The sequence below is a fragment of the Haloarcula sp. CBA1115 genome, from assembly GCF_000827835.1.
Lineage (GTDB): Archaea > Halobacteriota > Halobacteria > Halobacteriales > Haloarculaceae > Haloarcula > Haloarcula hispanica.
Map to the genome: position 1 here is coordinate 455212 of NZ_CP010529.1, position 109650 is coordinate 564861.

Here is a 109650-nt window from a genome sequence, read left to right on the forward strand (position 1 = left end):
AAGTCGAGCAGGCGTTGCTGGAGATCGAACACCTCGTCTCACAGTCCCACGACGTGGCGTTCGAGGTCGACGGCCGCGAGGTACGGTACGAACCGACAGAAGAACTGGCCGCGTTGCTCCGTCGGCAGGCCGAGGAGAGCGGAATCGACGAGAGTACCGTGCTGAAGATGCACGTCGACCTCTACGCGAACGCGTTCCTCGACGAAGTCTCGGACGAGCAGAAACCGCCGGGAACGCCGTCTGAGTGACGGCACCAAAACTTAAGCCCGGCCACTACGACAGATGATATACAATGGCACACGAAGAGAGTGAGTGGAAACCGAAGGGTGCGACAGAGACGTTCAACGACTTCGAGGTCTGGGACCACGGCGTCTGGCCGGGCGACGTGAACCAGAACGACACGACGACGGACGACGACGAGGAGTGACCCGCTGCCGGCGTCAGGTTCGTACTGTTTTCGTGGCCCCTCTCTACATGCGAGCGACAGCTACGGGGCCGGGAAGACCCGTTTGTCACGCGGCGGGACGTAGAAGTTCGAGCGTGACGCAACCTCGATGAATTCCAGCAGGCCGTTGTTCTGTCGATCCCGGAGTTCCTCGTGTTCCTCCCGGAGCCACCACCCGTTCATCGCGTCCCGGACTTCCTCGAAGTCACGCGGGCGTTCCTGTAACGAGAGGAAGTGAATCCCGGCCTGGCCGCCGTCAATCGTGTTGAAATCGCGCCGGAGGACAATCGGCTCCCCGTCCTTGCGGGCGCGGGCCACCTTCTCGAAGTGGCCGACCTCCCCCTCTGTGCTCGCGTGCTCGCGGACCATGTCGGCGAAGGGGAGGGTACCTCTATCGATGTCCTCCGGCGAGAACTCCGCCGAGAACAGTCGCTTGACGCGGTCGGACTGGGCGAGTTCCCACCAGTTGTCGAAGGCCTCGTTGATTCGTGAGAGGTGTATCGTCGTCCCGCCGGCGTACGGGCCGTCGTCGATGGTGACGCGGTCCTCGCTGGCCTGCGTCCCGGCCCGGCCGGCGAAAAAGCCCGAGAACATATACGACTCCTCGGGGATGTCGGCGGGGACGCCCTCCGCGTCGGCGTGGGCCGCCGGGAGCCCCTCGCCGATGAAGCCGCCGCGGCGGTCGGCGACGGAGAACACGTCGCCGAGTCGACCCTGAATCTCCGCGTCCGCGAGCGTCGGCCGCGTGTCGAACATCGCCGACTCGGCGGCCGCGAGGTGCGAGGGAACGTCGCTCGCGAGGACGAGCATCGCGTCGAAAGACTGCAGGTCGGGGTTGTCCGTCCGGGAGAGGACTCGCGGGCTGCGTATCGGGGACGAATCGAGCGACCCGTAGGTGTCGAAGTAGCTCGTCCCCCAGCCGAGCATATGCAGGAGCCCCGAACTGGTGAACTCGTAGGCGTCTTCCAGTGTTCGCATCGCTAGCTCGACAGTCTCCGCGGCAGAATCCGACGGTGACCCGTCGAGGTCGAGCATGAACAGACGGAAATGACGTGGCAACAGGTCGTTGCCGGCGGCGTCGCTCCGGAGGCGCGCGTTCCAGGCGTGTTGCCGTCTCGGGAGTTCGTCGGCTCGGGGGTTCGGGTCGAGGTCACCCGTCGGCGACTCCGCTTGCCTGGCCAGCAGGGACGAACACCCGCTGAGACCGGCTGCTCCGGAGAGTGCGGAGAGTCGAAGCAGCAGCCCTCGGCGCGAGTTCATGGTATGATATCACAAGGGTAGGTCTGCGTGGAGAAAAACGTTGTCTCAAGGGAACAGGTCGCAACGGTTTTTACTTGACATTCCGTACCATATACCATGTTAACTATACTCATACACTCGGAATCGGGACTCACCCTCCCGTTTCCACCCGATATGGGCACGGCGGTCCTCGGTGTCGGACTGGTCGTCCTCGCCGTCGTCACGTACGATATCTATCAGCAGCACTGGACCGGGGAGGGAACCTGATGGCCACCGAACAATCGGACTCCCGGCTGACAGCCGTCTCGCTCCTCGGATATCTTCGAATCCTGGTCTACACTCTCGCTACGCTGCTGGCGCTGTCACTGCTTGTCGTCGGAACGATCGGACTCATCGCCGAGCTCAAGGGGAGCTGGCACTGGGAGATTCACCTCAAATCGACTATCAGCTACATCGGCCTGTTCGTCAGCCGGCTGCTGATCGTTCTCGTCCCGCTGTTCGTGGTCCTCGTCGTCGGTCGGCGGGTGGTGCCCGATGCGTGAGCGACTGCGTGTGAACCCCTTCGGCGTCGTCGCGGCGGCGTCAGTCACGCTCCTCTGCGTGCTGGTCGCGGGCGCGGGAGCCGTCGCAGTCGTCGCACGGTCGGTCAACTCCTGGCGGTCGCTCTTTTTCATGGAACAGACGATGGCGTTCCTGCTGCCCGCGGTGAAGGTCCTGCTGGTCGTCGGCCTCATCGCAAGCACGGGCCTCGTGCTCCGTATCCGGTAGCCGCCCTGCTAGCCGATCTGCGCGACGATCTCGTCCTCGAAGCGGACCAGCCCCTCACAGATGAGCGCCGCCGCGAGGAACAGCCCCTCGTCGGCTTCCTCGCGCATCTCGTCGGCGAAGTCGATGACCCACTCGCTGAGGTGTTGCTCGATGAACACCCGCTCGTAGCCGACGGTCTCCTCGTCGCCCTCGCGCTGGCGCTCGATGAGATACCGCAGGAACGCCAGCTCGACGGCGATGAAGTCGTCCTCTTCGGGGTAGTCCTCGGGCGGTGCCCAGCCTGCCGCACCGTAGCTGGCATCGACTTCGGCGAGCCCCTCGCCGATGAACTCCGTGTCCTCGCGGTAGTTCGTCTCGTGGGGCAACACCGGCGGCCGCGGGCCGACGAGCAGGTCCGTGTACTCCCGTTCGAGTTCGTCCTGCACGTCCGAGACCGACCGGTCAGTGTTGTCGTCTATCCACGCCTGCAGCATCTCGAAACCCTCGTCCAGCTGGTCGTTGATGGAGTCCTCCGGCAGTTGAACCTCGCCGCTCAACAGCCGCTCGACGAACGCCTCTTCGGGCACGTCCCAGAACACGTCGATGACGAAGTCCACCAGTTCGAGGCGGGCCTCGTAGACAGCCGCGTCGTTCATCGTTTCTCCCCCTGGTCGAACAGCAGGCGACTCCGACAGTCGCTGCAGTACTCGAAGACGCTGTGGTCGGCGTCGGGGGCCAGCCCCTCGACCCGGTCGCCGACCTCCGCCTCGATCTTGTCGGCGGAGGCGACGCTGGTGAACGGTTTGCCACAGCGAACGCATTCCAGCATATCGCCCTCGTGGACGGTCACCCAGGCCTCGCCGTCGCGGTTCTCGGGGAGCAAGGAGAGGTCGAGCCCGTCGCGCATCGTGATCGCCGTCTCCGGACAGCCCTCCTCACAGAGGCCGCAGTTCACGCAGTCCGCGTGGTTGAACGCCAGTTCGCCCTTGCCGGTTCGCTTGATAGCGTCAGTCGGGCAGAGGTTCGTGCAGGTCGGCGTCAGCGTACACGCGTCGTTGACGTCCATGACGCCGAAGTCCTTCAGCCCGCGGATCACCTCGCGTTCGGGCTCGACGTGGTCGAGAATGGTTCGGACACTCTCTAAGGTCCAGCCGTGGCTGTCGAAGTCGGGATTGGGGCGGGGCTCCTCGCGGTCGGTGTCGCTGCGGCCGGTCGCCTCGTAGTCGCCAGCCGGAATCGGCGTCTCGTCGAGGCCGAACTCGACGAAGCCAGACAGCGATTCGACGAAGGCTTGGGGGTTGCCGGCCTCCGGCGCGAAGAAGCCGACCCGGTCGCCCAGGCCCAGATCGGTCGTCGCCTGATTGAGCCGGTCGACCAGCTCCTGCTTGGGGTCCGGGCCAGAGTGGAGGCAGGAGCCGCCACAGCCGACGATGGCGACGCCGTCCGCGCCGGCCGCCAGCGCGTGCATGACGTGTGCTTCACCGACCGTGTCCGTGCAGTTGACCTGCACCGGGAGAATCGGTGGGTAGTCGAGATCGCCCGATTGGACGGCTTTGCGTCCGTGTGCGCGGAGCCGTTCGGCGGCGTACTCCGAGCAGACGAACGCGATGACCTGCGTGTCGATACCTGCGCTGTCGCCACGCGAGAGTAGTCCCTCGTCCGTGTCGTCTTCCAGCAGCGCCTCGACTTCGCGCGCAAGCCGCCGGTTCGAGGGCTCGCGGAGCTGTGTCGCGCCCGTCGGACAGGAACTCGTACAGGCCCCGCAGTTCTCGCAGGCTGCCTCGTCGAACTCGACTGAATCGATAGTGGGCCGGTCGACCGCGCCGTGGGGACAGGCGTCTACGCAGGCCGTACACCCCTCCTGGCTAGATGCCCCGGCGGCACAGACGTCCATATCGAGGTCGAGGAACTGCGGCTTCTCGATGCCGCCCAGTTGCGATTCGACGGCGGCGATGGTTCCGGCGTCGACGGGACCCGTATAGAAGCCAAGCCGGCCACCGCGGGCGTTGTCCCGGCCGCCGGGGTAGATGACCTGGTCGACTTCGACGGTGTGGGTGACGCCGTCCAGATCGATAGCGTCGGTCGGGCAGATGTTCGTCCATTCGCCGTCGGGCGCGTCGGGGTGAATATCGACAGGGAACTCGATCACCATTCCGTCCGGCCCCTCTCGAACGCAGTCCATGCAGTCGATGCAGTCGTCGGTGACGCGGGCTTCCAGCGTGAGTTCGTACTCGCCGTAGGAGCCATCGATGTCGACGACGCGGCCGCGCTCCATCGTCACGTCGCCGAGCCCTTCCACGTCCGCGAAGTCCCGCCCGTCCGCAACGAACGTCACGTCGGCGCCGTCGGTCAGTGACCGCGCTGCTTCCGGATCACCAACGACGGCGACGCGGTTCCCGGCGTCTTTCGACACCGTCCGCGACGGCGCTTCCTCGCGGAGGCCGGCCCGCTTTGCATTGATGAGACGGGCCGTCTTGTCGGTGGCCGCGGCCCCGTCGTGGACCCAGGCGTTGGTTTCCCGGTGGTCGACGAACACCGACGCCTCGGGGTGAAGGCCGTGTTCGTCGGCGAGCCCGCGGATGCGCTCCTGACACGACGGTTCCGGTGTCGTCGCGATGACCTGATCGAGATCGTACTCCTCAATGACCTGTGACATCCCGGCCAGGCCGTCCTGACAGAGCAGTTCGGAACTGGCCACGACGTCGACATCGCTGACACCGTCCCGTACCGCTTCGAGGTCGATATCGCACGATCCCCCACAGGAACACACGAAGGCGCCCGTGTTCATTAATCATGCAAAACCCTGTCCCGGTAATAGACCTTGCGGAGTGTTCACACATCTATTCATGAATACAACCCCAAATATTTGGCCGGGTGGAAAATTTCATGAATTATTATGGCTAACTATGACACATTTTATCATGGATGACATCGAATTTGTGGCACGTCTAGAGAGACAATGACAAACCAGATCTCGTGGCAAACACGGACAGCATCGGTAATGGGTGGGCACCATTCACCATGAGTACACAGCAGGAACCAGTCTCACTGGATCTCGACCGGCGCTCGTTTATGAAGGCGAGCGCCCTGGCGGGCGGGGTCGCCCTCGGCGTCAGCGGCGCTGGTCAGGCACTCCAGGAGGACGGCGAGGAAACGGACGGGACAGACACGGACACCGAACTGACCAAGACGATCTGTAATTACTGCTCAGTTGGCTGTGGCTTCCGTGGTGAGAAGGAGGGCAACTCCTTTGTCGGCATGGAGCCGTGGCATGAACACCCGATAAATGCCGGGTCGCTGTGCTCGAAAGGAGCCGGCATCTACGAGACCGAACACTCCGAGAAGCGCCTCAAACACCCGATGATACAGGAGGACGGGGAGTGGCGCAAGCTCGGCTGGAACGATGCCTACGACCGTCTGGCGACTGACATCCGAGCGCTGTGGCCCGATTCCGACGTCTCACCAGCGGAAGCCGTCGACGTCGACGCGGAGCACAGCCGCGAGAGTGTGATGTTGCTGGGCAGCGCGCATCACTCCAACGAGGAGGCCTACGCCATCCGAAAGCTGGCGGCGTTCATGGGCACGAACAACATCGACCACCAAGCGCGTATCTGTCACTCCACGACGGTGACGGGGCTGGCAAACACCTGGGGCTACGGCGCGATGACCAACACCGTGCAGGACTACCGGAACTTCGACCTGAACATCATCATCGGCCAGAACCCCGCCGAGGCACATCCCATCGCGATGCAGCACATCCTCGAAGGGCAGAAACGCGGCGGGACCATCCTCAATCTGGACCCGCGGTTCACGAAAACGTCGGCCCACGCCGACGAGTTCATGCGGTTCCGGCCGGGCACCGACGTGGCCCTGATGATGGGTATCATCAAGGAGCTCCGCGACAAGCACGGGCTCGCGATGGACCCGGACGCGGACGACAGCGGGCAGAACATGCTCACTGACCGCGTGCAGGGCTGGGAAGACGTCGACGCGGAACTCGATGAGTACGACAAGGAGACCGTCGAGGAGATCACCTGGGTGTCCGCCGAGGACATCGAGCGCATCGCCGACATGATCGACGAGGCCCGGCCACACGTCCAGATCGAGTGGGCGATGGGTGGGACCCAGCACAACAACGGGACTCAGAACATCCGCTCGTATGCGATGGCGAGCCTCGCCTCCGGGAGTGCGGCCCGGAGCGGCGGCGGCCTTCAGGTGATGCGCGGCCACGCGAACGTCCAGGGGGCGACCGATCTCGCGGTCGCGAGCCACATCCTTCCGGGCTACTACGGCCTCACAGCCGGCGGCTGGTCCTGGTGGGCCGAAATCTGGGACAAGACGCCGGAAACCAGCGGCTCCACCTCGTTTGCGGACATGTACAACCGGTTCGAGCTGATGCCGCCGGAGAAGTACGTCCGCCAGAGCCCGAACTACGAAGGGAGCGAGGACGCGAACGAACTGCCGCCGAACGGCGACCACGGCCCGGAGAACCCGGCCGAGAACTCGATGATGTTCCAGAACGGGCTGACGGTGGCCCGCTGGTTCGAATCAGCGCTCGACCAGGAGGACCGGTATCAGGAGACGCCGATCTACCAGCCCGACCAGACGAAAATCGCCGTCTTCTGGGGCCACTCCGCGAACTCCATCAGCGAGATGGAGCAGATGAAAGAGGGGATGGAGAACCTCGACCTGCTAGTCGTTGTCGACGTGTTCCCCTCGGTCGCGAGCGTCCTCCCGGACTACGAGGACGGACCGCCGGTGTTGCTGTTGCCGGCGTCCAGCCAGTACGAGCACCACCGGTCGCTTACCAACACGAACCGGTCGGTGCAGTGGTCTGAACCGGTCCGCTCGCCGGCGCACAACTCCAAGCCGGACCTCCAGATCATGCAGGAACTGGCCGGCTATCTGGGCTTCGGCGAGCACTTCGACTGGGGCGCGGGCTCGGAGCTGTACAACGGCAAGTCGAGCTACGAGGGCGTCGTCCGGGAGTTCAACCTCGGGACCAACACCATCGGCTACCGGCAGACCCCCGAGCGGCTCCAGCAACACCTAGAGTACGACTGGGCGTTCTCCAACGAGGACCTCAAGGGGGCCGAAGGGACGCCTGTCGCGGGCGAGTACTGGATGCTTCCCTGGCCCTGCTGGGGCGAAGACCATCCGGGGACGCCGATTATCTGGAACGACGATCTGGACCCCAACAACGGGGGCCAGGACTTCCGGACCCGCTGGGGCGTCTCGGCACCGACCCCGGAGGACTGGGACGCGATGCCGACGGACGACGAGTACCCGATGCAGGAGACGCTCGACGCCGTCGGCGATCGATACGACAGCCAGGCGGAAGCGCTGGACCTGACCCGGGCACCGTACAACCCCGAGTGGGCCGACGACGACGACACGGCTGCAGACGGCATGATTCACGGCATCCCGGAGTATCCGGGCTGGAAGGTGACGCCGCCACAGAGCCTCGTGGACCCCGAACAGGAGGTTCAGCCGGACGAACTCACCATTCCCCAGCAGTACGCACTCGACAACCAAGAGTCGGTGTACACCGCCGCGCAAGCGTTGAACAATCCCGACACGGGGAGCGCGGTCTTCGACGAGTACCTCGAAACGATGATCGGGCAGGGGGTCGACCCCGAGTTCTACGAGGAGTACGATTACAACCAGCCCGACGCGCCGACCGGACGCGGCCGGGCGCGTGCCGTCGTCTGGAGCTTCCTCGACAAGGTGCCGGTCCACCGCGAGCCAATCGAGGGGCCGGACACGGAACTGCTGAACGAGTGGCCGGCAAACGGCCAGCAGCGGAACTTCTACCGGCTCGACCAGAACAACCTCGTCGAACAGGAACAGGCGACGAACATCATCCACAATCAGGACGACGGGCCTGATCTGGACATGATCATGACCAGCGGTCGGCAGGTCGAACACCAGGGCGGTGGTGCGGAGACGCGGAACAACATCCACACCGCCGACCTCCAGCCGCATATGTACGCTGAGATAACGCCGAACAAGGCGGCGGAACTCGGCGTCGACGGCGGCGACCTCGTCGTCATCTCCTCGACGGACCGTGGCTCCGTGCTGGTGAAAGCCCGCGTGACGGACCGGCCGAACGATCAGGAAGTGTTCCTGCCGTATCACTGGGGCGGCGTATTTAAAGGCGAGAGTCTGGAGGACAAGTACCCCGACGGCCACGTTCCCTACGCAATCGGGGACTCAGCCAACGCTATCACGTCCCGCGGCTACGACGTGGAAACCCAGATGCAGGAGACAAAAGTATCGATGGTCGCGGTCAACCCGGCGACGCCGGAGGTACTGGACCGGTACAACATCGACGTGGACCTCGATCTCACGTTCCCGCAAGACGAGAACGACGTCGGGACACAGAAGGACTTCGACGTCCGCAACAACTCGACGGTGCAATGAGGTGAGCTAGTATGTCAACAGGCAACGAAGTGATGCACGACGGCGTGATGAGTACCGGCGAGGACGCGCGCATCTTCCCGGACGTCGAAGCGTGCATCGACTGTGGCGGCTGTGTCGTCTCCTGTAAACGAACGTGGGACGTCCCGCGCGACGAACAGCGAATCAGCATCGCGACGATGCTCGAAGGCCAGGAGGCCGCGTCGGGGCTCAACGCCGGCAGCGGCAAGGCGATGGAACAGGGCGAGTCGCCCGGCGAGACCGCGGTGCCGATGCAGTGTTACCACTGCGAGAACGCGCCGTGTGTCTCGGTGTGTCCGACCGACTCGCTCATTTCGAAGGAGAATGGCTTCGTACGGGTCCGGGACGACCTCTGTATTGGGTGTCAGTACTGCCTCTCGGCGTGTCCCTTCGGCGCACCGCAGTTCCCCAACGAGGACGAAGGAGTCGCCAACCTCGTCGGCAGCGGTGGCAACATGGACAAGTGTACCATGTGCGAGGAGCGCCAGGACGTCGGCAAGGGGCCGGCCTGCGCCGAGGAGTGTGCCACCGACGCTATCCTGGTCGGGACGCCGGCCCAGATCTCGGACGAACTGGACAACAGGGACAGCGGCACGTTCTTCAACGACGTGGCCATGGACATCATCTTTGGCGAGGACGCCAGTGAGTTCCAATGACTGACAGGGATGACCTTCCGGAGGTGAACGGGTATAGCCGCGTCTCGGTGCTCATCAGCACGGTTGTCGGCCTCGCCGTCGCGGGGCTGGCGCTGTTCTGGGCACAGGGGTTCAGACTCGGCTACGAATCGCTGTACCGGGTCAACCCCAGCGTCGAAGGCGGCGGTATCGGTTCGGACTGGGTGTTCGGCAACACCATCCCCGCGCTCGACTTCCTCATCGCGCTCATCCACGCGGCCGACGTCATCCTGGGTGCGTTCATCCTCGTGATGGTGTTCATCCACTGGGCAGCGTTCCAGCGCCTCGCCGGCCAGATGCGCGAACCAGGTGAGGACACCGGCGAGGCCGTCGCGGCCGACGGTGGCTCGCCGACCCACGGCGACGGGCAGGGAGGTGACGGAACGTGAGTAATCTCGACCACGGGAAGTTCACGCGCGTGACGACCCTGTTCCACTCGCTTTTGGGCCTGGACGTGTTCCTCCTGTTTTTCACCGGCTACGCCATCATGTTCAACGACGAACTGTGGTGGATGCTCACGCTGATGGGCGGGGCCTCCGGCGTGACGGCGATTCACCGCATCACCGGCATCGGGCTGGTCGCGCTCGTTATCTTCTGGATTACGCTCCAGATTATCTCCCCGACCGGACGGAGCAACTTCTCGAAGATTCTCCCGGCGAAAGGCGACGTCGACGCGTTCATTCAGGACATCCAGTTCGTGCTCGGCCGGGCCGACGAACGGCACCCGAGCGCGCGGCAGTTCGCCGGCTACAAGGCCGACGAGGTCCCGCTGCTGTCCTACATCGGCAAGGGCGTCGTGTTCATCTTCTCAATTGAGTTGACCCTGCTGGCGATTTCGGGGCTGCTCATCTGGAGCAAGACCGGCCTCGCCGCGATGTTCCAGACCAAGGCGGCCGCGATGGCCTTCGTCACCTTCCACGGCCTGCTTGGCGTCATCATGCTGATGGGGGTCATGTTCCACATCTTCGAACACGGGATGCATCCCGCCTTTTACCCCGTCGAGACGAAGGCGTTCATCCCGCGCAGCATGGTACCGGAACACCACGGTGACGACGACGAGGAGCCGGACACCACGGGAATCGAACGGCTCTCGCTATCCCCGTCCTGGCGCACCGTCTCGACCATCTTCGGTGCGATGACCGTCATCGGCATCGTCTCCGTGCTCATCGGGAGCATCTTCGACGAGGGCTATCCGGTACCCCGTGAGCTTGCCATCGGCGGCGGGCCGTCGAGCATCCTGTTGACTATCGGTATTAACCTCGGGATGGTCGTCCTCGGTGTCGGGCTCGTGCTGTCGATGTACGGGAACGTCCTGCGCATCCGCTGGGAACAGCAGCTAGAAGCGGAGCGGGAACCGTCGACCGCGGCCGATGGGGGCGAGCCCCAGACCGACGGCGGCCAGCCTAAATCAGACGACAACGAGAACTGAACCGACTCGGGCCGTTTTTCCGTGCAACTACGCGATGAGTGCCTGTCCTTCAGGTGATAGCTCGACGTCGACGTCCTGGCGGGTCTGCTCTTGAATCTGGTTCAGGTTTCGAGTCAGGACCTGGAGGATGTCTTTTGGCTCCGGGTAGACGAGCATGTTGCCGTCGCCGTCCTCCATGACCAGTTGTGTGTCGGAGAGCGCGACCTGGTCGCCCTCAATGCTGGCGACGATGACGTCCAGTGCCTCCGCGCCGCCGGGGTCGCCTTCCGTCACCTTCGTAATATAGAGTGCATCGAGGCCAATGAGATCCTTGTACTCGCGGACCTGTTCGGCGCAGGCGACCATATCCTGTGTCACAGCCGTCTTTTCGGCGTTGCCGTGATCCCCCTCGTGGCAGTGTTTACAGATTCGGAGTTCGAGACGCATGCCCCTGTCTATGTGATTGGCTCTCATTACCGTTGGGGAGGGGGCGCTCAACCACTAGTGTTTACTGTACCGCTGTGAAATGGTATCATATGGCATCAGCGCTCAACGCGGTGTATCTGGCACTGGTCGTAGTCGTCGGCGTCGTCGGAACGCTGTTCGTCGCAAGTATCAGGTCCGCCGACGTGCGGTCCCGGTGGCTCGAACTGTCATCGATCGGGATCGTGGTACTGTTCCTGCTGTCCCTGGGCGTCCAGTTCCTCGCGTAACCGTACCCGATTGCCGGGAGACACTGCCGAAGCGATAGCCATCGTTGTGTCTCTGCCAAGCAAGATCCATCGACGGATGGCTCGAACTCTAGCTCAGTACCGGCAAATATAATCCAATCTACCCAAACTTATGAATATATTTTCCTCTATCTATTTTTCAGGCACTGAATTAGCGCTATATATCGGAGACTCGTATATAAATACAGTATTTGGGTGTACTCCCTCGAAAGTCGGTGGGTTTAGCTACTACTTAGAACGTATCCAGTGATAGGAAACCGATAGTCGATATCCCTCGTTTAGAGTAACAGTAGTACATCCATTATTGAGATAGGGACCGCGTCAGGGGCGTGGTAGTATCTAGTATCACACGGTGTAAGATAGCGTTGGAACGTCGTTCACTCATGATGAATGATACGTATGATGGCTATTTATCAAACAAAACCAAGAACCGGCATCTATGAGATGAAAGCCGGAACTCGTGTCTACTCGTTCGCGTCGCGGGACCGAAACACATGCTCGAAACGCCTTCCAGACATACTTCCAGTACCCTCCTGACTAGTCTGTGCTGTTCTGCAATCACTGGCCGAGGACGGTGCTATTGTCGAAAGACGCTGTTTAATTACCGCTGTCACAAGACTGTACTACCGTTCACCGTTTCTGAACACTGCCGTTACGAATAGGTAACGTTCAGCTCGATGACGTTGGCGACTTCCAGTACCTTCTGTGGGAGTTCCTCGCGGAACCGGTCGCCACGGAACCGATTCGTTGGCCCCGAAACGCTGATCGCACCGATGATTTCGTTATCGTGGTTGAGCACTGGGGCAGCGACACAGCGGAGCCCTTCGAGACGCTCTTCGTCGTCGAAAGCGACGCCGCGGTCCCGGACGTCCGCTAGCTCTTGCTCCAGTTCCGCTCTACTGCTGATCGACTTGCTGGCCTCCCCGCCGAGTCCGTGGCGGTCGACGATCGCATCGACCCGTTCGGTCGACATATGTGCGAGGATCGCTTTTCCCAGCGCTGTCGTATGAAGCGGAACGCGTGTTCCGACGTGGGCCTTGACCTGGACAGCTTTGTCTCCCCGAGCACGGTACAGGTACGACCCGCGGCCGTGTTCTTCGACGAGAATATTCGCGAGTTCGCCGGTTTCTGCGGCCAACCGATCGACCTCTGGCTTCGCGATCCCGAACAGTTTCTCCCGGTGGCGGGCGTAGGCCCCCAGCTCCAGAAACCGGAGCCCTACCTCGTACACACCGTCCCTGTTGACAACGTACTCCTCCTGTTCCAGCGTGCTCAGATAGTTGTGAACCGTGCTCTTCGGGATGTCGAGGTGCTGGGCCAGTTCGGTGACACCGGCCCCGTCGAGGTCTTTCAGTGCGTCAAGCACCTCGAACGTCGTCTCGGCGGATTTGACTGGGTTTTGAGCGGTCTTTGCCATACCCGGTCATGGTACGCCCTCGTATTAAACAGTTGTTCAAACATCTGGGACAGAGCGGTGGCTCCGATGGCACACCAGTTTCTGTCACGACATATCGGTGGCATATCACCGCACACAGGCACGTACGTTCCGGCCGATTGTCGTAAGTAGAGATACCCATAGAGCGTGTAGTCAACCGAAGGGTGACAAAACTCTGTCGGGACAAATCCTCACAGCAGACCGACACACAGGCACGCAATCGGAACCAGTCGAGGGCCGAGTGGGGTATCACGCTGTGAAACCCCATGCGAAGGGGTTCCCAGAGAGACCGCGGCCCCGTTCCCGGTTCACTAGCCGCTTAGACGACCGTGACGGGATTTTTCAGCGTTCCGATGGACTCGATGTCGATGGTGACTTCGTCCCCTTCCTGCAGCGTAAAGTCGTCGTCGGGAACGAGCGAGGTCCCGGTAAGTAGCACCGATAGTTCGGGGACCGCGTTGTGTGCGGTGTAGTACGAGACGAGTTCCTCGCAGGTGCGTTTCATCTCGCTGGTGTTGGTCTCCCCGTGGTAGACACGCTCACCGTCGCGGTGGATCGACATCGAGAGCGCCAGCGAGTGCGGGTCTTCGATGTCCGTGACGACGGCCGGGCCGACCGAACAACAACGGTCGTACACCTTGGCCTGAGGGAGGTACAGCGGGTTCTCCCCCTCGATAGACCGACTGCTCATGTCGTTGCCGATGGTGTAGCCGACGATTTCTCCCTCGTAGAGAACAATCGCAAGCTCGGGCTCGGGCACGTCCCAGTCCGAGTCGGCCCGGATACCGACTGCTTCGTTGGGGCCGACAGTCCGATTGGGCGTCGACTTGAAGAAGATCTCCGGTCGCTCCGCGTCGTGCACGTACAGATACATCTCCGGCGTGTCGCTTTCTTCTGTCCGCGCTTCTTCGCTGATCTGGTACGTAACGCCGGCGGCCCAGACTTCGTCGGCAGTGACGGGGTCGGTAGCATCGGCTTCGAGTCGCTGCTCGGACACCGCTTCAGCGGTATCGAGATGGCGGGCACTGAGTTCATCCGGTGCAGTCTCCGCAATCGAGGCCGACTTGAGGAGGTCACGGAACGTGCGGAGTTGCGGTTTGACGCTGGTCAAATCGTACACACCGTCCCCAGTTTCGACCGCTAACCGCTGTGAGTTCCCGTCGCGTAGCTGGTAGTACCTCATACAGAGTAGCAAACTGCAACAATACATCAATCTTGCGCTGCCAACGGCGTACTTCCTGCCTGTCGCAAGGGGACACAGACACTAGTTGTGGAGAGCATCAGCTATCCGGCGGTAGACACACAGTCGGTACAAACGGCACTTTCCACAGAGACACACAAGGGAAACTCGCTTCCGTCGGTCAGTAATCCATTTCCCTTCAGGCGAACCGCCGTTCAGTAATACGGAACATCATGGATGACAGACGTACATACGTTATTCTGGTGTCCCAGTGAGTCTGTCGTGAGAGATGGACTTCTATCGAGCCACAGATCACGTCCGAAGTTGGACTTGAGTTCCCTAAGTACCACGTAAACTTCTAACCGTACTCATTTTTCTTACCAAATAGCACATATATGGATAGATCTTATTAATATCTAGCACCGTATTACTTAATATAGAGCTATCTGTGCAAGCTCTCACTTAGGTGGCCGAAATATGCGGACAGTATCCCGCTTCCCATCCATCGAATCTACTTCAGTAAGTCCACAGTCTGTGAACACCGCGTTCCAGTCCCGATAGTACAGCGGGACGTTGTCGTCGACGTAGTTTACCTCACCCGGGTCGCCGCCCTCGTTCTCGACGGTGATCAGCAGGTCATCGACGATACGCGCCAACTCCCCGAACGCCCAGTCCACGTCCGGGTGGAGGTGCTGTAGCGTCTCGACGGAGAAGACGACGTCGTACGCGTCGTCCGCGACATCCGTGACGAACTCCTCGATAGCCATCGCGTGGAACGAGCCGGTGGCCGCAAGGTCGGGATACGTCTCGGCGAGGACATCTAACGCGTCGGCGTTGATGTCGACCCCGGTCAGATCCGAGTAGCCAGCGTCAGACAGTGCAGCGAGATGTCGCCCGGAGCTACACCCGACCTCCAGAATAGCCGCGTCCTGCTCGACGTGCTCCGCAAGTATCGACTGCACTAGCTCACTCGTCTCGTCCGCTCCATAGTAGGCATAATACGCGGGGGAGTATTCGCCGGACCGGTCGGCCCACTCCTCGCGGATGTCGGTAGAGTCCACGGTCAAGTCGGGAGGGGAAGACGGAAAGTTCTGCCGGCTCGGTCGCAGCGGCGGTGGTTCGACCGAAAGACGCAACAGCCACCCAGCCGACCGGTATGCCATGGTCTGGACAGTGATGCCGGACTTCGAGGGGTACGACGAGGCCCGCGATCAGTTCAGCTGGGACCTCCCGGCGTCGTACAATCCGGCGGTCGATTTTCTGCAAAAACACGACGACCCCGACAGGGTGGCGCTCGAACAGGCATACCCCGACGGGCGGCGCGAGCAGTACACGTTCCGCGAACTGGACGAGCTATCGGACAGGCTCGCCGCGGGGCTGGCCGGGCTCGGTGTCGAGGCCGGCGACCGGGTCGGCGTCGTCGTACCACAGAAGCCACAGAACCCGATCACACACTTGGCGAACTGGAAGCTCGGAGCCGTCTCGGTTCCGCTGACGGTCCTGTTCGGGACGGACGTACTCCGGTATCGGCTGGACGACGCCGGCGCGACCGCCGCTGTTATCGACCCGGCCGTGCGCGACGATATCGACGCAGTCCGAGACGACTGTCCGGCGCTGGAACACGTCGTCGAGATCGAAACCGACGCACCAGCCGGCGATATCCACGCCTTCGAGGACGTGCTCGCCACGCCGGAACACACCGATATCGAACCCTACGAGTCCACACCGGACACCGATACGGCGATACTGTACACGAGCGGGTCGACGGGGCCGCCGAAAGGCGTCCGGCACTCACACGCGCTCTGGCTCGGGCGAGCCGCGGCCGCGTACAACTTCTTCGATCACGGGCTGGGACCGGACGCGACGGTCTGGACGCCCGCGGATTGGGCCTGGGGCGCGGCGCTCGGGGGGACGCTCTTCGCGACGTGGCACCACGGCGGGACTATCGTCGGCTACCCCGCTTCGGGGTTCGATGCCGAGGGAGCGTTCAGCCTGCTTTCTGAGTTCGGCGTTACCCGGTCGTTCATGCCGGCCACCGCCCTCCGAATGCTGATGGACGTCGAGAACCCGACGGCGGCGTACGACCTGGCCATCAAGACGTTCGCCGTCGGCGGTGAGTCGCTGACGCCCGAAATCGTCGACTGGGTGGCTGAGACGTTCGACTCTGTCACGATTAACGAGTTCTACGGCCAGACGGAGCTGAACCTCGTCGTCGCCAACAACTCGAACTGGTTCGACACTCAGCCCGGCAGCATGGGTAAGCCGTTACCGGGGTATGACCTGACAATTCTGGATCCCGAAGCCGCCGACAGCGGCGTTGCCGACCCCCTCCCAAGCGGCGAACTCGGTGAGATAGCGGTGCGACCCCACGACCGCTCGGTGTTCTTCGACGAGTACTGGAACATGCCAGACAAAACCGCAGCCAAGGAGGTCGAGGGCTGGTTCGTCACCGGCGACCTGGCTCGACGGGACGACGACGGCTACGTCTGGTTCAAATCGCGCAAGGACGACGTTATCATCACCAGCGGCTACCGCGTCGGACCGATGGAAGTCGAGAGTGCAATCCTTGAGCACCCCGACGTGGTCCAGGCGGGCGTCATCGGTGTGCCCGACGACACGCGTGGAGAGATCATCAAGGCCTACGTTGAGACAGCCGAGGACGCACCGGCCCGCGAACGGCTTCGGTCGGAAATCCAGTCCGCCGTCAGAGCGCACCTCGCCGAGTACGAGTACCCCCGCGAGATCGAGTTCGCCGATGCGTTGCCCCAGACGACCAGCGGGAAGATCCGGCGGAAGGAATTGCAGGAGTGGGACGCCGACGACAGCGCTGCCGGCGGGCCACCGTAGTCCCCAGTGTAACTCTCGGTAGTCATAGAGCGTCCGAAATCAGTTGTGTATCGCGGATACTGTCGGCAGCGAGGGGTACGTTGGATCTCGATATGCAAATTTCTGGTTCGAAAAGACGATAATCGATAGAAGATTGTAATTATAGTCCTATCAGCTGTTTTGATATTCATATCCTAGATATGCAGAGCTAAATCTGAAGGTCAGATCTAAGACACCCCTTCATTGGTGCCCCTCTGTAGTGTGTTGGTCAACCATAAGCCGGGAGCGTGGTCCAGCGGATGGTGGACCTCGGTCGTCAACCTCCGTTGACCGGCACCCGAGCGACGTACAGATTGCGTCGATAGCTTTCGGAAGACGACTACAATACGGCTGCTCGGGGAAATTAAACGCAGGTATGAATGGAACGGACAGCCAGGATGGCCCGGCGTTCGGACGCGGGTAATCCCGTTTGCCTCCTCCACCCCGCGACCCCACGAGCGACGGGTGTTCGATGGTCCGCTGCTCACTTCCGTGCCTGGCGGAGTGCCATCGTTTAACCACATGGGCGCACCCCTGCAGGTGCGACCACGCGGACCGCCGTCCCCGTGGGACGAGGCTTCCACGTTAGCTTACGGGGTCCACGTCCGTCAGACCGGACGCCCCCGGTGTTCGGTCCCCGCTCAAGACCACAGTGCGGGCGAGGAGGGGGGCCTAGCCCCCCGACCTAGTCCACCTGAAACTCCGCCGCCGCCCCATAAGGGCCTTTCGGATGCGCCCACAGACCGCTGGACGACGCGCCGGTGGGCAGACCGGCCTACAGCAGGTCCAGCGCTCGGGCAAACCATGTCCCACCGAGCGGGATGAGCACACCTGCGAGGACGACACCCCAGCGGTGGTACTCCATCAGTGTCGACTCAGTCAGTCCCAGCACGAGGCTCTCGGGAACGGTGACTGCCCAGAGGACGCTGAGGGCGACGATGAACACGCCCATGCCGATGCTGGCCCCCGCCGCAACACTCGGGTCCGACCGACCCTCGCGGCCGGCCGCCAGCACGATGATGCAGACGAGCGCGAATACGCCCGGTAGCAGCGGGGATAGCGCCCCTGAACTGTAGTACGCCCCCACGGCACTGGTCGTCTCGACGAGGCCATACGGGACCGCGAGTGCAAGGAGATATAGAACGCAACCGACGATGCCGACAGCCGGAGCGAGCCGTAAGTCGTCCATACCGTTGCTCGGTCCGGCGGCGTCATAACAGCGACGTTCGAGCGAAACGAGGAAATGTCGCCTCTCCGTAGCCGTGACCATGGGACTGGGTTCCACCGCGAAAAAGATACAGAAGGTCGCCGACATCGCCGAGGACCTCTACAAGAAGGTCAACGAGCTGAAGACGCAGCTGGAGGACCTGCGCAGCACCGTCGACGAGACGAACACCCGCGTCGACGGGATGGAGCGGGAACTGGCCGAACAGCGCGCACTCATCGAGGCACTCGCCGAAGAACGGGGCGTTGACACGGAGGCTGTCGTGGCCGAGGTCGCTGCTGACACCGACTCCGACACTGCTGAAGCGGTTTCGGAGTAATCCCATGACTGCGGTCCCATCACGCGGCGGAACCGGTTGGTTTAAACCATAACGTCATCATACCATTGTACGTAGGGCGCTTAGCTCAGCTTGGACAGAGTGCTTGGCTTCGGACCAAACCGTCGGGGGTTCAAATCCCTCAGCGCCCGTGTTCTGCCGCGAGCAAATTCGCGAGCGGCTGCCACGGTAAACTGAGGGATTTGAACCACGCGAGACGCACACAGTGGGTCTCGCAATCGGGTTCAAATCCCTCAGCGCCCGTATCGCTTAATTCATCCGAATTTTCCGCGTACAGAGGTTTAAGCCCCAAATATGATTTTATTACCTCGATTCCTTTCGTTCGACAATCGAACGGTTCTGAGTTGGAGCGGTGTCGTCTGGTGATTCGCGTACTTCTACACGGACCTCACGGGGAAATCAACCGCCAATTACGACGCTACCACCGCTTGTGTCGGGTAACTTACGGCGCTCAAGAACCTTCCTAAACTTCGTCAAGTAGTTCGGGCTGAATACAGAGAGTGTAGTCAGCACAGCGGCCTCATTTGCTCCAGATACGTTACGTTTTGTAAGCTGCTCAGTAGGCGTGTCACGACGAATCAGCTGGACCACACTACGTGGAGTCGCCCGCCCTTGTCGTCACCTGGTAACGTTCTCCCTGGAACTCGTAGATGCGGGAATCGTCAAGTCCGAAGGGCGGGATGGAGCTGGTGAACTCTTCTATCCGGACTCGGGCGGCGTCGTATTCCCGGCTCAGTGCGATGGCATCGCGCAACTGATCGTCGCGTACAACCTGCTCAATGATGATTTGCTCTGCATGGGGCTCGGAGTCGTCGATTCGTTCGAGCATATACGCATCGTGTTCATCGTTGTCGTTGTCAGCCTCACCCCGGGTTGACCGTGCAACCAGCGTCTCGCCGTCCCATTCCGTCTCGGCGATGGCGGCTGTTGTGGTCAACTGCAGTGGATCGGCCTGCAAATCGAAGCTTGCCGCGAGCGCAATTGGCTCCTCGTAGGAACCTGCTTCGAACCACCCATCGGTTGCAAACGCGTAGTGCCCGCCGCCGAGCCCATCGGCTGAGAGTGATTCCGTCCCTTGGACCCTGTCGATGGCAGCGCCATCGTTGACGCTACCAGTCGTAACGGTTAGCGTCCAGGTGTGGTCCTCGCCGGCCGCCATTATTGCCAGTGGTTGTGGCGTAGACCGAGGCATGATATAGTACCAGCCGCCATCGACTCGTTTGTACAGTTGCCAGTTGTAGAAGTTCGCCTCGAACCGCTGTGCACTCCGGTTTCTGAGCGTGAAATCGGTTGGTTGATCCAGTTGGACGGTCTGGGTTTCTGGAACGAGGACCACTGGCATCGCCTCAGGATCGACCGCCTCATAGCAGACGACTTGGGCGGCGTCATCGAACGGTGGGCACGCCTCCGAGGCAGTGTCACCGGGGAACTCCGGCACCGCTTGGGTCGGTTCGGTTGGGGAGTTGCCATCGGCGGTTGTCGTCGATGTCGCGTTTGATTCGTCTGGGGCGGCCGTACAGCCGGCAAGCAGTGTGGCAAAACCTGTAGAGAGGCCAGATAGAATCTGTCTTCGAGAGGGCTTGGGCATGTTAGTTCGCTCCCGATGCGATTCGTATATGTTTTCTGTCCGGTCAGAAGGATCTCCACTGCGCGCCGCTGAGAGCCTTATTCAGGCGTTTAGCGGGTGTCAAACGAGTTAATCACGTCGATCGTCGAGTAAGTCTCGGCCAGATCCTGGTCGTCAAAGTCGGAATCATCGCTCCAGATAGCTGCATCGTTGGCAATCGCACACGCCAGATAGAGAACATCGTCCGGGTCGGTGTCACCGATTGCTTCCTTTGCCCGTTCGATAGCTTGGTAGAAGTCGTCAGCAGGAACAACGTCGATGTACTGGAACAGGAGGTCGATGAATTGTGTCACTCGGTCCTGCTCCATCCCAGATTTCTTCACGATTAGCTCCTCGTAGTTCTCGATTTCTTCGTAGACGAAGGCGGGTGTCAGGAGGTCGGGTTCGAGCGTGACGATGAGCTCACGCGTTTTCGAATCAGCGATGAGTGCAGATATGACAACGTTGGCGTCGATGACCAGCTTCATTCGTCGTGTCTATGCTGATTCCTCGTCAACGCGCTTACGTCCGCTATCGTTTATTTTGTCGGCGATTTCCTGTACGTCGCTCTCGGTGAGATTACTCTCACTGGTGAGTTCGTCCATCACTTCGAGCGCCTCGATTTTTTCTTCGATGGCCTGTCGCGTGATCTCGCTCCAGTTGATCTCCGGGTGGCTCTCCATTCGCTCCTTGAGGTCGTTGTCCACATTGACGGTGATACTAGGCATACAGAAACCTATGGATTCACAGATTACTGTATTTTTCGGTGTATCTAAGAGCGCTCGAAGTCGGTTGCCTCACGCCTATCAAGGGGATTCGCTCGCCCCACGAACGAGCGCCCTCAGCGCCCGTGATTTCTGTGCGAACGACAGTGAGCGGTGAGGAGCGTCGGCTGCGGGATTTGAACCACGCGAGACGAGCGAGAGCGAGTCTCGCAGTCGGGTGAAAATCCCGCAGCGCCCATCGCAGATCTTCTCCACCCAAACCGTCCGACAGCGGCGGCTTAGTTCTGCCAGTGAACGGAATGGACTTACTGTCCCGAGGTGACGGAGGCCGCGACCGAAGCACGAGTATGGCGATACCGACACGGTAGCCAGATACCCCGGCATTTACAGCCAAAATACGCTACTGTGCGGTTCAGTCGTCGGCCGGCTCCACGACGCCGTCGAGTCCGGTCATCTCCAGCCCGCCACCGATGGTCCGGTTCGGGTACGGCATATTGATGTCCTCGGCATCGAAGCGTTGCTTGACTGCCTTGACGTATTCGGCGCGCGTCTTGACGAAGTCGGACCGACTCGGGTTCTTGATCCAGATACGGGACTGCAGTCCGACGGAGGAGTCACCGAGTTCAACGAGGCGAACCGATGGCTCGGGGTCGTCCATAATCTCCGGGTGTGCCCTAGCCTCGTCGAGAATGATTTCAGTCGCCTCGTCGATGTCGTCGTCGTAGTCGATACCGAACACGAACTTCAGTCGGAGTTGCTCCTTGGCGACGGGGTTCTTGATGACGCCGTCGGTCAGATTCGAGTTCGGCACGGTCAGCAGCTCGTTGTCGAAGGTCCGGACGCGGGTAACACGGAGACTAATGTCCTCGACGACGCCGGAGTTGCCGTCCCACTCGATCCAGTCGCCGATCCGGAACGGCTTGTCGGTGTAGATGAACACGCCGGCGACGAAGTTCTGGATGACGTCCTGCATCGCGAAGCCGATGGCAAGCGTCGCCGCGGCGGCGATGGTTGCCAGCGACTGCAGGAAGTTCCCGTACTCGGCCATCCCGAAGGCGACGGAGATGGCGACGAACACGACACCGATGCTGACGACCTTCTTCAGCGGCCGCCGTGCGTGGGTATCGAGGTCCCGTGACTTGAGCGAGCGGTCGACGATGGGGAGCACTATCGCCTTCCCCAATGCGTAGACGAGGACGAAGGCGACGACGAAGACCACTGCCGAGGCGATGGACCCGGCCGCCGGTACGCCGAAGCCATTGAGTAGGTCGGTGAGCGGTTGGACCTGCATCATTTCTCGAACACCGCGGTGTGGCCCCGCACTTGAATCACCTCAGCGTTGACCATCTCGGCCAGGTCGTCAGCGAGTTCCTCGGCCGTCGTGCCGCCCCGGGACGACCGGAGGAACTTGACCTTCACGAGGTCCGTGTTTTCCAGTTGGTCGTCGAGTTCGTCCGCTACGGATTCGATGCCGTGTTTGCCGACGCGGAGCGTCGCGTCGAGGTCGTGTATCCGCGACTGTCGAGAAGAGTCACTCATGTACACCGTTTAGCGAAGACAGCCCCTTAAAACCAGCAGTCGTAAAGAATCCTCAGTCGTACGGATAGCGGGACTGTGACCCACAGTCACACGTAATGACGACGTGGCCGGACTGGGTCCGGGATCGGGCGTTGTGTCCGTGCAGCAGGTACGTGTCGCAGGCGTCACACGTCGACCGCTCGAACGACCGCGGCAGGCGCAGCCGGTGGCGTTCGGCGACCCGGCGAGCCCGGCGGACGTACGACCGGGCGCGCTCCTCGTTGCCGGCCTGGACGGCCTCGCGAGCGAGCGACTGGAGGCGCTCGATCCGCTCGCGGGCGATGGTCGCCTCGTCCGTCATTGGCGGTACTGGGTCGGCGGCGGGAAAATGCCTTCCGAACGAGCTAGCAATGGTCGCCGTACGATTTGGTAGCTTTGTGAACAGCCGGAAAGCCCCGAGACGCTGGGCTACTGCGACTCTCACGGCTCGCTTCGCTCGCCGTTCGAGTGGTCGCGGCGCGGAGCGCCGCGCACTCGCTGCGCGCTTCTTCGCTCCCTACCGTCGCTCATGCAGTGCTTGCTTCGTCTCGAACGCCCAGCGTCTCGCCCCTTTCAGTCCCACCTGTGACTGTTCGACCAGCCGACACGGGTGGGACTGAAAGGGGCCGCGCTATCGACGAACCCCGGTGAAGCAAGCACTGGACTGAGTGAACGGAGTGAGCGAGGGAAGCGCACAGCGAGCCGCGGGAGTCGATAGCGCGGGGGCTTTCTGGCTGTTCTGAACGTTTGTTTGGTAAGTAAACGCTTCTAATCACACCCTCCACAAGTGAAGTCGATAGGATTTTCGGCCCCGACAGAGTTGCCCGAGACGTGCGCGTCCTGAACTATCTCGAACTGGCCGACCGCCTCGACCGGTCGGGCATCGGCACCGCCGTGGACCACCAGCGGGCGGCGCTGTCCGAGACCGACATCGAGGTGGAGACGACGCCCTGGCAGGAGGGCCATCCGGCGTGGGCACTGGGTGGCAATATCGCCTTCAACGACCCGGTGTTCCGCGAGTTCGACATCGCCCACTGCAACATGATCGGACCCGGCTCCGTCGCCGTGGCACAGCACGCGGCGCAGGCGGACATCCCGCTCGTCCTGCACGCTCACGTCACCCGCGAGGACTTCCGGGACAGTTTCCGCGGGTCGAACCTGGTCGCGCCGGCGCTGGGTCGCTATTTGAAGTGGTTCTACTCCCAGGCTGACCTCGTGCTCTGCCCCTCCGAATACACGAAGAACATACTCGAATCCTATCCCGTCGACGCGCCCATACAGCCGATGTCGAACGGCGTCGACATCGACGCGCTGGCGGGCTACGAGGACCTGCGCGAGGACTACCGGCGGCGCTACGACCTCGACGGGATGGTCGTCTTCGCCGTCGGCAACGTCTTCGAGCGCAAGGGGCTGACGACGTTCTGTGAACTCGCCCAAGAGACGAAGCACGACTTCGCGTGGTTCGGCCCCTACGACGCCGGGCCACAGGCCTCCAGGACCGTCTCGCGGTGGGTGAACGACCCGCCCGAGAACGTGACCTTCACCGGATGGATCGAGGACATCCGCGGGGCGTTCGGGGCCGGCGACGTGTACCTGTTCCCGACGAAGGCCGAGAACCAGGGCATCGCCGTGCTAGAGGCGATGGCCTGCGGGAAGGCGGTCGTCCTCTCGGACATTCCGGTGTTCCGGGAGTACTACGAGGACGGCCACGACTGCCTCATCTGTGCGGACGAAGCGGAGTTCCGCGAGGCGCTGGAGCGTCTCGCCGAGAATCCCGACCTGCGGGAGCGACTGGGCGAGAACGCCAAAGAGACGGCCAGAGAGCACAGCCTGGAACGGGTCGGCCGGCGGCTGGTCGAGACGTACGAAGAACTGGCCTGAGCGGATCGAGGCAGATGGCTCGAGCGGTCGAAGCGATTGTTATGCCGATAGCGGTTCGCTGTTGACAGACACCGACGGCGAGCGCCGCCAGACGACCGCGACCAGCACCGCGCCGACCAGCACCAGCGCGCCAGCGACGGCGAACGCGAGCAGGAAGTCGTAGCCGCCGAGCCAGCCGCCCAGTAGCGACCCGACGCCGCTCGCCAGCCCGGAGACGGCGGTGTAGATGCCGAGCGCCTCGCCGCGGATGGCCGACGGCGCGAGCTGGGTGACGACGCTGGCCGCGGTGACGGCGATGACGGCCCAGGCGACGCCGATGAGGACGAACACGACGCCGTTGATGATCGTGCCCGCGAGCGTCGCAGATAGCAGGAGCCCCACGACGGCGACAGCCGGATGAAGCGCGGCGCGGGCCAGCAGGCCCCCGACCTGGAGCCCGCTCGGGCTGTAGCGTTCGGCGAGTGCGCCAGCGCGGTCGTACCACAGCGCCGAGCCGACGCTGGAGACGAGATACAGCGCGAAGACGAGTCCCGACTCGTAGCCGAGCGTCCGCGAGAGATACAGCGGTAACGGCCCCCAGAACACGCCGAAGCCGAGGAAAAAAGCGACGACGGCACCGAAGTAGATGGTCAGCGACGGGGAGAACCGGGCCGCGACTTCGCGGGGACGCATCGACCGCGTGAGCCAGTACAGTCGCCCCGGACCGACCGGGAACGTCGCACTTCGGACCGGGAGCCGGCGCGACCGGGCGATGGCCCGCGCCATCCGACTGGCCCGCGGCCGGTCGAGTTCGTCGGGGTCGGACGGCAGCCACTTCGCCCCGAAGAACACCGACAGGCCAACGGCGGCCGCACACAGCCACAGCAGCGACTGCTGTGCGGGGATCTCTCCGAGTGGTCCGGAGAGCAGCGCCGTCCACACGAGACCGAGGACTAACCCGCCGGCCCAGCCCCAGCCCTGGTAGCGGTTCAGGACGGCGAACCGGGCCGGCCAGTCCCGCTCGACGGTTCCGGTGGTGACAAGCAGCGTCAGCACCGGCGCGGCAGCGCCGGCCGCGAACCACAGCAGGCCGTTGCCGACGATGACCAGCCACGGCTGTTCGGTGAGCGAGACGAGCAACAACGCGGAAGTCGCCAGCCCCAGTGCGAGGAGGACGAGCGACCGGCGCTTCCCCGTTTTGTCAGCGACGCGTCCGAAGATGAGTGCCCCCGGCGCACCCGCGGCGGCGGCCACCCCGGCGAGGACGCCCAGCATGAACGTCTCGCCGCCGATGGCGACGAAATACAGTGGAACGAGCAACGAGCCCGCGCCAAACGCGACCGATGCGATTGCCCAGGCGTACAGCCAGCCGTCCCGATCCATTACCTCAACTGTGCCACGGTCCCCCAAAAGAACTCTGGCACCCGCCAGATAGTGACAACTGTCTGACTGATGGCGTGCCAATGGCAACGGTTTAAGGCCTGGTCCTGCTACGCCGCGGCGATGACACTGCCGCACGTCGCGACGTTCACCGACACGTACCTGCCGACCGTCAATGGGGTGACCTACACGGTCCAGACGTGGCGGGACCGCTGGCGCGACCGCGGCGGTCGCATGGGCGTGGTCTACCCGAAAAGCAATCACGACCCATCAGAGAACGAGTATCCGGTCCGGAGCCTTCCGTTCCCCTTCTACGAGGGGTTTCGCCTGGGGATGCCACAGATACCGAAGGGTGTCCGGGACGCCGAACTGGTCCACGCCCACACTCCGTTCAGCCTCGGGATGGCGGGCCAGCGACTCGCCGGCAAACTCGATGTCCCCTTCGTCGCGTCGTATCACACGCCGACGAGCGAGTACGCCGAGTACGTCTCTTTCAACGGCGCTGTCGAGTCGGCGGTCCGCTCCAGCGCCGAGAGCTACGAACGCTGGTTCCTGGGCCGTGCCGACACCGTGATCGCGCCAAGCGAGCGCGCGGCGACTCACCTCCGGGAGGCTATCGGCCTCGATACGACAGTGACCGTCGTTCCGAACGGCGTCGACACGACCGTGTTCGAACCGGTCGACACGGCCGACTTCCGGGACCGCTACGACCTCCCCGATAGCCCTATCGTCGGCTACACCGGCCGTCACGGCTACGAGAAGTGCCTTGAGGACATCATCACCGCCTGCGAGGGGCTGGACGTGACTGTCGTGTTCGCCGGTGACGGCCCGGCCCGTGAATCGCTCGAAGCGACGGCCGAGCACAGCGACGTCGACGTGCGGTTTCTCGGATTTCTTGACCGTGCAGAACTGCCCGAACTGTACTCGACACTCGACGTGTTCGCGTTCCCCAGCCCCGTGGAGACGCAGGGTCTGGTCGCGCTGGAGGCCAACTGCTGTGGGACGCCCGTCGCCGGTGTCGACGCTGGCGCACTCAGCGACACTATCGAGGACGGCGAAACCGGCTACTCCTACGACGAAGGCGACATCGACGGCTTCCGTCGGGCTATCGAACGCGTCCTCAACGAACGCGAACACCTTCGGGAGCGCTGTCTCGCCCGGCGGGACGTGATCAGCGTCGAGCACGCTATCGACAAACTAGCCGACGTGTACGACAGCGTGCTGTAGCTGTCGCCGGCACAGCGTCTGCGTCGCGTAACTCAGGCCCGCGAGTGCGACCAGCCGATACCGAAAGCGAGCCCGTTGAGTGTGCCAAGCAGTATTCCAAGATAGAAATCCCCCAGTGACACGGCCAGTATCAGGCCGGCCCCGACTCCCAGCGCCAGCCCTTTTAGGACCGTTGGCCAGTGGAGCCAGCTGAGTCGCCCCTCGGCGTCGTCGCTCATACGCTCTCTCGGGTCGCCGGCGAGTAAACTGTACCCCTTCGTCACGACTGCCCGCGCCGGTCGAGGGCGGACTGGTGGTCCTCCAGAGCAGCGATGCGGTCAGCGACATCTGGATGCGACCCGGGCAGCAGCCGCTCGGAGACGCTCCGCCAGCGGTGAGCGAGCCGTTCGGCCCGCCCCTCCGGCGGAGTTTGCTCGTCGGACGCAATGGCGTGTGGGATCACACAGAGTTCTCGAACCCCGGTCTCGGCGGTTCGGATGTCTGTGGTCGGACGCTGGTCGTCTGTCAGCGTCTCCAGCGCGCTGGCGAGTGCTGCCGGGGAGCCACAGATGGCGACACCGCCCGCGTCCGCGGCGTACTCCCGAATCCGTGAGAGGAGCCGGTAGCAGGCTGTGCTGGCGAGATACAGCGTCGCCGTGACCGGTATCGCGATGACAGCGAAGAGCAGCATCACGAGGTGAATGTTCCCGCCAGCGACCCACGTCCCGTCCTCGTCGTCGCCGCCGAGGAACCAGTGGAAGAACATCGAGTACTGCAGCGTCTTTCCGAGCGTGCGAGTAAACAGCGCGCTGACGGTCGGGAGGAACGCGGCCGCAGTCATGACGAACGCGTCGCCGTTCTTGAGGTGGGCCAGTTCGTGAGCGATGACGGCGTCGAGTTCTGCGTCGTCGAGTTGGTCGACGAGCGCCGTGGTCACGACCAGCGTCTGTTCGCCGGGCCGGCTGGCGACGTAGCTGTTGGGCGTCTCCGAGTCGATGACTGTCACGTCCGGTGTCGCCATATCCGCCGTCTGTGCCAGCCGAGCCACCCGCTCTCGGAGGTGGTCGGCGGTTTCGCTACGCCGTATCTTCGCCCGCATCGCGTCGACGGATTCAGGATCGGACGCCCTAGATTCGGTCGCAGTTGTTCCGGAATCCCGGAGCGTCATCCGGTAGCCGTAGATGGACTGGACGGCGAGCACGAGCGGCGTCCCGACGAGGACGACGGGCCACAGCGGCACGATATCGAACCCCATCGTCCAGAACAGCGTCCCGGTATCGTAGCCGACCAGCGGCAGGAGACCGAACGCGACGTGGCCCAGCACGTACGTGACGGCGACAGCCACGGCGTCAAAGGCGACGAGCACCACTACGAGCGCGAGGAGGCGTGCGCGGAGGGACCACGTAGTGGACTGGCGGGGAGCCATAATTGTTCGTTCGTTATGACGAACAAAAAGCGTACGGGAGGGTCCGGCCCTGCCTCAGGCCAGCGCGCTGCCGGCCCGAATTATTTCGCGTTCACCAAACGCCGGGCCGACCAGTTGCAGCCCCACAGGTAGCCCGTCGTCGGTTTCGCCGGCGGGGACGGAGACGGCCGGGAGGTTCGCGAGGTTCACCGGGGTCGTGTTGGCGTCGGCCAGATACATCGTGAGCGGGTCGTCCAAACTCTCGCCGCGTTTCATCGGCGGCACGGGCATCGTGGGTGAGGCGAGCACGTCGGCGTCCTCAAGCGCCTCATCGAAGTCCTGTTTGACCCACGCGCGGGCGTCCTGCGCCTTCTTGTAGTACTTGTCGTGGTAGCCCGCCGAGAGGGCGTAGGTTCCGAGGAGAATCCGACGCTTGACCTCCTCGCCGAAGCCTTCCTCACGGGCGTTCGCGAACGACTCGTTCCAGTTGCCGTCGTAGCCGCCGGACTGCCCGTACCGGACGCCGTCGAACCGCGCGAGGTTCGAGGAGGCCTCGGACATCGCGATGACGTAGTACGCCTCGACAGCGTGTTCGACGGAGGGGAGGTCGACCTCGTGGTAGCTCGCACCCTGTGCTTCGAGGTCGTCCATCGCCGCCCAGAACGTCTCGACGACATCCTCGTCGGCCCCGTCGAGCAGTTCCGTCGGAACGCCGATAGAGAGTCCGTCGACGTCGCCGTCGGCGGCCGCCGCGTAGGAGCCGTCGCTCTCGGGCGCTTCCTGCGTCGTCGCGTCGTGTTCGTCCGGCCCGGCGATGACATCCAGCAGTTCCGCGGCGTCCTCGACCGTGGGTGCGATGGGGCCGATCTGTTCGAGACTGTTGGCGTAGGCGACGAGGCCGTATCGGGAAACCAGCCCGTAGGTCGGCTTGATACCGACGACGCCACAGAAGGCGGCCGGACAGCGGATAGAGCCGCCAGTGTCGCTGCCGAGTGCGAGGTCAGCGTCGCCAGCGGCGACGACAGCGGCCGAGCCACCGGAGGAACCGCCCGGCACCCGGCCCTCGGCGACGGGGTTCTCAACGGGCCCGAACGCCGACGTCTCGGTGGTCGTCCCCATCCCGAACTCGTCCATGTTCGTCTTGCCGGGGATGGTCGCGCCGGCGTCTTTCAGGCGCTCGACGACCGTTGCGTCGTACGGCGGGACGTAGTCTTCGAGCATCGCCGAACCGCAGGTCGTCCGGACGCCCTCGGTGGAGATGTTGTCCTTGACCGCGACGGTCTTGTCCGCCAGCGGGCCGTCGTCCGCGCCCTCGATGGTCTCGTCGGTGATGTAGCCGTTGTACGCCGTCATCTACGACACCTTCGGCCCTTTGAACTGCCCTTCTTCGGTATCACTGGCGTTCCGGAGCGCGTCCTCCTGCGAGAGGCTCTCGCGTGTCTCGTCGGGGCGCATCACGTTCGAGAGGTCAGCCTCCCGTTCTGTCTCTGGGACGTCGTCGAGCGCTTCGAACGCGTCGAGGATGTCGCCAAACTGCTCGGTGAACCGCTCGATCTCGTCGTCTGCGAGGTCGACACGGGCGAGGTCGGCGACGTGCCGGACCTCCTCGGGATCGACGGCGGGGTCGCTCATGTCGGGCCGGAGTGCTGGATGCGCGGTAAGCGTTTCGAAACACCGGGCAGATATATAGCATAGTTAATAATTGTGGAAGCGAATACACAAGAATTGCCAACTCTTGTTTCCCCTTCGGAAAATTGGACTTCTGAAACGGACAAAAGTTTTAAGTCGCCGTAGATACAACAGTAGGCTACAACACGTTTTTCGGGTACGATACCCGGTTGTCCCACCCCCAACAAATGACCGATACCAGCATCCGCCGATACTCGAACGAGCGCGAGACGGAGACAGAGCAGACGGACGAAGAGGAGTCGGAGACGCTCGTCTGTCCGGAGTGTAACGGGTCGTTACTGTCCGACAGCGAGCGCGGTGAAACGGTGTGTGAGGACTGTGGGCTGGTCGTCGAGGAGGACGAGATCGACCCCGGTCCCGAGTGGCGCGCGTTCGATTCGAAGGAGAAAGACGAGAAATCCCGTGTCGGTGCGCCGACGACGAACATGATGCACGACAAGGGCCTCTCGACCAACATCGGCTGGCAGGACAAGGACGCGTACGGCAATTCCCTGTCCTCGCGCCAGCGCGAGAAGATGCAGCGACTGCGCACCTGGAACGAGCGGTTCCGTACCCGCGACTCCAAGGAGCGCAACCTCAAACAGGCCCTCGGCGAAATCGACCGCATGGCGAGTGCCCTCGGACTGCCCGAGAACGTCCGCGAGACGGCCAGCGTCATCTACCGTCGCGCACTGGACGAGGACCTGCTGCCCGGCCGCTCCATCGAAGGCGTCTCGACGGCGTCGCTGTACGCCGCCGCGCGACAGGCCGGGACGCCGCGGTCGCTCGATGAGATTGCCGGCGTTTCCCGCGTCGAGAAAGACGAAATCGCCCGGACCTATCGTTACGTGGTCCGCGAACTCAGCCTCGAAATCCAGCCGGCAGACCCCGAGAGCTACGTCCCGCGGTTCGCGTCGGACCTCGACCTCTCCGAGGAGGTCGAACGGCGCGCCCGCCAGCTGCTCCAGAACGCCAAGCAAGAGGGCGTCCACTCCGGGAAGTCGCCGGTCGGCCTCGCCGCCGCTGCGGTGTACGCCGCCTCGCTGCTCACCAACGAGAAGGTAACTCAGAGCGAGGTCAGCGAAGTGGCCAATATCTCCGAGGTCACCATCCGCAACCGCTACCACGAACTGCTGGAAGCTGAGGACAACATCCACCCGTAACCGGTATCGTAACCTAAACCACCGACTGTGCCGTGCCGTCGGTATGGAAACTACTCGGCATTTTGTCGCAACCGTCTACGTCGTTAGCGAGGGTTGTGTCGCGCTCCACGAACACAGTAAGCTCGACATGTGGCTGCCCGCCGGCGGCCACATCGACCGCGACGAACTCCCCCACGAGGCCGCGCTCCGCGAGACGCGCGAGGAACTGGGCCTCGACGTGGCCCTCATTGCCCCACAGCAGGACATCGAAAGCGAAACGGTCCAGTCGATGCCCCAGCCACAGCACTTCTTGCTTGAGGATATCAACGTCAACGCCGAAGGCGAGGTCGGCCACCAACACATCGACTTCATCTTCTACGGCCGGGCGGATACCCGCGATATCGCGCCGGGGCCGGGCGAACAGCCGGCCGAGGACTGGGAATGGTTCTCTGCTAATGACCTACAGAATCGGAGCGATGAACTCCCGGCAGACGTCCTCGAGGTCGGCCAGCAGGCAATCGGTGCTGTCGGCGAGTGACTTACGCCTCACTGACTCCCCAGTCGATGTTCGCCCAGAGTCGTTCCCACACGTAGTACAGGACTGTCTTAGCAGCCGCCGCTGAAAGCCCGATTTTCGCAGACGACCCGAGTTCACCGGTAAACAGGAAGGCGATGCCGAACACGACGCTGGTCGCGAATAGTCGGTAGCTCACGGCTTTGACGACTGACCGCCGGTGTTGTGTCATTACGGCCCACCCCACTGTACTGCCAGGGATTCGCTGGGGCGGCGTTCACATCGAACACCTATCATTCGAGAACAACTATCGACGCCGCACACTAAAACCTAATTACATATTATTATTCACGGGGCTGACTGCAAGGACACCGCCCGTGTCATTCCACGAGCGACTCGACGTACTGCGTGACGTGGTCGTCCATCCGGCGCTTGTAGCCGGCCTGTCGGGCCAGACGGTCCAGTTCCCGGGCGGCGAGTGAGCCGTACTGTGCGGCCTTCTTGTCCCGGTTTGCGATCTCGTCGGGGAGTGATCCGCGCGCTGCCGCCCGGAGCGCGACCTTCCGCGTCTCGCCGTCCACGAGCAGCTCGCCGTCCAGTCGGAGCGCGGCCTCGACAACGCGGTCGTGTAACAGCGGTGTCACCGGCTCGACGCCGGCGGCCCGCAGTGCGAGCACGTCCCGCTCCAACTGGTCGGGGAGCGAGCCGATGACCTCCCGCTGTGCCCCGCGGACGGTGTCGGCTTCTACGCGGGGGTCCTCGGGGGCCTTTGCGACTTTTGCGTAGCCACCGAACAGCTCGTCGGCTCCCTGGCCGAGCGCCAGCCGGTCGAAGCCGTCGGCGGCGACCCGTTCCGCGGCGAGATACAGCGGGAGCGCAATTTGGACCGCCATGGCGTTGGTTCGACCGGTGGCGTGTGCGATTTCGGGGACCGCCCGCTCGATAGCCTCGTGAGTCAGTTCGACCACACGGACCTCGGTCCTCAGCAGGTCGGCGGCCGACCGAGCGGCCTCAACGTCGTGACTGTCCGGGAAGCCCGCGACGTACAGCGGCGCGTCGAGACGAGCCGCGAGCAGCGCCGAGTCCACACCGCCTGAGAACGCGATAGCGAGAGAATCAGTGTCGACGGCGTCGATGCTCGTCTCGACAGCCTCGCGAACCCGATTGATGGCTGTCTCGCGGTCGCTGAACGGGTCGGGCGTCGGGAGCGACCACCGCTGCCGGGTCCCGTTGTCGTCCCGAATATGACCGGCGGGGAACAACCGCGGATCGGCCAGCGCGGTCGGGTCGCGGCTCCACTGCCCGGGGTCGAGAGGCTCCCCGTCAGAAACAGTCCGCTCCACGAACAGCGGGTATCGCCCGAGAACGTCCCGGAGGAGCGTTCCGTCCAGTTCGCCCGCGAACCCGCCGCTTCCCGGCAGCGCGTCGCCGCTGTCGAGGGCGTCGGCGACGGTATCTGGGTCAGCTCCCTGCATCACTGCAGTAGTTCCGCAATGCCGTTCTTGACGCGTCGCTTCGCCCCGCCGGCGGCCTGCCGGAAGCTAATCCGCCACGGCGTCCGCTTGCCCTCGACAGTCGTCTCGCCCTGGCGGATGGCGTCGAGAATCGCGTCGGCCGTTCGTTCGTCCGTGCCGACGTTGGTGACTGCCTGCCCGACCATCTCCGCGATGTGGGCGTCACTGCCGGCGGTCATCGGCAACCCGTTGCGACGGGCGAACCGCTCGGCCTGCCGGTTCGACCGTCCGGTCAACAGCCGCGAGTTGTACACTTCGATAGCATCGGCGGTCGCAAGTTCGGCCTTCGAGATGTGTTCCAGCACGCCGTGGCGGGACTCCTGAAACGGGTGTGGGACGACTGCGAGTCCCCCCTGATCGCGAATGCGGTCGAGCGTCTCCTCGAACGGAAGGTGTGGCGGAATCGCCTCCTGAATCCCCAGAGCGAGGACGTGTCCGGCGGCACATGTGACCTCCATCCCGGGAATCCCGACGAGGCCGTACTCCGGGGCGAGTTCGGCCGCCCGGAGGCTGGCGTCGATTTCGTCGTGGTCAGTCACGGCCAGCGCGTCCAGTCCGACGGCGCTGGCTTGCTCTAAGAGGAGCTCGACCGGGTCCCGGCCGTCGTACGACAGCGACGAGTGCGCGTGTAGCTCAACCGACTGCACAGGTATCGATAACGGGGGGCAGGGCAAAAACGCCCCGGTCCGCCCCCGTTCTCACAGAGAACAAACCGGCCGCCGTGTCCAAGGCGGCCGAGTGCCCGAAGAACGCCCATCTGTCCCACGAGACTGAGCGTGTGCTTCCCGACGATACGACCGTCAATCGACGGTCGCATGTTGCAATTACTGGTGTGCAGGAATGAGTGAGCCCCCTCAGCTTGGTGGGGATTAAAATGGGGTTAGACGCTGCCGACTCAGTCGGCCGAGCTCCCGCTCGCCACCGAGCGCTCACCGGTGTCGAACGGCGGCGACCCGTGGATCTCCTCGTCTTCCAGGTAACACTGCGGGTCCGGGGCGAACAGGTCGTCTTCCACGGTGAGCGCCCGGAGCCGGGACCCGCCGCGACAGACCTCGGCGTAGCGGCAGTCGGCGCATTTCCCCGTGAGGTGCTCTTCGCGGTTGCGGAGTGCCGTCAGAAGCGGGTTCGACTCGTCCTCCCAGATAGCGCCGAACGAGCGGTCGCGGACGTTCCCCAGCGAGTACCCCTGCCAGAACTGCGTGAGGTGGACGTTGCCCTGATAGTCCACGTCGGCGACGCGTTCGCCGGTCGGGTCCCCGCCGTTGACCCGCAGGTACTCGTACACCCGCTGGGCCTGTGCCTCGCTCATGTGCTCGCGGGCGTACTCGACGAGGTAGGCCGCGTCGGCGTAGTTACCGACCAGTAGCGTCTCGATCTCCTCGCCGCGGTCGTGGTACTCGCGAGTCATGTCACAGACTCGCTTCACCGCCTGCCGGCGGTCCTCGGGCGTGAGATCGGCGTCGACAATCTCGGTCCCGCGGCCGCCGTAGTCCAGGTGGTAGAAGCAGAAGCGGTCCACGCCCACGTCGGTCAGCAGGTCGACGACGCCCTCCAGGTCCGCGGCGTTGCGCTCGGTGATCGTGTACCGGAGTCCGGTCTTCAGGCCCGCGTCGAGGCAGTTCTCTATCCCCTGAACCGCGCCCTCGAACGCGCCGTCGACCCCGCGGAAGTCGTCGTTTCGCTCCGGCAGCCCGTCGACTGAGACGCCAGCGTATTTCAGCCCGGCGTCCTTGAGCGACCGGGCGCGCTCTTCGGTGATGAGCGTCCCGTTGGTCGAAAGCACCGGTCGGACGCCGACCTCGTTCGCGTAGGCGACCAGTTCTTCGAGGTCCTGCCGGACGAGCGGCTCGCCGCCGGAGAACAGCACCACCGGCGCGCCGTAGTCGGCCAGGTCATCGAGCAGCGCTTTCCCCTCCGCGGTCGAGAGCTCCCCGTCGGCGATTTCGGTGTCGGCGGCAGCATAGCAGTGATCACAGTAGAGGTTGCACTGCTTGGTGACGTTCCAGACGACGACGGGCCGGCGCTGCTTCTCGTCCCGGATCTGGCGTTTGGTCGACTCGTTGGCCGCGTCGTACCGGAGGCCGTCCCCCTCAGCGTCGAGGTCACAGAGCAGTTTCGAGACCGAAATCATCGGTTTTCACCCCGGAGCGTCTCCGACTCCATCTCGTCGACGCTCATAGTGGCGTCGTCCCCCGCGTTCCCCGTTCCGAGCGTCGCCTCGTCCGTCTGGTAGCGGTGCGTCTCGTCGGCAGGACACAACCACAGTGTGACGGCCGTCCGCGCGAACAGCGACGCTGCCTGCTCTCTGGCGATGTCGGCGGACGGCGCGCTGACACTGCCGACGTGGGTGAGCGGGTCCGCCGTGTCCTCGCGGACGAACACCTCCCACTCGCGACTCGTTGCGCCGCGCGGGGCGTCTACCTCGTGGTCGAACTCTTCCATACCCCTCTGTTAGACTCCCCAAGAAAAACGGGACTAGCGTGTTCTCAGCTACTGGGAACCACTCGGTCAACGGCGTTTCAGTTCGATTGGAATACAGCGTTTGCCGTCCAGACGCTGGGCGGGAGCTGTGCAAGCACAGAGTGAGACTGGAGGATAGCGGTCACAGTCGAGTTGCTCGTGGCTGCCGGAAGTGGTCGCAATAGCCGAACTCCGAATTTTGGTATAGCAGTATCTGATTTACTAACGGGTCGTGCCTGCGTGGCTTAAAAGGAAAGTCTGCTATTCGAATGTAGCCGAGATGTCCCGCGAAAAGACCAATCAACTCACGCAGCCTATCGAAACGCCGTCTTACGCTTCGTAGCCGGCGTAGTCCATCAGCTGTTTGAAGATGTCGGTGTCCATCGCCTCCTTGTAGACGACACCGGTGATCATCCCACCGGGGTAGGAGGTCCCGTTCATCGCGTGGCTGACCTTGTGACAGTGCGCGAGGTAGATGCCGGGGTCGGCGTCGGCCTCGAACTCGATAGTGTGCCGACCGGCGGGCGGGATGCTGGTGATGTCCTGGTCGTGGCGGGCGGCTTCCGGAATCTTCCCGCCGTCCTTGTGGGTCACCTGGAACCGGTGGTTGTGAATGTGCATCGGGTGGTCCATGTACCCGTTATTACACATGTGGATACGCACCGTGTCGCCCTGCTCGACGATGATCGGCGAGCCGTCCTCGGGATGCAGCGTCCGCGGCGCGGACTTGCCGTTGACCGTGAACGTATCGGGGCGACGGTTGCGAACATCGTAGCTGGCGTCCATGCCGGCCATCTGACGGTTGAGTCGGGAGTCCCACTCCTTCAGCGTCATGAAGTACTCCTTGTCGGCCGGTTCGTAGCCCTTCGGGTCGACGCGGAAGATGCCGTACATCCCCATGTCGATGTGGCGGTGAGTCTGGTAGTGGCAGTGATAGAGATGCGTGCCCGTCACGTTCGCGGGGATCGTGTAGGTGTGTTTCTCGCCGGGGTCGATGCGGATGCCCGTCGTCGTCGGGACGCCGTCGTCTTCCCACTGCTTCTGGACGGCGTGGAAGTGGACCGTGTGCGGGCGCATGCCGTCCGTGTTGTCGAAGGTGACCTCCATGTCCTCGCCTTCCGTCGTCCGGAGAATCGGTCCCGGAACGCTCGGTTCGCCGTCGTCGGCCTTGAACGCCCACACCTTTGGCAGTTCGACCGGGCCGCCCATCGACTCGCCGGGATGGGCCTCGTGCTTGGCCGGGACAGAGGAGAGCGTCACTTCGCCACCCTGTTCGTCGACGTTGACGATCTCAGGCGGCGACGTGGTCGGGAGGTCGCTGTCGGATTGTGCTGGAGTTGTGCTGGTGTCAACTGACTCTTCGGTCGGAACCTCACCCGGGGCGGTACAGCCCGCAAGCGCGACCGTGCCACCGAGGCCGGAGGCTTTCACGAAGTCACGACGGGAGATGCCCGATCCGGGTGCGCCAATCTGGTCTTCCATAAGCAACTGTGGATAAGACACCACAGTATAAACCCCCGAAGGGAGTTCTCAGACCGACAGAAGCGTTCTCAGTTGCTGGGAACGAACGAACGGTTACAGATAAGTCCCCCATATATTGCGTGCTGTGTGGCGCAAACGTCGGCTGTGTCGGGCGGTAAGCGCTCCCAAGTCGGTTACATTAAACGTCTTGGGCGGGCAGTGTCGAGCAAGGATGGTCCGGGACCCCTTCGCTGACGAGGAGACGCCGGAGTTACAGACGGTCCTCGACGCACTCGACGACGAGGACTGTCGCGCCATTGTCAGCGTACTGGAGGAACCGTTGACGGCGAGCGAGATATCCGACCGGAGCGGCGTACCGCTATCGACGACCTACCGAAAGCTCGAACTACTGACGGAGTCCTCGTTGCTGTACGAGGGCGTCGAAGTCCGGTCGGACGGCCAACACGCGAGCCGGTACGCGATCGACTTCGAGGAGGTCGTCATCAGTCTCGACGAGGAACTGTCGCTCACCGTCGACATCTCACACCGCGCTCGGACGCCGGACCAACGGCTCGAAAACCTCTGGTCCGAGGTGCGAAAGGAGACATAACCATGGTACACATTCCAAGTTCACAGGTCGGCATCGTCGTCTCGAAGACACTGATCCTCATTCTTGGCGGACTGATTACGTACTACTCGTATCAGGCGTACAGCCGGACGAAAAGCCCCCAGCACAAGTGGCTCACCTACGGGTTCGGTGTGGTGACCCTTGGCGCATTTATTGGTGGCGTTCTCGATATCGTTGTCGGCAGGTATCTCGGTCAGCAACTGCTCTCCGTGAGCGTCTTCACGTCGAGTTCACTGACGGCCATCGGCCTGGGTATCATCCTGTACTCGCTGTACGTTCGGTAGTGACCACGCGACGTACCCGCGCAGCAATCTCGTCGCCTCTCGCTTCTCGATTTCGGCCGGAGCGGGCAACTGGTCCGTATCGTGTCGTGACACTGGTATTCTCACCGACTGGAAACGCTACGGACGGTATATTTATCAGGACGTGTCAATCAGAGCCATGCTTGGAGCGAACGCAGTGTTGTTAATCGGGATGAAGACAGTCACGCTGTTCTGCGGTGTGATACTGACGACGTTGACATACCGCGCATACCGCCGCACTCGGGCACCGGCGATGCGAGCGCTCTGTCTCGGTATCGGGTTCGTCACACTGGGTGCAATACTCGGCGGCAGCCTCCACCAGTTCGTCGGCATGCCGGTCGCACAGAGCGTCACTGTCGAAGAACTGTTCACCGCTTCTGGGTTCTTTATTCTGACCTACTCGGTGTATACTGACCAGCCGACCACGACGAACTGAGTTACGAGTCCTCGGCGGGCGTGCGTCCACGACCGGTCAGGAGTGTTGGTAGCGATTGCGGGCTGTGTTCGACGAGGACGGCGACGAGGTTCCCCGCGAACAGGACAGTCCCGAAAAACGCGAGCGCCCCGGCGACTAACGCCGTGCCGTCCGGTGTCTCGAGCCACTGATTGCTCACGAGGAGGCCGTACGCAACTGTCAGCGCCACACCATCTATTGCCGCGATTCGGTGGTCGTACAGGTCATCGACCATCGGCACGTCCTCGAAGCCGAGGCGGTCGCTGTACCGGTGGACCCAGACGATAAACGGGACGACGTGATACAGCGTCCCGAGGACGACGAAGCCGACGCCGCCGACGAGCAGCACCGTCGACGGCTGACCGAGCAGCCCGGCGTACGCCAGCGGGTCGTTCCACCACGCGACCACCGTCAGTCCGGCCCAGAGAAACAGCGACAGCGCTGCGACGCTGTATCGGGTCAACATCGGGGACCACTCGACACGCGCCCCGACGAGCTGTCGCGCCAAGAGCACCGCCACCACGCCAAGGCCAGCAGCGACGAGAACTGCGCCGAACCGGGCCAGAACGGGTGACCCAACTAGGCGACCGCCGGCGAGCGCAAGAACGCCGAACGGATAGACGGCCGTCTCCGCCCGCTGGACCGCTGCATCGACCCTGCCTGTGTCGGCCTGCGTGAACATCGGGGCGAGCTGTGCCAGTGCACCCGCGACAGTCGTCAGGACAGCACCGAACACGGCGAGTGTCCCGTGGGCCAGCAAGAGCCCCTGCCGGCCGATTCCCAAAATCGGGAGGACGCCGGCAGCGTGATCCAGCGCCAACACTATCCCGGCGGCCGTCACGAGGGCGAAAAACACCAGTGCCCAGCCGAAATGAATCGCCGTGACGTCGGGCTCCGCAGCGAGTAGCGTCCGTCCGATGTTGTAACAGAGCGTCCAGACGCCGATCAGCGCGAACGCGCCGGCGACCGGTAGCAGGGCAGGGGTTGCTGTCAGGAAGCCAGCCGCCAGACCCGCGAACCCGACCGCCGCGAGTGGTAACTGCGCTGCAGCGAGGCGGCGCGAGTGGAGTTCGATGCCACACCAGACCGGGACGAACTGCGTCAGTGCGCCCATGATGGTGAGACAGACCCACCCCGCGAGCAGGAGGTGGACCTGTGCGAGGTGGCCGGCCCGACCCTCGACGACGCCGACGGTGACACCGGCGACCAGAAACGCCAGCGCGACGACGAAATGACGCAGCGGGACCGTCATCGGCGGGGCGGCGTCTGCGTCCACGTCGGCAGGTATTCCGCTCATTGCTGTGTAGTACGACCTTGTCCCTGCTGGCACTGAGGCCGAATATGTTCGGGGAAAGGGTCGGCCCGTTCACAACCGAACGCGAACACATGACGTCGAACCACCAGCCAACAGAGCAGATCGCGGCCCTGATTTCGGAAACCGGTGCGCCCGGTGACGCGCCGACGGAACGCCTCGATGTGCAGTCGCTGGGGCCGCCAAAGCCGCTCAAGCAGACACTAGAGCGGCTTGCGGACCTTGACGACGACATCGTCCTCGTCCAGTTCAACGACCGCGCCCCACAGCACCTCTACCCGAAACTCGAGGACAGAGGATACGAGTACGAAAGTGTTGAGACCGACGACGCGACAGTGACAGTCATCTGGCACAGATGAATCAGAACACGGAGCCGCCTGTCGACGTCGAAGAAGCGATCGCTCGTATCGACAGCCGTGGTGCGAAGATTCAGCGGGAGCAACTCGAACGGACGCTGTCACAGCTACAGCAGGACGGTGAACTGACGGCTGACCAGCAGCTTGCGGTCGAAAAACTGAGCGAACGGCTCGTCGACCGATTGCTCGCCGTCCCCCGGGCAACTCTACAGGACGCGGCGAGGAGTGCGGACGACGAGCGGATCGAAACCGCGATTTCCCTGTTCGAGTGAGCCTACTCCGACGACGCCAAAACGAGCAGTGCCTCGCTGTCCGCCGTTGCGGCGGGGGAGATGTCCTGGTCACCGTCGAACCGGACGACGTCGCCGGGAGAGAGCGACACCGTCTCGTCGCCGAGCGTCAGGTCCACGGCGCCCGAACGGAGGAGGAACACGATGTCCCGACCGGGATGCTTGTGGGCCGGAATCGACTCGCCCGCATCGAGTGTCAACCGGATGGTCTTTGGCTCCCCGTCGAACAACCTCGTCCGGCCGTCCCCGTCGCCGTCGAGCGTTGCTCGCTCCGTTTCTGTGACGGTAGATTCGCTCATTGTTTCGGAAGGTCGGCGACGAACTTCTGTGGGCCGTCCTGCTCGCACCGATAATTCGCCGCGTCGAACGCCTCGACCTCGGCTTGCATCTCGTAGAACAGCGGCTTTGGCTCGTGATCGTTGATAATCCGAAGCGTCTCCCCTGAGGACAGCGCCTCGAAGGAGTCGTGTATCTTCGAGTGTCGCTCCGGCGGCGGCGTCTCGCGCAGGTCGAGTGTGGTTGCTGGCATCACCTGAGCGTTCGCCGGGCGTCGGTGAGGGGGTTCCCCCGAACACGTTCGGGAGTAGGTCCTGATGGATGCCGCCCGTTCGATTCAGTATGAGCCTTCTCTCCGGCCTCCGTGGCGGCTCAGACGTCGGGTTCGATAGCTACGGGACGTTCGTTCCCGAACACAACCCTGACCCCGGCCCGTTCCTGTCTGAGACAGCAGTACTGACCGGCACCGACCACGCCGCGTTCCACCGACTCACGATGGACCTGTTCGACGAGCGCGGCGTGTACGACATGACTTTCGGGTACAACCTCGCACGGCTGAACCTCGACCATCGGCACCCGGACGCGGGCTTCCGCTACGGCCGTGAGACGGACGACAGGAGCGTGTTGCGAGCCGAGTTCACGCCGACGACCGAGTTCTGCCCCCAGAGCGACACGCTGACTGTCGGCGCGTTTCGCGCCTGGAACGGGCTGTCGGACCGCCACGAGTACGACCTTGTCCGCGTCCGCGTGAGCCCTGGCCACCACCAGAGTACGAGTATCAACGACAAACTCCAGCAACTCGAAACGCGGTACCGGAAAACCGGTGAACTCCGGACGGACGATGCGGACGAATCGTCCGACGAGAGCGTGCCGTTCTGACGGCTGAGTACATGGAAAACGTTATACGGTTTGCTGGGCGACATATCGTAAGCTGAGCCGACTGGGTGGGATATCGGTGGCTTGGTGGGATAGTGGAGGGTCCCTCCACGACAGAAAGCAACAACCTATCAAAAAACGATGGTATCGGAGTACTTACAGTGCGGCGTCGCGGCCCGCCGGAGGCGGAGCCGAGATGGATAGCGATATCTTTCGGGATGCGGACGGAACCTACAACAAGCGGCTTCTGGGACTGGTCCTTCTCGTTTTACTCGCCGTCGTCGGTGCTGGCGTTGGGACCCTCGGTCTCACCGACAACAGCGACGCGACTTCTGAGCCCGCCACCGAGATGACGCCAAGCCCGACGGAGTCGACACCGGACGGAACTGACGCCACTTCGACCGAAAGCGGCGGCAGTGCCTCCCCACCGCCGAGCGCGCTCCTGTCCGAAACTCCGACAGAGACTCCGGCTAACAACCAGTCGGACGGGACCACCGCGGGCAACGCGACGGCTGAATAGTCCGGCAGTAAAACGGCGGTTCCTCAGGAAAACAGCAGATTGAGGTTGAACCCGGTCACGGCGAGCCCCATCACTGTCAGAAGCACCGGCGGACCGTAGTAGAGCAACGGGTCTTCTTCGAGCACGCCGCCCCAGATGCTCACGCCGAGACAGCAGTATATCACGAGGAGTTTGAGGCCGAGGAAGCCGCCGCCGCCGAACGACTGGATCGCCCACCGGATCGCGGGATTCGCCTCGGTGAACGTCGGCACGAAATAGACGATGGCGATGGTGGTAACCACGTCCCCGACGCCGTAGGTCGCCAGCGCCACCGCCCACACGCTGGAGAAGGACCGGCCGGAGAAAGAACTCCCTTCCAGCGTCAGCCAGTCACCGTCGGCAGCACCCATACTGCATTCGGGTATGGCTAGCGGCCATATATACTGCGAGGGCCAGTTATCTGATTTGAAAAGGAGAGAGATATGGGCTCTCCAGAGATTTTGAGGTAATTGTACGCGGGATAGCTATTCTAAAGACCAATATTGTCCCTCCTGAAAGTCCATAGCCGATGCCGGTGCCCACTCGTATTCAGCTGTGAGTCTCAGCTATGGACGGTGTGTCGGGTTGTTGAACAGGCGCTCGCCTCGACAGGTGCGAGTTGTGTGCTGCCGGACGTTCGCGTCCTGCCAGCGCGGGTGCATGGAAAGGGACTTATCTTGTGGGCGGCCACGAGGAGGTAATGAGCCTGTCCGACGCGGACCACGAACTCGTGGTCGAGGAGATCGGTCGGGAGCCGACACGGGCGGAGGCCGCTCTCTTCGAGAACCTCTGGAGCGAACACTGCGCGTATCGCTCCTCTCGCCCCCTGCTGTCGGCGTTCGACTCCGAAGGCGATCAGGTCGTCATCGGCCCCGGCGACGACGCAGCCGTCGTCTCCCTGCCGTCCCACGGCGACGGCGAGGAGATGTACATCACGATGGGCGTCGAGTCCCACAACCACCCGTCCTACGTCGACCCGTTCGACGGGGCAGCGACCGGCGTGGGCGGGATCGTCCGCGACACGCTGTCGATGGGGGCCTACCCCATCGCGCTGGCTGACTGTCTGTACTTCGGCGATTTCGACCGTGAGCACTCCCGCTATCTCTTCGAGGGCGTCGTCGAGGGCATCTCCCACTACGGGAACTGCATCGGCGTCCCGACAGTGGCCGGCAGCGTCGCCTTCCACGACGACTACGAGGGGAACCCGCTCGTGAACGTGTCCTGTATCGGCCTGCTGGAGCCCGAGCGGACCATCACCGCCGAGGCCCAGAAGCCGGGCAACAAGCTCGTTCTCGTCGGCAACGCGACGGGGCGAGACGGGCTCGGCGGGGCGTCCTTCGCCAGCGAGGACCTCGCGGAGGACGCTGAAACGGAGGACCGACCGGCCGTGCAGGTCGGCGACCCGTACTCGGAGAAGCTACTCGTCGAGTGCAACGAGGCGCTGCTGGACGAGGAACTCGTCGAGTCGGCCCGCGACCTTGGGGCCGCTGGCCTCGGCGGCGCGTCGTCCGAACTGGTCGCCAAGGGCGGCCTCGGTGCACGTATCGAACTCGACCGCGTCCACCAGCGTGAACCGAACATGAACGCCATGGAGATTCTCCTCGCAGAGAGCCAGGAGCGGATGGTGTACGAGGTCGCGCCGGAGAACGTCGACCGCGTGGCCGAACTCGCCGAGCGATACGACCTCGGCTGTTCGGTCATCGGCGAACTCACCGAGCCGGGCACGAACTACGTCTGTACGTTCGAGGGGAGCGAGACAGCTGTCTCGGACAAGTCGAGCGGGCAGCGCCCGCGAGACAGCGAGACGGTCGTCGACGTGGACGCGGAGTTCCTCGGTGAGGGCGCGCCGATGAACGACCTGCCCAGCGACGCGCCGCCGAGAGAGGAACGAGACCTGCCAACGGTCGCGCTGGAGGAAGCCTTCGAGGAGATCGTCAGCAGCCCGAACTGCGCCTCGAAGCGGTGGGTGTACCGCCAGTACGACCACGAGGTGCAGGTCCGCACGAGCGTCCTGCCCGGCGACGACGCCGCACTGCTCGCCATCCGTGAGGCCGGGACCGGACTGGCGTTCTCTGCCGGCGCGGACCCCAACTGGACCGACGCCGCGCCGTACGAAGGTGCACGCGCCGTCGCGCTGGAAAACGCCACGAACGTCGCCGCGAAGGGCGCGACACCCCATGCGGCTGTGGACTGTCTGAACGGCGGCAACCCCGAGAAGCCTGACGTGTACGGCGGCTTCAAAGGCATTGTCGACGGCCTGGCGGACATGTGCAGCGACCTTGACGTGCCGGTGGTCGGGGGGAACGTCTCCTTGTACAACGATTCCCAGGACGGACCGATTCCCCCCACACCGACGCTCGCGCTGGTCGGCGTCAAGGAGGGCTACGATGCCCCGCCGCTGTCGCTGTCCGGCGAGGGAACGCTCGTCGTCGTCGGTGACACCGCGCTGGAAGGCGAGGCCGACCCGCGACTCGGCGGCTCCGAGTACACCGCGCAGTTCGGCGGGACCGACCGCTTCCCCGCCCTCCCGGCGGACTCAACGGACGTTGTCGAGACGATTGTCGAGGTCGCCGACGCCGACCACGTACTGGCGAGCCACGACGTGAGCCACGGCGGCCTCGCGGTAACGCTGGCCGAGATGGTCCACGAGGACGCCGGTGCGTCGGTCGGAATCGGGACCACCGAGCACGGTACCCCGGCTCGACTCCTGTTCAACGAGCGGCCCGGCCGGGTCGTGTTCGAGACGACCGACCCGGCGGCGGTCCGGGAGGCCTTCGACGGCGTCGCCCCAGTGACGGAACTGGGCGAGGCGAACGACTCGAACGGACTCGATATTACGGTCAACGACGAGACGATGGCGTACAACGCTGCGGACATCGCCGACCTGCGGTCGGTCATCGAAGACGAACTGGCCTGATTACCAGCGGACATCGAACCGCGCACCGCCCCTCTCGCTCTCCGAGACTGCGACCGACCAGCCGTGCGCTTCGGCGATGCTCTGAACGATCGACAGGCCGAACCCTGTCCCGTCCGAGTTCGTCGAGTAGCCGTGTTCGAACACTAGCTCACGGTCGTCCGGTGAAATGCCGGGGCCGTCGTCGGCGATGGAGAACCCGTTCTCATGTGTCTCGGGCGCGGAAACGACGACGGTGCATTCCGCGCCCGCGTGCTCGATGGCGTTCCGGTAGAGATTCTCGAATAGCTGCTGGAGGCGCTCGGCGTCCGCCTCGATGGTCGCGTCGGTTTCGATGGTAAGCGTTGCGTCCCCGGTTTCGACCTGTTGCCACGCGTCGGCTGCGACGGCTTCGATGGAGACGCTCGTGGTCTCTCCGACGACCCGCCCCTGACGAGCGAGCGTCAGCGTGTCATCGAGGATCCGTGCCATCCGCTCGTGTGCCGCGGCGACCTCCTGTAACCCCTCCCGAACAGCCGCATCCTCGATGTCGCCGAGCAGGAGGTGGGTGCGGCCGGATGCGACGTTCAACGGGTTCCGAAGGTCGTGGCTGACGATACTGACAAACTCGTCAAGCCGCTCGTTCTGGTGTTTCAGCTGTTGTTCGCGGCGCTTCCGTTCAGTGATGTCGGTGTATATCCCGTACCCTTCCAGCTGGCTGCTGTCACGGGTGACGATGGTACTCCGGAACAGGTAGGTCCGTATCTCGCCTGATGCAGTCGTCCGCCTGACCTCTTGCTCCGACTGGCCGGTCTGTTCCCACCAGTCTGCCCTGATGACTTCGGAGTCGGCTCCGGGCGGCGCGAGGAGTGTCCGAAGCTCCGTTCCGACTGCATCCGTCTGGTCGTAGCCGAACGTGTCCGCGAACGCTTCGTTGATCGACTTGACGTACGGTTCTCGCTGCTCAAACTCGACGACGACAGCCGGGTTTGGGATGTTCCCCAGGAGCGCGTCAAACCGTTCCTGTGCCGCCAGCTGCACGCGGAGTTCACTCGCGACGAGTGCGACGTATCCCTCGTTGTTGTGCTGGATTATATCACAGATATCCTGTGCATCCGTGTCGTCTATCTCCGTGTCGCCACTGATACCCAGGTCAGCCATCGCGTCGTCGACGATAGCCGACGCCTTCTCGATGCCGACCGTTTCTGCGAACTTTGAGACGAGTCCTGTTCGATTCATCTGTTACTCCGGCAGTGCAAAGAGCACCGTTGTCGTGTTGTGAAAGCCACTGAGTTGTCCGGCCTGCATACACAGCTCTCCGTACGTCTCAAACCCAGCAACTGGGGCCGACAGGGTCGATGTGATACCATCGACAGTCGCCGAAAACGCGTCGTCGAAGAGAATCTGACGACACGCGCAGTCGTAGACGAACGCGCCAGCGATGGGACCGTCACACAGCGAGACAGCGTCGGCAGCAGCCTGTTCGGCGGACGCGATCTGGTCAGCTTTGTTGCCATGCATTACGCGGAGGACAGTTCCCTCCGGAATATCGACGGCAAACTGCAGTGCGCCAGTCTCTTCAATCGCAGTCCGGGGCCAGCGGATCTTGTAGGTTTCACCCTGGTCGATACCGAACAGGTATTCGACCATGAGCTTCCTGAGCGCCGCTGACCCGACTGGGACGTCGTCGACGGCTACCCCCGATGTCTCCACAGCGTGGTCTCGAACAGCGTCTTTCCATACCGCAAACGCTGGTTCACCGTCGAGTTCGTGAACCACGTTCCCGGAGACCTCGGTTACCTCCCACGGCTCTGAGATGGGGCTGTGGCCGTGATTGACGGTAATGATCGGACGCTTTTCGCCGGAGACGAGTACGATAACGACTGCGTCGTCGACAACCGACTCATCGCAAAACACTGGTGTCGACTCCATCCGGAGACCGTCAGACGCTGCCCCACCTGCGAATTCGACATAGGGGCCAAGCCGTCGCTGGACTGACAGCGACAACTGTTCACCGACGCCCGACAGCCCGTCGTGGAGGACGATCGCTGACTGGTAGGGTTCCTCGATATCTTCGGGAAGCGCTCGGACAGCATCTCTGACAGCCCCACGGGTGTTCTCGCTGAGACCGGCGGCAAGGGCCGTATCGAACCGGAACGAATCACTGGTAACGAGCGTGACGGCCACGCCGGCGTCCATCGTTCGCTCCTCAGTGAACGTTCCGCCAGCCGTGCAGCCGACAACGGCTGTCTCGTCGTCGACGAGCGCATTCACGCCCGCCAGAACGGCTTCGGGGTCGAACCCGGAACTGGCAAACACCTGACAGAAGTCCACCCGATCGGCGTCCAGTCGGTCCCGAGCAGCGCTGGTCGCCTCTCGGCCAGCGCGCGTCCCAGCGGTCGCCACTGACGTTCCCGTTGCGACCGCTGTACTCGCGCCTGACTGGGGCGACATTGTACAACAGTTATTCGCGCGGAAACCTATATACTCTCCCCAGAAGTATCAGAAATGATATCCCTGGCGGCCGACGTGGTCATACCGACCTGCTCAGGCCAGCGCCAGCGCGATACCGAACGTAAGCACCAGTCCGACCAGCAGGACGCCGAGCCCTGTCCCGACCTGCGACATGGTGAACGGGCTCTGTGGGGCCGTCGACCGAAGCGGCGGTTCTCGCGCGGGCAGTTCGACGTGTTCGGGGTCGTAATCCGGCCGGTCCTCCTCGTGGTGGTCGTCTGCCATAAGCGGTGGTTCTGGTGCGTCGTACGTGTAGCTGTCGGATTGTCACTGCGTGCTCGGCCAGACACTTGCACCAGTCGAAACGGTCAAACGGCGTTGCGTCGAACCCACAGGTATCGAATGACGCTCACGAAACGGATCATCCCCTGTATCGACGTCGACGTGGACGAGAACGGGGACGCGGCGGTGTACACGGGAGTCAACTTCGAGGACCTGGAGTACACTGGCGACCCGGTAGAGATGGCCAAGGCCTACAACGAGTCCGGCGCCGACGAGTTCGTCTTCCTGGACATCACCGCCTCCGCCGAGGGCCGCGAGACGATGCTCGATACAGTGTCGGCCGTGGCCGACGAGGTGTTCATCCCGCTGACCGTCGGCGGCGGCATCCGCACTCGTGACGACATCAAAGAGACGCTGCGGGCCGGTGCGGACAAGGTGTCGATCAACTCCGGCGCTATCGCCGAGCCCGACCTGATCAACGAGGGCGCGGCGGCCTTCGGGAGCCAGTGTATCGTCATCTCCGTCGACGCTCGCCGTCGCTTCGACGATGAGGGCGAGTACTACACCGAGGTCGACGGCGAGTCCTGCTGGTTCGAATGCACCGTCAAGGGCGGGCGCGAGGGAACCGGGCTGGACGTCGTCGAGTGGGCCACCGAGGCAGAGGAGCGCGGTGCTGGCGAACTGTTTGTCAACTCCATCGACGCCGACGGAACGAAAGACGGCTACGACATCCCGCTGATGCAGGCCGTCTGTGACACCGTCTCGACCCCGGTCATCGCCTCTTCGGGCTGTGGCGGCCCGGAAGACATGGAGGAAGTGTTCGTCGACGCCGGCGCGGACGCCGGTCTCGCTGCCTCCATCTTCCACTTCGGCGAGTACTCTATCGCCGAGACCAAGGAGTACCTCGACAGCAAGGGGATTCCAGTCCGACTGTAGCGCACCTCCGACTTAGGGTAGCAATATTAAATACCCACTCCTGTCATTATCTCTGTATGACGCAGTTCTTCTGTCGCCTCGGACGCCTCGGTTTTCCCCGCGTCCCGGCGTTCGATATCGGTTCTCGCTGTCAGCGGTCACGCCCACCCCAGTCCCTGGAAGCAGGCGTCAACGGGGTCGAACAGCCCCGATGAGTCAGCCTGTGACCGAGCGACCGTGGGGGAACGTCTCCCCGGAACCGCAGCACTGTGGCCTGGCATCGGGCAGGTTTTATTCGCCCAACACGGAGAATCAACAATGAAATGGCGGTGTGAATGGTGTGGCAAACCCCACGAGGAGGACGACCCGCCGTGTGACAACTGCGGGCACGGTTCCTTCGAGGAGGCCGTGACGCAGGTCAACGAAGCGGTCGTCGAGGGCGGGCCCAGGTGGGTCTGTCTGGACTGCGGTCGCCAGCACCAGAAGAACTCCCCGCCGTGCAAACGCTGTGGCGGGAGTAACTTCGAGCGGCGGACGGGGCCGCCGGAGGACGATCCGCTCGATGAGATACAGACCGGCTGGCTGGACGTGCTCGAAACGAAGTACGCGATCGGCTACGCCGCCGTGGCACTGCTGCTCGGCCTCATCGTGCTCGCTGCTGTGGGCGGTATCACGTTGCCGGGCTTTGCCGCCGAAACTCCCACCGGCCCACCGTCGATCGCGTCCCCTGCCGGCAGCGGCGACACCGTCGACTCGCTCTCGCTCGCCGAGGTCGAGGACACCTACGTCGACGTGTACAACGTCCGGCGGTCGGGCGTCGGCGGTGGAACGGTCTCGCGGAACGCGACCATCGACGACGCCGCGGCCTACTACAACAAGGGCCGCGTCGATGCGCGATACGACAACGCGGAGCGGCCCACGCGAGAGGGAGTATCCCGGTTCCCGCTCCCCTGTGACCGCCCAGTCGTGGTCAGCTACGAGGTGGCCTACGACCGGACGCCACAGTCACTCGACCAGTTCGAGAACGAGACAGCGCTGGCGACCGCGCTCGTCGACAGTTACATCGAGCGAGGTAACAGGCTTCGGACGTCGGACGCCGGACTGATCGGCCTCGATATCCACGTCGGTCCGGACGAACGCGTGTTCGTCACGTACGTACTCTGTTAGAACTACGCGGCGGCTTCGAACGCGTCAGTGAAGTTGTCCGCCTTCTCGATGACGGCGTCAGTCCCGTCTTCGAGAGCTTCGAGCGCGTCGACGCCATCCTCAGTTTTGATGGTCAGGACCGGGTCCGTCTGGCCACCGGACTGTTCCGGGTTCACGTCGTAGGTCGCCGCTGTGACGCCCTCTGTCTCCAGTAGCGCCCCCTTGATGACGTTCATGAACGTGTGGTCCTCACCGGCGATCTCGATAGAGAGTTCCGTGTCGGATTTGTCGATAACGCGAAGGTCCATACCCACTGTTTGGTCACCTGCGACCCATCAACGCTTCGCTTCCCGTCTGCCAGCCAACAGAGACACCAGATCGGGCGGACGATAGCGGCGTCGGTTAGACGAGCGCGTACACCATCAGGAAGCCGAAGTAAATGAGCACGAGCGCGCCCAGCGCCTGCAGCCGGAACGCCGAAAGCGACTCTTCCTCCTCGTCGTGGGCCGCCCGGAAGGCCTCGACCTCCTCGTCGTCGAGTTCGTTGGGGTGGGCCAGGCCGCGGTGGAGCGCGAGCCAGGACTCGCGGGCGAACGGCCGGCCGCAGTACGAACAGGTGTAGGCTGTGGCGTCGGCCGGAACGTCGTAGGCTGCTCCGTCATCGGTGCTTGTCGCTGCCGTATCAGCCGCCGTCTGGGTTGCTGTGTCAGTCATAGATGGGGGAGTGCCACCTCCGGCTGAGAGACGACCCAGAGGCTTGTCATCGTGTAGAACACCATGACCGCGATGAAGGGGTACTGCGACCGAATCGCCTGTAGTCGTGCGGGAAACAGGTCGTACGCGGCGGCGTGGGCCACCCAGATAGCGACCAGATGACCGACGATGACCGACGCGAGCGCAATCGCGCCGAACCAATCCGGTAGTTCGATGGTCGGCACTACTGCCGGGTCCGCGAACGGCGACGTGAGCGCGACGGCCAGCGAAGGTGCGAGTACGAGGAAGTACCCGAGGTAGTGCGCGAAGTGGTAGCCGACGGCGATAGCGACGAGCGGCGGCGCGAACCGCTGTGCGAGCACTGCCGGAGCCAGATACGTGTCCGACATATCACGGGAGAGCCGGACCGCGAGTCGATACACGCCGAGGAAGCCGGCGAAGCCGATCCCGAGCGCGACCGGATACAGGAGGTGCGGCGGGACGCCGGCATCGACGAGTGGTGTCGTCAGGTCCCGCCAGGCCGGCGTCGTGACCAGCCCGTCGTAGGTCGTGACCCACAGCAGGGCGACCACGAACGCCACCTCGTCGGGGCCGTCGACCAGCCGCGGCGTCGAGAGGTCCATTCCGGGGAGCCGAAGTCGGAGTCCCCCCTCGTCGCGGCCGATGGGCGCAAAGCGACCGTAGTAGCGGAACACCCGCTCCACCGGGTCAGCGTGAGCGAACCAGTCCCCGGGTCCGAACACGAGCGCGCCCGCGAGCGTCAGCACCGAGTAGCCGGCGACGACCGACGCGAGCAGTCGCGGCTGGTCGGCGAGCGGGCTGACCACCTCAACCCACACCAGCACGAGCAGGCCGCCGACGGCGGGCCACGATCCGACGCGGGCCGGGTAGGGGCGGTCGAGCGTCGGGAGGAGGTCGGCGAGCGTCTTGAACGGATTGAGCGTCGCCCAGGCGTTGCCCAGGAGGTATGTCGTCATCGCCAGCCCGGCCCACCAGCCGACCCAGACGAGCAGTATCGCGAGGTTCGTCCGGGCGTTCGTCGGTCCGAGGAAGCCGACGACGAACACCGCGGCGAGTCCGGCGAGCCCGAGGAGTTGGCCGGCGAGCTTTAGGACACGCTCGTAGTCGCCCGACAGCGGCCGCCCCCAGTCGTGGATGCGCTCGACGAACGCCCGGTCGGTGACGAACGAGGCCAGCAGGAACGACGCGCCGACGGCCGCACCACCGGTACTCAGGAAGAGCCACGTCGGTATCGTCAGCGATTCGCGCCCGCCGCCGGCGAGACTGCCGCCGTGTGCGCTCGCTGTTCCCGTCGCGGCCAGCCAGCCCAGCCCACACACCACCAGCGCGACCGTACGACGCCTCCCAGATGTCATCGTCGGCAGTTGGGCCTTCGCCCCCGTGTAGCTTCCGGGATGCCGGCGGGCCATTCAGAGACGGAACCGGACCAATCCGCAGTGAATTGGATGGGCTTTTAGTATTCCGTTCGCAAGGGCCCTAGTATGAGTGTCTCCGATGAACACGCGGACGACGGGCACGGGGAGCACCACCTCCCGGCGACGGAGGACTGGCCCCACGGGTTCGGCGAGGCCAGCTGGTGGCCCTTTGTGACGGCGATCGGTGGTTCGGGCATCTACGTCAGCGCGGCCCTGCTCGTGCTTTCGATGGGCGAGAACGCACTTGTTAGCCAGACGGTCGGGGCGGGCGCGATGGCCGGGAGCGTCGGGCTCTTCCTCGTCGGCATCTACGGCTGGCTGTATCACGCCTTCGTCTCCGACTTCTGGGAACGCGGGACGGACTACCACTCGGACAAGACGCTGAAGTTCGCCATGCTCCTGTTCCTCGGGAGCGAAATCGCCACCTTCGGCGCTGGCTTCGTGTACTACTTCATCGTGCGTGGCGGCGAAGTCTGGGCGCAGGCGGCAGTGCCAGAGGTGTTCGGCTCGCTGGTGATCGTCAACACGCTGATTCTGATCGCCAGCTCGGTGACGCTTCACTACAGCCACATCGCGCTCCGGAACGGAAACCGAAGCCGGTTCCTGAAGCTGCTGGGCACGACGCTGCTGCTGGGCATCGTCTTCATCGGCGGGCAGGTGTACGAGTACTACGAGTTCATCGTGCACAAGGGCTTCAGCATCGGTGGCGGCATCTACGGCTCCGCCTTCTACGGTCTGACGGGACTCCACGGCCTCCACGTCACGATGGGGGCCGTGCTTCTGGGTATCGTCTTCGTCCGCGCGTACTACGGTCAGTACTCGGCTGAACGGCACACCTCCGTCTCGACAGCGTCGATGTACTGGCACTTCGTCGACATCGTCTGGATCTTCCTCGTCGTCGTGCTCTACATGGGCGCGAACCTGGTGTAGATCGCCGACGAGTTTTAGACGGCCGACACTCGTTTCACACGCATGGACCGGCTAGACGTCAGCGGGAGCTTCGACGTCCACGAGTACCGACACGGACTCAAGCTGCTGAAAGACGACCGCGGGACGATGACGCTGTCGAACCGGAAGGGGTTCGCCTGTCCGGCCTGTGGCAACGAGTTCGAGACGCTCTTTATCAGCGAAAAGCGGACGAACACTTTCGGAGACCCCGGGTCCCCCTTCTGTCTGGTTCGGACTGACGACCAGCTACTGGTCCTCACACATTGAGCCGTATCGGCTCCGGTAACAAGGCTTATCCCATCTGACCCGATTCGGTGAGGTATGAATCGGATTGTCCCTGCGATCGGTCTCGCTGCCCTCGTCGTCCTCTCCGGCTGTGTGACGGCGACGGTTGACTCGACAGTGGCCGGAGACGGCACAGTTTCGGAGTACGACCTGACTCTCGACATGTCCCCGTCGGTGTACGACGGCCTCCAGAGCCAGGCCCAGCAAGAGGGCTATGACTCGGTTGAAGGATATCTCCTGGCCGACGTGAACACCAGTCGGATGGCGAATCACACGTACGAACAAGAGCTTGAGGGTGAGAACGTCACGCTCTCGATGACGTTCACGGACTGGAACCCCGGCCCGGAAAGCGACGTGTCGGTCAACGCTAGCGGGGGCAACGTCACGTACGAAGACCGGACGTTCGTCACTGCGAACGAGGATACCGACGTGGCCTTCGGCGATGGCGTCGCAGTCGAGTACCAGCTGACGATGCCCGCCGACGTCTCGTCCTCGAACGCTGATATCGTTCGGAACGAGACCGCTGTCTGGGAGTACGAGGCTGACGAACCGGTCGAGGAACCGATCCGCGCGACCAGCCCCGCACCGTCGTCGGCCTTCGGCCCCGGAATGGGGATTCCCGTCGCCGTCGTGGCGCTGCTCGGGGCCGCACTGCTGGCCAGTCGGGACTGAGACTGTCGGCTGTACCTCCCTGAAGATACTCGCTACCTCGGGGTAGCAATATTCTCCACGAGATGACAGCCGGTAGTCTGTGTAGCTGAGGGCGTCACCACACGCATCGTTCCTTGCACCCGGATTCGGAGTCTACAGACGCTGGCCGGGTGGCTGATACTCTTCTCAGACAGTGGAACGGGCGATACTACAATATATATATATATATGATATTTTATAATGGATGTTTAATGTCGTTTCGCCCGGATACAGAACGATGCGCGCAGCCAGACTCCACGAGTACACGCACGACATGTCGAACGGGCTTTCGATAGACGAGGTGGACGCACCACAGGTCGCGTCGGGGGACGACGTCATCGTCGAGGTCGAAGGGGCCGGCTGGTGCCAGACTGACAATCACATCATCGAGGGGATGTGGGACCAGTACGTCCCGCAGGACCTCCCGATGACGCTGGGCCACGAGAACGCCGGGACAGTCGTCGAGACCGGCGACGACGTCGATATCGTCTCGGAAGGCGACCAGGTCATCTGTCATCCGGTCCAGACCTGTGGCACCTGCCGACCGTGCCGGCAAGGTGAGACGATGTACTGCGAGAACGACGCGTTCAACGGCCTGACGACCGACGGCGGCTTCGCCGACCAGCTACTGACCAGCGACCGGTCGGTCATCCCGCTGCCCGAGGGCGTCGACCCGGCCGACATCGCCCCGCACGCCGACGCCGGTATCACGGCCTACCACGCGGCGAAGAAAGCCGTCGACGGACTCAATCCGGGCGACACTGCAGTCGTCATCGGTATCGGCGGGCTCGGCCACATCGGCCTCCAGTGCCTCGACGCGATGTGTGCCGCCGACCTCGTCGCCGTCGACATCAAGCAGTCCGCCCGCGACCTCGCCGACGACCTCGGCGCACACTACACCATCGACCCCGAAAGCGAGGACGTAGCCAGCGAGGTCGAAGCCATCAGCGACGGCGTCGGTGCCGCCCAAGTGCTCGATTTCGTCGGGGCCGACGAGACGACGGCGCTCGCGCCCGATATCTGTGCCGCCGGCGGCGACCACCACATCATCGGCTACGGCGGCCACATCCACGAACCCGCACAGGCGCTCGTCAACGGCGAGTTCGCCTATCAGGGCAACATCGTCGGCCAGTACACCGAACTCCAGGAACTGGTCGCGCTCGTCGAGCGCGGCGCGGTCGACCTGTACACGACCCAGTACGACCTGGGCGAGGTGAACACCGTCGCACAGATGCTCGAAGACCGAGAGATCGACGGTCGGGCAGTCATCACGCCCTGAACGGTCTGTGTTGTGGTGTCGTATCGCCGGACAGGGCACCCTTCTTTCGGCTCACCGACCGTCGGCGCGGGTCTGTTCCGTTTCGTCGGCCAGGTCGTGATAGCGCCTGAGAAACGCGTCTCGGCTCACGGTCCCGGCACCGGCCGCTTCGAGTCGGTCTTCCAGCCCGCTCCGGTCGAAGTGACAGTACTCCCGATAACAGGGCTTGCACAGATACTCGAAGGACTTGTTGTCGCGGTTCCAGCGGTCGCCGTACTTGTCGTATTCCCGGGCATCCGACCGGGCGACCGTTTTACCGCAGGCGATGCAACGGACCTCTGCATCGGTGTCGCGATGCCAGGCGTTTCTGAAATCCATCAGACCCACACTCCGTCTAACTGTCCGCAAGTGTGTCTGTCGTGCCGCTCTCGCCCGCACACCGCAGTACCCGCCGGTAATCCGTACTGTGTGCCCATCGTTTACAGCTAGAAGTACCGTCCAGCAGCCCGTCGCCATATCGCATCACTGATGAGGGTCGTTTTTATGCGGCCTGTGGAGCCCCGTCAGACCAGCGACGCAGTACCTACGGCTGCTGACAGGTCATCTCCGGTAGGAACCGTACTTGTCAGAACAGCACTCGAAAGCGGAAGCCGGTGGAGGGAGTATGAACCACGGTCGGAGCAAAGCTCTTCCCTGCTTCAAATCCCAGATTGGCTTTCGCTCGTCCTGCACTGGAGATTCGCCATCGACCCGAGACGGAGACACCGCTCAAGAAGAAAGGCAAGGGTGAACGCGACGTACTCATCGAGAAGGACGACGGGAGAGTGATTGCGGATTACATCGAGAACGCCCGCCTAGCGGTGACTGACGAGTACGGTCGAGAACCACTGATTGCGACCGACCACGGACGCCGAGCGCGGACGACTATTCAGCGGATGGTCTACACGGCGACACGCCCGTGTCACTACGAGAACGCCTGCCCCTTCGATGAAGACCCCGAGACGTGCGAGGCGGCGACGTGGAACGGCGCGTCCAAGTGTCCGGGGTCGGTGAGTCCGCACGTTCTCCGTCGTGGATACGTGACTGCGGCTCGGAACGCTGGTCAGCCGAAGGACGTGACTGGCGAGCGTGTGAACATGACCGGGAGAGTGATCGACAAGCATTACGATAAGGGTTCACGCGATGAAAAGGCCGAAAGAAGACGAAATCACCTAAGAGATATTTGATAGGGGCTACTCCTTCTGTCGTATGCTCTCCAGAGCGAGAAGGATTGTTTTTGTTTTAATTCTGAGCGGGTGTCTTTTGTTTATCTTGACGCCTCTACTTATCCTCATATCCGTATCTTTAGTTCTTATTGACCTGCCACGCAGGGTAGGGGAAGTAATCAATTTTGACGATGCAATTCGTGTCGTTTTATTCAGATTTAGTGACCCCGAGGAAATGCGTGAATTCCGAGACGATGTGCTTCACATAGTCGAGAGCGAGAACGAAAACTCTGGCTCAGATAGATGGTCACTCCTTCGTGAGATGGATAAGGCCGAATCTGAGATTGAAAACAGAATACGGAACGGTGAGTTCGCGTTCAGTTTTGCGGGAGGTATCTCTGCACTACTCGTGGGGAATGTATTCGGAATATCATACGGTGGAGTGGTGATTACGATTGTAGTTTTGGTGTTTTCTCTCCTTGTTTCAGCGAGGATTATCGTGACTGACATTCTTTGTTACGAGCCAGTCAAACATCGAAACGACCCGATAGAGCGTCTTGAAATATTGTATGCGTGGAATACGAGTGCCGCAATGAAACAGGGTGCTGTTGGAATAGCTATTCTGACAGCGTTTGCCTCCCGAAGCGAACAGGGATACCGAGTAGGTATCTGGTTGTTGGACACCATCGCCAATATGCTCTACTCGGACGACGATAGATGGCGAGTGGAATAATTACTGCTAACATCGGGAAGGGGCGGCTGCAGTGTTCTCAGAGCAATAATTGACACGGGAAAGAAGTGGCAAATCCTCTTTGTAGCGGGGGCAAATTCTACGCCTTCCGTGGCCCAATAATTAAGTAAGCCGACCGCTGTCTGTCCATTTAGACGATTCCGAAGGAAAGAGCCGGTGGAGGGATTTGAACCCTCGGCCTAATCCTTACGAAGGATTCGCTCTGCCAGTCTGAGCTACACCGGCGCCGTACTCGCGTACATCAGTTGTTGGACGCATAACCGCAATAAGGATTGCGAATCGGGACCACCGAGAGAGACGTTCTCACTCCGCTCGGGACCCGACGACGGTGACCGGGTCGTCCGCCTCGAGCAGGACCTGCTGGGAGACGCTCCCGAACACGGCCTTACCGGTCGGCGACCGCTTTCTGGACCCCATGACGATCTGGTCGACATCGAACTCCTCGGCCAGATCGATGATGCCGTCCGCAGGCGGCTGCTGACCCTCAGCCAGCTGGACATCGACGTCGTGGTCTTCGAGGTAGTCACGCACGAGGCGCACTGTCGAGATGCGCTCGACGTTGCGTATCTCCTCGGGCGCTTCCGCCTCTTCTTTTGTCAATGCGTGCGTAATGACGGCCTCGATGTCGGTCTCAGCAGCCGGTAGCTCCGCGACGAAGGCGGCCTGGCCGCGGGCGCGGTCCTCATCGGCGTCGACGGGGACGAGTATTGTGTACATATTTTACCCTCCTAGATACAAGCGTCCGACTTCCTCGTCGTTAAGCAGTTCGGTCCCCGTACCGGTGATGATAATAACTGTTCGTTTCAGCGCGTCAGTCGAACGTCGAGAACGACGTTGTGCTCCTTCGGGGCATACGATCGAACGGGGTGGCGCGTTTCGACCGTCACGTCGTAGGCCGGCTCCGCAGCCGCCCGTATCGCTCGCTCGCCGGGCCCGAACAGGTCGTCCTCGTGCTGGATATCGTAGTAGTGAAAGACACAGTCGTCAGCCGCCAGGCGGACGGCGGTCTCCAGAAACTCGTCGGCGCTATGGGGCAGATTCATCACGACGCGGTTGGCCCAGCCCTCGTACTCTCCGGCGACCTCTCGTACGTCGCCACAGATGCCCGTCACGCGGTCGGCGACGCCGTTGCGCTGTGCGTTCGCCCGGAGGTACTCGATTGCCGTCTCGTTGATGTCTGTTCCGACGCAGGTCGCGCCGCGTTTGGCGAACGGAATCGCGAACGGGCCGACGCCCGCGAACATGTCGAAGGCCTGCTCGCCCTCGCTGACCTGTTCGGTGACACGATGGCGCTCTGTCGCCAGCCGCGGCGAGAAGTACACCTCGGCGAGGTCGAGGTCGAACGTACAGCCGTACTCCCGGTGAGTGACTTCCGTCCCCTCACCAGCGAGTACGTCCCAGTCCCGGACCCGCTGTTCGCCTTTGATCTTCGACGCGCGGTTCAACACCGCTCGCACGGGCAGGTCTGAATCCATAATCGCGTCGGCAATCGCCCGCGCCCGGTCGGCGTCGTCCTCGTCGACAATCGCGACGTCGCCGATGCGCTCGTAGCTCGGGTCGAAGTCGAGTCCGTCGGCCGGCATCGTCTGGCCCTCGCGGACCGGCGGGTCTGCCTCCACGACGACGAAGTCCGACGGCACTGCTTCGGGGTCGGTGACGGGAACGTATAGCTGCCCGTCGACGACCGTGATGTCGTAGCCGTCGTCGACGAGGTTTGCTTCGGCGAGGCGTTGGCGCGTCTCTTCGCCGGCCTCGCGGGGAACGCGAACGCAGGGAACGCCCATACTCTCTCTCCCCGACCGCGGGCGGTAAGCCTGACGCTTCGCGCCCTTTATGCCCGACGGCGCCCCACTCCGGATATGCTCACATTCGTCGGGCTGGGCCTCTACGACGAGCGCTCGGTCACGGTCGCCGGCCGCGACGCCATCCGAGACGCCGACCGGGTGTTCGCGGAGTTCTACACGAGTCGGCTGGTTGGTACCGACCTCGAAACGCTAGAGGACGTACTGGAGACGAGTATCGAAGTCAGGGACCGCGCCGGCATCGAGCAGGACCCCGAACCGATTCTCGAAGCCGCCGAGAGCGAAGATGTCGTCTTCTGTACTGCCGGGGATACGATGGTCTCGACGACACACACCGACCTCCGGCTCCGCGCTGCTGACCGCGGTATCGAAACCCGAATCGTCCACGGAACGACAGCCCAGACGGCCGCCGGCTCACTGACTGGCTTACAGAACTACCGCTTCGGGAAGGCGACGACCCTCCCGTTCGAGGACGCTCACGGCGGTGACGGCGTCCCGGATAGCGTCGTCGCCACCATCGAGGACAACCGGGAGCGGGACCTGCACACGCTAGTCTATCTCGACATCAAGGTCGACGACCCCCACTGGGACGAGAGTGACGACACGTACATGACTGCCAGCAAGGCCGCCGCCATGCTATCCGAGCCGTTCCCCGACACGCTCGGCGTCGTCGTGGCCAGAGCCGGTAGCCCGGACCCGCTGGTGGCCGCCGATACGCTCGACGCTCTCGCCGCACAGTCATTCGGCGAGCCGCTACATCTGCTCGTCATTCCCGGTTCGCTCCACCCGCTCGAAGCTGACGCACTGGAATCGATTGCTGGAGCAGAATTAGAATAACGGCCGTTCCTCCCGACGCAGTTCAGTCGTCACCAGGCGTTGCAGGACCCGACTCCGACTGGTTCTTTTCGAACGCCGTTCCGAGGTCGTACTCCGTGCCAGTCACCAGGAAGAGGAGGTCCTCGACGATGACCGTGAGTTCCGGTAGCTCCCGCATCAGCACCCACGTCAGCCCGACGAGAACGATGACGGAGCCGAACTGCGCCAGAATCCGGTCGACGATGTAGTAGGACACCAGCTGTGCGTCGCTGAGGCCGAACAGCGCCATGACCGTTCCCGGGAAGAACTGCGCCTTCTGCAGGCCAAAAGCCAGCGCGATTCCGAGGTTCCGAATCAGATTCAGTACGTAGATGATGCTGACAGCCGCGACCAGCACGCGGAGCTTCCGCCGCCACGGCGCCTTGACCGCCAGTATTCCGCCGGCGAAGATAGATATACTCCCGATACCCGTACAGGCCAGAATGATGGTGTACGTTATCGGCCGCTCGTTCCCGCCGAACCAGAACGTGTTTTCGTAGGGGTACTGCTTCGAGGCGATATCGATGCCGTTGTGCGAGAGCCCGTCGACTACCACCGGGTCGTAGCCCAGGACGGTCATGAGGAAGGAGACCTGCCCGGTGACGATCTCGATGATGGTCTGGCGGAGCGGCCCGATGGTGAGAAACGGTACGTAGATGACGCCCATGAGGCCGATTGCCCGGGTCAACACCAGCAGCGACTCGCGGCCGTTCCAGAGCAGATAGCCGGTGTACAGCGACAGGGGGACGGCGATGACGCTCCCCAAGCCCTCGACGACGCTCTTCTGTATCAGAATGAAATGCGGGGCCAAGACGAGCCAGTATGCTGCGAACAAAGCCCAGCCGACTGTTCCGACGGGACGGGCCAGTCGCTCGTCGTACTGGGCGACAGCCACGCTTCCCAGAAACGCCGCGAGAACGAGCCACATCAGCGGTTCCGAGACTGTGACCGGGTCGAACGACAGTCCAGCGATGTCGACGCCTGCCTGCAGGACTGTCTCACTCATTGCTCGTACGTTGGCCAAACCGGCGTATATGTTTTGTCGTTGCGCTACTGTGCGGTGTCGTCGTCAGACCGACCTATCGACAGTGCCGCCGCTACCCACGTAGCGCGCGAAAGAAAGAACGGTGTTCAGAGACCGGAGCTGTTCCGGTTAGTTGTCGCGTCGGACAGCGAGGAGCGCAGCGGCGACGAGTGCGATGAGCGCGATGGCTGCCGTGAAGCCGGGACCTTCCGCGGCGGTGGTCTCGGATTCATCGGTTGCCGGCTCATCGGTTGCCGGTGCGTCAGTTTCCTCTTCGGTTTCGGCTTCCGTTTCGGTTTCCGTTTCGGTTTCCGTGTCCGGTGCTTCAGTCTGCTCTTCCTCGACGATGGTCACGTTCGCACTGTCCGTCACGGCAGAGCCGTTCTGGGTGTACGGATCGTCATCGCCGGGGAAGTCGTACGCTTCGTTGCCGTTGGTGTCCTGGTGCGGCATCGCGACCGCAGTGAAGTCCTCGTCCATCGGCTCGTCGAGCGTAACCGTGATGTCCTCGTGGCTGCCTGCCCCGAGGTACTCGGAGTTCCCGACGACGTCGCCGGATGCGTTACCGGCGTGGATTGCGATGAAGCCACCCTCGGACAGCTGTGCGCTGTCGACGACGACTTCGCTACCGTCGGATTCCTGCTCGCTGATGCTCACAGTAGCCGTGTCGGCTTCGACGATACGGCCATCTTCCTCGTCGCTGAAGTCAGAGTCACCGTCGACGTCCAGCGTCTGGACGGTGAAGTTCGTTCCAGCGGAGTAGTCGCTGAAGTCGGCCGTGGCGGTGTACGTACCGTCAGCGGCGACATCAGTTTCGGGGCGGAGGACGAACGGGTTCGCGTCACTCTCGGACTCCATCTCGACTTCGAGCTCGGAGCCAGGTGCGACGTTCGTCTCACCGGTCACTTCCTGACCAGTGGCGGCCGAGACCGTAACGACGCCGCTGTCGTCAAGGTCCAGTGTGGCGTCGCGCTCGGACGTGGTGTAGATCGCGCTGTCGCTGTTCCGGTCGTCGGTCAGCGGACCTTCTCGGACGGAGAAGGTAGCGTTGAGGCGCGTGTCTTCTTCTTTGACAATCGTCTTGCCGTTTTCGAACACAACATCGCTCGTGTCAACAGCGACGAAGTAGGTGTTGTTGTCCGGGTCGTCGACAACAGTTACCGCGTCACTGCTGTTCGAGAAGTCAATCGGGTTCGCGTCAGCGTTTGCACCGACGTCGGTCCGGTTGACGTAGAGTCGAAGACCGGACGTCGTCGCGTCACTGTCGTTGATGCGGTATGGCGTGGTATCGGTCGCTGCGATGAACGCCTCAGTAACATCAGAGGCACTTCCGTCTTCCTGCTCGTATTCGAGCGCACCCTCGATACCGGATGCCTGAATTTCGTGGACGACAACGTCCTCAGCTGCGACGTCGTCGGACTGCGTGAGGTTCTCACCGATGCGGTCGTAGATGTCGACATCATCGTCGTCGATATCTGCGTCGCTCGGTGCAGCCCACGTCTGGATATTTTCAACGGAGTTCTCGTTGAGTCGGAGCGTTCCAACCGTGTCGGGGCTGGTGACATCCGGGGAGGTCCCGGCGGTCACGTTCATCGAGTAGGAGCCTGCTTCGAGCGTGTCTCCACTCAGGCTACCTCGGGTGTAGTCGCCACCCTCCTTGATGTTGTCAATGTCGTCGTCACCAGGCACGCTGAGAACCGTACTATCGCTGTAGTTTCCAGCGGTGTAGCTGTTGAACTGAACGGTAACTTCGCCGTCACCGTTGTCGTCCTCAAGCTGGCCCTGGATGTAGTAGTTGTCGTCGTTCTCGTCGCCGATGTTGATGACGGCGTCCTCGGTGTTGTCAACCTGCACCGTGATGTTGACAACGTCGCCAATGTTGTCCTGAACGGTCGAGCTTTCGAAGCTTGCCTCACCGTCGTCGGACTCGGAGACGTTGATCTGGTCGGATTCGGCGGAGACGCCGGTCTGGTTGTCCGTCACTTTGACGTAGTACGGACTGTCGTCGGCGCTCTGGTTACCGAAGTCGAACACGACGTTCTCGTTACCTTTCAGGCTCTTGACCTGCGTGGCAACCTTGTCGTCGTCCTCGTTGAACAGCGTTGCGTTGGCCGGCTCGCCACCACGCGTGGTCGAGACGTTGACCGCAAGCGTGTCCTTGTCGTCGATGTTGGCACCGTCGCCGACATCGTCGTCAATGTTCACATTGAGATCGAGATTGCTGATGGTGATGTTTTCGTCCGCGTCACCAGCGACGGAGACCTCGTATTCTTCACCAGTGTCGAGGTTTTCCGTTTCGTAGGTGTAGACTTTGCTGTTGGCTGTGTAAGTGTCCTGCGTGACGACAGCGCCGTTCGAGTCCTCGACCACAATCTTCGTGCTCGAGGTAGCATCGTCCTTGTCTGTGTCGCCGTCGGCTCGGATAGCCAGGACTTCACCGCGGAAGGCGTTAGTGTCGCCCGAGCTATCGTCGGCCACAATCGTCTGGGACGTCACGTCGATGTCCTCAGCGACGACCGTGTTGTCACCGCCGGTGAGACCTGAAACCTTGACGGTCAGGTTCCGGTTCGGCTGAACGTCCTGATCCAGGCTGAACTGGAGGCGTCCAGTCGTCCCGTCGTCAGTCCCGTCGACTGAGGTGACATCGTAGTTGCTCGGGTTCTTGTTGCCATCGACGTAGATGTCGATGTCTCCCGTCTTGACTGCGCTACCGGTTGAACCATTGAGTGCCAATTCGACTGTCCCGCTATCGTATTCTGCTGCCTGTTCGACGGTCACGTTCGCGGCGGCGGCTGCGCCACCGGAGAACGCGATGGTCCCGGCGAATACCGAGAAGACCATCAGCGCCGTCAGGAACAGGCTGCGGATTTTTTCGTTTGTATCTGTCATAGTTTGTGTTGCTATCGGGCGACCCCAGTAGTTTTCCCCCCGGTCGGAACGCGGCCACCGTGGCCGCGCATAGACCGAACCGGCGTACTCACTTCTGGCGTCATGGGTAGGGGTATCGATACATTACCCGAAGTGCGGTAAATGCTTTATGGATAAAGGTTACATCCAAATTACACATTGGTGTCAGGTAATAATTATTTTGAAATGGTAGGTACTCTTATTCTGGATATTTATTTGACTCTTCCTGGGACCTGATCTGAGAAACACGCCTCCCGATTCGACCGGCGGTTGTTCCATCACTCGACTACGGACGGGTCCCAAACCGTTACCGAAACCACCCTCGCAGTGGCGGACATCGAGGAGGTGTCCGGCAGGCGCTGGGTTACTGCCGCGTTGGGCCAGCGTTCGACTGTGATCCAGTCACGACTGCCGATGGGCAGTTAGCCGTTCAGAAGCGGACGGAATCGTGTCTGAGTAAACAACGAGTCCCGAGTCGGTCTGCAGTCTGTTTGCACTCTTCACGTAGCGCGCGAAAGAAAGAACGGTGTTCAGGGACCGGAGTTGTTCCGGTTAGTTGTCGCGTCGGACAGCGAGGAGCGCAGCCGCGACGAGCGCGATGAGCGCGATGGCTGCCGTGAAGCCGGGACCTTCCGCTTCGGTGGTCCCGGTTCCAGTGTCCGGCGTGTCCTCAGGCGTGTCCGCAGGCGTGTCTTCGGGCGTGTCCTCAGGCGTGTCTTCGGGCGTGTCCTCAGGCGTGTCCTCAGGCGTGTCCTCAGGCTCCTCGGCGGAGACAGTCACGTTCGCACTGTCCGTCACGGCAGAGCCGTTCTGGGTGTACGGACCGTCATCGCCAGGGAAGTCGTACTCTTCGTTGCCGTTGGTATCCTGGTGCGGCATCGCGACCGCAGTGAAGTTCTCGTCCATCGGCTCGTCGAGCGTGATCGTGAGGTCATTGTACGTACCTGCTTCGAGGTACTCCGAGTTGCCGACGACGTCACCGGATGCGTCACCGGCGTGGATAGCGATGAAGCCGCCACTGGACAGCTGTGCGCTGTCGACGACGACTTCGCTACCGTCGGACTCCTGATCGCTGATGCTCACAGTGGCCGTGTCGGCTTCGACGATACGGCCATCTTCCTCGTCGCTGAAGTCGGAGTCACCGTCGACATCCAGCGTCTGGACGGTGAAGTTCGTTCCAGCGGAGTAGTCGCTGAAGTCTTCCGTAGCGACGTACGTGCCGTTCGGACCAACAGTTGCTTCCGGTCGTTCGACGAATGGGTTCGCCTCACTCTCGGATTCCATTTCGACTTCGAGCTCGGAGCCGGGGGCGACGTTCGTATCGCCGCTCACTGTCTGTCCGGCGGCGGCGCCAACGGTGACAAAGCCATCGTCGTCAAGGTTCAGCTCCGCGTTCCGCTCAGACGTGGTGTAGAGCTCGCTTTCGCTCGAAGAGTCGTCAGTCAGCGGACCTTCTTGCACGGAGAAGGTGGCGTTGATTTCCGTGTCCTCTTCGTCAGTGATCGTGTTACCGGACTCGAACTCGACGCCGTCGGTGTCGAGGGCGACGAAGTAGGTGTTGTTGTCCGGGTCGTCGACGACGGTCACTGCGCTGCTGCTATTGGCGAAGTTAATCGGATCTGCGTCAGCGTTTGCACCGACGTCGGTCCGGTTGACGTAGAGCTGGAGGCCGGAGGCGCTCGTGTCGTCGTTGATACGGTCCGGCGTGGTGTCGGCAGCTGCGATAAACGCATCAGTCACGTCGGAAGACCCGTTGTCTTCCTGCTCGTATTCGAGCGCACCCTCGATACCGGATGCCTGGATTTCGTGGACGACGACATCTTCGACTGCGACGTCGTCGGACTGCGTGAGGTTCTCACCGATGCGGTCGTAGATGTCGATATCCTCGTCGTCGATATCTGCGTCGCTCGGTGCAACCCAGGTCTGCATACTCTCGACGGAATTCTCGTTGAGACGTAGCGTCCCAACCGTATCAGGACTGGTGACATCCGGGGAGGTCCCGGCGGTCACGTTTATCGAGTAGGATTGTGGTTCCAGTACATCTTCGTCCAAGCTGTTCCTACTGTCGGTGAAGCTTCCCTTCTCTTCGACTTCATCGAGGTCGTCGTCACCGGGGACGGTAAGAACCGTGTTGTTGTTGTCGGTCCCAGCGGTGTAGCTGTTGAACTGAACGGTAACTTCGCCGTCACCGTTTTCGTCCTCGAGCTGACCCTGGATGACGTAGTTGTCGTCGTTCTGGCTGCCGACGTTGATGACGGCGTTCTCGGTGTTACCCATCTGGACGGTGATGTTGGTGACGTCACCGACTTCATCCTGTACGGTGGAAGTCTCGAAGCTGGCGTCACCCTCACCGGACTCGGAGACGTTGATCTGGTCGGATTCGGCGGAGACGCCGGTCTGGTTGTCCGTCACTTTGACGTAGTACGGACTGTCGTCGGCGCTCTGGTTACCGAAGTCGAACACGACGTTCTCGTTACCTTTCAGGCTCTTGATCTGCGTGGCAACCTTGTCGTCGTCCTCGTTGAACAGCGTTGCGTTGGCCGGCTCGCCACCACGCGTGGTCGAGACGTTGACCGCAAGCGTGTCCGTGTCGTCGATGTTGGCACCGTCGCCGACATCGTCGTCAATGTTCACATTGAGATCGAGATTGCTGATGGTGATGTTTTCGTCCGCAGTACCACCAACGGTGACCTCGTATTCTTCACCAGTGTCGAGGTTTTCCGTTTCGTAGGTGTAGACTTTGCTGTTGGCTGTGTAAGTGTCCTGCGTGACGACAGCGCCGTTCGAGTCCTCGACTACAATTTGAGTACTCGAGGTAGCATCGTCAGCGTCACCTTCGCCGCCGTCGGCTCGGATAGCCAGGACTTCACCGCGGAAGGCGTTAGTGTCGCCCGAGCTATCGTCGGCCACAATCGTCTGGGACGTCACGTCGATGTCCTCAGCGACGACCGTGTTGTCACCGCCGGTGAGACCTGAAACCTCGACGGTCAGGTTCCGGTTCGGCTGAACGTCCTGGTCCAGACTGAACTGGAGGCGTCCAGTCGTCCCGTCGTCAGTCCCGTCGACTGACGAGACACCGTAGTTGCTCGGGTTCTCGTTTCCGTCGATGTAGATGTCGATGTCTCCCGTCGTGACTGCGCTACCGGTTGAACCATTGAGTGCCAATTCGACTGTCCCGCTATCGTATTCTGCTGCCTGTTCGACGCTGACGTTCGCGGCGGCGGCTGCGCCACCGGAGAACGCGATGGTCCCGGCGAATACCGAGAAGACCATCAGCGCCGTCAGGAACAGGCTGCGAACCTTGTCTGAATTTCCTGTCATAGTTTGTGTTTGCTATCGGGCGACCCCAGCAGTTTTCCACCTGGTCGGAACGCGGCCACCGTGGCCACGCATAGACCGAACCGGCGTACTCACTTCTGGCGTCATGGGTAGGGGTACAGTCTAAACGATAGGTGTCTGTTGTATATGTTTTGTGGTTAGGAAATCTGATTGTCATGAATAGTCAAGCCCCAAAGACGCCATCTGAGGCGATTAGATGTGGTCCAAGCAGCTTGTAGGTCATAGCACAGGATCGGCATTCGGGCGTTTGACGGCCCAGAGCTACGTATCGGAGATGGTATCGCTGGCCTGAGACGCTAGGGCTTCACAGATCCTCACTGCTCGCTCAGGAACGACTCCGTAGACGAATCTCCTTCTGACAGCTACCGCGCGAGAATAGATTAGAACAGACGGTTAGTACCGACCAGTGCCGTCAGTTGGTCACGATTTCGATTTCGCGGGCGTCGGGGTCTTTGGTGAACGCGTAGCGGTCGTCACAGCTCTCGGGGTCGCGGTAATCCTCGGCGTGGCGACCCATCAGCGTCTCCCACGCGCTATGGAGGTCATCGGTTCGAACCGCGAGATGCCCCCAGGCATCGCCGAGTTCGTACGACCGGCCGTCGTAGTTGTAGGTGAGTTCGACCGACATCGCCTCTTCTGGGGCATTCTCGGGCTTGAGGAAGTACAGGGCGAAGTCGTCGAACTCCTCGCGGCGGAACAGGTCGTAGTCGAGCTTTCGGGTGTACCAGCCGATAGCCTGTTCGGCGTCTTCGACACGGATCATCGTGTGGTCCAGCGACCACTTCGCGCCGTGGTCCCGTTCGACGATCTCGATCTCGTGACCGTCGGGGTCCGTGACGAAGGCGTAGGAGCCGCCACAGGAGTCCGGGTCGCGGTAGTCCTCGACGCCGGCGTCCATCAGCTCGTCGTAGGCCTCGTACACGTCGTCACAGCGGACGGCGATGTGTCCCCACGCGTCACCCATCGTGTACGAGCGCCCGTCGTGGTTGTACGTGAGTTCGAGCAGGGCACCATCATCGTGGACGTCCTCCGGACCGAGGAAGACGTTCGTGAAGGTGTCGGCCTCCCAGCGGCCCTTCTCCTCGTAATCGAAATACGTCTGGTACCAGTCCAGCGACGCGTCCAGATCCTCGACGCGCATCATCGTATGATCGAGTGACCACATACACGGCACATGGTGCGAGCGAGCGAAAAGGCTACCGCCACAGGTGGTTCCGTCCGGATTCGATACCGCGGCTCACTCCGTCGCCGTGTCCGCTCGGATAGCCGGGAGGTAGTACCACCAGACCACGATAAGCAGGACAAGGGAGCCGACCGGGACAGCCACGTAGTTGAGCCGCCTGTTGAATCCCAGAAACACCGGAAACTGCGTCAGACCCGCACCTGCGAGTGCGAGGGCGGTCACCCGAACATCCTCACGCCAGACGACACCGGCAACGGCGCTGGCTAGAGCAAAGGCATACAGCAGGACGCCCGAACCCCACGATTCGATAAACTGCGGGAGTGCGCTGGTAAAGCGGATGAAGTAGCTGTAGACCGAGAGCAACTCCGGCGGGTTCGTGTTGAACAGGCCAAACGAGAAGACGAGCGTCAGTTCCTTTCCAATTAGCACCACTGTCCAGGGGACGAGGCCGGCAACAACGACGGCGATAAGACGGCGTCTGGGACCGCGGTCCATAGTTGGTAGCAGGGTTCCACACCAATGAACGCATCTACTCCGCTATGCGGTAGCGGTCCTCCACAGGATTGTTCTTCCGTGGGACCCTTTCTTTTCAGTTGTTCGCGTGCACGCGAGAACCGACGCGCGACAACCTAGCGGTTAGCGACGATCCGCAAGATATCTTCGTCAGCGAGTTCGTGGTCGCGCCCGACCTGCTGTTCGTCGTGCTTGGCGCTTGGACCGGTCACACGAGCGAATCGGAAGCGCTCGTCGAAGCTCCCGCCGAGTTTCTCGCAGGCGTCGTCGACGGTGTCGCCCTCGCGGAGTATCAGCGGTTCCTCGCGGTCGACACCGCGGCCCGGCTTGTCCATGTAGATCCGGATCAGGCCGAGTTCGTCCCAGATGCGTTCGGTGAGGCTATCGAGCCCTTTCTCTTCCTCGGCGCTGATGAAGATTGCTTCGTCGGGGTCGATGTCCCGCTCCCGGAGCTCGTCTTCGACTTTGGGGAGGTAGTCGGGCTCGATGAGGTCGGCCTTGTTGACAGCAACGAGGGAGGGCAGATAGACGCGGTTGTCCATCACGCCGTCGATGAGCTGGTCGATGTCGATCTGCTCGCCGATGGTGACGTCGGCGTTGACGTAGCCGTGCTCGCGCAGAACGGCTTTGACCGTCTCGTCGTCGAGTTCGACGCCGGAGGCAGTGTTGACCGAAATCCCGTCCTTGCCCTTCTTCCGGACGTTGACCCACGGCGGGTCCTGGTCGAGTCGGATCTTGTTCTTGTACAGTTCTTCGCTGAGTCGGTCGTACTGGTCGATCTCGAAGACGGAGATGAGGAAGACGATGAGGTCCGCAGTCCGGACGACGGACAGCACCTCCTTGCCGCCACCGCGACCACCAGCAGCCCCTTCGATGAGACCGGGAACGTCGAGAATCTGGATGTTCGCTCCCTTGTGCTTGAGCATCCCCGGGTACACGTCGAGTGTGGTGAATTCGTAGGCTCCAGTTTCGGATTCGGCGTTAGTGAGGGCGTTTAGCAGCGTCGACTTCCCGACGCTGGGGAACCCGACGAGCGCGACGGTCGCGTCGCCGTGTTTCTCGACGCCGTAGCCACCGCCGCCGCCCGAAGAGGCCTGCTGTTCGAGCTTTTCCTTTTTCTCCGCGAGCTTGGACTTCAGCCGACCGATATGGGCCTCTGTAGACTTGTTGTAGGGAGTGCTGGCGATTTCGTCCTCGAGTTCCTGAATCTCCTCTTCGAGCCCCATTAAGTGTATGTCGGCCCCTCGCACCGAATAAGGCTTTCCTCCCTCGCCGACGCCACCCCATCGGCCCGGGTCGACGCAGTTGTCCTGCCGTTCAGAATGGTCAAACGACCCTCATGTAATTCGACACACCTATAGGGTATCCACCGTCATGTGTCGATAATGGGAGCGGCGAGTCGGTTCCGCGACAGCACGCAGATACTGCTGCCAGTCGGTGCGCTCGACGGAATTCGCGAGGAGTTGGAACAGCAGTTCACTGTGAGTGTTCATCAGGACGGTGAACAGATTCGGATAATCGGCTCCCCAGTCGAAATCAAGGACGCGAGCGACTTCCTCGCGCGGCACGGCGTGACGTTCGCCTGAACTGACTGGGATTCTATTCTTTGCCGCGCTGACCTCTTGTTTGTTGGTTCCAAACGGTGAGCGTTCGTGCGTGTGGAGGCCTCACGCAGCGATCCGTGAAACGCAATCCTTTAAACTGCCGCGAGGATTCCACTATGTATGGCTGGAACTATCGAAGTCCTCGTTCCCGGTGGGGAGGCCAACCCTGGCCCGCCACTCGGTCCGGAACTCGGCCCGACACCGGTGGACGTGCAGGCAGTCGTACAGGAAATCAACGACCAGACGGCAGCGTTCGACGGCACCGAAGTCCCCGTCACCGTCGAGTACGACGACGACGGCTCCTTCGAGATCGAGGTCGGTGTCCCGCCGACGGCCGAACTCATCAAGGACGAGGCCGGCTTCGAGACCGGCAGCGGCGAACCGCAAGAGGACTTCGTCGCTGACCTCTCCGTCGACCAGGTCAAACAGATCGCCGAGCAGAAGCATCCCGACCTGCTCTCCTACGACCTGAAGAACGCTGCAAAGGAAGTCGTCGGGACGTGCACCTCCCTCGGTGTCACTATCGAAGGCGAGAACCCACGCGAATTCAAGGAACGCATCGACGCGGGCGAGTACGACGACGTGTTCGCGGCCGAAGCACAGGCGTAAGTCGGACCGCTGTGCGACTGGCGTGTGTTTTCCCTTGCTTTTGACGCTGTTGAGCCACTGCACAGTCGATGGGACCCCCGTCACCGACTGGTCCCTGAGAACCGGAAACACGCCCGTCAGCGGCCCTTGGGCTGGTTCGACGGGTTTAAGTGTCGCATTGGCGTCTACCCGCACGAGACAGGCATCCGCCTGTTTCACTGACCCGTAGAAGCCGATTGGCGTACTACGGAGGTGAACAATGGCAGATCAGGAAATAGAGAACGCAGTCTCGCGCGCACTCGAGGACGCACCTGAGCGGAATTTCCGCGAAACGGTCGACCTCGCTGTGAACCTGCGCGACTTAGATCTTAACGACCCGTCGAACCGCGTCGACGAGTCCGTCGTGCTTCCTGCTGGCACCGGCCAGGAGACCACTATTGTGGTCTTCGCCGAGGGCGAAACCGCCCTCCGTGCCGAGGAAGTCGCAGACGACGTACTCGACGAGGACGAACTCGAGGAACTGGGTGGCGATGACGACGCCGCCAAGGACCTCGCCGATGACACTGACTTCTTCATCGCAGAGAAGGGCATGATGCAGGACATCGGTCGCTACCTCGGGACCGTCCTCGGTCCGCGTGGGAAGATGCCGGAACCGCTCGACCCCGACGACGACGTCGTCGAGGTTATCGAACGCATGAAAAACACCGTGCAGCTCCGCAGCGGGGAACGGCGAACGTTCCACACGCGGGTTGGCGCGGAGGACATGTCCGCCGAGAATATCGCGGACAACATCGACGTTATCCTCCGCCGTCTGCACGCGGACCTCGAGAAGGGCCCGCTCAACATCGACACTGTCTACGTGAAGACGACGATGGGGCCTGCGATGGAGGTGGCCTGATATGAGCGCCGAATCCGAACGCAAGACCGAGACCATTCCCGAGTGGAAGCAGGAAGAGGTCGACGCCATCGTAGCGATGATCGAGTCCTACGAGAGCGTCGGCGTCGTCAACATCGCCGGGATTCCGTCCCGACAGCTCCAGGACATGCGACGTGACCTGCACGGGACCGCCGAACTTCGCGTCTCCCGGAACACGCTGCTTGAGCGTGCGCTTGACGAAGTCGACGACGGACTCGAAGACCTCAACAGCTACATCACCGGGCAGGTCGGGCTCATCGGGACCGACGACAACCCGTTCTCGCTGTTTCAGGAACTCGAGGCCTCCAAGACGCCCGCACCCATCGGTGCCGGCGAGGTGGCCCCGAACGACATCGTGATTCCGGAAGGCGACACGGGCGTCGACCCCGGTCCGTTCGTCGGCGAACTCCAGAGCGTGGGTGCCGACGCACGCATCCAGGAAGGCTCCATTCAGGTCCTTTCTGACTCGGTCGTGCTTGACACCGGCGAGGAAGTCTCCCAGGAACTCGCGAACGTCCTGAACGAACTCGGTATCGAACCGAAGGAGGTCGGTCTCGACCTCCGCGCCGTCTTCGCCGACGGTGTACTGTTCGAACCCGAGGAGCTGGAACTCGATATCGACGAGTACCGGAGCGACATCCAGGCGGCTGCCGGCCGAGCGTTTAATCTCTCGGTCAACGCCGACTACCCGACCGCGACGACGGCCCCGACAATGCTCCAGTCCGCTCGTGGCAACGCCAAGAGCCTCGCGCTCCAGGCGGCCATCGAGGACCCCGAGGTCGTGCCTGACCTCGTGAGCAAGGCTGACGCACAGGTCCGTGCGCTCGCCTCGCAAATTGACGATGAAGAGGCACTCCCGGAGGAACTCCAGGGCGTCGAGGCCGACGTGGCGACAGAGGAACCGACTGACGACCAAGACGAGGACACCGCATCCGAGGACGACGCGGACGCCGACGACGCGGCCGAGGAGGCCGACGACGATGACGACGACGACGAAGACGAAGACGCCGGCGACGCGCTCGGAGCGATGTTCTAACAACGCACACTACAACAATGGAATACGTATACGCTGCACTCATCCTGAACGAAGCTGACGAAGAGATCAACGAAGACAACCTCACTGACGTGCTCGAAGCCGCGGGCGTCGACGTCGAGGAGTCCCGCGTCAAGGCCCTCGTCGCCGCCCTCGAGGACGTCGACATCGAGGAGGCCGTCGACCAGGCCGCTGCGGCACCGGTGCCGGCAAGCGGTGGCGCGGCCGCACCCGCCGAGGGTGGCGCTGACGAGGCCGACGAGGCCGACGAGGAAGCCGAAGAAGAGGCTGCCGACGACGGCGGCGACGACGATGACGACGAGGACGACGAGGCAAGCGGTGAGGGCCTCGGCGAACTCTTCGGCTAACTCGGTTCAACACAGCTCAGCTTTTCTTTGCGTGCGCTCGACTGGTGAGAGGCATCGCTACCGCTCGAATCCTGGGAGCCGTCGTATTGCCTGCCTTCGAAGTATCGTCCGACGAACAAGCGACTGCAGAAGGATGTCGACGCGGCTGTTTAGCTACCGAGTGTCACCGTGTCTGAGTCGACCGTAACCGGTGAGTCGTTCCCGGTCGCCCCCGTTTCGTCGACGTTCTTGAGATATATCTCACCCGTCGCGGTGTCGGCCACGGTGCCGCTCGCCGTTTCGTCGTACACGGTCACCTCATAGGTGTAGTAGCCGGGGTCGAGATCGACGTCGTAGCCCGCCCAAGCCGGGAACGGATCGGTATTGGTCAGGTCGCCGGTCCCAGCAGTGACCATCTCGGAGCCGGCGAAGACGGTCGACCCGTCGCTTTTGTTTTTGATTGTGAGGTTCACTTCCCGTTCGTCACCTACGGTCCCGTTATTGCGGACCTCCACGGTCATCCGCTGTGCGCCGCCGCGACGCTCGATTAGTTCTGAGGTGTTGTAGGTCTCCGCGCCGATGTTCACCGACTGCGTGTCGTTGACGACAACGTTCGACTCCCCCACGAAGAACGACAGTTCCGGGGACGTGGAGTTCGACGTTTCGATGTAGTAGGTGTAGTTGCCGCGACTGGTCGGCATATCAAGCGTAAACTGTCGGGTTTCACCTGGGTTGAGGTCCGTTGCCATGGTTTTCGAGTCGATGTCGGTAAATGACGGACTTGCATCGTCGTTGTTTTTCGCACGGAGGACGACGGTATCTGTACCGTCCTGCTCACCAACGTTAGTGACGTTGACAGTCGCCGTTGCCGTGTCGTCACTGTCAATCACGCTCTCGGCACGGACTGAATCAATCTGCATGAACTGTCCTTCCGTATCACCGACACGCACGTTCCCGCTCGCCTTCTGTTGCGTACCGGGGATAGATACCGTGTACGGATAGCTTTCCCCAGTTGCCTTTGAACTAGTCGGAAGGGTGAACGTGACGGTTTCGGTCTCTCCGGGTTCAATTGTCGTCGAGTTCGTCCCGGCACTGTTGCCATCAAAGCTGCTCTCTAGGGTAGCTTCACCGCTCTTTCCGCCGACGTTCATTACCTCAGCCGTCAGCGTTGCGTCGGTTGTCTCATCAACCCTGCTTGGGGCGTCGGTGTCGATGAGGTTGTACTCCGGACCCGTCTGTACGTCTTTTTCGATTGCGTTGACTGTGAACAGGACAACGGCATCGTTATAGTCAGGGTCGCCGTCATTTGCCGCGTTAGCTGGGTCTGCGTCCTCCTGTGAGAGTTCATAGAGGAGTGCGCGTTCCCCGTCGCCCAGTTGGAGATACCCCGTGTCGTTCACGCGGCTTCCGAGCGTATCCTGAATGTCTCGCTGGTACCACTGTGCTTGCTCGAACGCTGGAAGCTCGTCGCCGTCGTTCAGGATGACGAGGTTCTGCTGGTTCTGTGTCTGGCTGACAGTGGTCGTGTCGTATGTATCCCAGTCACTACAGTACTTCGTGTCATAACCAGCCAGCTCAATCGAAGGAGAGGTGTAGGAATACCTGTCACAGCCGTAGGACTTTGCAAAGACTGAGATCTCCGTTCCGGGTTCGAACGAATCGGAGTAGTAGTACGGGTTCTCGTGTTCGTCAGAGATGAGGCGCTGCTCCGCGTGCGGACCATTGATGTCGCCGTTCTCGTACCCCCGCCAGAGTCCGATCGACTGTGGGTCGGACCCGTTGTCGACATATAGTGACATCTGCACGGGTGCATGGTAGATGTAGTTCCAGCGATTTGAGAAGCCTTCCAGGTCCGCACCCTTCAGCGCAACCGAAGCATTGACCGACTGCTGTATCGTGATCGTCGAGCCGTTCCCTTCGAGCAGCGAGTCCGGCTCGACGGTCAGCGTCGACTGTCGCGACCGGTTCGCCGTCGAGAAGGTTACCGAGTAATCTCCGGGTTCGGTGGGCGCCGTGACGGTCCGATTGAGCGTGACGCTCTCCCCGGGGTCGAGCCGTTCGTCCTCCGCAATGTGGGTCGTTCCGTTGTACTCGACGCGCAGTGTTTGCTTTCCTTCGGTTCCGCCGGTGTTCGCGACGGCGAACTTGATATTCGTCTGGTTGTTCGGTGCGACGGGGTTCTGTACGTCTACAGCGGTGATCTCGTACAACGGCGGCGACGATGAACCGACGACGAAGGACCCTGACCCGGTATCGTCCGGTGTCTCGACGACATAGGTGTACTGCTGTGGTGACCCGACTATTAGCGGGCCACTGGTCACTGAAGCGGTCCCCGACTCAGTGCCTCGGCGAGTCCCGTTGAGGGTGAGCGTCGTGGTCTTCGACGCAACAACGCTGCCAGACGCGTTCTCGATACGGACCTCGACATCGGTGGATTTCCGAATGTCACCAGTGTTTTCGACCGTTGTGTCAACGGTCGCCGTATCCCCACTTTGCAATCCACCCGGCGGCGAAACGGACGCTATCTCGAACACACCTGCATCACCGACGATGAAGTAGTGTCCGTCGTCGTTGTGTTGTGAGTATGTATCATCCTCTGTTTCGACTTCCAGGTCGTACGTGCCGTTCTCCGACGTTGGCATTGACGGCCCGAAGTCGATTGTTCGGCTCTGTCCAGGGCCGACCAGCACGCTTCGCGTCGCGCTTTTCGACCCGTTGACGCGGAAGACGACCTCCTGATCTGCCGTCATTTGCCCAGTGTTCGTGACTGTGACCTCAGCCGATGGGACCTGATTCAGCCGCGCTGTTGCCGGAATCGAATTGCTGGTGACATCCAGTGACGGCGTTCCGTGGACGGACGTATACTTGATGACTTTGTAGTCTTCGTCCTGCTTTGACTCCACAGTGAAGTTGTGTGGCGTCGCCGACGAGACGCTCACCGACCGACTCACAGTGGTCGATTCCCCGCCGATGAGGGTCATTGTCTCCTCCACCTCGCTTGGTGACCCCGACTGGTTGTGCTTCAGCGTGATATCCTGTGTATCTTCTAAGCCTCCGGTGTTCCGGACCGTCGCTGTCACGACTGCTTTCCCAGGGTCTGACGGGTCCGGCTTGACCGTGACACCCTCGACTTTGAACTTCGGGTTCGTCACGTCGCCGAGTGCAAAGCGTATGTGAACGCTCTCTCCCGGCTTGACAGACGCCGGGGTCACCTCAACGTACTGATCATCGTAGGTGCTCCGTGCCCAATCTGCCCAGGCGCGGGCATAGCTACTGTTTTCGATAGTCAATGTCGCGTTGGCGACTTGCGACGGAGTACACTCATAACTGGGTGACGAAATTGAGCCGGTTCGCGCGTCCTCGTAGGACGCGTCGGTGAACAGGGCCATCTGCAGTGCCGCTTCGTGCGACCGCTTGGCCGTCGCGTTGGATTGAATGGCAACCGAACTCCCCTGGATCTGCTGTCCGGAGATATTTGCGAACGATACCGACAGTGCCCCTTCGTCGTAGTTCACTGCTGGGGGCGACGACATCGTTGCGCCCGACTCGGTCATCCGCCACACACCCCCGCCCTGATAGCCGACCTGTTGGCCGTTCTTTTGATACCGAATCGTCTGCAGCGAGCGGTTCCCCGTCGAACAGGCCGAGCGTCCGTTCAGCGTCAGATTGTATGCCGCGTTGCCAGAAACGGCGACGTCAGACCGAACCCGGTCTGGGATCTCGACTGATTCGTTGGTGTCTGACCGCTGGAAGCTCTGATCGACCGACAGCAGCACCTCCTCGGCGAGTTCGACGTTCGCGTCGTCGTTGACATCTCCGATTGTCTGTTGCCCCACCTGAACGATCAGTACGGCACCAACAATGACGGCGCTTGCCAACAACACCACACCCAGAACATGCGATACACCCCGGTCTCCAGCCCCCCGGCTGCCCCACTCGAACATACTTATTTACATACCAACTATTGCACATAAGTTTACTGTTTCACCCATACTAATAACGGTTCCATCGGTGACCTACTGAGGTTAAACAGCAGGTATTCCCTCTAACGGGACCTACCAGCGGTATACACTACCGGCACCGTGTGTCGAATTCCGGAGCCACTGACATTACAATACCCTCCGTAAATGTCATATATTAACCAAGATTGCTATGCCATATGTTGGAACGCTTGTGATATGTGACAACACTAAACAAGATTTAGTTGACTGAGGTTCCTTATTATTCGTATACGGTGGACTGGACGGTACTTACGTAATGCGAATTGAGCCCCAACTTGACCTTTTAATTGAATCCGGCAGCAACGGGTAACGGTTGGTTTAGTAATGTCTCTAGCTGGTTTTTCTCCTAATATCTTGGTTAGACAGTATTGTGCCCTCGATTGTGTGGTTTATTATAGAATCTGCCGGGCTACATCCCAAATCAGCCTACCTGTGTCGTCGATCTCTCATCCACGACGGTAAAATAAGGATGGACTCGCCGGGATTTGAACCCGGGGCCTCTCCCATGCCAAGGGAGTGATCTACCCCTGATCTACGAGCCCTTGCGTGCATTGTTTGCTTCCCGATGGGATTGCTTAAACCCATCGAAGCACCGGGACATAGAGAACCGGCCCCACGGTCTCGGTTAGGCCAGTACTACATCGGCCTCGTGGAGTGCATAGAAATCTGGTAATTGGAGTTACGGTACGGCCATAATGGCTATAACGACTGAGGCCATCCCTACAGTAATCTCAGTTTAGTGAATCAGGCTCATGAACCGTAGGAGAAACGAGACGCAGTCTAACGACCGGCGTGTCGGCCGGTCACTCTGGATCGAAGAGCACCGGCGCGGGCAGACGACGCTGGACTTCGCGATCGGTATGAGCCTGTTTCTGAGTGTCCTGATATTCATTTTCCTGTTCATTCCGGGGTTGTTGTCGCCGTTTTCTGCGGGGGTTCAGGAGGAGACAGTCACGACCGACAGAGTCGCCGATGGGCTCACAATGGGGATGCTCGGTTCGCCACAGCAGCCGTACGTCCTAGACGAACACTGTACTCGGGAGTTCTTCGCTGGGAACGCACCACCGTCAGGATGTGGCTACGAGTCAGGCGGGAGTGCGGAGGAACGGGTCGGGCTCGACCCGGCTCGGGAGAACGTGAACGTCACAATCCGGGGGAACGCGACGGCAACAGCGGCCTCCGATGAAACGCTCTGCTGGGATGGAGCAACTGAGGAACTCGTTGAAGCTAGTGGTAGTTGTGGGACGGTACTCACTACTGGTGGGAACCCGCCGACAAACAACGACGCGTCGGTCACTGCGTTGCGAGTGGTCTCGTTGAACGGGCAGGATGTCACAGTACGCGTGGTGATGTGGTAGCATGCGCGCGCAGGCACACACGCTCGAAGCCATCGTCAGCGGCATGCTGTTACTCGCGAGCCTGGTGTTCGCGCTGCAGATGACGGCGGTGACGCCGCTGTCCGCGAGCACGTCGAGTCAGCACATCGAGAACCAGCAGCAGGCAATCGGCCACGGCGTCCTCGCCTCCGCGGCGGCAGAAGACGCACTGAAACCGGCTGTGCTCTACTGGGACAACAGCACGGCGCAGTTCCACAACACGGCCGGCGGTCGGGAGTACTACACGAACGGGCCGCCGGACAATCGATTCGGGGAGTTGTTAGAACGCGCATTCGACCAGCGGGGAATCGCGTACAACGTCTATCTCAGGTTCCAGAACACGCAGGAGCGAACCGTCACGACACGATACATCTACAGCGGCGAACCGAGCGACAACGCGGTGCGTGCGAGCCACACAATCACGCTCATGGACGACGACCACCTGCGTGATGCGGACGGGACGCGCAACAGCACGCGGCTCGGTGACCCAGCGACCGATTATACGGTTTCGGACACTGGAAAGAACGTCTACAACACGGTCAGCGTAGAGGTGGTCGCGTGGCGCATCTGAACGACGACGACCGCGGACAGATAATCCTCATCGCCGCGTTGGCCCTGGCGGTGACGTTCATCGGGCTTGCGCTGGTCGTCAACTCCGCGATCTACACGCAGAACCTCGCGAGTCGGGGCGAGGTCGCCGGGAGCAACGACGCGCTGGAGATGCGGGCGATGGTGGAGACAAACGTCGGGGGCGGCATCACCGCGGCGAACAAGTACAACTACTCGACCCAAACAACACTCGAAACCGGTGTGCGTGAGAGCATCGGGACCGTCAGTACACAGACGGAACGCCAGCGGGTCACGAGCGGGACGCTGGTGAACGTCACACTCGCCGGCCCGCCGACCTACGGCACGCGGATCGCCCAGACCAACACGTCATTGTTCGAATCCGGCGAGGCGACACCGAGCGCCGATTGGATGGTCAGAGAGCGGGTCACGCGCCCGGGTGACGGAACGAACGCGACCAGACGGTTCGTCATCAACGCGACACAGCTCCCCAGTTCGGGAAGTGAGTTCGTCGTCGTAGCGAACGGCACCGGCGGCAACCCGAAATGGACGATGCGGGTCTGGGGTGACGTCGGACCCAGCGGGACGGTCAACGTGGAAGTCGACACACCGAGTGGCACACAGACGTGTGCTGTCCCTATCGAGGAGCCGTACGCCCACATCGACGTGACCGGCGGAACAGTCCAGGGCGAGCCGTGTCTCGCGCTCCAGGGCGGGAGCTTCGACGGGCGGTTCGCTCACGGTGTCGGCGACGAATACAACATCAGCTACGAGTCGGGCGACCAGATCAGGGGGAACTACTCGATGGTTGTCCGCGATAGCAAGCGGGCCTACACGCTCGATACAGCGCCCGCGTCGCCGTTCAGCACAACCGCAATCTACGATGTGACCGTCCGCTACCGCTACGACACGTCGAACCTCCGGTACGAGGCAAAGATACGGGTGGCCCCGGGTGAGCCAGATGCGTCGTAACCGTGCCGTCTCAACGACGCTGAGCTACACGCTGAGCCTGGCCATCGCCTCGATTCTGGTGTCCGGGCTCCTCATTGCCGGCGGCAACTTCGTCGAGAATCGGCAGGAGCAGGTCATCAGGGACGAACTCGAGGTCGTCGGACAGCAGGTCGCCGCCGACATCGCCCGTATCGACCGGCTGGTGGTCGCTGCCGACGACGACCCGACTGCGCGGCTGAATCACACGTTCCCGGCGCGGGTGAGTGGAACCGGCTACCGGGTTTCGATTGACGCCGGCGCCGATGAACTCGCGCTCGAATCGACGTCGCCGGACGTGTCGGTGACTGTGTTGCTCAAAACCCGGACAGACCTAGGGGACTCCAGTGCTGGCGGCGGTGTTATAACCGTGTTCTACGACGAATCGAACGATCAACTGGAGGTGCGAGATGGCTGACCGCGCCGTAAGTGAGGTGCTGAGCTTCGCCCTGGTGTTCAGCCTCATCGTGGCATCGATAATACTCGTCTCAGTGAGCGGGCTGGGGGCGTTACAGAACGCTCGGGACGCGGAGCAGATGGAGAACGCCGAACGGGCGTTCGACGTGCTCTCCGACAACATCGCGGACCTCCACAAACAGGGCGCGCCGAGCCGTGCGACGGAGGTCAGCCTCGGTGAAGCCACGCTCAGGACGGGCGAAAACACGACGATATCGGTACAGGTCCACGACGGGACTGCCCCCAAAGACGTCGGGACCTGGGAGATACGACCGATAATCTACGCCGGCAACCAGGAGCGAGAGCTCGTCTACGAGGCAGGGGCAGTGTATCGGACGAACCGGGACAGCGGAATACAAAAACGGACGCCACCGATACTCGTCTCAGACGACCGCGTGCTCATCACCGTGGTCGGCACGACCGCCAGTGGCCAGCAGAGCCTGGGCGGGTCGACGGTGCTCGTCCGGACGAACCACCGGAGCAGCAACGTCTCGTTCGCCGATACCGGTGGGAACATTGAACACGTCAACGTCAGTGTCGACTCGACTCCACAGCGCGAGGCACTCTGGCAGTCGTACTTCGAGCAGGAAGGGTTCGCCTGTGGGGCCGACGGCTGGTGTAACTTCACGTCGTCTTCCGGCGGCATCCAGCGGACGTACGTCGTCTACCACGACATTGCGGTCGACATCGACCAGTAGCCGGTCGACTACCCGCTGGTCACGTTGATCCGGTTCTTCGAGACGTGGAGGTACGTCAGCCGGATGATGTTCGTGTTCTTCGGGACGGCCCGCTCGTTTCTGAGCGCCCGGTCGTAGTGGACCAGTCCGCCGTTATCCACCGTGACTGACCCGGCGACGAGGCCGCCGTACAGCTCCGCCTTCTTGAGTGAGACGCTGCTGGCACCGACGCCGCCGGCGGGTGCGTAAATCACGCCCTCGAACTGCGGAGTATCGGTGTCCCCCTCGATGACGGCGTCGAAGTCCGACTGACCGTACACCCAGAACTGCTTGGAGTTATTGGCGTTGTCGATGTTGACGTCCCCGGTGCGATAGATGTGGAAGTGGTGACCGCTGGCGGACGTTGCCTCGCCTTTGACGTAGAGGCGGACTTTCCCGCCACCGTTGACTTTTATCTGCCCGTTGTTCTCGATGTAGACGTAGTCCCGGACGGCGATGGTCACGTCGTCACCACCAGTGTTAATCGTCAGCGTCTCGCCGCTCAGTGTCAGGTCTTCTAAGTAGTAGGTGCCTGCGCCCAGCGTCTGGTCGCCGCTGTCGAGCTGGTTCCCCGAAATACTGCTGGTCGCGCCGTTGTCATTGGTATCGCTTGCGTTGGCGACTCGCCGGTTCACCAGGCCGTCGATAGCGCCGGCTCCCTCGACGCCCGAGATCTGTCTGACATCGCCGTTGACAGTGCCCTTGATGTGCTTGGTAGTCGAGTACTCCACGTCACGGGTGACGACGCCGCTTCCCTTGACTTCGACACGGTCACCGGATCGAACGGAGCCGTCCACCTCGCTGTTTCCTTTCACGTACACGTCACCGGCTGTGGTGATCGTTCCGAACGACCCCCGTGAGGTCGAGTAGTCGCCGACAGACGAGTTGTAGCTGTCCGTTCGAGCGGGGTCGGTACCGCTACCGGAGAGCGTAATCTGTCCGCCGGCGGACGTGGCCGCGATGGCGCTCGTCACTTCTCGCGGCCCCGTCGGCACGACCAGCGTCGTGGTCACGCTGTCGTTTTCGTGGTCGTAGTACGCGTCACCGTCGGTCCGCTCTTCGAAGTAGCGCCCCCATGACCGGTAGTACTCGCTCTGGACGGTGATGTTGACCGTCCCGGTATCCAGCGGATTGATGTTCCCAGCTGCCTGGTCGGGATACACCTGCGTCGTGCCGTCCTTCGAGATGCTCGCCCGTGAGCCAAGCGACCGGTCGCCACGGACAGTGATGAGTGGGAGCGTCAGCGTCGCGTCGCGGTAGTAGAACTCCGGCGGTGAAACCATGACACTGCCGCTGTCGGAGCGCCGCCACACCCCGCCGCCCTGATAGGCGACTTCCTGGTTCCCGTTTTCGTAGACAACCGCGCCGAGGCGCTCGTCCATCAGCGTGACGGTGGTCGGGGGCGAAGCAGAGTGGTTGGTGATATTGACGGTCATCCGACCGGCAGTGTCGTCGATTCGGTACGTGGATCTGTCCGTCCCGACGAGAGACACCCGCTGGCTGTCGGCGTTCCCAAGCGCCACCAGGGCCGCCTGGGAGTCCAGTTGGGTCATCCCCGTCTCCGCCCGGGAGACGTCGAGCCCGGCCTCAGTATCGACCAGCGCCGTCGCTCCCAGGCTGACAACGACGCCGGAACCGACGATGACGAGACTGAGAACCAGTATCAGCCCGAGCGGGGCTGATTGTGCCCGTTGCTGACCCCGACCCTGACCCCAGGGGAATCGCATTATCCGACAGTAGTTATCACAGCTGATAAGGCTGCTGGCCGTCCCGTCAATAGTCGCTACCAGCGACTGTCTATGGCAGCCACAACAAAAACCGACCGACGCTAAGTGCTACCATTTCTGGTAGTGATGAAGTGAGGTGTGTCGGCGGTCAATTGGACGTGATGTTGACGTCGTTCGTCGAGATGTGGAGATAGGTGATCGCAACCACGCTCGTGTCTTTGGGAATTGTACGCTCTTGTTTGAGTGCCCGGTCAAAGTGGACTCTGCCACCCTTTTCCAGTTCGACTTGGCTGGTGACCGCACCGCCGTAGAGTTCGCTCTTCCATATCTCGAACCTGCTCGTTCCGGTCTTTCCCCCCGGCGCGTAGATGACGCCAGTGACTTTGGACTTGTCTGACCCTTTCTTCTCCATCCGGGCCTGGAGATTATCTTTGCCGTAGATCCACACTTGCGTCGACCGCTCACTGACCGCCCCGGTTGTCCTGATCTCACTCGCCCGTGTGAAGAAGTGATAGCCGTCAGCGCTCCCGCCCGACGCGGGCGACTCGCCTTTTACGTAAATCTTCACCTGATTCGGGCCGGACACCGTGATATCGTTTCCGGTGTTGAGGCTCACGTAGTTCTCGACGCCAATGATTACGTTTCCACCAGTCGTGTCGAACTCCACGTCGTCACTGAGGTCGATTCTGTCGACGTGATAGCGGCCCGCGGACAGGGTCGTCGTCCCCTCGGTCCCGTCGATGACGCCGTCGTCGGCTATCGTTCCCCCGTTATCGTTCGACGACGATAGGTCGTCGACCTGTGTGTCGACATGGGAGTTGATATTGGTGGTATCACCGAACGAACTGATCTGCTCGTCGGAACAAGAGCCGGAACACGCTCCGTGTTTGTCGTCGAATGCGTCCGCCCATTCTACCCGGTCACCGTTGAACGTCATCGAGTTACTACTGAATTCGACGCGACCGCCCGAGGTGATGTTTCCATTCAGTTCCGCACTCCCGGTGACGATGACATCACCTGCCGTCGTGAGATCGCCGCCGTCACCGGCCTCGGAGGCGTCGTACCCGTCCCCGTCTGCCGAGGTATAGCTGTCGGTAAATGCATCGTTCCCGCTCAGTTTGATCGACCCGGAATCACTCGTCGCGGCGACGGCGTTCCGGACTTTTCGCGGCCCTGCAGGGACCTTGAGAACGATCGAAACACGACTGCTGTCGGGGTGGTACGTCACATCACCGTCCGTTCGCTCCTCGAAGTACCCGCCCCACGCGCGGTAGTACTCGCTTTGGAGGGTAACGTTGACTTTCCCGTCTTCCAGCGGGTTCGTGAAGTTCGCGTTTCGCGTGGTGTTCGGAAAGTGCGACGTTGTTCGGTTGTGGGTGATCGACGCGCGGTCTCTGATTGTCCCGGACCCGCTCACTGTCACCAGGGGGAGCGTCAGCGTCGCGTCCCGGTAGTGGAACTCGGGCGGGGACACCATCACCGACGTTCCGTCACCGCTGGACCGCCAGACGCCGCCGCCCTGATACGCGAGTCGCGTCTCGTCACTGCCGTGATACGCCACCTCACCCATCGATTCGTTGAATACGGTCGTCCGACTCCCGGACGTTGTATTCTGATAGGAGACGTTCATCCACCCAGCGTCCTCGTCGATACGATAGGTGCTCGAACTGCTCGCAGGAAGTGAGACCTGCTGTACGTCCGTCTGTCCCAGTGCCACGAGCGCGGTTTTGGAATTGAGTTCCGTCAGCGACTTTTCCGTTCGTTCCGCGTCGAGTTGCGTCTGCGTGCTCGTAATTGCGTCAGCACCCAGTGCGACGACCGCCGTCGTCGATATAATCATCACCGCAAAAACCAGCGCTAGCCCGAGCGGAGCACTCTGCCCGCGACTGCCGAGTCTCCGCCCTGCGCTACCCATACTACGCATATCTACTCTAACAACTCACTTAAAGAAGCAGGGCGAGTTATCAATCGTAATACTGTGAAGCCGCTCGGCTGTGAAACGGGTTTCGCGGCTATCCTCGTTTCGAGACGCGACCGGGAAGCGGAACGGTTTAGTCGCGCCCTCTCAGACAGGGAGATGGGAACAGCACGACCGCAAATCTGACTCGCTGTGGACTTTCACAGCTCGGGATTGCGGCCGTGTTCGGCACTGTACAGTGCCAATACGCCTCGTAACGAGAGCGGTTCGTGCGGTTCCAACCAGATTACAATGGCACGAATGCATACACGCCGTCGCGGTTCGTCCGACTCGGACAAACCGGCGGCAGACGAACCCCCGGAGTGGAGCGACGTCGACGAGGACGCCATCGAAGAGCGCGTCGTCGAACTGGCCGAACAGGGCCACTCGCCCAGCGAGATCGGCCTGAAGCTGCGCGACGAGGGCGTTCAGGGCACGCCGATCCCTGACGTCTCGCTCGCGACCGGCAAGAAAGTCACCGAGATCCTCGAGGAGAACGAAGCTGAGCCGGACCTGCCGGAAGACCTTCGGAACCTGCTCGAGCGGGCCGTCCGCCTTCGCGACCACATGGACGAGAACCCCGGTGACTACCAGAACAAGCGTGCGCTCCAGAACACGCAGTCGAAGATCCGACGCCTCATCGACTACTACCGCGGTGACGAGGTCGACGAGGACTTCACCTACAGCTACGACAACGCCGTCGAAGCGCTGGGTCTCGAATAGATGTCGGCGACCGGTCGGGAACCGACGCCAGCCACGTCGCCCGGTGACCTCGCCGGGTCGCTGCGGGAGGCCGCCTTTGTGCGCCTCGTCAGCGACGCGACCGGCGAGGCGCTGGCTGCGACTGGCCTGCTGGCGCGGGCGCTCGGTGACACGCCGTTTCAGGCGAGCGTCGTCCGCCCGTTCGAGGACCCTGACCGGACCACGGAGACCGACATCACTGTCGCCATCGGTCGTACGCAGCCGACTGCCGACGTGACGCTGACCGACCGCGCCGCCGCGACCGCCTTCGAGACCGCTCGCGAACTCGGCACGGCCGACGCCGCGCTCGCCCTGGCTGGCACGATTGCTGCCGGGGACGTTGACGGGACAGTCGCCGAAGGCGCCGAGCAGGCAGGGCTCGACCGCCGACCCGGCGTCGCAGTGCCGGGCACGGACCTCGCGGACGGGCTGGCCCACTCGACGCTGTTTGTCGCGCCCTTCTCGGGCGACGCCGACGCAGCGCGGGCCACGCTCGCCGACCTGGGCCTCGACGCGGACCGGATTCAGTCTGCGGACTTTTCGGCCGACGACCACCGACGCCTCGCGTCGCTGGTCGCCCTGGCCGTCACTGCGGACGCGCCGCCTCGGGCCGCCAATGCGGTCCAGCGCGCGCTCCGACCAACGGTGGGCGGCCCCTTCGAGACGGTCGGCGGCTACGCCGACGTGCTCGACGCCGTCGCTCGGGAAGAGCCCGGCACTGCCGTCGCGCTCGCACTCGGCCACGAGGCCGTCCGCGAGGACGCCCTGGCCGCCTGGCGCTCGCACGCCACGCGCGCCCACGAAGCAGTTTCCGAGGCGACCACAGGGCGGTACGACGGTCTGTTCGTCGCCCGCGGCGACGCGATGCCGACCGGCACCGTCGCCAGACTGTTCGCGGACTTCCGCGCTCCGGAGCCAGTGACGCTCGTCGTCACCGACACGGAGGCCGCGGCCCGCGCCACGGACGGCCGGGACGTCGCCGAAACGATGCACGCTGCCGCCGAGACGGTCGGCGGCGATGCCGTCGGGACCGGCGACCGGGCACGCGCTCGGTTCGACGCCTCGACGGCCGACTTCATCGAAGCGTTCCGGGAGGCAGTATGAGACGGGCGGAGATTCGCACGACGCACGACTCGCCCGAACGCATCGCACGCGCGGTGCGGCCCGACAACACCGACGAGATGACCACGCGCGTCGAGGGCGACGCGGTGGTCACCACCGTCGAGCGCGACTCGACCGGCGGCCTGCAGGCGACCGTCGACGACTACGTCGTCAACATCCGGGTTGCAGCACAGCTCGCAGACCAACACACACAATCCAATCATGAGTGAACGAAGCGTTTCAAAGCGCGCAGAACAGAAACGGTGGTACACCGTGCAGGCTCCCGAGCAGTTCGACCGGGAGGTTCTCGGTAAGACACCGGCAGACGAACCGGACAAGGTGCTCGGACGCACCATCGAAACAACGCTCGGCGAACTGACCAACGACGCCAGCGAGAACAACACGAAGCTGACCTTCAAGATCAACGAGGTTGCCTCGGACTCAGCGTACACGGAGTTCATCCGCCACGAACTCACGCGGGACTACCTCCGCTCGCTCGTCCGCCGCGGCTCCTCGAAGGTCGAGGCCTACATCACCGTGCTGACCACGGACGACTACCGCGTCCAGATTCAGCCAGTCGCCGTGACGACGAAGAAGGCCGACGCCTCTCAGGAGAAGGCCATTCGCCGGACGATGATCGACCTCGTCCGCGAGACGGCCGAAGACCGCACTTTCGAACAGCTGATCGACAGCGTCGTCGAAGGGCGTCTCTCCTCGGCTATCTACGGCGAGGCCAAGGACATCTACCCGCTCCGACGCGTCGAGATCAAGAAGACCACGCTCGAAGCGCGGCCCGAAGAAGTCGCCGCCGAAGAGGAGACGGCCGTCGACGTGGACGAGGAAGACGTCGACGTCGAAGCCTAACGCGTTCCAGCACCGACGTTCGATTTTTCGGCCGGAGTGAGAGAACGAGCCCTAGCGACGCGGCAGGCGTGAGTCTACTCTCCGACGTATGTTTCACACGACGGACACGAGTTAGCGACCGATACCGCAAAACAGCGCGTAGAAGACCCACTCAGCGCAGACAGGAAAAAGACTCGGCAAAAGCGACAGTGTCGCTACTCGCCGCTCGTCGCCGTTTCGGGGTTTTCGGTCACGACGACGGTCCCGACCATCCCGGCTCGCTCGTGTGGAATACAGAAGTAGGGATGTTCGCCGAGCACCTCGAAGGTGTGGGTGAAATCGTCACCCTCGTACATCGTCCCGCCGGAGGAACTCCCCCAGTTGTCGCGGGCCGCCTGTTCGGTGTCGAAGCCGCCGGAGGCGAAGTAGTCGGCGTCGTCGGGGATGTCGTCCTCGTAGGCCGTGACCGAGTGGCCCTGTTTGCTCGTGTTGAGCCACCGCACGGTCGTCCCCGGTTCGACGGCGATGCGAACCGGGCGAAACGCCTTCGCGGACATCCCCACGTCGTAGTCGGTGTCAGCGCTCCCACCGCCGAGGCAGCCGGCGAGCCCTGCGACCGCCGCCGGGCCGGCCGCACGGAGAAAATCCCGTCGCTCCATACCGTGACTCAGGACCGCATAGTCAAAGACCACTCGGTTCCGGACTGTGGAGAACCCCGGTGTCAGTCCGTCGCGGTCACTCGAAAGTCAGTCCGTCACGGAGGCCGCGCGCGTCGGCGAGCAGGCCGTCGCGGTCGTCAGCCGTCAGCGTTACGTGCCCCATCTTCCGGAGGTCGTACACCTCGCGCTTGCCGTACCAGTGCAGGTGCGCCCGTGGCGTCTCCAGTATCCCGTCTTCGCCCCGCAATGCTGCCGGCTGGCGCTCCGATACGTCCCCGAGGATGTTCGTCGAGACGGTGGGGAACCGCTGGTCGGTCGACCCCAGGGGCCGGCCGGTGACGGCCCGCAGGTGTTGCTCGAACTGCGAGGTGTGACACCCTTCGATAGTCCAGTGGCCGGAGTTGTGCGGTCGCGGCGCGATCTCGTTGAGCAGAATCTCGCCGTCGGTCGTCTCGAACAGTTCGATGCCGAACACGCCGCGGCCGTCCATCACGTCGAGCACGTCGTGCGCGACGTCTCGGGCGTGCTCGCGGACGGCTTTCGATGCTCGCGCTGGCGCGACGGACTCCCGAAGGATCTCCTCGCGGTGGATGGTCTCGGTCACCGGGAACGTATCGCGTTCGTCCGCACCGCGACAGCCCATGACCGCGAGTTCGCGCTCGAAGTCGACCATCTCCTCGACCATCGCGGGGCCGGCGATGTCGTCGACAGCGTCCTCGACGTCTTCCGGGCCTTCGACGCGGATGTTCCCGCGGCCGTCGTAGCCGCCGGTCCGGGCCTTGAGCATCGCGGGGTAGCCCAGTTCCTCGCAGGCCTCACGGAGGTCGGCGGCGGTGTCGACGGCGCGAAACTCGGGGACCGGAACGCCAGCGTTCGACAGCCGGCGCTTCTGGACGAGTTTGTCCTGAATCGTCCGGAGCGTCTCGGGAGCGGGGTGGATCGGCGTTCCCGTCTCCTCGGCGACCCGTTCCAAAACATCGGGGTCGGCCAGTTCGATCTCGAACGTGAGGTAGTCGGCGCGCTCGGCGAGTTCCCGCAAGGTCGCCTCGTCGTCGAAGTCGCCGACGATCTGGTCGCGGACGACCGGTGTTGCCGGACAGTCCGGCGTCGGGTCGGTCACGAGCAGTTCGAGGCCGAGCGGCGCAGCCGCCTCGCCCAGCATCCGGCCGAGTTGGCCACCGCCGACCACGCCGACGGTCGGCCCTGGTGACGTGAGCGTCATACCGCGCGCTTTCACAGCAGCAGGGTTAACCGTTCGGTTCTCGGCCGTAGGACTCGTGGACCCACACCGTCATGTCGTTCGAGCCGTATTTCGTTCGCATCCGGTGGGTTCTGGGCACGTATCCGGCGGCTTCGAGCTGTTCGGCAGGGACCGTGCTGTCAATCTGCTGGGTGATGACTATCGGTGGCTGGTCCGCCTGCGCCTGCTCGGCGAGCCTGTCGGACCGGTTCTCACAGGAAACGTTCACGTCCTCGGCCGCGTAGTACCACGGCAGCGGCAGTGAATTGTGCCATTGCAAGCAGGTCGGTCTGGTGTTCCACCACGAGTCGTTCCACTGACCGCGGTCTTCTTTGACGTACGCGTCATCGGCGTCGTAGGCGTCGCCGCGCTCTCCGTGATACATGACGACATCGGTGCCGTTTCCGTTGGCCGTCGCGATTCGGTCCATCTCCGCCAGGTCCGTCCGGAGCGACTCCTGTGGCTGGGCGTACTGGACCAGCGGGTTCCCCTCCAGATGCTCGTTGGTGTACACCCGCGTTGCGGTCGTGTTGACGACGAGTGCAGTAACGAGCAGGACGATGGCAGCGGCGATGGCAGCGCCGGTCACGTCGTCGGTCGACAGCGATTCGTTCCCCCACCGGATCACAGCAGCGAGTCCGACGGCGGCCGGAATCGACAGCGGGACCACGACGTGGACGGCGAGCCACGGCGCGCCGATGTCGGTCCCGATGGGGTAGCCCAGAATCGAGACGTAGCCGCCGTAGGCCGCGAACGGGACGAGGTGGCGCGGCTCGACGGTTCCGAGCCGGTCCAGTGCGTACCCGAACGCCGAGAACAGGACCAGCGGGGCGGCGGTGTAGCCCAGCGCTTTCAGCAGCACCTCGTAGTGGCCGTCGACGCTCTCGTAGAACGTTTCGATAGAGTCGACTAGGCCCGTTTCAGTGGTCGTGGCTTTCTCCGAGGCCGGCGAGAACCACTCGCTGTACTGGCCGACGACGCGCTCCCATGTGGTCTGGACGAGTTCCGGGAACAGCGATGGGTTCGTCACGCCGGACCAGAAGTTCACGTCGCCACTCGCGACCGGTGCTGGCGGGTGTTCGATGCCCGCGACACCGGCCCCCCGCGGGGCGTAGAAGAACAACGAGACGAAGCCGAACACCAGCGCGGCAAGGACGATGTGGCTCGCGTACGCTGCGAGGACGGAGGCGGCGCTGTCATGGCGGTTGCGGAACGAGCGAACGATGTTGACAACGAGCCCTACATCCGCCCGGGCCCGGCCCGACAGCCGGCCCCAGATTGCACCGAGGCTCGGGACGGTCCGGAGGAAGCCGACGGCGTCGCGGTAGCCGTTCGGGAGGACGAGCATCTTCGCCAGCAGAAGGCCGGTCGCGCCGAGCCACGTTAGCACGTAGACGATGGCGTTCTCCTTCGAGGCGAACCCGAGCGCCATGAACGCGGCGACGCCGTAGAGATACCGCGCCTTCCGAGTGTCAACGAACCGGACGAGCAGGCCGAAGGCGGTGAACATGAACGCCGCGACCAGCACGTCGCTGCGCATGAACCGCGAGAAGTACAACAGCACCGGATTGAGTGCGAGAAACACAGCCATGAGAACAGTCTCGTCGGACCGGAGGTGCTTGCGAAAGAGCAGCGCTGTCAGCGGGAGCAGGCCGCCGACAATCGCGACCGGGAGCCGCATCGTGAAGTCGGTCGGCGCAGCGACGGTGAACATCCAGCTATCGACGTGTTGAATGAACGGGCCGTGGATGATGTAGCGATACGCGAACGACCCAGAATCGCGGAGATGCAGCGCCCAGTAGGCCACGCGGCCCTCGTCGAAGTGGGCGACGCGGCTCCCGAGCGCCGCGATTCTGAGGACGAGTCCGAGAAGCGTCACGGCGACGACGAGCTTCACGGCGGCGCCGGGGTCGTCCGCGAACCAGGACCGGCTCCGGTCCCGGAAATCGTGGAGGGCAGACAGCAGGGACGACTCAGCCATATCTGGCTCAAGCACATGGGGCATTAGAATCCTTCTGGTTTCTATAACAGGATTTTAAGCTACCCGCCCGTCGCCGATATCGACGTAGCGACCTGTGGCCGTGCAAGCACGGAACGGTAGTTCTTTAGTCGCCCCTGCCCGGGTGTCAGGTATGGTGCAGCTCGGGCTGGTTGTTGCCCAGTATGATAAACACGGGGCCGTTATCGAGGAGATGGAGCACGGGGCTTACGAGGCCGCTGCCGACAATGACGCCGAGATTGTCGCGTCGATTGATGTCCCGGGGTCCTACGATACGCCGCTGGCCGCCGACCGGCTCGCGCGCCGGTCGGACATCGACGCCGTGGCCGTCCTCGGCGCAATCATCAGCGGCGACACCGACCACGACCAGATCATCGGCAACGCCGCCGCGCAGGGGCTGACCGACGTCTCCCTCGACCGAGACACCCCCGTCACGCTGGGCATCATCGGCCCGGGCATGAGCCAGGACGAGGCCGAGGCCCGAACCGACAAGGGGGACTCAGCCGTCCGGAGCGCAATCGAACTCGCCACTGAACTTGAACAATGACTATGGACTTTGCATCCCGCGTCGAACGTGTAGAACCGAGCGCGACCCTCGCAATCAGCAACAAGGCCGCAGAGCTGGAAGCCGAGGGGAAAGACGTCGTCGACCTGAGCGTCGGCGAACCCGACTTCGACACGCCAGAGAACATCAAAGACGCCGCCAAGGACGCACTTGACGCCGGCCACACCGGCTACACGTCCTCCAACGGCATCCCCGAACTGAAGGAGGCAATCGCCGACAGTCTCCACGATGACGGTCTCACTCAGTACGGCCCGGACAACCTCATCGTCACGCCGGGCGGTAAGCAGGCGCTGTACGAGATCTTCCAGACCATCATCGATGACGGCGACGAGGTCGCCCTGCTCGACCCCGCCTGGGTGTCCTACGAAGCGATGGCGAAACTCGCCGGCGGGACGCTGACCCGCGTCGACACTGCCGCCCACGACTTCCAGCTTGAAGGCGCGCTCGACGACCTCGCTGACGCTGTATCCGACGAGACGGAACTGCTTGTCGTCAACTCGCCGGGCAACCCCCACGGCGCGGTGTACTCCCGCGATGCGCTGGAGGGCGTCCGTGACCTCGCTGTCGAGCACGATATCACGGTCATCTCGGACGAGATCTACAAGGAGATCACCTACGACGGCGTCGAAGCCGTCTCGCTGGGCACGCTTGAGGGCATGGAAGACCGAACAATCACCCTCAACGGCTTCTCGAAGGCCTACTCGATGACCGGCTGGCGGCTGGGTTACTTCGCGGCCCCGGAAGAACTGGTCTCACAGGCCGGCAAGGTCCACTCCCACTCCGTCTCGTGTGCCGTCAACTTCGTCCAGCACGCCGGCGTTGAGGCCATCACGAATACCGACGACGCCGTTGAGGAGATGCGCCAGGCCTTCGCCGAGCGCCGCGAGTTCCTCATGGGCCTGTTCGAGGACCACGGCGTCCACGTCCCCGAGCCACAGGGCGCGTTCTACATGATGCCCGAAATCGCACCCGACGGAGACGACACCGAGTGGTGCGACCAGGCCATCTCGGAGGCACAGGTCGCCACCGTCCCCGGGACCGCGTTCGGGACGCCCGGCTACGCTCGCATCTCCTACGCAAACAGCAAGGAGCGCCTGCAGGAAGCCGTCGACCGCCTCGCCGAGGCCGACCTGATCTGACGCGCGAACCGTCGTTTTGCGAACGGTTTTGCCCCGACCAGCGTTCGGGAGTCCTACCCGCCCGAGCCAGTCTGGGACCCTGTCGCTGATTCGGGTACCGGTAATCTGGCCGTAGCCGTTCCGGACGACGCGTCGTCCGGCGAGTACGCGCTGGCGGTTGCGGCCAGCATCGACAGTACCGGTGAGCGCGTCGTCTCGGAGGCGGCTGTCACTGTTGTGCGATGAATCCTGGGGTTAGACTGGAACCGGGATCACTCACATCACGCCTCCAAGAACTGTGAGCACCACGTTCGTATCTCGGCCCGGAACAGGGACGGCTGCGTCACCGATTACAGTGTCCCGATAGCCCGGTGGCGACGAAACAGGTAGTAGCAGCCGATTATAGGGTACACTATCGGCCCGGGAATCAGGAAAAAGACACCGAGATTGACGTAGTTCCCCGGATTAGGCTGCCACGTCCCGGACTGAAGGCGAACGTAGGTCGCATCGCGGTAGATGGCGACGGAGAACGGTACCGCGGTGAGGATACCGACGCCAATCGAAACAAGTCCGATACCGACGCTTCCGCTCGAAACAAGTACGCCCCCGAGAGCGAGGCAAACGGGCGGCAGCACGGCCCCGATAGCGACAACCGTCCACCACCAGTCCCGATCGACCCAGTCGACGACATACTGATGGCGTTTGTACAGGTGGTGAAGTTTCATCAGGTAGCCGAGGAAGAAGCCGGCGACCGCATACAGGACTGGATTCGGGTCCCAGTCCACGTCTGCTTCCTGCACTTTCTTTGTATCAAAGTAGAGGAAAACCGGCGTTACGAGCCACGATATCAGTGCCACGACAATGCCACCGAGGTACCAGACGCCGAACGTCCCGAAGATGCTGGCCATCCCGAGGGGCCCGGTACCCACACTCTCGCCCCCTATCCCGACAACGATCAGTCCGAGACCGAGGAATCCAAACAGGAGCGTCGGCAGGAGCAGCAGTATCTCTACAGCGCGGTACGACCGTGAATCGACGTCGTTGACTGTGACCATCCCCATTGTATCGTCCCAACTGGTGATTGCATTAGCGATACAGGGGTGTAAAATAATTTTGCTAATATGCTGATAAGAGTGGGCAGACTACGGAACCGAGTCAGCTACGCTCGTCGACAATCCGGTCGATGATCCGGCCTGTCGACAGGAGCCGGTCAGCCGCCTCGGCTTCCAGCGGGCTGGCCCGGCAGATATCACAGTCGAGGCCCCGGGCGGACAGCGCCGCTTCGAGTTGCTCGTCGTCGTGGTGCTGGTCGTAGCCCAGTGCGATGATGTCCGGTTCGATGCGCTCGATGGGAACGAAGATGTCCTCGGGATGCCCGAGGTGTGCTTCGTCGACCGGTTTGAGTGCACCGACCATCTCCCGGCGTTGCTCGTCCGGAACGACCGGCGGCTGCTTGTGGGTGACGTTGACCGAGCGGGCGACGATGACGTGCAGTTCGTCGCCCATGTCGGCGGCGTCCTGTAGATAGTGGACGTGGCCCGGATGCAGAATGTCGAACGTTCCCTGTGCGACGACGCGGGTCACTGATCGAACTCCTCCTCACGTAGCTCCGCGTCGATGTCGGCCTGATCGAAATCGAAAAAGGACTCCTCCGGCGGCTCCACGTCGAGCACCGGAAGGTCGACGACCGAGCCGTCGCTGTCGAAGGCCTTCCAGTCGTCGCGACCGTACGGGTAGCCGACGATGATGTGAACGTCGCCGCGGCCGAACGTCGCGAGGTCGGCGTCACTGGGCTTGAGGACGCCGTTCGGGTGCGAGTGAATCGACCCCGCTGCTCGCATGTCGTTCGGAACCATGCTCGTCTTGACAGTCGCACTGACCGGGTTCGACTCCGTCCCCGGAATGACCAGAACATCGGTCAGAACGGTCCCGTCGTCGTCGAGCCCGAGCTTGCTGGCGTCATCGCCCCTGAGAAAGCCCATATACTCGTTGGGATGGGCCTCCTCAGAGGCTGCGAGCGCGAACTCGAGTGCGGACTCCGCGATCCCGAGTATCCCGCTCGTTCGGAACAACCCCATACCACGGGGTCGGGCCGGACGCTTTTTACGCGTTGTGTTCGTCCCTCCGCGGATTCCGAAGAGTACAAACGGGGGAGCACCGAAGGATTGACAAATGTCTTCGCCAACTGGCACCGGTGACGGTGCTACGGTCCCCGACGGCGGGACCATCGTCTACGATCTCGCGGACCAATGTACGTCCGACGATCTCGAAGAAGGCGCACTGTACCACGCAACTGTCAACGGCACCGTCGAATACGGCGTGTTCGTCGATCTCTCCGACGCTGTCTCCGGTCTCGTCCACGACTCTAATCTTCTGGGCCAGTACGACGTGGGCGAGGACCTCATCGTCGAACTCGGCGAGATCCGTCCCGACGGCGACCTGAGCTTCGAGGAAGTGCGAGTCGCCGATTACGAGGAACAGCACGTCGCCCACGGCAACGCGACCACTGTCTCCGCCCTCGTCGACGCCACCGGTGAGACGGTCATCATCGAGGGCCAGGTCGTCCAGATCAAACAGACCGGCGGCCCCACTGTGTTCCAGGTCCGGGACGAAACCGGTATCGTCCCCTGTGCCGCCTTCGAGGAGGCCGGCGTCCGGGCGCACCCCGACGTCCAAATCGACGACATCGTCCGCGTCTCCGGGCGCGCCGAGGAGCGCGACGACGGCTTGCAGGTCGAGGCTGAATCGCTGACCGTCCTCGACGGTGAGGAAGCCGACGACATCGAGAGCGACCTCGACGCCGCGCTGGCCGAGGCCGCAGAGCCGGCCGACGTCGAGCCGCTGGTCGAGTGGTCCGCCTTCGAGAAGCTGTGGGACGACCTCCGCGAAGTCGCGACCGAACTCCGCAAGACGGTGCTTTCGGGCCGCCCGATTCGCATGCGACACCACGCCGACGGCGACGGGCTCTGTGCGAGCGTGCCGCTGCAGGTCGCGCTGGAATCGTTCATCGCCTCCCAGTACGAGGACGCCAGCGCGCCCCAGCACCTCCTCAAGCGCCTGCCGAGCAAGGCCCCCTACTACGAGATGGAGGACGTGACCCGGGACCTCAACTTCGCGCTGGAGGACCGTACCCGCCACGGCCAGAAGCTCCCGATGCTGCTGATGCTCGACAACGGCTCCACCGAGGAGGACACACCGGCCTACCGTAACCTCCGGCACTACGACATCCCGGTGGTCGTCGTCGACCACCACCACCCGGACCCGGAAGCCGTCGAGCCGCTCATCGAACAGCACGTCAATCCGTACCTCCACGACGAGGACTACCGCATCACCACGGGGATGCTGTGTGTCGAACTCGCCCGGATGATCGACCCCGACCTCACCGAGGACCTCCGACACGTCCCCGCGGTTGCGGGCCTATCGGACCGTTCCGAGGCAGAGGCGATGCGCGACTACATCGACCTCGCCGGCGAGAAGGACTACGACGAGGCCGACCTGCGCGACATCGGCGAGGCGCTGGACTACGCGACCCACTGGCTGCGCTACAACTCCGGCGAACAGCTCATCACCGACGTGCTGAACGTCGACTGTGACGACCGAGACCGCCACGGGGAAGTCGTCGACTTCCTCGCCGACCGGGCCGAGCGCGACGTCGAGGACCAGCTCGACGCCGCGATGAGCCACGTCGAGCACGAGCGCCTCGACAACGGCGCGCACCTCTACACGATCGACGTGGAGAACCATGCCCACCGCTTTACCTACCCCGCGCCGGGCAAGACGACCGGCGAAATCCACGACCGGAAGGTCGCCGAGACGGGCGACCCCGTCATCACCATCGGCTACGGCCCGGACTTCGCCGTCCTGCGCTCGGACGGCGTCCGGCTTGACATCCCGCGGATGGTTACCGAACTGACCGAGGAGGTCGACGGCGGCGGCGTCTCCGGCGGCGGCCACCTCGTCGTCGGCTCCATCAAGTTCGTCAAGGGCCGGCGCGAGTCGGTCATCGACGCCCTCGTCGAGAAGATGGCCGAAGCCGAAATCGACGAGGAGCTCGGAAGCTCGACGGCGCTGCCGGAAGAAGTGTAACGCCGCTCGACACACGATACCCGTTTTTTACGCCTCGAACGAAACCCGACGAGCGGCGAGCCCGGCGACCACGATGAGTCCGAGCAAGGCCACGAGTGCCCCAATCGGCGTGTCGAACCCGCCGGCCCCCCAGTCAGCGTCGAAGACGGCACCGAAGTAGTCGGCCGCGTCGCGGCCGTGCAACACGAGTACGACCTCGCGATTCGACGTCGCTGCCGCCTCGTTCCAGTTGAGGCTGCCGACGACGACCTGCTTGTTGTCGATGACGGCGCCCTTCGCGTGGATCTTCTCGTAGCGACCGGCGGGGTCCGCCACTTTCGCCGTCAGCGATGCGTCGTTGCGGTCGGCCCACTCCCGAAACCGCTGTGCTGTCTGCGTGTTCTCCTCGCGAACGTACCACGCGTCACTCAGCAGGAGGCGGACTTCGACGCCGCGCGACGCGGCCCGGCGGAGCGCCCGCAGAAGTGGGCTCTCCCAGTTTCCGACCGTGGGCTGGATGACGTCGATGGAGTCGTCCGCGTTGTCTATCGTCGCGACGAGTTTGCCCTGGGCATTGTCCGGGGTAACCAAGAGGTCCGTCCGCTGGACGGCCACCGACTCCGTCCGGAACTCGCTCGGGTACGAGCCCGTCGCCGGCTCGCCCTGCTCGAACTGTCGCCCCTGACGGTACTCCCCCCACCGCTCGCTGTCCTGCCAGCCGGCGTCAGATCGGAACGTCTGATTCAGCCCGTCGACGACCCGTCGTTGTGCCGTGATGACGCCCCAGCCCCGGCTGCTGTTTCCGCCGGTTCCCGCGGGTTTCCAGTTCTCCGTCAGCACGACGGCCCGCCCGTCGGCGACAGCGTACTTCGCGTGGTGGTAGCGGTATCTGGTGCGCGGGCCTGTCATCACTCGGACGGAGACGCCGGCGTCGGACAGTCGGTCGAGGGTGCGGGCTTCCGCGGCGGTGCGGCTCCCGACCGGTTCACCTTCGAGAAGGACGCGGACCGTCGCGCCACGGCGCTGGGCGGCGATGAGGGCGTCGGCGACCCTGGCCGAGGAGAGCGTGTAACCGGCCAGGTACACCCGTTCGGTAGCATTGCGAATCGGTTGCATCGGCGCGGCGGGCGAGTCCGGAAGCGTGAACGCTTGTACCTCGCTGCCGGCGGCCCTGACGACCGGTCGGTCCGTCGCGCCCAGCGGTCGCCAGCGGATGACTGACCCGTTCACGACCCCGAGTTCCCCCTCGACAGCCTCGGTGTACCGAACGGCATCGACAGTCTGATTGGCACGCTGAAGGCGAACCCGCTCGCCCCCGTTTGCCAGTGCGAGATGTCCGTCGAGGCCGACGACCGGCCGGTCGGTGAGCCCGCGTGTCCGGTTCGGTGCCGTCGAGAGGACGACGCGCCCGCGTGCGCTGGTATTCGGAATACCCGCAGTCCCGTCACCGTCGGTAATGGCGTACTGTCCGATGTCGGTCCCGTCGGGGATGTCAAGGACGACGAACTCCCCCGCGTCGCCGCCAGCGACAGGGTCCGGGTACACCGCGTGAATCGACGGCTCCGCAGGACGGCTGGCTGTTGTGCCGGCTTGAGACGCCTGTCCAACTGCGATATGGGGACCTATCGCGGCGAGGACGAGCACGCAACAGACGAGTGGGGCGAGCGACCGCATCGGGGCGTCTGGCCGCCCGTTCGTATAAAAAGATTCCCTGACTCAGGCGCTTGACGCCTTCTCGGCTTCGGCCTGGACGATGTACGCGCGGTCGTCCGTGTAGCGGGCGGCTTCCTCGAGCGCCGTTTCGGTCCCGATCTGTCGGAGCGCCCACGCGGCGGAGGCGCGCACGGAGTCGCTGTCGTCGGACTCGAGTATGTCGCCGAGCGGCTCGATAGCGCGGGTGTCACCGAGCAGGCCCAGAGTGCGGGCGGCGACCGAGCGGATTTCTTCGCTGTCGGCGTCGAGTCGGTTGGCGACCGGCTGGACCGACTCCGCGCTGCCGATAGCGCCCAGCGCGCGCAGCGTGACTTTCTGGAGCGCGGGGTCGCCGTCGCCGTCGATGTAGTCGTGCAGCGTCTCGGTCGCGCGCTCGTCGCCGATCTTCCCCAGTACCTCGATTGGCCCTTTGTCGCGCTTCTGGGCGCGCTGGTGCATCGCGTCGAAGGCCGGCTCGGCGTCGCTGCCGAGGTTGTACAGGAGGTCGACGATGTATCCGTCGAAGAACTCCGACCCGAGTTTGTCGTATGCGAACAGAACCTGTTCGAAGTCCCCCTCCTCGGCGTGGAGCTTCGCGGCGTTCCACTCCGGCGGGAAGTCCTTCCGGTTCTCGTTGGTCAGGATATCATAGAAGCCGCGGGCGTCGAGTTGCTCCTGTACCGTGAGGTCGTCCCAGACTTCGGCTTCGTCCAGCCCTGTTTCCAACGTTTCCGCCGCTTCGAGGAGCCCTTCGATAGTTTCCGTGTCCTCGTCAGGGTCGAGGTTTGCCGCTTCGATAGCGTCGACGACTGTGGTCAGCGCATCCCCGGCAGCGACGAAATCGCCGCCCGTGTCGGCGTCGTGGTCGACGAACTCCGCGCTCGCGTCGAGGAACGTCTCGACGGCCTCCTGGGCCTCTTCCTCGCCGTCGTCGGTCCACTCGCTGTCGGTGACGGTGTCTTCCGCGTCGGAAACGATGGTGACTACGTCCTCGGCGTAGGGGCCGCGCTGTGCTTCGAGGTCGTCGCGCAGGTCCGAGAGCTGAGACTCCAGTTCCTCGCGGGGGTCTTCAGCGTCGTCGTCTTCGTCGGGTTCAGGCAAGTCGGCGGCTTCGAGGTCGTTCTCGATGTCGTCGAGGGACGACTCGACGTCGTCGAGGTCTGCCTCCGTCTCTGCGGCGTCGAGGTCCTCGCTGGCCTCTGTAAGACGCGATTCCAGTTCTTCGGCGGTCACGTCGATCTCGTCTGCTGCCTCGGCGTCGTCCGACGCGTCGGCCTCGTCGTCCCCGTTGCTCATGTCGAAGACTGTGTCGGAGCGGGCCAAGAGCGTTTTCCTTTCGAGGCGGGCGGCTGAACCACGTCGCCGCTGGGCCAACGAGCAAAGAATATGTATCGGGAGTTGCAGTGCCATGGGTAGCGAGCATGACTGACGCGACACCGCCGGACGACGGACAAAATCCGACCACACCGGAGGAACCGGAAACCGCCGGCTTCGTCGAGTACGGCATCGACGACAAGCCACCGCGAAAGCAGGCGATACTGCTCGGCGTCCAGCACTACCTGACGATGATCGGCGCGTCCGTGGCGATCCCGCTCGGACTCGCGGGCGCGATGGGGATGTTCGAGGCCGCGCCGGACCAGGTCGGCCGTCTCATCGGGACGTTCTTCGTCGTCTCCGGCATCGCGACGCTCGCCCAGACGACGCTCGGGAACAGATACCCGATCGTCCAAGGCGGGACGTTCTCCATGCTCGCGCCCGGGCTGGCCATCATCGGCGTGCTGGCCCAGCAGGGGGCGGACTGGCAGACAATGCTCGTCGAACTACAGGGAGCTGTCATCGTCGCCGGCATCGTCGAAGTGGTGATCGGCTACAGCGGCCTCATGGGGAAGCTGAAGCGGTACGTCGGGCCGGTCGTCATCGCGCCGGTCATCGCGCTCATCGGACTGTCGCTGTTCAACGTCCCACAGATAGCGAACCCGAACTTCGGCAACCCCGGGACCGGGCAAAACTGGTGGCTGCTCGGGCTCACAATGCTCTCGATTATCGCGTGTTCGCAGTATCTCGATCGACGCCACCGCGCGTTCAAGCTCTTTCCCGTACTTCTGGGTATTCTGTTTGCATGGACCGTCGCGGCTATCCTCTCGGTCACCGGCGTCTTCGCCGCAGGCTCGGTCAGCTATGTCTCGCTCGGTTCGGTCACGAACGCACCGCTGGTCCAGCCCATCTACCCGTTCCAGTGGGGGCTCCCGCAGTTCACGCCGGGGTTCATCGTCGGGATGTTCGCCGGGATGCTCGCTTCCGTCGTCGAGAGCTTCGGCGATTACCACTCCGTTGCCCGCATTGCTGGCCGCGGCGCGCCGAACAGGAGCCGAATCAACGATGGTATCGGCATGGAGGGGGTCGGCAACGTGTTTGCCGGCATTATGGGCACCGGCAACGGCTGTACGTCGTACACTGAGAACGTTGGGGCAATCGCTATTACCGGCGTCGCGTCCCGCTACGTCGTGCAGATCGGCGCTGCGGTGATGATTCTGGTCGGATACTTCGGCCCAGCGGGCCAGTTGTTCGCGACCATCCCGTCGCCGATTATCGGCGGCCTCTACATCGTCATGTTCGGACAGATCGCTGCCGTTGGCCTCTCACAGCTCAAATACGTCGACCTCGATGCCAACCGGAACGTGTTCATCGTCGGCTTCGCGCTCTTTGCCGGCCTGGCGGTGCCCGAGTATATGAGCCAGGTCGGGCAGGGAATGGACGTCGGCAGTGCGACAGCTCTCCAGCAGGGCTTGGCAGCCGTTCCGGTCCTCGGGAGTGTGCTCGGGACCGATGTGGTCGCGACGACGCTGTTCGTCATGGGTGGCACCGGGATGGTCGTCGGCGGTATCGTCGCCTTCGTCCTCGACAACACCGTGCCGGGGACCCGCGAGGAGCGCGGCCTCGCAGCCTGGGCCGCGCTCACGGAGGACGACAGCGAATACGTCTCAGCGATGGACCGCATCCGCGGCCGCGGCGGCGACCGCCCGGCTGCAGTGAGCGACGACTGACCGTGGACGACGACGGCGACGGCACGACCGCAGACGCCGCATCGCTTGTCGACACCGAGCGGTACGCCGGCACGCTCCGAACCGGCGGGACTGTCATTCTCGGTGCTGATCGCCTGGTGGTCGACCGTGGCGACAGTCCGGTGGTCGTCGACCTCGACGACGTGGTCGAGGTAAGTCTTCAGGACATCGACTGGTTTCTCGCGGTGATGAGCGCCGCGCTGGTCGGATTCGGCCTCCTGTCACTCGACCGGTCCGTCCTCCTCGGCGGAGCCTTCGCTGTCGCCGGTGCCGCCAGTCTCGCGCTCACCTACCGCAAGCGGTACGCGCTCAGGATACAGGTCGCCGGTCGTACCGACCCACTCAGGTGCTTCCCTGCGGACCCACAGACGCTGCTTGCCGAACTGGAAGCGGCCCTAGCCGACTGACCGGAAATCGCCTACACTTACGCCCGTCCCCGTTCCAGTCGGTCGTATGCCCGCAGACAGCGTCCAGTCGCTCATCGACCAGTTACGCGAAGAAGCCGAGATGGACCGGCCGAACGATCTGACGCCCGATGTCGGCATCGTCATGGGGTCGGACTCGGACCTGCCGACGATGGCCGGCGGGCAGGGCAAGCGGCCCGGGGCCTACGCGGCGCTTGCCGACGAACTCGGCTTCGAGGAACAGACGGACTACACCGACGCGCCCGAGAGCCGCTTCACCTTCGAGACGTTCGTCTGCTCGGCCCATCGGACGCCGGACCTGATGTACGCGTACGCAGAGACGGCCGCTGACCGCGGCATCGACGTCATTATCGCCGGCGCTGGCGGCAAATCCGCGGACCTGCCGAATATGACCGCCAGCATCGCCTACCCGCTGCCGGTTATTGGCGTCCCAGTGCAGGAGAAATCCGTCGACTCGGTCATCGGGATGCCACAGGGCGCGCCGCTGACCGCGGTCGACGCTGGCAAGTCGTTCAACGCCGCGCTCTCCGCGGTACAGATTCTCGCACGGCAGCACGACGAACTCCGTGACCGTCTCGTCTCGTATCACGAAGGCCTCCAGACCAACGTCGGCGAGGCGTCGCGCGACCTCCACGAACTCGGGACACCCGGGTTCAAGCGCGAGTACTGGGACGAGTGATAACTGAGGGGCGTCACACCCTGGGAGGTGCGGCAGTTACAGGTCACTTGCCATCCGAGAGCGCGTCGGCTCTTAAAGACCCACAGGGCCGAAAAACCGAACAATGAACCCTTATATGCGAGTACTTCTAACCGGCAGACGATAGGAGATACCGGAATGAGTAATCCATGGATCGCCATCGGCGCGCTCGCGGTCGTGGCGCTAGCCATCCCACTGACGATGATGGCAGTTTCGAGCCTCTTGCGGCCCAGCGTGCCGGAACAAGGCAAACGCACCACCTACGAGTCCGGTGAAGTGCCGACTGGCAGCAGTCGACAGATCAAGTTTAATATCCAGTACTACATGGTCGCGCTGCTGTTCGTCGTCTTCGACATCGAGACCGTCTTCATCTTCCCGTGGACGGTCATCTACAGCGACGCTGCCGCTGAGCTCGGGATGACCACGGCACTGCTACCGATGGTCGTATTCATTACGATTCTCGCCATCGGACTCGGTTGGGCCTGGCGTAACGGTGCAGTTCAGTGGGTGCGCAGTCCGCGCGCCACGAAGGGGGCAGACACATATGAGTAGTGACCAGACACCACCGGCCGTCGAAGACGTATCGACACAGGAGGCCCGCATGGGCGACGGGGCCGACGACCGCTTCAACTCGACGCTACGTGAGGCGTTCGGGTCGACGCCGTTCATCCTGACCAAGTTCGACAAGTTCATGAACTGGGTCCGGGGCTCCTCGATGTTCATGCTGCAGTTCGGGATCGCCTGCTGTAGCATCGAGATGATCCACACCTACGCGATCAAACACGACCTCGACCGCTTCGGTTCAGGGGTGCCACGCGCATCCCCACGCCAGGCGGACGTTATCATCGTTCCGGGGACCATCGTCTCGAAGTTCGCGCCGCGGATGAAGCGCGTCTACGACCAGATGCCCGAGCCGAAGTTCGTCGTCTCGATGGGATCCTGTACCATTTCCGGCGGTCCGTTCCAAGAAGGGTACAACGTCATCAAGGGCGCTGAGGAGGTCATCCCGGTCGACATCCACGTCCCGGGCTGTCCGCCACGCCCCGAGGCACTCATCTACGGCGTCGCCAAACTGCAGGAGCGCATTGCCGAGGGCGAGTCCTCACCGGTGACGGTCAAACCCTACGAACTGGAGCAGTTCGGCGACCTCGAACAGGACGAGCTCGTGGATAAACTCGCCAGCGAGATCGACGAGGAAGACCTCGTCATGCGGTACAACTGGAACGACTCTCCATAACCTGCCATGAGTTTAGAAAAACCATCACGCGATACGGCGCTCGACGTCGGCGTTACGGAGGACGGCCTTGATTACGACGCGCTCGCGGACCTGCTCGGGGGCCACGTCCTCGACCGCGAGGAGCACGTCAACGCCGAGGGGTTCGTCATCCGTCCCGACGAGGTCCAGGAAGTCCTCTCGACGCTGAAAGAGGAGGCCGGGTTCGACCACTGCGCCTGTGTCACGGCACAGGAGTACGACGACCGGTACGAATCCATCTACCACCTGCGGAAGTACAACGACCCGACACAGGAGCTGTCGATCGTCGTCCCGTCGCCGAAAGACGACCCGCACAACGAGTCGGCCGCTCGCGTCTACGACACCGCGGACTGGCACGAGCGGGAGGCGTATGACCTGGTCGGGATCGACTACAACGACCACCCGGACCTGCGTCGCATCCTCCTGCCAGAGACCTGGCAGGGCCACCCCCTGAGCCAGGACTACAATCAGGACCAGCCACAGATCGTCTCACTGCGCGAGCACGCGAACCCACTGAAAGACGACAAACGCAGCGAGGACGATCCGGACACGATGTTCGTCAACATCGGCCCGCACCACCCGGCGACCCACGGCGTGCTCCACGTCGAAACGGTGCTCGACGGCGAGCAGATCGCCGACCTCGAACCCGACATCGGCTACCTGCACCGCTGTGAGGAGCAGATGTGCCAGCAGGGCACCTACCGCCACCAGATCATGCCGTACCCCGACCGGTGGGACTACATTTCCGCTGGTATCCTCAACGAATGGGCGTACGCGCGCGCGGCCGAGGACCTCGCGGATATCGAGGTCCCCGAGTACGCGCAGGTCATCCGGACGATGGCGGCGGAGATGTGCCGGATCGCCTCGCACGAGCTTGCGCTGGCGACGTTCGCGCTGGACGTGTTCGGCGACTTCACCGCCGTCTTCCAGTACGGCATCCGCGACCGCGAAATCGTCCAGAACCTGCTGGAAGACCTGACCGGGCAGCGGCTGATGTTCAACTATCTCCGGCTGGGCGGGGTCGCCTGGGACCTACCCGAGCCTCGCGACGAGTACTTCGAGAAGATCCGCGACTTCCTCGACGATCTTCCACACAAGCTCGAAGAGATCCACGACCTCGTCACCGGCAACGAGATCTTCCAGATGCGGTGTGTCGACACCGGCGTCCTCTCGCCGGAGCAAGTCAAACAGTACGGCGCGACCGGTCCCGTGGCACGCGGGTCGGGCGTCGACTACGACATCCGGCGCGACGACCCGTACGGCTACTACGACGAACTCGACTGGAACGTCGTCACCGAGCAGGGCGGCGACAACTTCAGCCGCGTTCTCGTCCGCCTTCGCGAGGTCGAGGAGTCCGCCCGCATCATCGAGCAGTGTGTCGACCTGCTGGAGCAGTGGCCGGAAGACGACCGCGAGATTCAGGCCAACGTCCCGCGGACGCTCCGACCCGACCCCGACAAGGAGATTTACCGCTCCGTCGAAGGTGCAAAGGGCGAACTCGGCATCTACATCCGCTCGGACGGCACGGACAAGCCGGCCCGGTTCAAGATCCGCAGTCCGTGCTTCTCGAACCTGCAGACGCTGCCGGAGATGTCCCAGGGCGAGTACATCCCTGACATGATCGCCTCGCTCGGGAGCCTCGACATCGTACTCGGGGAGGTGGACCGGTAATGCAGTCGGCGCCGTTACCGGAAACGCTCGCGAACCTGCTGGACCTCGACCCCAACAGCACGGCCGTGATGATCGTGCTGAGCCTCGTCGGAGCTGGACTCATCGGGACGCTCATGATGACGAACACGGCGCTTGCCGGTCCGTGGGCGAAGCGAAAGATTACGGCCGCGTTCACCGACCGCATCGCCGTCGACCGTATTGGCCCGTACGGGCTGTTCATTATCGTGGCTGACGCCGTTCGCCTGCTATCGAAGGAACTCATTGTTCCCGAAGGCGTCGACCGACCGGCGTGGGACCTCGCGCCGCTGATTATCGCCAGTACCGCGCTGCTCGGCTTTGCCGTGATTCCGATGGGGAACGGCATTCACCTCGCCGACCCCGAGGTCGGGCTGGCGTACGTGTTCGCCGTGGCCTCGACCACGTCGATCGGTCTCGTGATGGCCGGCTACGCATCGAACAACAAGTACTCGTTCCTTGGCGGGCTGCGCGCCGTCGCGCAGAACCTCGCCTACGAGATCCCGCTCATCCTGACGGGCGCGTCGGTGGTCATCTTCGCCGGTTCGCTCCAGATGAGCGAGATCGTCGCCGCACAGCAGCAGTCGCTGATCGGCCCGCTGCCGTCGTGGTATGCGTTCGTGAACCCCTTCGCGTTCGTGCTGTTCATGATCGCAAACCTCGCGGAGGTCGGCCGGAACCCGTTCGACATCCCCGAAGCGCCGACCGAAATTGTCGCCGGGTATCAGACCGAGTACTCCTCGGTGTACTTCGTCCTGATCTACCTCGGGGAGTTCATCCACATCTTCCTCGGCGGGGCGATCATCGCCACGATCTTCCTCGGTGGGCCGGCCGGTCCGGTCCTGCCCGGCATCGTCTGGTTCCTCATCAAGATCTGGGGCGTCTTCCTGTTCACGCAGTGGGCCCGTTCGGCGGTGCCCCGCGTCCGGATCGATCAGCTTATCGAAATCGGCTGGAAGGGAATGCTGGTGCTCTCGCTGGCGAACCTACTGCTGACCGCGGTTATCGTCGGGGTGACCGTCTGATGACGGCCACGCGAACCGACCCACGAGCGACCGGAGGTGACCTGTCATGATCGGAATCCTGAAATCCATGGCGACGACGATGAAACACGCCCTCGACGGGGAGACGTTCACGGTGGAGTACCCGGACGTCGCCCCCGAGGTGAGCCCCCGCTTCCGCGGCGTCCACAAGTGGAGCCAGGAGCGGTGTATCTGGTGTCGACAGTGTGAGAACGTCTGCCCGAACAACACGATCCAGATCGTGATGGACGAGCAGCGCAACGGCGAGCAGTACAACCTCCACATCGGCCAGTGTATCTACTGCCGGCTGTGTGAGGAAGTCTGCCCGACCGACGCCATTCTCCTGACCCAGAACTTCGAGTTCACCGCGGACACGAAAGACGAGTTCGCCTACGACAAGGAGCAACTCAAAAACGTCCCGTGGTACAAGGACATCGACCCACTCGAGTCACGCGAACCGGACCGGGGCGCGTGGATCGGCGAAGGCGACGGCGAAGTGGACTACCAGTAACTCCTTTTACGACGGCTTTCAGCGGTTCTCTGTCGGGTCAAGCGTCGTTGCTGAACTGTCATCCGTATGTGACTCGCCGAAACGACCGTCCGCTCAGCGAGGCCGACCTTCCAGTATCACTCCCTGGGTAGAGCTACGGGCTCCACCGCTGCAACCCACCAGTTAATTGATAGGTGTTCGCCAGCAGGACGGAAGTGCCCCGAAATATGGGGGCCATACCGGCAAACAGTGGCTCTACTGGCGAGACGAAAGAGGAATCTTCAAAGGGACGCCGCAAAGAGTCTCCAAGTAAGATGGCACTGGCAGAGTCAATTGCGTTCGCGCTGTTCGCTATGGTAACGGTGGGCAGCGCTGCGGGCGTCGTGTTAGTCCGGGACGTCTGGCACTCGGCGCTGTTACTGGGCGTGTCACTCGTCAGCGTCGCAGTGTTCTACGTAATGAACCAGGCGGCGTTCGTCGCAACGATGCAGATCCTGGTGTATGTCGGCGGCGTCCTCGTCCTCATCACCTTCGCGGTGATGCTGACCCGCGAGGACGAGTCGGTGATCGAGGTGACACCATGACCACAAAACCCGAACTACAGACGGAGGGGAGTTTCGTCGCTGGACTGGCCGCAATCGCCCTGTTCGTCGTTCTCGGTGCAGTGTTCATGGGCGTCTCGTTTCCCGCACCAGCGGGCTTCGGCGAGGGAGCGGCGATAACCAAGAGCCTCGGCGCGGCGCTGTTCGATATCGCCCCGAGCGCGATTATGGGCGAGGGTGAGACGGCCGTTCCCGGTGAAGGGTTCCTCGTCGCCTTCGAGGTCATCGACATCGTGCTGGTGGCCGCACTCGTCGGGGCCGTCATGCTCGCTCGCCGCGAGGTCGCCGGCGAGTCGGTCACGCTCGGTGTCGAAACCAAAGAAGACGAAGACGTGCCCGTTGCCGCTGACGGTGGCCCGGGAGGTGACGACTCGTGATTCCGGCCGAGACGTATCTCCTCCTGTCGGCGGCCATATTCTGTATCGGCCTGTTCGGCATCCTCACGCGACGGAACGCGCTCATCTTCCTGATGTCCGTCGAGCTGATGTTGAACGCTGCGAACATCAACCTCGTCGCGTTCTCGCTACAACACGGGAACCTCACCGGCCAGGTGTTCAGCCTGTTCACGATGGCACTCGCCGCCGCGGAGGTCGCCATCGGGATCGGTATCGTCCTGGTCCTGTACCGCAACTTCTCAGACGTGGACGTGACGAAGGCGACGACGATGAGGTGGTAACAGATGGCTGCATTCACATACGCTCCGGCGATTGTCCTGCTGCCGTTCGTATCGTTCCTCGTCGCGCTGTTTGCCGGCGACCGCATGCCGAAAGGCGGCGCGCTCGCGGGCATCACTGCGACGGGTGGATCGCTTCTGCTATCGATCTGGGTCGCGCTGACAGTGGCCGGCGGTGAGGTTCACAATGAGATACTGTACCAGTGGACCACGAGCGTCGAGTCGCTCCAGCTTAACTTCGGACTCCTGCTGGACCCGCTGTCGGCGCTCATGCTGCTTATCGTCTGTCTCATCTCGTTCCTCGTCCACATCTTCTCGCTCGGGTATATGAACGACGAGGGCGAGACCGGTCTCCCGCGCTATTACGCCGGGCTCGGCCTGTTTACGGCGAGCATGCTCGGGTTCGTCGTCGCCAACAACCTCCTGATGGCGTTCATGTTCTTCGAGCTGGTGGGCCTGTGTTCGTACCTGCTCATCGGCTTCTGGTTCCGTGACGACGGCCCGCCGAGCGCCGCGAAGAAGGCGTTCCTGGTCACCCGTTTCGGTGACTACTTCTTCCTCATCGGCGTCGTCGGCATCTTCG

Annotated in this window: 118 protein-coding genes, 3 tRNA genes and 1 other RNA gene (2 of these 122 cut by a window edge); 63 read left to right on the plus strand and 59 right to left on the minus strand. The window is 62.8% G+C overall.

All coding sequences use genetic code 11. The features are described 5' to 3' along the window. Together SG26_RS02070 and SG26_RS21850 are read left to right on the plus strand one after the other, a co-directional pair. Positions 1–248: the 3' portion of a hypothetical protein gene (locus SG26_RS02070; protein ID WP_174878659.1), read on the plus strand. The gene continues 97 nt to the left of window position 1, outside the view; 248 of the gene's 345 nt are visible here — the last part of the coding sequence; its start codon lies beyond the left edge, outside the window; it ends in the stop codon at positions 246–248. 44 nt (positions 249–292) lie between these two features. Beyond that, complete coding sequence (locus SG26_RS21850; RefSeq protein ID WP_008313251.1) at positions 293–427, plus strand: hypothetical protein; 135 nt, start codon at positions 293–295, stop codon at positions 425–427. A gap of 60 nt (positions 428–487) precedes the next feature. Here the strand turns inward: SG26_RS21850 and SG26_RS02075 are convergent, their stop codons facing one another. Further along, on the minus strand, positions 488–1705 hold the full coding sequence (locus SG26_RS02075; RefSeq protein ID WP_050036717.1) for a hypothetical protein: 1218 nt from the start codon (positions 1703–1705) through the stop codon (positions 488–490). A 96-nt stretch (positions 1706–1801) separates the two neighbouring features. Between SG26_RS02075 and SG26_RS21475 the strand changes: the two genes are divergently transcribed. The 3 genes from SG26_RS21475 to SG26_RS02085 are packed head-to-tail and all read left to right on the plus strand — an operon-like array spanning position 1802 to position 2452. Next, entirely contained in the window at positions 1802–1951 is a 150-nt protein-coding gene (locus SG26_RS21475) for a hypothetical protein (protein ID WP_014040693.1), read from the plus strand. Continuing rightward, entirely contained in the window at positions 1951–2226 is a 276-nt protein-coding gene (locus tag SG26_RS02080; protein ID WP_014040694.1) for a hypothetical protein, read from the plus strand. Before SG26_RS21475 ends, SG26_RS02080 begins: the two co-directional genes overlap by 1 nt. Next, positions 2219–2452, plus strand: a complete 234-nt coding sequence (locus tag SG26_RS02085) for a hypothetical protein (protein WP_050036718.1) — start codon at positions 2219–2221, stop codon at positions 2450–2452. The genes SG26_RS02080 and SG26_RS02085 overlap by 8 nt, the downstream gene beginning before the upstream one ends. A gap of 8 nt (positions 2453–2460) precedes the next feature. On the opposite strand, the gene SG26_RS02090 is transcribed toward SG26_RS02085, so the two are convergent. Both SG26_RS02090 and SG26_RS02095 read right to left on the minus strand, forming a co-directional pair. Beyond that, positions 2461–3087, minus strand: a complete 627-nt coding sequence (locus SG26_RS02090) for a molecular chaperone (protein WP_014040696.1) — start codon at positions 3085–3087, stop codon at positions 2461–2463. Further along, a complete protein-coding gene (locus tag SG26_RS02095) occupies positions 3084–5219 on the minus strand; it encodes a 4Fe-4S dicluster domain-containing protein (RefSeq protein ID WP_050036719.1) in 2136 nt (711 codons plus the stop codon). The genes SG26_RS02090 and SG26_RS02095 overlap by 4 nt, the downstream gene beginning before the upstream one ends. 233 nt (positions 5220–5452) lie before the next feature. Here SG26_RS02095 and SG26_RS02100 point away from each other — a divergent pair, with 233 nt between their 5' ends. Genes SG26_RS02100 through SG26_RS02115 form a run of 4 tightly spaced genes read left to right on the plus strand, consistent with a single transcriptional unit; the run spans position 5453 to position 10975 of the window. Then, positions 5453–8854 (plus strand): formate dehydrogenase subunit alpha, encoded by a 3402-nt coding sequence (locus SG26_RS02100; RefSeq protein WP_050036720.1) that lies wholly within the window; start codon positions 5453–5455, stop codon positions 8852–8854. 11 nt (positions 8855–8865) lie between these two features. Continuing rightward, positions 8866–9528, plus strand: a complete 663-nt coding sequence (locus SG26_RS02105) for a 4Fe-4S dicluster domain-containing protein (protein ID WP_050036721.1) — start codon at positions 8866–8868, stop codon at positions 9526–9528. After that, entirely contained in the window at positions 9525–9935 is a 411-nt protein-coding gene (locus tag SG26_RS02110; RefSeq protein WP_050036722.1) for a hypothetical protein, read from the plus strand. The genes SG26_RS02105 and SG26_RS02110 overlap by 4 nt, the downstream gene beginning before the upstream one ends. Continuing rightward, a complete protein-coding gene (locus SG26_RS02115) occupies positions 9932–10975 on the plus strand; it encodes a cytochrome b/b6 domain-containing protein (RefSeq protein ID WP_050036723.1) in 1044 nt (347 codons plus the stop codon). Before SG26_RS02110 ends, SG26_RS02115 begins: the two co-directional genes overlap by 4 nt. A 27-nt stretch (positions 10976–11002) precedes the next feature. Here the strand turns inward: SG26_RS02115 and SG26_RS02120 are convergent, their stop codons facing one another. Then, complete coding sequence (locus tag SG26_RS02120; RefSeq protein WP_008313240.1) at positions 11003–11401, minus strand: hypothetical protein; 399 nt, start codon at positions 11399–11401, stop codon at positions 11003–11005. Between the two features lie 89 nt (positions 11402–11490). Between SG26_RS02120 and SG26_RS21480 the strand changes: the two genes are divergently transcribed. Then, on the plus strand, positions 11491–11667 hold the full coding sequence (locus tag SG26_RS21480) for a hypothetical protein (protein WP_008313239.1): 177 nt from the start codon (positions 11491–11493) through the stop codon (positions 11665–11667). A 670-nt stretch (positions 11668–12337) separates the two neighbouring features. Here SG26_RS21480 and SG26_RS02125 read toward each other — a convergent pair. The 3 genes from SG26_RS02125 to SG26_RS02135 all read right to left on the minus strand — a co-directional run bounded on the left by SG26_RS02125 (position 12338) and on the right by SG26_RS02135 (position 15361). Further along, the gene (locus SG26_RS02125; protein WP_008313236.1) at positions 12338–13102 is read right to left on the minus strand and encodes an IclR family transcriptional regulator; all 765 of its coding nucleotides are present in this window, start codon (positions 13100–13102) and stop codon (positions 12338–12340) included. Positions 13103–13439: 337 nt separating this feature from the next. Beyond that, a complete protein-coding gene (locus SG26_RS02130; RefSeq protein ID WP_050007238.1) occupies positions 13440–14303 on the minus strand; it encodes a fumarylacetoacetate hydrolase family protein in 864 nt (287 codons plus the stop codon). Between the two features lie 455 nt (positions 14304–14758). Continuing rightward, on the minus strand, positions 14759–15361 hold the full coding sequence (locus tag SG26_RS02135; RefSeq protein WP_014040704.1) for a bifunctional 2-polyprenyl-6-hydroxyphenol methylase/3-demethylubiquinol 3-O-methyltransferase UbiG: 603 nt from the start codon (positions 15359–15361) through the stop codon (positions 14759–14761). Between the two features lie 100 nt (positions 15362–15461). On the opposite strand from SG26_RS02135, the gene SG26_RS02140 reads away from it, so the two are divergent. Continuing rightward, a complete protein-coding gene (locus tag SG26_RS02140; RefSeq protein ID WP_050038234.1) occupies positions 15462–17147 on the plus strand; it encodes an acyl-CoA synthetase in 1686 nt (561 codons plus the stop codon). 401 nt (positions 17148–17548) lie between these two features. On the opposite strand, the gene ffs is transcribed toward SG26_RS02140, so the two are convergent. Further along, an RNA gene (gene ffs, locus SG26_RS20655) (signal recognition particle sRNA) lies at positions 17549–17861 on the minus strand. A gap of 79 nt (positions 17862–17940) precedes the next feature. Continuing rightward, the gene (locus SG26_RS02145; RefSeq protein ID WP_050038235.1) at positions 17941–18354 is read right to left on the minus strand and encodes a hypothetical protein; all 414 of its coding nucleotides are present in this window, start codon (positions 18352–18354) and stop codon (positions 17941–17943) included. A 79-nt stretch (positions 18355–18433) separates the two neighbouring features. Between SG26_RS02145 and SG26_RS02150 the strand changes: the two genes are divergently transcribed. Together SG26_RS02150 and SG26_RS02155 are read left to right on the plus strand one after the other, a co-directional pair. After that, positions 18434–18709, plus strand: coding sequence for a DUF5798 family protein (locus SG26_RS02150; protein WP_014040706.1), 276 nt, complete (start codon positions 18434–18436; stop codon positions 18707–18709). A 74-nt stretch (positions 18710–18783) separates the two neighbouring features. Beyond that, a tRNA-Arg gene (locus SG26_RS02155) sits at positions 18784–18858 on the plus strand. 461 nt (positions 18859–19319) lie between these two features. On the opposite strand, the gene SG26_RS02160 is transcribed toward SG26_RS02155, so the two are convergent. From SG26_RS02160 to SG26_RS02185, 6 genes are all read right to left on the minus strand, one after another. Then, a complete protein-coding gene (locus SG26_RS02160; RefSeq protein ID WP_050036724.1) occupies positions 19320–20315 on the minus strand; it encodes a hypothetical protein in 996 nt (331 codons plus the stop codon). An 89-nt stretch (positions 20316–20404) separates the two neighbouring features. Continuing rightward, positions 20405–20821: a PIN domain-containing protein gene (locus SG26_RS02165; protein WP_014040709.1), complete on the minus strand. Its 417-nt coding sequence runs from the start codon at positions 20819–20821 to the stop codon at positions 20405–20407. Positions 20822–20830: 9 nt separating this feature from the next. Then, positions 20831–21061 carry a hypothetical protein gene (locus SG26_RS02170; RefSeq protein ID WP_044951905.1) on the minus strand — a complete coding sequence of 77 codons (231 nt, stop codon included), beginning with the start codon at positions 21059–21061 and terminating at the stop codon, positions 20831–20833. Between the two features lie 409 nt (positions 21062–21470). After that, entirely contained in the window at positions 21471–22349 is an 879-nt protein-coding gene (locus SG26_RS02175; RefSeq protein ID WP_044951907.1) for a mechanosensitive ion channel family protein, read from the minus strand. Next, positions 22349–22597: a YhbY family RNA-binding protein gene (locus SG26_RS02180; protein ID WP_008313216.1), complete on the minus strand. Its 249-nt coding sequence runs from the start codon at positions 22595–22597 to the stop codon at positions 22349–22351. Before SG26_RS02180 ends, SG26_RS02175 begins: the two co-directional genes overlap by 1 nt. A 52-nt stretch (positions 22598–22649) precedes the next feature. Then, entirely contained in the window at positions 22650–22937 is a 288-nt protein-coding gene (locus tag SG26_RS02185; RefSeq protein WP_005538431.1) for a ribonuclease P protein component 4, read from the minus strand. Positions 22938–23446: 509 nt separating this feature from the next. On the opposite strand from SG26_RS02185, the gene SG26_RS02190 reads away from it, so the two are divergent. After that, positions 23447–24496 (plus strand): glycosyltransferase family 4 protein, encoded by a 1050-nt coding sequence (locus SG26_RS02190; RefSeq protein WP_050036725.1) that lies wholly within the window; start codon positions 23447–23449, stop codon positions 24494–24496. 39 nt (positions 24497–24535) lie between these two features. Here the strand turns inward: SG26_RS02190 and SG26_RS02195 are convergent, their stop codons facing one another. After that, positions 24536–25858, minus strand: coding sequence for an MFS transporter (locus SG26_RS02195; RefSeq protein WP_050036726.1), 1323 nt, complete (start codon positions 25856–25858; stop codon positions 24536–24538). Between the two features lie 120 nt (positions 25859–25978). On the opposite strand from SG26_RS02195, the gene SG26_RS02200 reads away from it, so the two are divergent. Next, positions 25979–27082, plus strand: coding sequence for a glycosyltransferase (locus SG26_RS02200; protein ID WP_050036727.1), 1104 nt, complete (start codon positions 25979–25981; stop codon positions 27080–27082). 32 nt (positions 27083–27114) lie between these two features. On the opposite strand, the gene SG26_RS02205 is transcribed toward SG26_RS02200, so the two are convergent. Genes SG26_RS02205 through gatC form a run of 4 tightly spaced genes read right to left on the minus strand, consistent with a single transcriptional unit; the run spans position 27115 to position 30098 of the window. Next, complete coding sequence (locus tag SG26_RS02205) at positions 27115–27300, minus strand: hypothetical protein (RefSeq protein ID WP_044951910.1); 186 nt, start codon at positions 27298–27300, stop codon at positions 27115–27117. A 41-nt stretch (positions 27301–27341) separates the two neighbouring features. Then, positions 27342–28487 (minus strand): M48 family metallopeptidase, encoded by a 1146-nt coding sequence (locus SG26_RS02210; RefSeq protein ID WP_050036728.1) that lies wholly within the window; start codon positions 28485–28487, stop codon positions 27342–27344. A 54-nt stretch (positions 28488–28541) separates the two neighbouring features. After that, a complete protein-coding gene (gene gatA / locus SG26_RS02215; protein WP_050036729.1) occupies positions 28542–29819 on the minus strand; it encodes an Asp-tRNA(Asn)/Glu-tRNA(Gln) amidotransferase subunit GatA in 1278 nt (425 codons plus the stop codon). Then, on the minus strand, positions 29820–30098 hold the full coding sequence (gene gatC / locus SG26_RS02220; protein WP_008313198.1) for an Asp-tRNA(Asn)/Glu-tRNA(Gln) amidotransferase subunit GatC: 279 nt from the start codon (positions 30096–30098) through the stop codon (positions 29820–29822). 224 nt (positions 30099–30322) lie between these two features. Here gatC and SG26_RS02225 point away from each other — a divergent pair, with 224 nt between their 5' ends. Next, entirely contained in the window at positions 30323–31297 is a 975-nt protein-coding gene (locus SG26_RS02225) for a transcription initiation factor IIB family protein (protein ID WP_008313196.1), read from the plus strand. A gap of 43 nt (positions 31298–31340) precedes the next feature. Next, positions 31341–31814, plus strand: coding sequence for an NUDIX hydrolase (locus SG26_RS02230; RefSeq protein WP_050036730.1), 474 nt, complete (start codon positions 31341–31343; stop codon positions 31812–31814). A gap of 1 nt (position 31815) precedes the next feature. On the opposite strand, the gene SG26_RS02235 is transcribed toward SG26_RS02230, so the two are convergent. From SG26_RS02235 to SG26_RS02260, 6 genes are all read right to left on the minus strand, one after another. Next, positions 31816–32022, minus strand: coding sequence for a DUF2061 domain-containing protein (locus tag SG26_RS02235; protein WP_050036731.1), 207 nt, complete (start codon positions 32020–32022; stop codon positions 31816–31818). A 148-nt stretch (positions 32023–32170) separates the two neighbouring features. Next, complete coding sequence (locus SG26_RS02240) at positions 32171–33265, minus strand: asparagine synthase C-terminal domain-containing protein (protein WP_050036732.1); 1095 nt, start codon at positions 33263–33265, stop codon at positions 32171–32173. Further along, complete coding sequence (locus SG26_RS02245) at positions 33265–33951, minus strand: PHP domain-containing protein (RefSeq protein WP_014040722.1); 687 nt, start codon at positions 33949–33951, stop codon at positions 33265–33267. The genes SG26_RS02240 and SG26_RS02245 overlap by 1 nt, the downstream gene beginning before the upstream one ends. Before the next feature lie 248 nt (positions 33952–34199). Continuing rightward, a complete protein-coding gene (locus SG26_RS02250; RefSeq protein WP_014040723.1) occupies positions 34200–35435 on the minus strand; it encodes a TIGR04347 family pseudo-SAM/SPASM protein in 1236 nt (411 codons plus the stop codon). Then, positions 35432–35746 (minus strand): Htur_1727 family rSAM-partnered candidate RiPP, encoded by a 315-nt coding sequence (locus SG26_RS02255; protein ID WP_014040724.1) that lies wholly within the window; start codon positions 35744–35746, stop codon positions 35432–35434. Before SG26_RS02255 ends, SG26_RS02250 begins: the two co-directional genes overlap by 4 nt. 348 nt (positions 35747–36094) lie before the next feature. Beyond that, complete coding sequence (locus SG26_RS02260; RefSeq protein WP_014040725.1) at positions 36095–37246, minus strand: multicopper oxidase domain-containing protein; 1152 nt, start codon at positions 37244–37246, stop codon at positions 36095–36097. 211 nt (positions 37247–37457) lie between these two features. Here SG26_RS02260 and SG26_RS02265 point away from each other — a divergent pair, with 211 nt between their 5' ends. The 3 genes from SG26_RS02265 (at position 37458) to SG26_RS02275 (ending at position 38591) form a co-directional block, all read left to right on the plus strand. Next, entirely contained in the window at positions 37458–37835 is a 378-nt protein-coding gene (locus SG26_RS02265) for a helix-turn-helix domain-containing protein (protein ID WP_004591803.1), read from the plus strand. A 2-nt stretch (positions 37836–37837) separates the two neighbouring features. Then, positions 37838–38137 (plus strand): hypothetical protein, encoded by a 300-nt coding sequence (locus tag SG26_RS02270; RefSeq protein ID WP_014040726.1) that lies wholly within the window; start codon positions 37838–37840, stop codon positions 38135–38137. A gap of 157 nt (positions 38138–38294) precedes the next feature. Continuing rightward, on the plus strand, positions 38295–38591 hold the full coding sequence (locus SG26_RS02275; protein ID WP_050036733.1) for a hypothetical protein: 297 nt from the start codon (positions 38295–38297) through the stop codon (positions 38589–38591). 1 nt (position 38592) lies between these two features. On the opposite strand, the gene SG26_RS02280 is transcribed toward SG26_RS02275, so the two are convergent. Then, positions 38593–39906 (minus strand): hypothetical protein, encoded by a 1314-nt coding sequence (locus SG26_RS02280; protein ID WP_050036734.1) that lies wholly within the window; start codon positions 39904–39906, stop codon positions 38593–38595. Between the two features lie 89 nt (positions 39907–39995). Here SG26_RS02280 and SG26_RS02285 point away from each other — a divergent pair, with 89 nt between their 5' ends. Together SG26_RS02285 and SG26_RS02290 are read left to right on the plus strand one after the other, a co-directional pair. Then, entirely contained in the window at positions 39996–40280 is a 285-nt protein-coding gene (locus SG26_RS02285; RefSeq protein WP_014040729.1) for a DUF2249 domain-containing protein, read from the plus strand. Beyond that, a complete protein-coding gene (locus tag SG26_RS02290; protein ID WP_014040730.1) occupies positions 40277–40549 on the plus strand; it encodes a glutamyl-tRNA reductase in 273 nt (90 codons plus the stop codon). The genes SG26_RS02285 and SG26_RS02290 overlap by 4 nt, the downstream gene beginning before the upstream one ends. A 2-nt stretch (positions 40550–40551) precedes the next feature. On the opposite strand, the gene SG26_RS02295 is transcribed toward SG26_RS02290, so the two are convergent. Both SG26_RS02295 and SG26_RS02300 read right to left on the minus strand, forming a co-directional pair. Then, positions 40552–40866, minus strand: coding sequence for a cupin domain-containing protein (locus SG26_RS02295; protein ID WP_014040731.1), 315 nt, complete (start codon positions 40864–40866; stop codon positions 40552–40554). Beyond that, a complete protein-coding gene (locus tag SG26_RS02300) occupies positions 40863–41096 on the minus strand; it encodes a DUF2249 domain-containing protein (protein ID WP_008313171.1) in 234 nt (77 codons plus the stop codon). The genes SG26_RS02295 and SG26_RS02300 overlap by 4 nt, the downstream gene beginning before the upstream one ends. An 89-nt stretch (positions 41097–41185) precedes the next feature. Between SG26_RS02300 and SG26_RS02305 the strand changes: the two genes are divergently transcribed. Both SG26_RS02305 and SG26_RS02310 read left to right on the plus strand, forming a co-directional pair. Beyond that, a complete protein-coding gene (locus SG26_RS02305; protein WP_008313170.1) occupies positions 41186–41722 on the plus strand; it encodes a hypothetical protein in 537 nt (178 codons plus the stop codon). 193 nt (positions 41723–41915) lie between these two features. After that, a complete protein-coding gene (locus tag SG26_RS02310) occupies positions 41916–42239 on the plus strand; it encodes a hypothetical protein (RefSeq protein ID WP_008313168.1) in 324 nt (107 codons plus the stop codon). A gap of 23 nt (positions 42240–42262) precedes the next feature. Here the strand turns inward: SG26_RS02310 and SG26_RS02315 are convergent, their stop codons facing one another. Next, positions 42263–42628: a hypothetical protein gene (locus SG26_RS02315; RefSeq protein ID WP_008313166.1), complete on the minus strand. Its 366-nt coding sequence runs from the start codon at positions 42626–42628 to the stop codon at positions 42263–42265. A 329-nt stretch (positions 42629–42957) separates the two neighbouring features. Between SG26_RS02315 and purL the strand changes: the two genes are divergently transcribed. After that, on the plus strand, positions 42958–45174 hold the full coding sequence (gene purL, locus SG26_RS02320) for a phosphoribosylformylglycinamidine synthase subunit PurL (protein WP_050036735.1): 2217 nt from the start codon (positions 42958–42960) through the stop codon (positions 45172–45174). On the opposite strand, the gene SG26_RS02325 is transcribed toward purL, so the two are convergent. From SG26_RS02325 to SG26_RS02335, 3 genes are all read right to left on the minus strand, one after another. Then, on the minus strand, positions 45175–46389 hold the full coding sequence (locus SG26_RS02325; RefSeq protein ID WP_050036736.1) for a HAMP domain-containing sensor histidine kinase: 1215 nt from the start codon (positions 46387–46389) through the stop codon (positions 45175–45177). Between the two features lie 3 nt (positions 46390–46392). Continuing rightward, entirely contained in the window at positions 46393–47604 is a 1212-nt protein-coding gene (locus SG26_RS02330; protein ID WP_050036737.1) for an FIST signal transduction protein, read from the minus strand. Between the two features lie 93 nt (positions 47605–47697). After that, positions 47698–47889, minus strand: coding sequence for a hypothetical protein (locus tag SG26_RS02335; protein WP_004591771.1), 192 nt, complete (start codon positions 47887–47889; stop codon positions 47698–47700). 117 nt (positions 47890–48006) lie between these two features. Between SG26_RS02335 and hisF the strand changes: the two genes are divergently transcribed. Both hisF and SG26_RS02345 read left to right on the plus strand, forming a co-directional pair. Continuing rightward, positions 48007–48822: an imidazole glycerol phosphate synthase subunit HisF gene (gene hisF / locus SG26_RS02340; protein WP_008313157.1), complete on the plus strand. Its 816-nt coding sequence runs from the start codon at positions 48007–48009 to the stop codon at positions 48820–48822. Between the two features lie 297 nt (positions 48823–49119). Then, the gene (locus SG26_RS02345; RefSeq protein WP_050036738.1) at positions 49120–49968 is read left to right on the plus strand and encodes a hypothetical protein; all 849 of its coding nucleotides are present in this window, start codon (positions 49120–49122) and stop codon (positions 49966–49968) included. A 2-nt stretch (positions 49969–49970) separates the two neighbouring features. Here SG26_RS02345 and SG26_RS02350 read toward each other — a convergent pair whose 3' ends face one another. The 3 genes from SG26_RS02350 to SG26_RS02360 all read right to left on the minus strand — a co-directional run bounded on the left by SG26_RS02350 (position 49971) and on the right by SG26_RS02360 (position 52004). Beyond that, complete coding sequence (locus tag SG26_RS02350; protein WP_050036739.1) at positions 49971–50255, minus strand: DNA-directed RNA polymerase subunit L; 285 nt, start codon at positions 50253–50255, stop codon at positions 49971–49973. 94 nt (positions 50256–50349) lie between these two features. After that, positions 50350–50661, minus strand: a complete 312-nt coding sequence (locus tag SG26_RS02355; protein ID WP_050036740.1) for a C2H2-type zinc finger protein — start codon at positions 50659–50661, stop codon at positions 50350–50352. Further along, positions 50658–52004: a hypothetical protein gene (locus SG26_RS02360; protein WP_079980793.1), complete on the minus strand. Its 1347-nt coding sequence runs from the start codon at positions 52002–52004 to the stop codon at positions 50658–50660. Before SG26_RS02360 ends, SG26_RS02355 begins: the two co-directional genes overlap by 4 nt. Before the next feature lie 159 nt (positions 52005–52163). Between SG26_RS02360 and SG26_RS02365 the strand changes: the two genes are divergently transcribed. From SG26_RS02365 to SG26_RS02380, 4 genes are all read left to right on the plus strand, one after another. Further along, the gene (locus tag SG26_RS02365; protein ID WP_014040736.1) at positions 52164–53027 is read left to right on the plus strand and encodes a heme-copper oxidase subunit III; all 864 of its coding nucleotides are present in this window, start codon (positions 52164–52166) and stop codon (positions 53025–53027) included. 42 nt (positions 53028–53069) lie between these two features. Beyond that, the gene (locus SG26_RS02370; protein ID WP_004957007.1) at positions 53070–53312 is read left to right on the plus strand and encodes a hypothetical protein; all 243 of its coding nucleotides are present in this window, start codon (positions 53070–53072) and stop codon (positions 53310–53312) included. A 54-nt stretch (positions 53313–53366) separates the two neighbouring features. Beyond that, complete coding sequence (locus SG26_RS02375) at positions 53367–54002, plus strand: PGF-CTERM sorting domain-containing protein (RefSeq protein ID WP_050036742.1); 636 nt, start codon at positions 53367–53369, stop codon at positions 54000–54002. Positions 54003–54258: 256 nt separating this feature from the next. Continuing rightward, on the plus strand, positions 54259–55299 hold the full coding sequence (locus SG26_RS02380; protein WP_050036743.1) for an NAD(P)-dependent alcohol dehydrogenase: 1041 nt from the start codon (positions 54259–54261) through the stop codon (positions 55297–55299). A 51-nt stretch (positions 55300–55350) separates the two neighbouring features. Here SG26_RS02380 and SG26_RS02385 read toward each other — a convergent pair whose 3' ends face one another. Then, positions 55351–55656 (minus strand): hypothetical protein, encoded by a 306-nt coding sequence (locus tag SG26_RS02385; RefSeq protein WP_050036744.1) that lies wholly within the window; start codon positions 55654–55656, stop codon positions 55351–55353. 332 nt (positions 55657–55988) lie between these two features. Between SG26_RS02385 and SG26_RS02390 the strand changes: the two genes are divergently transcribed. Together SG26_RS02390 and SG26_RS02395 are read left to right on the plus strand one after the other, a co-directional pair. Then, a complete protein-coding gene (locus tag SG26_RS02390) occupies positions 55989–56504 on the plus strand; it encodes a hypothetical protein (protein ID WP_175055137.1) in 516 nt (171 codons plus the stop codon). Positions 56505–56526: 22 nt separating this feature from the next. After that, positions 56527–57216, plus strand: coding sequence for a hypothetical protein (locus SG26_RS02395; protein WP_050036745.1), 690 nt, complete (start codon positions 56527–56529; stop codon positions 57214–57216). A 169-nt stretch (positions 57217–57385) separates the two neighbouring features. Here SG26_RS02395 and SG26_RS02400 read toward each other — a convergent pair. The 3 genes from SG26_RS02400 to SG26_RS02410 all read right to left on the minus strand — a co-directional run bounded on the left by SG26_RS02400 (position 57386) and on the right by SG26_RS02410 (position 59018). Then, a tRNA-Thr gene (locus SG26_RS02400) sits at positions 57386–57459 on the minus strand. Between the two features lie 78 nt (positions 57460–57537). Beyond that, the gene (locus tag SG26_RS02405; protein WP_008313140.1) at positions 57538–57951 is read right to left on the minus strand and encodes a universal stress protein; all 414 of its coding nucleotides are present in this window, start codon (positions 57949–57951) and stop codon (positions 57538–57540) included. A gap of 86 nt (positions 57952–58037) precedes the next feature. Beyond that, positions 58038–59018: a class I SAM-dependent methyltransferase family protein gene (locus SG26_RS02410; RefSeq protein WP_050036746.1), complete on the minus strand. Its 981-nt coding sequence runs from the start codon at positions 59016–59018 to the stop codon at positions 58038–58040. A 75-nt stretch (positions 59019–59093) separates the two neighbouring features. Here SG26_RS02410 and dph5 point away from each other — a divergent pair, with 75 nt between their 5' ends. After that, complete coding sequence (dph5, locus tag SG26_RS02415; protein ID WP_014040750.1) at positions 59094–59873, plus strand: diphthine synthase; 780 nt, start codon at positions 59094–59096, stop codon at positions 59871–59873. Between the two features lie 22 nt (positions 59874–59895). On the opposite strand, the gene artA is transcribed toward dph5, so the two are convergent. The 6 genes from artA to SG26_RS02445 all read right to left on the minus strand — a co-directional run bounded on the left by artA (position 59896) and on the right by SG26_RS02445 (position 70083). Further along, positions 59896–60897 (minus strand): archaeosortase A, encoded by a 1002-nt coding sequence (gene artA, locus SG26_RS02420; protein ID WP_014040751.1) that lies wholly within the window; start codon positions 60895–60897, stop codon positions 59896–59898. A 147-nt stretch (positions 60898–61044) separates the two neighbouring features. Continuing rightward, positions 61045–63804, minus strand: coding sequence for a BGTF surface domain-containing protein (locus SG26_RS02425; protein WP_050036747.1), 2760 nt, complete (start codon positions 63802–63804; stop codon positions 61045–61047). A 570-nt stretch (positions 63805–64374) separates the two neighbouring features. After that, a complete protein-coding gene (locus SG26_RS02430; protein ID WP_050036748.1) occupies positions 64375–67143 on the minus strand; it encodes a BGTF surface domain-containing protein in 2769 nt (922 codons plus the stop codon). Positions 67144–67573: 430 nt separating this feature from the next. Continuing rightward, positions 67574–68326: a VOC family protein gene (locus SG26_RS02435; protein WP_050036749.1), complete on the minus strand. Its 753-nt coding sequence runs from the start codon at positions 68324–68326 to the stop codon at positions 67574–67576. Positions 68327–68398: 72 nt separating this feature from the next. Next, entirely contained in the window at positions 68399–68839 is a 441-nt protein-coding gene (locus SG26_RS02440; RefSeq protein WP_014040755.1) for a TIGR04206 family protein, read from the minus strand. A 134-nt stretch (positions 68840–68973) separates the two neighbouring features. Continuing rightward, positions 68974–70083 (minus strand): GTP-binding protein, encoded by a 1110-nt coding sequence (locus tag SG26_RS02445; protein WP_014040756.1) that lies wholly within the window; start codon positions 70081–70083, stop codon positions 68974–68976. 159 nt (positions 70084–70242) lie between these two features. On the opposite strand from SG26_RS02445, the gene SG26_RS02450 reads away from it, so the two are divergent. The 5 genes from SG26_RS02450 (at position 70243) to rpl12p (ending at position 73366) form a co-directional block, all read left to right on the plus strand. Next, complete coding sequence (locus SG26_RS02450) at positions 70243–70443, plus strand: hypothetical protein (protein WP_044951920.1); 201 nt, start codon at positions 70243–70245, stop codon at positions 70441–70443. 138 nt (positions 70444–70581) lie between these two features. Continuing rightward, positions 70582–71070 (plus strand): 50S ribosomal protein L11, encoded by a 489-nt coding sequence (locus SG26_RS02455; protein WP_004591731.1) that lies wholly within the window; start codon positions 70582–70584, stop codon positions 71068–71070. A gap of 238 nt (positions 71071–71308) precedes the next feature. Further along, the gene (locus SG26_RS02460) at positions 71309–71947 is read left to right on the plus strand and encodes a 50S ribosomal protein L1 (RefSeq protein ID WP_050036750.1); all 639 of its coding nucleotides are present in this window, start codon (positions 71309–71311) and stop codon (positions 71945–71947) included. A gap of 1 nt (position 71948) precedes the next feature. Beyond that, positions 71949–73001 carry a 50S ribosomal protein L10 gene (locus tag SG26_RS02465; protein WP_050036751.1) on the plus strand — a complete coding sequence of 351 codons (1053 nt, stop codon included), beginning with the start codon at positions 71949–71951 and terminating at the stop codon, positions 72999–73001. Between the two features lie 17 nt (positions 73002–73018). Continuing rightward, entirely contained in the window at positions 73019–73366 is a 348-nt protein-coding gene (rpl12p, locus tag SG26_RS02470) for a 50S ribosomal protein P1 (RefSeq protein WP_050036752.1), read from the plus strand. Positions 73367–73515: 149 nt separating this feature from the next. On the opposite strand, the gene SG26_RS02475 is transcribed toward rpl12p, so the two are convergent. Together SG26_RS02475 and SG26_RS02480 are read right to left on the minus strand one after the other, a co-directional pair. Continuing rightward, positions 73516–77289, minus strand: coding sequence for a hypothetical protein (locus tag SG26_RS02475; protein ID WP_050036753.1), 3774 nt, complete (start codon positions 77287–77289; stop codon positions 73516–73518). A 527-nt stretch (positions 77290–77816) separates the two neighbouring features. Beyond that, positions 77817–77888: transfer RNA gene (locus tag SG26_RS02480), tRNA-Ala, on the minus strand. 210 nt (positions 77889–78098) lie between these two features. Between SG26_RS02480 and SG26_RS02485 the strand changes: the two genes are divergently transcribed. From SG26_RS02485 to SG26_RS02505, 5 genes are read left to right on the plus strand one after another with little or no spacing between them, the layout of a single operon-like run. Further along, positions 78099–78704 (plus strand): hypothetical protein, encoded by a 606-nt coding sequence (locus SG26_RS02485; protein WP_050036754.1) that lies wholly within the window; start codon positions 78099–78101, stop codon positions 78702–78704. A 1-nt stretch (position 78705) separates the two neighbouring features. Beyond that, the gene (locus tag SG26_RS02490; protein ID WP_014040763.1) at positions 78706–79293 is read left to right on the plus strand and encodes a hypothetical protein; all 588 of its coding nucleotides are present in this window, start codon (positions 78706–78708) and stop codon (positions 79291–79293) included. Further along, positions 79281–80261 carry a hypothetical protein gene (locus tag SG26_RS02495; protein WP_014040764.1) on the plus strand — a complete coding sequence of 327 codons (981 nt, stop codon included), beginning with the start codon at positions 79281–79283 and terminating at the stop codon, positions 80259–80261. Before SG26_RS02490 ends, SG26_RS02495 begins: the two co-directional genes overlap by 13 nt. Beyond that, on the plus strand, positions 80251–80694 hold the full coding sequence (locus SG26_RS02500) for a hypothetical protein (RefSeq protein WP_008313095.1): 444 nt from the start codon (positions 80251–80253) through the stop codon (positions 80692–80694). The genes SG26_RS02495 and SG26_RS02500 overlap by 11 nt, the downstream gene beginning before the upstream one ends. Beyond that, positions 80687–81430: a hypothetical protein gene (locus SG26_RS02505; protein ID WP_050036755.1), complete on the plus strand. Its 744-nt coding sequence runs from the start codon at positions 80687–80689 to the stop codon at positions 81428–81430. Before SG26_RS02500 ends, SG26_RS02505 begins: the two co-directional genes overlap by 8 nt. A gap of 8 nt (positions 81431–81438) precedes the next feature. Here the strand turns inward: SG26_RS02505 and SG26_RS02510 are convergent, their stop codons facing one another. Together SG26_RS02510 and SG26_RS02515 are read right to left on the minus strand one after the other, a co-directional pair. Continuing rightward, positions 81439–83175, minus strand: coding sequence for a polymer-forming cytoskeletal protein (locus SG26_RS02510; RefSeq protein ID WP_050036756.1), 1737 nt, complete (start codon positions 83173–83175; stop codon positions 81439–81441). A 148-nt stretch (positions 83176–83323) separates the two neighbouring features. Beyond that, entirely contained in the window at positions 83324–85015 is a 1692-nt protein-coding gene (locus SG26_RS02515) for a hypothetical protein (RefSeq protein ID WP_014040767.1), read from the minus strand. A gap of 369 nt (positions 85016–85384) precedes the next feature. Here SG26_RS02515 and SG26_RS02520 point away from each other — a divergent pair, with 369 nt between their 5' ends. From SG26_RS02520 to SG26_RS02535, 4 genes are read left to right on the plus strand one after another with little or no spacing between them, the layout of a single operon-like run. Next, positions 85385–85855, plus strand: a complete 471-nt coding sequence (locus SG26_RS02520) for a 30S ribosomal protein S15 (RefSeq protein ID WP_008313088.1) — start codon at positions 85385–85387, stop codon at positions 85853–85855. Then, a complete protein-coding gene (locus tag SG26_RS02525) occupies positions 85856–86977 on the plus strand; it encodes a hypothetical protein (protein ID WP_050036757.1) in 1122 nt (373 codons plus the stop codon). Beyond that, on the plus strand, positions 86974–87204 hold the full coding sequence (locus SG26_RS02530) for a KEOPS complex subunit Pcc1 (RefSeq protein ID WP_050036758.1): 231 nt from the start codon (positions 86974–86976) through the stop codon (positions 87202–87204). Before SG26_RS02525 ends, SG26_RS02530 begins: the two co-directional genes overlap by 4 nt. Continuing rightward, positions 87197–87838 carry a 30S ribosomal protein S3ae gene (locus SG26_RS02535; protein WP_050007149.1) on the plus strand — a complete coding sequence of 214 codons (642 nt, stop codon included), beginning with the start codon at positions 87197–87199 and terminating at the stop codon, positions 87836–87838. The genes SG26_RS02530 and SG26_RS02535 overlap by 8 nt, the downstream gene beginning before the upstream one ends. Positions 87839–88032: 194 nt before the next feature. Here the strand turns inward: SG26_RS02535 and SG26_RS22185 are convergent, their stop codons facing one another. From SG26_RS22185 to SG26_RS02550, 3 genes are all read right to left on the minus strand, one after another. Next, positions 88033–88320, minus strand: coding sequence for a plastocyanin/azurin family copper-binding protein (locus tag SG26_RS22185; protein WP_369804294.1), 288 nt, complete (start codon positions 88318–88320; stop codon positions 88033–88035). 232 nt (positions 88321–88552) lie between these two features. Next, positions 88553–89698, minus strand: coding sequence for a 5-(carboxyamino)imidazole ribonucleotide synthase (locus tag SG26_RS02545; protein WP_050007150.1), 1146 nt, complete (start codon positions 89696–89698; stop codon positions 88553–88555). Positions 89699–89723: 25 nt separating this feature from the next. Beyond that, positions 89724–91697, minus strand: a complete 1974-nt coding sequence (locus SG26_RS02550; protein WP_050036759.1) for a flippase activity-associated protein Agl23 — start codon at positions 91695–91697, stop codon at positions 89724–89726. A 151-nt stretch (positions 91698–91848) separates the two neighbouring features. Here SG26_RS02550 and ribH point away from each other — a divergent pair, with 151 nt between their 5' ends. Beyond that, complete coding sequence (ribH, locus tag SG26_RS02555; RefSeq protein WP_007190811.1) at positions 91849–92262, plus strand: 6,7-dimethyl-8-ribityllumazine synthase; 414 nt, start codon at positions 91849–91851, stop codon at positions 92260–92262. After that, on the plus strand, positions 92259–93419 hold the full coding sequence (locus SG26_RS02560) for a pyridoxal phosphate-dependent aminotransferase (RefSeq protein ID WP_004957075.1): 1161 nt from the start codon (positions 92259–92261) through the stop codon (positions 93417–93419). Before ribH ends, SG26_RS02560 begins: the two co-directional genes overlap by 4 nt. A 53-nt stretch (positions 93420–93472) precedes the next feature. Here SG26_RS02560 and SG26_RS21485 read toward each other — a convergent pair whose 3' ends face one another. From SG26_RS21485 to SG26_RS02575, 4 genes are all read right to left on the minus strand, one after another. Further along, on the minus strand, positions 93473–93631 hold the full coding sequence (locus SG26_RS21485; protein ID WP_154020849.1) for a hypothetical protein: 159 nt from the start codon (positions 93629–93631) through the stop codon (positions 93473–93475). A 117-nt stretch (positions 93632–93748) separates the two neighbouring features. Continuing rightward, positions 93749–94459, minus strand: coding sequence for a hypothetical protein (locus SG26_RS02565; RefSeq protein ID WP_225308096.1), 711 nt, complete (start codon positions 94457–94459; stop codon positions 93749–93751). A gap of 94 nt (positions 94460–94553) precedes the next feature. Next, entirely contained in the window at positions 94554–94982 is a 429-nt protein-coding gene (locus SG26_RS02570) for an adenylyltransferase/cytidyltransferase family protein (protein ID WP_014040777.1), read from the minus strand. Then, on the minus strand, positions 94979–95476 hold the full coding sequence (locus SG26_RS02575) for a Mov34/MPN/PAD-1 family protein (RefSeq protein ID WP_014040778.1): 498 nt from the start codon (positions 95474–95476) through the stop codon (positions 94979–94981). Before SG26_RS02575 ends, SG26_RS02570 begins: the two co-directional genes overlap by 4 nt. 94 nt (positions 95477–95570) lie before the next feature. On the opposite strand from SG26_RS02575, the gene SG26_RS02580 reads away from it, so the two are divergent. Continuing rightward, on the plus strand, positions 95571–97484 hold the full coding sequence (locus tag SG26_RS02580) for a DHH family phosphoesterase (RefSeq protein ID WP_050036761.1): 1914 nt from the start codon (positions 95571–95573) through the stop codon (positions 97482–97484). A gap of 27 nt (positions 97485–97511) precedes the next feature. Here SG26_RS02580 and SG26_RS02585 read toward each other — a convergent pair whose 3' ends face one another. Both SG26_RS02585 and SG26_RS02590 read right to left on the minus strand, forming a co-directional pair. Beyond that, positions 97512–99137: a phosphatidylserine/phosphatidylglycerophosphate/cardiolipin synthase family protein gene (locus SG26_RS02585; RefSeq protein WP_050036762.1), complete on the minus strand. Its 1626-nt coding sequence runs from the start codon at positions 99135–99137 to the stop codon at positions 97512–97514. A gap of 42 nt (positions 99138–99179) precedes the next feature. After that, a complete protein-coding gene (locus tag SG26_RS02590) occupies positions 99180–100451 on the minus strand; it encodes a HEAT repeat domain-containing protein (protein WP_050036763.1) in 1272 nt (423 codons plus the stop codon). A gap of 125 nt (positions 100452–100576) precedes the next feature. Here SG26_RS02590 and SG26_RS02595 point away from each other — a divergent pair, with 125 nt between their 5' ends. The 12 genes from SG26_RS02595 to nuoL all read left to right on the plus strand — a co-directional run. Continuing rightward, on the plus strand, positions 100577–102199 hold the full coding sequence (locus SG26_RS02595; RefSeq protein ID WP_050036764.1) for a uracil-xanthine permease family protein: 1623 nt from the start codon (positions 100577–100579) through the stop codon (positions 102197–102199). A gap of 2 nt (positions 102200–102201) precedes the next feature. Further along, entirely contained in the window at positions 102202–102624 is a 423-nt protein-coding gene (locus SG26_RS02600) for a hypothetical protein (protein WP_050036765.1), read from the plus strand. Positions 102625–102670: 46 nt separating this feature from the next. Further along, positions 102671–103321, plus strand: a complete 651-nt coding sequence (locus SG26_RS02605) for an AIR carboxylase family protein (RefSeq protein WP_014040784.1) — start codon at positions 102671–102673, stop codon at positions 103319–103321. A 156-nt stretch (positions 103322–103477) separates the two neighbouring features. Continuing rightward, the gene (locus tag SG26_RS02610; protein WP_004957100.1) at positions 103478–103891 is read left to right on the plus strand and encodes an NADH-quinone oxidoreductase subunit A; all 414 of its coding nucleotides are present in this window, start codon (positions 103478–103480) and stop codon (positions 103889–103891) included. Further along, positions 103884–104576, plus strand: coding sequence for an NADH-quinone oxidoreductase subunit B (locus SG26_RS02615; protein ID WP_004957101.1), 693 nt, complete (start codon positions 103884–103886; stop codon positions 104574–104576). The genes SG26_RS02610 and SG26_RS02615 overlap by 8 nt, the downstream gene beginning before the upstream one ends. A gap of 6 nt (positions 104577–104582) precedes the next feature. Further along, the gene (locus SG26_RS02620; RefSeq protein ID WP_014040785.1) at positions 104583–106265 is read left to right on the plus strand and encodes an NADH-quinone oxidoreductase subunit D; all 1683 of its coding nucleotides are present in this window, start codon (positions 104583–104585) and stop codon (positions 106263–106265) included. Further along, the gene (locus SG26_RS02625) at positions 106265–107305 is read left to right on the plus strand and encodes a complex I subunit 1 family protein (RefSeq protein WP_014040786.1); all 1041 of its coding nucleotides are present in this window, start codon (positions 106265–106267) and stop codon (positions 107303–107305) included. Before SG26_RS02620 ends, SG26_RS02625 begins: the two co-directional genes overlap by 1 nt. Before the next feature lie 46 nt (positions 107306–107351). Continuing rightward, entirely contained in the window at positions 107352–107813 is a 462-nt protein-coding gene (locus SG26_RS02630; RefSeq protein ID WP_004518194.1) for an NADH-quinone oxidoreductase subunit I, read from the plus strand. A gap of 293 nt (positions 107814–108106) precedes the next feature. Continuing rightward, positions 108107–108376 (plus strand): NADH-quinone oxidoreductase subunit J, encoded by a 270-nt coding sequence (locus SG26_RS02635; protein ID WP_004591678.1) that lies wholly within the window; start codon positions 108107–108109, stop codon positions 108374–108376. After that, the gene (locus tag SG26_RS02640) at positions 108373–108771 is read left to right on the plus strand and encodes an NADH-quinone oxidoreductase subunit J (RefSeq protein WP_014040787.1); all 399 of its coding nucleotides are present in this window, start codon (positions 108373–108375) and stop codon (positions 108769–108771) included. The genes SG26_RS02635 and SG26_RS02640 overlap by 4 nt, the downstream gene beginning before the upstream one ends. Further along, positions 108768–109070 carry an NADH-quinone oxidoreductase subunit NuoK gene (gene nuoK / locus SG26_RS02645; RefSeq protein WP_014040788.1) on the plus strand — a complete coding sequence of 101 codons (303 nt, stop codon included), beginning with the start codon at positions 108768–108770 and terminating at the stop codon, positions 109068–109070. Before SG26_RS02640 ends, nuoK begins: the two co-directional genes overlap by 4 nt. 3 nt (positions 109071–109073) lie before the next feature. Next, positions 109074–109650, plus strand: the beginning of a protein-coding gene (gene nuoL / locus SG26_RS02650; protein ID WP_050036766.1) for an NADH-quinone oxidoreductase subunit L. Its footprint extends 1517 nt past the window's final position; only the first 577 of its 2094 coding nucleotides appear in the window; the start codon lies at positions 109074–109076; its stop codon lies off the right edge, out of view.

What these genes read in the sequence shown, in the direction of transcription:
- SG26_RS21480 (WP_008313239.1), top strand. Translation starts at nt 11,491, where the DNA reads ATGGCATCAGCGCTCAACGCGGTGTATCTGGCACTGGTCGTAGTCGTC.
- dph5 (WP_014040750.1), top strand. Translation starts at nt 59,094, where the DNA reads ATGCTCACATTCGTCGGGCTGGGCCTCTACGACGAGCGCTCGGTCACG.
- SG26_RS02300 (WP_008313171.1), bottom strand. Translation starts at nt 41,096, where the DNA reads ATGCCAGCAACCACACTCGACCTGCGCGAGACGCCGCCGCCGGAGCGA.
- SG26_RS02140 (WP_050038234.1), top strand. Translation starts at nt 15,462, where the DNA reads ATGGTCTGGACAGTGATGCCGGACTTCGAGGGGTACGACGAGGCCCGC.
- SG26_RS02250 (WP_014040723.1), bottom strand. Translation starts at nt 35,435, where the DNA reads ATGATTTCGGTCTCGAAACTGCTCTGTGACCTCGACGCTGAGGGGGAC.
- SG26_RS02090 (WP_014040696.1), bottom strand. Translation starts at nt 3,087, where the DNA reads ATGAACGACGCGGCTGTCTACGAGGCCCGCCTCGAACTGGTGGACTTC.
- SG26_RS02240 (WP_050036732.1), bottom strand. Translation starts at nt 33,265, where the DNA reads ATGCAGGGAGCTGACCCAGATACCGTCGCCGACGCCCTCGACAGCGGC.
- SG26_RS02100 (WP_050036720.1), top strand. Translation starts at nt 5,453, where the DNA reads ATGAGTACACAGCAGGAACCAGTCTCACTGGATCTCGACCGGCGCTCG.
- SG26_RS02450 (WP_044951920.1), top strand. Translation starts at nt 70,243, where the DNA reads ATGGGAGCGGCGAGTCGGTTCCGCGACAGCACGCAGATACTGCTGCCA.
- SG26_RS02630 (WP_004518194.1), top strand. Translation starts at nt 107,352, where the DNA reads ATGATCGGAATCCTGAAATCCATGGCGACGACGATGAAACACGCCCTC.
- purL (WP_050036735.1), top strand. Translation starts at nt 42,958, where the DNA reads ATGAGCCTGTCCGACGCGGACCACGAACTCGTGGTCGAGGAGATCGGT.
- SG26_RS02410 (WP_050036746.1), bottom strand. Translation starts at nt 59,018, where the DNA reads ATGGGCGTTCCCTGCGTTCGCGTTCCCCGCGAGGCCGGCGAAGAGACG.
- SG26_RS02270 (WP_014040726.1), top strand. Translation starts at nt 37,838, where the DNA reads ATGGTACACATTCCAAGTTCACAGGTCGGCATCGTCGTCTCGAAGACA.
- SG26_RS02545 (WP_050007150.1), bottom strand. Translation starts at nt 89,698, where the DNA reads ATGACGCTCACGTCACCAGGGCCGACCGTCGGCGTGGTCGGCGGTGGC.
- ribH (WP_007190811.1), top strand. Translation starts at nt 91,849, where the DNA reads ATGGTGCAGCTCGGGCTGGTTGTTGCCCAGTATGATAAACACGGGGCC.
- SG26_RS02275 (WP_050036733.1), top strand. Translation starts at nt 38,295, where the DNA reads ATGCTTGGAGCGAACGCAGTGTTGTTAATCGGGATGAAGACAGTCACG.
- SG26_RS02465 (WP_050036751.1), top strand. Translation starts at nt 71,949, where the DNA reads ATGAGCGCCGAATCCGAACGCAAGACCGAGACCATTCCCGAGTGGAAG.
- SG26_RS02305 (WP_008313170.1), top strand. Translation starts at nt 41,186, where the DNA reads ATGAGCCTTCTCTCCGGCCTCCGTGGCGGCTCAGACGTCGGGTTCGAT.
- SG26_RS02310 (WP_008313168.1), top strand. Translation starts at nt 41,916, where the DNA reads ATGGATAGCGATATCTTTCGGGATGCGGACGGAACCTACAACAAGCGG.
- SG26_RS02120 (WP_008313240.1), bottom strand. Translation starts at nt 11,401, where the DNA reads ATGCGTCTCGAACTCCGAATCTGTAAACACTGCCACGAGGGGGATCAC.
- SG26_RS02350 (WP_050036739.1), bottom strand. Translation starts at nt 50,255, where the DNA reads ATGGACCTTCGCGTTATCGACAAATCCGACACGGAACTCTCTATCGAG.
- SG26_RS02150 (WP_014040706.1), top strand. Translation starts at nt 18,434, where the DNA reads ATGGGACTGGGTTCCACCGCGAAAAAGATACAGAAGGTCGCCGACATC.
- SG26_RS02105 (WP_050036721.1), top strand. Translation starts at nt 8,866, where the DNA reads ATGTCAACAGGCAACGAAGTGATGCACGACGGCGTGATGAGTACCGGC.
- SG26_RS02525 (WP_050036757.1), top strand. Translation starts at nt 85,856, where the DNA reads ATGTCGGCGACCGGTCGGGAACCGACGCCAGCCACGTCGCCCGGTGAC.
- SG26_RS02435 (WP_050036749.1), bottom strand. Translation starts at nt 68,326, where the DNA reads ATGTGGTCACTCGATCATACGATGATGCGCGTCGAGGATCTGGACGCG.
- SG26_RS02515 (WP_014040767.1), bottom strand. Translation starts at nt 85,015, where the DNA reads ATGATTATATCGACGACGGCGGTCGTCGCACTGGGTGCTGACGCAATT.
- SG26_RS02620 (WP_014040785.1), top strand. Translation starts at nt 104,583, where the DNA reads ATGAGTTTAGAAAAACCATCACGCGATACGGCGCTCGACGTCGGCGTT.
- SG26_RS02530 (WP_050036758.1), top strand. Translation starts at nt 86,974, where the DNA reads ATGAGACGGGCGGAGATTCGCACGACGCACGACTCGCCCGAACGCATC.
- SG26_RS02365 (WP_014040736.1), top strand. Translation starts at nt 52,164, where the DNA reads ATGAGTGTCTCCGATGAACACGCGGACGACGGGCACGGGGAGCACCAC.
- SG26_RS02610 (WP_004957100.1), top strand. Translation starts at nt 103,478, where the DNA reads ATGAGTAATCCATGGATCGCCATCGGCGCGCTCGCGGTCGTGGCGCTA.
- SG26_RS02580 (WP_050036761.1), top strand. Translation starts at nt 95,571, where the DNA reads ATGTCTTCGCCAACTGGCACCGGTGACGGTGCTACGGTCCCCGACGGC.
- SG26_RS02130 (WP_050007238.1), bottom strand. Translation starts at nt 14,303, where the DNA reads ATGAGGTACTACCAGCTACGCGACGGGAACTCACAGCGGTTAGCGGTC.
- SG26_RS02260 (WP_014040725.1), bottom strand. Translation starts at nt 37,246, where the DNA reads ATGGAAGACCAGATTGGCGCACCCGGATCGGGCATCTCCCGTCGTGAC.
- SG26_RS02160 (WP_050036724.1), bottom strand. Translation starts at nt 20,315, where the DNA reads ATGCCCAAGCCCTCTCGAAGACAGATTCTATCTGGCCTCTCTACAGGT.
- SG26_RS02640 (WP_014040787.1), top strand. Translation starts at nt 108,373, where the DNA reads ATGACCACAAAACCCGAACTACAGACGGAGGGGAGTTTCGTCGCTGGA.
- artA (WP_014040751.1), bottom strand. Translation starts at nt 60,897, where the DNA reads ATGAGTGAGACAGTCCTGCAGGCAGGCGTCGACATCGCTGGACTGTCG.
- SG26_RS02445 (WP_014040756.1), bottom strand. Translation starts at nt 70,083, where the DNA reads ATGGGGCTCGAAGAGGAGATTCAGGAACTCGAGGACGAAATCGCCAGC.
- SG26_RS02500 (WP_008313095.1), top strand. Translation starts at nt 80,251, where the DNA reads ATGCGTCGTAACCGTGCCGTCTCAACGACGCTGAGCTACACGCTGAGC.
- SG26_RS02585 (WP_050036762.1), bottom strand. Translation starts at nt 99,137, where the DNA reads ATGCGGTCGCTCGCCCCACTCGTCTGTTGCGTGCTCGTCCTCGCCGCG.
- SG26_RS02290 (WP_014040730.1), top strand. Translation starts at nt 40,277, where the DNA reads ATGAATCAGAACACGGAGCCGCCTGTCGACGTCGAAGAAGCGATCGCT.
- SG26_RS02255 (WP_014040724.1), bottom strand. Translation starts at nt 35,746, where the DNA reads ATGGAAGAGTTCGACCACGAGGTAGACGCCCCGCGCGGCGCAACGAGT.
- SG26_RS02605 (WP_014040784.1), top strand. Translation starts at nt 102,671, where the DNA reads ATGCCCGCAGACAGCGTCCAGTCGCTCATCGACCAGTTACGCGAAGAA.
- SG26_RS02195 (WP_050036726.1), bottom strand. Translation starts at nt 25,858, where the DNA reads ATGGATCGGGACGGCTGGCTGTACGCCTGGGCAATCGCATCGGTCGCG.
- SG26_RS02375 (WP_050036742.1), top strand. Translation starts at nt 53,367, where the DNA reads ATGAATCGGATTGTCCCTGCGATCGGTCTCGCTGCCCTCGTCGTCCTC.
- SG26_RS02510 (WP_050036756.1), bottom strand. Translation starts at nt 83,175, where the DNA reads ATGCGATTCCCCTGGGGTCAGGGTCGGGGTCAGCAACGGGCACAATCA.
- SG26_RS02225 (WP_008313196.1), top strand. Translation starts at nt 30,323, where the DNA reads ATGACCGATACCAGCATCCGCCGATACTCGAACGAGCGCGAGACGGAG.
- SG26_RS02335 (WP_004591771.1), bottom strand. Translation starts at nt 47,889, where the DNA reads ATGGCAGACGACCACCACGAGGAGGACCGGCCGGATTACGACCCCGAA.
- SG26_RS02080 (WP_014040694.1), top strand. Translation starts at nt 1,951, where the DNA reads ATGGCCACCGAACAATCGGACTCCCGGCTGACAGCCGTCTCGCTCCTC.
- SG26_RS02425 (WP_050036747.1), bottom strand. Translation starts at nt 63,804, where the DNA reads ATGACAGATACAAACGAAAAAATCCGCAGCCTGTTCCTGACGGCGCTG.
- SG26_RS02395 (WP_050036745.1), top strand. Translation starts at nt 56,527, where the DNA reads ATGCTCTCCAGAGCGAGAAGGATTGTTTTTGTTTTAATTCTGAGCGGG.
- SG26_RS02590 (WP_050036763.1), bottom strand. Translation starts at nt 100,451, where the DNA reads ATGAGCAACGGGGACGACGAGGCCGACGCGTCGGACGACGCCGAGGCA.
- SG26_RS02175 (WP_044951907.1), bottom strand. Translation starts at nt 22,349, where the DNA reads ATGCAGGTCCAACCGCTCACCGACCTACTCAATGGCTTCGGCGTACCG.
- SG26_RS02330 (WP_050036737.1), bottom strand. Translation starts at nt 47,604, where the DNA reads ATGTCGCCCCAGTCAGGCGCGAGTACAGCGGTCGCAACGGGAACGTCA.
- SG26_RS02235 (WP_050036731.1), bottom strand. Translation starts at nt 32,022, where the DNA reads ATGACACAACACCGGCGGTCAGTCGTCAAAGCCGTGAGCTACCGACTA.
- SG26_RS02440 (WP_014040755.1), bottom strand. Translation starts at nt 68,839, where the DNA reads ATGGACCGCGGTCCCAGACGCCGTCTTATCGCCGTCGTTGTTGCCGGC.
- gatC (WP_008313198.1), bottom strand. Translation starts at nt 30,098, where the DNA reads ATGAGCGACCCCGCCGTCGATCCCGAGGAGGTCCGGCACGTCGCCGAC.
- SG26_RS02520 (WP_008313088.1), top strand. Translation starts at nt 85,385, where the DNA reads ATGGCACGAATGCATACACGCCGTCGCGGTTCGTCCGACTCGGACAAA.
- SG26_RS02615 (WP_004957101.1), top strand. Translation starts at nt 103,884, where the DNA reads ATGAGTAGTGACCAGACACCACCGGCCGTCGAAGACGTATCGACACAG.
- SG26_RS02095 (WP_050036719.1), bottom strand. Translation starts at nt 5,219, where the DNA reads ATGAACACGGGCGCCTTCGTGTGTTCCTGTGGGGGATCGTGCGATATC.
- SG26_RS02475 (WP_050036753.1), bottom strand. Translation starts at nt 77,289, where the DNA reads ATGTTCGAGTGGGGCAGCCGGGGGGCTGGAGACCGGGGTGTATCGCAT.
- SG26_RS02230 (WP_050036730.1), top strand. Translation starts at nt 31,341, where the DNA reads ATGGAAACTACTCGGCATTTTGTCGCAACCGTCTACGTCGTTAGCGAG.
- SG26_RS02170 (WP_044951905.1), bottom strand. Translation starts at nt 21,061, where the DNA reads ATGCCTAGTATCACCGTCAATGTGGACAACGACCTCAAGGAGCGAATG.
- SG26_RS02575 (WP_014040778.1), bottom strand. Translation starts at nt 95,476, where the DNA reads ATGGGGTTGTTCCGAACGAGCGGGATACTCGGGATCGCGGAGTCCGCA.
- SG26_RS02200 (WP_050036727.1), top strand. Translation starts at nt 25,979, where the DNA reads ATGACACTGCCGCACGTCGCGACGTTCACCGACACGTACCTGCCGACC.
- hisF (WP_008313157.1), top strand. Translation starts at nt 48,007, where the DNA reads ATGACGCTCACGAAACGGATCATCCCCTGTATCGACGTCGACGTGGAC.
- SG26_RS02355 (WP_050036740.1), bottom strand. Translation starts at nt 50,661, where the DNA reads ATGACTGACACAGCAACCCAGACGGCGGCTGATACGGCAGCGACAAGC.
- SG26_RS21475 (WP_014040693.1), top strand. Translation starts at nt 1,802, where the DNA reads ATGTTAACTATACTCATACACTCGGAATCGGGACTCACCCTCCCGTTT.
- SG26_RS02625 (WP_014040786.1), top strand. Translation starts at nt 106,265, where the DNA reads ATGCAGTCGGCGCCGTTACCGGAAACGCTCGCGAACCTGCTGGACCTC.
- SG26_RS02370 (WP_004957007.1), top strand. Translation starts at nt 53,070, where the DNA reads ATGGACCGGCTAGACGTCAGCGGGAGCTTCGACGTCCACGAGTACCGA.
- SG26_RS02560 (WP_004957075.1), top strand. Translation starts at nt 92,259, where the DNA reads ATGACTATGGACTTTGCATCCCGCGTCGAACGTGTAGAACCGAGCGCG.
- SG26_RS02565 (WP_225308096.1), bottom strand. Translation starts at nt 94,459, where the DNA reads ATGGGGATGGTCACAGTCAACGACGTCGATTCACGGTCGTACCGCGCT.
- SG26_RS02075 (WP_050036717.1), bottom strand. Translation starts at nt 1,705, where the DNA reads ATGAACTCGCGCCGAGGGCTGCTGCTTCGACTCTCCGCACTCTCCGGA.
- SG26_RS02635 (WP_004591678.1), top strand. Translation starts at nt 108,107, where the DNA reads ATGGCACTGGCAGAGTCAATTGCGTTCGCGCTGTTCGCTATGGTAACG.
- SG26_RS02085 (WP_050036718.1), top strand. Translation starts at nt 2,219, where the DNA reads ATGCGTGAGCGACTGCGTGTGAACCCCTTCGGCGTCGTCGCGGCGGCG.
- SG26_RS02490 (WP_014040763.1), top strand. Translation starts at nt 78,706, where the DNA reads ATGCGCGCGCAGGCACACACGCTCGAAGCCATCGTCAGCGGCATGCTG.
- SG26_RS02180 (WP_008313216.1), bottom strand. Translation starts at nt 22,597, where the DNA reads ATGAGTGACTCTTCTCGACAGTCGCGGATACACGACCTCGACGCGACG.
- rpl12p (WP_050036752.1), top strand. Translation starts at nt 73,019, where the DNA reads ATGGAATACGTATACGCTGCACTCATCCTGAACGAAGCTGACGAAGAG.
- SG26_RS02210 (WP_050036728.1), bottom strand. Translation starts at nt 28,487, where the DNA reads ATGGCTCCCCGCCAGTCCACTACGTGGTCCCTCCGCGCACGCCTCCTC.
- SG26_RS02595 (WP_050036764.1), top strand. Translation starts at nt 100,577, where the DNA reads ATGACTGACGCGACACCGCCGGACGACGGACAAAATCCGACCACACCG.
- SG26_RS02385 (WP_050036744.1), bottom strand. Translation starts at nt 55,656, where the DNA reads ATGGATTTCAGAAACGCCTGGCATCGCGACACCGATGCAGAGGTCCGT.
- SG26_RS02505 (WP_050036755.1), top strand. Translation starts at nt 80,687, where the DNA reads ATGGCTGACCGCGCCGTAAGTGAGGTGCTGAGCTTCGCCCTGGTGTTC.
- SG26_RS02285 (WP_014040729.1), top strand. Translation starts at nt 39,996, where the DNA reads ATGACGTCGAACCACCAGCCAACAGAGCAGATCGCGGCCCTGATTTCG.
- SG26_RS02345 (WP_050036738.1), top strand. Translation starts at nt 49,120, where the DNA reads ATGAAATGGCGGTGTGAATGGTGTGGCAAACCCCACGAGGAGGACGAC.
- SG26_RS02380 (WP_050036743.1), top strand. Translation starts at nt 54,259, where the DNA reads ATGCGCGCAGCCAGACTCCACGAGTACACGCACGACATGTCGAACGGG.
- SG26_RS02430 (WP_050036748.1), bottom strand. Translation starts at nt 67,143, where the DNA reads ATGACAGGAAATTCAGACAAGGTTCGCAGCCTGTTCCTGACGGCGCTG.
- SG26_RS02485 (WP_050036754.1), top strand. Translation starts at nt 78,099, where the DNA reads ATGAACCGTAGGAGAAACGAGACGCAGTCTAACGACCGGCGTGTCGGC.
- SG26_RS02205 (WP_044951910.1), bottom strand. Translation starts at nt 27,300, where the DNA reads ATGAGCGACGACGCCGAGGGGCGACTCAGCTGGCTCCACTGGCCAACG.
- SG26_RS02535 (WP_050007149.1), top strand. Translation starts at nt 87,197, where the DNA reads ATGAGTGAACGAAGCGTTTCAAAGCGCGCAGAACAGAAACGGTGGTAC.
- SG26_RS21850 (WP_008313251.1), top strand. Translation starts at nt 293, where the DNA reads ATGGCACACGAAGAGAGTGAGTGGAAACCGAAGGGTGCGACAGAGACG.
- SG26_RS02145 (WP_050038235.1), bottom strand. Translation starts at nt 18,354, where the DNA reads ATGGACGACTTACGGCTCGCTCCGGCTGTCGGCATCGTCGGTTGCGTT.
- SG26_RS02315 (WP_008313166.1), bottom strand. Translation starts at nt 42,628, where the DNA reads ATGGGTGCTGCCGACGGTGACTGGCTGACGCTGGAAGGGAGTTCTTTC.
- SG26_RS02165 (WP_014040709.1), bottom strand. Translation starts at nt 20,821, where the DNA reads ATGAAGCTGGTCATCGACGCCAACGTTGTCATATCTGCACTCATCGCT.
- gatA (WP_050036729.1), bottom strand. Translation starts at nt 29,819, where the DNA reads ATGACGGCGTACAACGGCTACATCACCGACGAGACCATCGAGGGCGCG.
- SG26_RS02125 (WP_008313236.1), bottom strand. Translation starts at nt 13,102, where the DNA reads ATGGCAAAGACCGCTCAAAACCCAGTCAAATCCGCCGAGACGACGTTC.
- SG26_RS02185 (WP_005538431.1), bottom strand. Translation starts at nt 22,937, where the DNA reads ATGACGGACGAGGCGACCATCGCCCGCGAGCGGATCGAGCGCCTCCAG.
- SG26_RS02110 (WP_050036722.1), top strand. Translation starts at nt 9,525, where the DNA reads ATGACTGACAGGGATGACCTTCCGGAGGTGAACGGGTATAGCCGCGTC.
- SG26_RS02460 (WP_050036750.1), top strand. Translation starts at nt 71,309, where the DNA reads ATGGCAGATCAGGAAATAGAGAACGCAGTCTCGCGCGCACTCGAGGAC.
- SG26_RS02405 (WP_008313140.1), bottom strand. Translation starts at nt 57,951, where the DNA reads ATGTACACAATACTCGTCCCCGTCGACGCCGATGAGGACCGCGCCCGC.
- SG26_RS02325 (WP_050036736.1), bottom strand. Translation starts at nt 46,389, where the DNA reads ATGAATCGAACAGGACTCGTCTCAAAGTTCGCAGAAACGGTCGGCATC.
- SG26_RS02280 (WP_050036734.1), bottom strand. Translation starts at nt 39,906, where the DNA reads ATGAGCGGAATACCTGCCGACGTGGACGCAGACGCCGCCCCGCCGATG.
- SG26_RS02295 (WP_014040731.1), bottom strand. Translation starts at nt 40,866, where the DNA reads ATGAGCGAATCTACCGTCACAGAAACGGAGCGAGCAACGCTCGACGGC.
- SG26_RS02265 (WP_004591803.1), top strand. Translation starts at nt 37,458, where the DNA reads ATGGTCCGGGACCCCTTCGCTGACGAGGAGACGCCGGAGTTACAGACG.
- SG26_RS02550 (WP_050036759.1), bottom strand. Translation starts at nt 91,697, where the DNA reads ATGGCTGAGTCGTCCCTGCTGTCTGCCCTCCACGATTTCCGGGACCGG.
- SG26_RS02455 (WP_004591731.1), top strand. Translation starts at nt 70,582, where the DNA reads ATGGCTGGAACTATCGAAGTCCTCGTTCCCGGTGGGGAGGCCAACCCT.